The sequence below is a fragment of the Comamonas sp. MYb396 genome, assembly GCF_037479555.1.
Lineage (GTDB): Bacteria > Pseudomonadota > Gammaproteobacteria > Burkholderiales > Burkholderiaceae_C > Comamonas.
The window spans coordinates 1-114,319 of the sequence record NZ_JBBGYU010000007.1 but is presented as its reverse complement, the minus strand read 5'-3'; the positions used below and the strand labels follow the sequence as shown (position 1 = coordinate 114,319).

Genomic DNA, 114,319 nt, shown 5'->3' with positions numbered 1-114,319 from the left:
CGAGTCGGGCTGCGGCAAGTCCATCACGGCCATGGCCTTGATGGGCCTGCTGCCGGAGTCGGCCCAGGTCAACGGCAGCGCCCAGCTCGACGGCCAAAGCCTGGTGCAGCAGCCCGACCACTGGTGGCGCAGCGTGCGCGGCAACCGCATTGCGATGATCTTCCAGGAGCCGATGACGGCCCTCAACCCGGTGCACACCATTGGCCGCCAGATCAGCGAACCGCTGCGCCTGCACAAGGGCTGGAGCGCGCGCCAGGCCCGTGAAGAAGCGATTGCGCTGCTCGACCGCGTCGGCATCGCCCAGCCGGCGCAGCGCTTTGACGCCTACCCACACCAGTTCTCGGGCGGGCAGCGCCAGCGCATCACGATTGCGATGGCGCTGGCCTGTGGCCCGGATCTGCTGATCGCCGACGAGCCCACGACGGCGCTGGACGTCACCATCCAGCAGCAGATCCTGGACCTGATCAATGGGCTGGTGCAAGAGCGCCAGATGGCCTTGCTGCTGATCTCGCACGACCTGGGCGTGATCTCGCAGAACGTCGACAAGATGGTCGTGATGTATGGCGGCACCGTCGTCGAATCAGGCAGCACCGAGGCCGTGTTCGAGCACATGGCCCACCCCTACACCCGGGGCCTGCTGGCCGCGCGCCCCAGCATGCAGCCGCGCATCCAGGGCCAGCCCCAGCGCCTGCACACCATTGCCGGCTCGGTGCCCGAGCTGGTCGACCTGCCCGCAGGCTGCACCTTTGCCGGGCGCTGCAGCTTTACCCAGGCCCCCTGCTTTGTGCAAAGGCCGCCCAGCGTGGCGCTGCCATCGACCCATCCGCAAGAGACGCACCAGGTGCACTGCCTGCGGCCCGAGGCCTACGCCATCGCCACCGAGACCCCTGACGAGACCCCCGCATGACGGCAGCCCCCCACGACACCCCCTTGCTGCAGGTGCGCGACCTGGTGCGCACCTACACCCTGCCCCGCGAAAAGCTGTTTTCCGCGCCCCCCACGGTGCAGGCCCTCAAGGGCGTGAGCTTTGAGCTGCATGCCGGCCAGAGCCTGGGCATCGTTGGCGAGTCGGGTTCGGGCAAGTCCACCCTGGCGCGCCTGGTGATGGCGCTCGACCAGCCGACGTACGGCCAGGTGCTGCTCGAAGGCCAGGACCTGCACCGCATGGAAGCGGCCGCACTGCAGCGTGCGCGCAAGGATTTCCAGATGGTCTTCCAGGACCCCTATGGCTCGCTCGACCCGCGCCAGACCGTCGAGCGCATCGTCAGCGAGCCGCTGCAGGCCCAAAACACCAGCTCGCGGGCCGAGCAGCGCGAACGCGCCAGCCAGGTGCTGCAGCAGGTGGGCCTGCGCGCGCAGGATGTGGACAAGTACCCGCATGAGTTCTCCGGCGGCCAGCGCCAGCGCATTGCCATCGCGCGTGCGCTGATCACCAAGCCCCGGCTGATCATTGCCGACGAGCCGGTCAGCGCCTTGGACGTGTCGGTGCAGGCCCAGGTGCTCAACCTGATGCAGGACCTGCAGCGCGAGCATGGCATCACCTACCTGCTCATCAGCCACGACCTGGCCGTCATCAACCACCTCTGCGACGCCGTGGTGGTGCTCTACCAGGGCGAGATCGTCGAGCGCGGCGCGCCCAGCGAGCTGTTCCAGCATGCCCAGCATCCCTACACGCAAAAACTGGTGCAGGCCGTGCCCCAGGTACGGCCACGCCGACACCGCATGCCAGCAGGGATTGGCGCAAGTCCTGTATAACCGTGTTTGAGCTTCTCGGCGCGCCCGGCCAGGGCGTTGCCACTCCGCAGCTTTCCCCCATAAATTGAATAAAACCCTATCCAAGGAGTACCCGGATGCTGAACCGTAGACACCTGCTTGCCGCAGGCACCCTGGCACCGCTGCCGCTGTGGCTGCCTGGCATCGCCCAGGCACAGGCCAAGAAAGACACCGTTGTGCTGGGCATGACCCTGGAGCCGCCAGGGCTCGACCCCACCGCTGGCGCCGCCTCGTCGATTGCCGAGATCACGCACTACAACCTCTACGAGACGCTGACCAAGATCAACTCGGACGGCAGTGTCTCGCCGCTGCTCGCCGAAAGCTGGGAAGTCTCGCCCGACTTGAAGAGCTACACCTTCAAGCTGCGCAAGGGGGTGACTTTTCACAACGGCGAGCCCTTCAACGCCAACAGCGTCAAGTTCTCCTTTGACCGCGCGGCCGGCGAGAAAAGCACCAACAAGGACAAGCGCACCTTCGCCAACCTGACGGCCCAGGTGGTGGACGAGCACACGGTGGTGATCCTGAACAAGGAAATCGACCCGGACCTGCTGTTTGTGCTGGGCCAGGCCACCTCGATCATCGTCGAGCCCAAGAGCGCCGACAGCAACGCCACCAAGCCCATCGGCACCGGCCCCTACAAGCTGGGCAACTGGAGCAAGGGCGCGTCCATCACCTTGGAGGCCTGGCCGCAGTACCGCAACCCCGGCAGCATCCGCATCCGCCGCGCCACCTTCCGCTTCATCTCGGATGCCGCTGCGCAAGTCGCCGCCTTACTGGCCGGTGATGTGGACATCTTCCCGCGCGTCTCGGCCCGTGGCATCGACCAGTTCAAGACGAACCCGCGCTACCAGGTGGTCATCTCCGGCTCGCGCGCCAAGACCATCGTCGCCATCAATGAGCGCCGCAAGCCGCTCGACGATGTGCGTGTGCGCCGTGCGCTGTCTGCGGCCATCGACCGCAAGGCCGTCATCGCCGGCGCGGCCGAAGGCCTGGGCGTGCCCATCGGCAGCCACTATGTGCCCGGCGCCTATGGCTATGTGGACACCACCGGCATCAATCCCTTTGATGTGGAAAAGGCCAAGAAGCTGTTGGCCGAGGCCGGCGTGAAGACGCCGCTGAGCCTGAGCATGACCCTGCCCCCCACTCCGTATGCGCGCCAGGGCGGCGAGATCATTGCCGCGCAACTGGCCAAGATCGGTGTCGAGGTCAAGCTGCAGAATGTGGAATGGGCGCAGTGGCTCTCGGGCACCTACACCAACAAGAACTACGACCTGTCGCTGATCTCGCATGTCGAGCCTTTCGACCTGGAGAACTACACCCGGCCCGATTACTACTGGGGCTACAAGTCCGAGAAGTTCAACAAGCTGTTCGAGCAGATCAAGCTTGAAGCGCGTCCTGCTGACCGCTCGCGCCTGCTGGGCGAGGCGCAGCGCCTGCTGGCCGAAGATGCCGCCAACGTCTTCCTGTACCAGCCGCAGTGGGTGACCATTGCCGCCAAGAACGTGCGAGGTCTCTGGAAGGACATGCCGATCTTCATCAACGACCTGTCATCCATGTACTGGGCTTGAGCCCGGTCTTGCGCTAGGCTTCAAACCAGCACATCGCCCATCTACGGCCTGCCGAGATGGGCGTTTTTTATTCTGCGTCCTTACCCTTTTCACTACCCCTGCCCGATATGACCGCGTTGCACGATTGGCCCGCCACAGCGCTGCTGGCCGCCTACCAAAAGCAAGAACTCTCCCCTGTCGATGTCATGCAATCCGTCATCGACCATGTCGCGCAGTGGGAGCCGCACCTCTGCGCCACCTACCTCTACCGGCCGGACGAGGCACTGGCGCAGGCACGGGCCAGCGAGGCGCGCTGGCACAAGGGCGCACCCGCCGGCCTGCTCGATGGCCTGCCGGTGACGATCAAGGAAAACATTGCCACGCAGGGCGACCCCCTGCCCGCCGGCACAGCCGCCGTCACCCTGGTGCCCGCAGCCGCCGATGCACCGCCCGCAGCCCGCCTGCGCGAGGCCCATGCCATCTGTTTCAGCAAGACCACCATGCCCGACTACGGCATGCTGTCGTCGGGGCTGTCGAGCTTTCACCCGCTGGCGCGCAACCCCTGGGACCTGAGCAAGGGCCCGGGCGGCTCCAGCGCGGGCGGCGGTGCGGCGGCGGCTGCCGGCTACGGCCCGCTGCACATCGGCACCGACATTGGTGGCTCCTTGCGCCTGCCGGCCAGCTGGTGCGGTATCTACAGCCTCAAGCCCAGCCTGGGCCGCATCCCCATCGATCCGCCCTACCAAGGCCGTGCCGCCGGTCCGATGACGCGCAGCGTGGATGACTCGGCACTGATGATGCAGGTGCTGTCGGCCCCCGATGTGCGCGACACGATGAGCCTGCCGCCGCAGGACATCGCCTGGAGCACGGTGGCCAGCACCGGCGCGGACTTTATCCGGGGCAAGCGCATTGGCCTCTTGCTCGATGCCGGCTGCGGCCTGCCGCTGCAGCCCGAGGTGCGCGCGGCCATCGAGCAGGCCGCTGCGCTGCTGGAAGCCGCTGGCGCGCAGATCACGCCGATGCAGCCCTTCATGACGCCTGCGATGCTGGACGGCATGGACCGCTTCTGGCGCATGCGCTCGCTGAGCGATCTGCAGGCGCTCAGCAGCGCGCAGCGCGACAAGGTGCTGCCCTATATCCGCGCCTGGGCCGAGAGCGCCGAGGGCATGAGCGGCAGCGCAGTGTTCCAGGCCAGCCAGCAGTTCCACCAGGTGCGCCTGGCCACCGTCAAGGCCTGCAGCGCCTTTGACTTTGTGATCTCGCCGGTAGCGCCACATGCTGCCTTTGATGCCGAATGGGCATCGCCCACCAACGACCCCTTGCGCCCGCTCGAGCACATCGGCTTTACCGTGCCCTACAACATGTCGGAGCAGCCGGCTGCGTCCATCAACTGCGGCTACACCGCCGCTGGCCTGCCCATTGGCCTGCAGATTGCCGGCGCACGTTTTGACGACCTGGGCGTGCTGCAGCTGTCGCGGGCTTTCGAGCAGATCCGTGGCCCGCAAAAGCCCTGGCCCCAGCCGCCCCAGGCCTGAGCCAAGGAGCGCAGCGCATGGGCACGCAGCAGGACCTGTATGGCAACCCGGTCAGCAGCGATGCGGCCGCCCTGCCCTACCTGAACGATTTTGCCGAAGGCTTTGCCGCCTGCGAGATGCGCGTGCTGCGCATCCTGGACATCGCCGCGCAGGACCCCAGCCCCCTGGTGCAAACCTGGTGCGCCGCGCTCCATCTGTTTGCCGAAGATGCCCAGGCCGCCCAGCAGGCGCGGCCCTTTTTGCAGCGCGCCCGCGCCCAGCTGGCGCAGGCCCATGCGCGCGAAACGCAATGGCTGGCCGCCATCGAGGCCTGGGCCGATGGCGACACGCCCTTGGCCGCGCAACGGCTCGAAGCACTGGTCCACCACTACCCGCGCGATCTGGCCGCGCTCAAGCTTGCGCACTACCATGCCTTCAACCTGGGCGATTCCCCGGCCATGCTGCGCATGGCGCTGGCGGCCCAGCCGCACTGCGCCGATATCCCCTACTTCCACGGCATGCTGGCCTTTGCCTATGAGCAATGCCATCTGCTGGGCCAGGCCGAGCGCGCAGCGCGCCAGGCGCTGCATTTGCGCTTCAAGGAGCCCTGGGCCCACCATGCGCTGGCCCATGTACTGCTGACCCAAGGCCGCGTGGACGAGGGCCTGGCCTTTATGCAAAACGCGAGCAGCAGCTGGACGGGGCTCAACTCCTTCATGCAGACGCACAACTGGTGGCACCTGGCGCTGTTCCTGATGGAGGATGCGCGCCACGACGAGGCCCTGCAGCTGCATGACAGCCAGGTCTGGGGCGTGGTGCCGGCCTATTCGCAGGACCAGATCGGCTCCATCTCACTGCTGGCGCGGCTGGAGCTCGAAGGCGTCGATGTCGGCCAGCGCTGGCAGCAGCTCAGCCCCTATCTGCTGCAGCGCCAGCATGACCATGTGCTGCCGTTTCTGGACCTGCAGTACCTCTACGGCCTGGCACGCGCCGGGCAATGGCAGGCCGCGCAGCAGCTGCTGGCCAGCATGCAGGGCCATGCCAATGCGCAAGTGCAGCCCCGCCTGCGCACGGCCTGGCAGGATGTCTGCCTGCCCGCCGCGCGCGGCCTGCTGGCCCATGCCCAAGGCCAGTACGGCCAGGCCGCCCAGCAGCTGGGGCCCTTGATTGCGCGCCTGGTCGAGGTCGGCGGCAGCCATGCCCAGCGCGACCTGTTCAGCCAGCTCTACTGGAGCGCCCTGCGGCACAGCGGCCAATGGACGGCCTTGCAAAACCTGGTGCAGCCCTGGTACAACCAGCAGCCCCAATCCAAACGGCTGGCCGCGTATATGCGGCGCATTTACCAGGGCCTGGGCCTGCCAGCGGCGCTGGCCAATTGATCGTCTAAGCGACCCAATCCGATTGCAGCAAGGCCCGCACCTGCTGCACCAGGGCCGGCTCAGCCCCCTGCACCGGCAGCAGGCCAAAGCGCACGCGGCTAAGGCGCGGCAAGCCCGCGCCGGGCAGCACAGGCGCCATCGCCTCGGTCAGCACCGCTGCATTGATGCATGCCACGCCCAGACCCGCCGCAATGGCCGACTGCAGACCGGCGACGCCCGAGGCCTGGTGGGCCACCACATAGTCCAGGCCCTGCTGGCGCAAGCGCGTCTCGGCATAGTGGCGCAGCGCGCAGCTGTCGGGCAGCACCAGCAAGGGCAGCGGCTGGCCGGGCTCGGCGGCCCATTGGCGGGCACGGGCCCAGACCAGCGGCTCTTCGGGCCCCAGCAACTGCAGGCGCTGTTTGAAAGGGGGCAGCGCCATCACCACACCCAGATCGCACTGGCCCTGGGCATAGGCGGCCTCCACCTCGGCGCTGCGCAGCACGCTGACCTCCAGCCGCACGGCAGGGTGGCGTTCAGCCAGGGCCTTGAGCATGCGCGCCAGCGCATCGGGTTTGAAGTAATCGGTGACCGCCAGCTTGAGCGCCCCTTGCAGCGCCAGGCCGCGCATGTCGCGCAAGGCATGGTCGGCCATGCCCACCAGCGCCCGCGCATGGCCCAGCAGCTGGCTGCCCGCCGCCGTGGGCAGCACGCCAGTCTTGCTGCGCAGCAGCAGCGGCTTGCCAATGCATTCCTCCAGCTTCTTGATCTGCTCGCTCACCGCTGACTGCGACAGGAACAGCTGTGGCGCTGCGGCCGTCAGGCTGCCGGCCTCGACCACGGCGATCAGGGTGCGGAGCTGGGCAAGGTCCAGGTGGGCCATGGCTTATCCAACGGTTTAACAGATGGCTCCCATCATATCTTCCCGTTTTTCAAATGCATAGAGGGCTCGCACAATAGACCCATCAACCACCCCAGGAGCCTTCCATGCCCCACATCGCCATCCAACTCTCCGGCCCCCGCCATGCCGAGCGCCAGCAGCAAATCAGCCAGGCCATCGCCCAGCTCACGCAAGACATTCTGGGCAAGCGCCCTGAGGTGATTGCCATTGCCTTCACCCAGGTCGCTGCGCAGGACTGGTGGATTGCCGGCCAGACGCTGGAGGAGCTGGGGCAGTCCGCCTTTCAACTCGATATCAGCATCACCGACGAGACCAATACCAAGGCCGAAAAGGCGCGCTACCTGCAAGCGGTCTACGACACGATGGCCGGCCTGATGCCCAAGCTCCATCCGGTGTCCTATGTGCATCTGATCGATGCCCGCGCCGCCGCCTATGGCTATGGTGGCAAGACGCAGGAATACCGCTACCACCACGGTTAACCCATCCCGCCCAGCACAGCCGCCGGGGACTTTACAGCGCCTCAGCGCTGCGCGGTGGCCAGCTTGACTGCCAGGCCCACAAACACCACGGCGGTGATCTTGTTGAGCCAGAACTGCGCACGCGGCGAGCGCAGCAGCAGGTTGCCAAAGGCGCCGGAGAACAGCGCAATGGCGCCAAACACCAGGAAGGCCGCCAGGATGAACACGGCGCCAAAGACAAAGATCTGCGGGCCGACCGGGCCGATGGCGGGGTCGGCAAACTGCGGCAAAAAGGCCAGGAAGAAGATCAGCACCTTGGGGTTGGTGAGGTTCATCACCACGCCACGGCGCACCATCACAAGCAGCTCCTTGCCCACGATGTCCGCTCGACCGCTTCCGCTGGCAGCCGCTCCGCCAGCCGATGCATCTGCAGCCACCGGTGCCCGCCAGGCGCCCCAGGCGAGGTAGGCCAGGTAGGCCGCACCACACCACTTGAGCAGCGTGAATGCCATGCTGGACGCCGCAAACACCGCTGCCAGCCCCAGCGCCACCGCCGTGGTATGCACCACCACACCCAGGCACAGGCCCACCACCACGGCAATGCCCACGCGCCAGCCGCGCTGGATCGACTGCATCAGCACAAACAGGTTGTCCGGCCCGGGCGACAGCGCCAGCAACACGGCAACACCAAAAAAGGCCAGCAGGGATTGGAAAGTAGGCATAGGAATGTCTCGGGGAAGGGCCGCAGACCAGCGGCGAAGAACCGGCACATTATGGCCTGCGGCCCAGCCGACCAGATCTGCCAGCGCTTACGGGCGTGACAGCGGCGCAGTGACGATCCAGCCTTCCAGCGGGTCAATGCCGGGCGGCAAGCCATACAGCGCATGGCCCGCCGCATGCTGGGCCAGCGCCCAGCCGGCCTGCAACATGCAAATGGCGGCATCGAGGTGGTCGCCACTGGCATCGGCTGCCATGGTCTGCAGCTGCGCAGCATCGGCCAGCAGGCGCAGCCCCAAATGGTGCTGGCCATGCAACAAGGCCTCCAGCAACTCTGCCCTGGCCTGGGCACGCTCGGGCGTCTGGCGCTGGCGGTCATCGCTTTTGTAGCTGCGCCGGCCAATCAGCTCGCGCGCCAGCATGCCGGGGTAGGCCTCCAGCGCAATGCGGGCACTATCACGGCGCAGCAGGCCCGGAAAATCCGCGCCCACATCCAGCAGCCGGGGCAGGCCGGCATGCAGCATCCAGGCCACCGGTGGGTTGACCCATTTCATCGAGGGGCTGGAGCCAGCGGGCCCATCGGTGGCGCGGTGGGCAAACTTGCCACCGGCGGGCCGGGCATCGCAAAAGGCTTTGAACAAGGTGCGGATCTCGCTGCGCTCCAGGCCAGCATAGTGCTGCATGCAGGCCTGCCAATCGCGGGGCCAGCCCAGTTGCACCACCAGCGCGCGCGGCAGCGCAAACGGCAGGTCAAAGCCGCCGACCCAGGCCGGCTGCTGCTGCAAAAAATCCTGCCACTGCGCCAAGGCGGCAAAGCGCTCAAAGCCCTGCAGCGCCACCGTGCCCACCTCGGTATCCAGTTGTCCCCAGGCCACGACCACGGGTTTGCGCCGGCTGGGGCTGCTGCTGAAATCGCAGCCCAGCACCGGTGGCAGCGCAGCGCCTGGCATCGCTCAGCCCAATCCCAGCGCGACCACGCCCACGCCGATCAGCAACGCGCCGGCAATGCGCAGCAGGCGGTCGCCCTCGCCCAGCAGCTTGCCGCCAATCAGCGCGGCAAACAGCATCGAGACCTCGCGCGCAGGCGCCACATGCGAGATCGGCGCAGTCTGCACCGCATACAGCACCAGCACATAGGCCATGGGGCTGAAGATGGCGACGACCAGCGCAAAGCGCCATTGCTGCAGCCACAGACGCCGGGTCTCAGCCCAGTTCATCATGCCCAGCGGCGCCAGCATCACCACGCGCACCAGGTTGCCCATGTAGTCGAGCAGGATGGGCGAGAGCAGCATCACCTTGACGGCATAGCTGTCCACCACCGTATAGGCGGCAATGAACAGGCCCGTGAGCAGCCCGTAGTACAGGCCCTTGATGGTGCGATCGCGGGCCTCTCCGGGGCCCGGCCGGGTGGCGGCACGCAGCATGGCCGGGCCGCCAGCAATCAAAAATACGCCCGCCACCACGGCCGCGATGCCCACCGCGCCGAGGCTCGACAGATGCTCGCCCAGAAACAGCACCGCCACCATCGACGAGATCAGCGGCCCGCTGCCGCGTGCCAGCGGGTAGACCACGGTGAGATCGGCCACCCGGTAGCCGCGCAGCAAGGTGACAAAGTAAAAGATATGCAGCAAGGCGCTGGCCGAGACAAAGGCCCATTCGGTCAGGCCCCACTGGGGCACCACATCCTTGCCCACCCACCAGCCCACCGGCAGCCACACCAGCGCATTGAGCACCGAGGTGAACAGCGAGAAGCGGGCGTCACCCCCGGCTTTCTTGGCGACGATATTCCAGAAAGCGTGGATGATGCCGGCCGCGATGATGAGCGTGAAAGCGTGGAGCGTCATGGCTGGAGGAACGGTGGAAGCGAGACGGAAAAAAATAACCCGGGTCGGGCCCGGGTGTCACACAGTCAGGGTGCGGATCAGTTGCCTGCGCGCTGCGGAATCAGCGACAGGAACTCGCGCCGCAGATTGGGGTTGGTCAGAAACTCGCCCCGCATGACCGAGTTGAGCATCTTGGAGTCCATCTCGCGCACACCGCGCCAGGACATACAAAAGTGCGAGGCCTCCAGCACCACGGCCAGGCCATCGGGCTGGGTCTTCTTCATGATCAGATCGGCCAGCTGCACGATGGCCTCTTCCTGGATCTGGGGGCGGCCCAGCACCCAGTCGACCAGGCGCGCATATTTGGACAGGCCGATCACATTGGTGTTCTTGTTGGGCAGCACGCCGATCCAGACCTTGCCGATGACCGGGCAGAGGTGGTGGCTGCAGGCGCTGCGCACGGTGATCGGGCCGACGATCATCAGCTCGTTCAGGTGCTCGGCATTGGGGAAGGCCGTCACCTCGGGCTGGGGCACATAGCGGCCCTTGAACACCTCGGTCAGGTACATCTTGGCAACACGGCGCGCGGTGTTGCGGGTGTTGTGGTCGTCCTTGGTGTCGATGACCATGCTGTCGAGCACGCCCTGCATCTTGTGCTCGACTTCGTCAAGGAGCTGCTCGAGCTCACCGGGCTCGATGAACTCGGAGATGTTGTCATTGGCATGAAAGCGCTGCTGGGCTGCCACTATCCGCTCACGGATCTTGACGGACACCGGTGTGCCTTCGTCGCTGGCGGGTGCTTTATTCGGATCGGATAGTTCTGTAAACATAGCGGGGATGGTAGCAGCGATTGCAGACCCGCAAGCATAAGGTGTTTCTCGCCCTTAGGCCAGCGCAAGAAAAGGGTAAAAGCTATGGATTCGATAGCATTCGGCGCCCAAAAGCCGAAAAGCGGTTTTTGCCTCAGTCGCGCAGCCGGAACTCGGCAATCAAGGGCAAATGGTCGGACATGCGCCACCAGATGCGGCCCCGGGGCACAAACAGGCCGCAGGGCGTCAAACCCCGGGCATAAACATGGTCCAGCTGCACAACGGGCAGGCGCGAGGGATAGGTCATCAGCGGCTGCTCGTCGTACTCGAACAGGCCAAAACCGGCCAGCATGCGCTTGACCTGAAAGCCCCAGTCATTGAAGTCGCCCGCGACAATCACCGGCTCATCATCGGGCACATGGGCCTTGATGAACTCATGGATCAGCGCCGTCTGGCGCAGGCGGCTGCCATGCACCAGGCCCAGATGCACCACAATGGTGTGGATGCGCTGGCCGGCAATCGCCATCGCCACATGCAAGAGCCCGCGCTGCTCAAAGCGGTGGTCGGAGATGTCGCGGTGGTTCGATTCCAGAATCGGCCAGCGGGTGAGCAAAGCGTTGCCATGCTCGCCCCAGCGCGTCGTGGCATTGGTGCGGTAGGCGGCGGTATAGCCCAGCGGGGTCAGAAAATCCGCCTGGTTCTGCTCGGGCCAGTTGTTGAAGAAGCTCTCTTCCTTGCGGTTGTCCTTGCGCACTTCCTGCAGGCAGATGATGTCGGCATCCATCTGCTCGACCGCCAGCCCCAGGTTGTGGATCTCCAACCTGCGCACGGGTCCCAGGCCTTGCACCCCTTTGTGGATGTTGTAGGTGGCCACCCGCAGTATCGGTAAATCGTCGTGAGTATCGGTCATGAAGCTATGAACCTCGGCAGCCAGAGAATGGCTTCGCTGTTCGATATGGAATAGCAGCGCTGTGCTGCCTCTTGCCAATCATGCCACGCATGGGCGGTGTGCTCCCTCGGGCTGAGCACGATCTTGGTGTAGGACGGCACCTGCAGGCTGAAGACATGCTCGGTGTTCATGCAGACATCGGGCGCATAGCGGTGGCGCCAGGCCGGGTAGATCGGGTAGGTGTTCTCCAGATCCCAATCGCGCAGCACGCAGCCGGGATGCCGGGCATCGATGCCGGTTTCTTCGAAGACCTCACGGATCGCCGTCTGCTGCCAGGTTTCGCTATCGCTGTCCTGGCTGCCGGTCACGGGCTGCCAGTAGTCCTGGCCCTCCATCTGGCTGACACGGCGCAGCAGCAGCACCTGCAGATCGGCGGTGTGGATGATGACCAGCACCGAGCGGGGCAGCTTGTAGGGCAGGCTGGCGCCTCTAGTCTCTTGCATCGTCAACGCTGGGCCTCGGGCTTGCGGGTGGCCACGGCCGGTGGCAAGGCCTTGGCCTGCAGCAGCCGCACCTGCTGCACCATCAGGTTGTGGGCGTTCAGGAAGGCGGCGGCAATCACCTTGCCCTCATTGGTATTGCTCCAGCCCATGCCGGCGCCGCCCCCCAGGCGGCCCAGCAGCACGCCGCCCACGCCCAGGTCGGTGGCGCGGGCCGAGCCGGTGGCGGCGGCGACCTGCTCGGTGGTTTCGTTGTCGGTCAGGAACAAGGCGGTCTGCGCCTCTTTGAACTTGACCTGCTCGGCCACGCCGGCCAGGCCCGCGATATCGCGCAGCACCGGGATCATCGCGATGATGCCCGCCAGGCCCCGGCCGGCATCCTGCTCGCTGAAGGTGAGGTTGGGCACCATCGTGTACTGGGCCTCATAGCCCTTGCGCTTTTGCACCGTGCCATTGGGGCGCAGCACGCCGGCATCCTGCAGCTCGCCTTCGCGGATGGTGCCCTGCAGGCCTCCGGCCCGGTCCACCACGCGAAAGCAGCCGCTTTGCTGCATCAGCAAGCGCACCAGCGGCACGGGGCTGGGCGGCAGGTTGACGCTGCTGGGCATCACATAGCCGCGGGGGTTCTCCAGCAGGGCCACCGTGGCGATCGGCTCATCGCAGCGCTCCAGGCTGGCATGCGCACCCTGGCCGCCTGCCGGCCCGGCCGAGCCGGAGACCTCCGAGCCGCCCTCGCCCAGCTCGGTCTTTTTCTCGCCGCAGCCGGCCAAGGCCAGCGCGATGGCGGCCCAGGCCATGGCGCATGCCCAGCGCCCGGTTCGGTTGGAAGTCGCAGTCATCGCGTGCATGCGTACCCTTTGCAATCTGTCAGTCAGGCCAGAGCATAGCGCCCCAGAATGACAAAAAAGGCCAAAGCCTGGAGGGCTTTGGCCTTGTGGCGGCGCCGTGCATCAGGCAGGCCCATGCAGCGCGCGGTCCGCTTACTGCGCGCCGGCTGGGTTGCGCAGCTTGATGTGCAACTCGCGCAGCTGCTTTTCGTCCACTGGCGATGGGGCCTGGGTCAGCAGGTCCTGGGCGCGCTGGGTCTTGGGGAAGGCGATCACGTCGCGGATCGACTCGGAGCCGGTCATCAAGGTGATCAGACGGTCCAGACCGAAGGCCAGGCCACCGTGGGGAGGCGCGCCGTACTGCAGCGCATCCAGCAGGTAGCCAAACTTGGCACGTGCATCTTCGGCGCTGATCTTGAGCGCGGTGAACACCTTGGACTGCACATCGGCACGGTGGATACGCACCGAGCCACCGCCCAGTTCCCAACCGTTGAGCACCATGTCGTAGGCCTTGGCGATGCACTTGCCGGGGTCGGTGTCCATCAGGTCCTCATGGCCGTCCTTGGGCGACGTGAAGGGGTGGTGCACGGCGGCCCAGCGGTCGTTTTCCTCGTCGTGTTCGAACATCGGGAAGTCCACCACCCACAGCGGAGCCCAACGGTCTTCAAACAGGCCGGTGCTCTTGCCAAAGGCGCTGTGGCCGATCTTGATGCGCAGCGCGCCGATGGCGTCGTTGACGACCTTTTCCTTGTCAGCGCCAAAGAAAATCAGGTCGCCGTCTTGCGCTTCGGTGCGCTTGAGGATCTCGGCAATCGCGGCGTCATGGATGTTCTTGACGATGGGCGACTGCAGGCCGTCACGGCCCTTGGCCAGCTCGTTGACCTTGATGTAGGCCAGGCCCTTGGCGCCATAGATCTTGACGAAGTCGGTGTAGGCGTCGATGTCGCCACGCGACAGACCGCCCTGCTCGCGCGCACCACCTGGCACACGCAGGCCCACCACGCGGCCGCCCTTCATGTTGGCAGCGCCCGAGAACACCTTGAAGTCCACGTCCTTCATCACGTCGGTCAGCTCGGTGAACTCCAGCTTGACGCGCAGGTCAGGCTTGTCCGAACCAAAGCGGAAGGCCGCATCCTGGTAGGTCATGATCGGGAATTCGCCCAGGTCCACATTCAGCTGGGTCTGGAACACTTCCTTGATCATGCGCTGGAAAATGGCGCGGATCTCTTCTTCGTTCAGGAACGAGGTTTCGCAGTCGATCTGCGTGAACTCGGGCTGGCGGTCAGCGCGCAGGTCTTCGTCGCGGAAGCACTTGGTGATCTGGTAGTAGCGGTCGTAGCCGGCCACCATCAGCATCTGCTTGTACAGCTGGGGCGACTGGGGCAGCGCGAAGAATTCGCCGTCGTGCACGCGGCTGGGCACCAGGTAATCACGCGCGCCTTCGGGCGTGCTCTTGCCCAGCATCGGCGTTTCGATGTCGATGAAGCCTTCCTTGTCGAGGAAGTTGCGCACCTGGATGGCCGTCTTGTAGCGCAGCATCATGTTGCGCTGCATGGTGGGGCGGCGCAGGTCCAGCACGCGGTTGGTCAGGCGCACGGTCTCCGACAGGTTCTCGTCGTCGATCTGGAATGGAGGCGTCACCGAGGCGTTGAGCACGGTCAGCTCGTGGCACAGCACTTCGATCTTGCCGCTCTTGATCGAGTCATTGGTGGTGCCTTCAGGACGGGCTCGCACCAGGCCCTTGACCTGCACGCAGAACTCATTGCGCACGTCTTCGGCGACCTTGAACATCTCGGCGCGGTCAGGATCGCAGACCACCTGCACATAGCCTTCGCGGTCACGCAGGTCGATGAAAATCACACCACCGTGGTCACGGCGGCGATTGACCCAGCCGCACAGGCTCACGGTTTCGCCCATCTGGGCTTCGGTCACTTGACCGCAGTATTGGGAACGCATTGCCATAGCCAATCTTCCTGCACCGATGAAGGTGCCTTAGTTCTCAGTTATTTAGACCCCGTGGGGACATCGGGCGCAGCCACGACCCCCATCGAGACGATGTATTTAAGCGCAGCATCCACGCTCATGTTCAATTCAATGCAGTCGCTCTTGCGCACCATCACCAGGTAGCCACCCGTGGGGTTGGGCGTGGTGGGCACATAGACGCTGACAAACGCGGTATCGGCACTGTCCGGGCTCTGGTGCAGGTGGCTGTCCAGCTCACCGCTGGGCGCGCCGGTCACAAAACCGATGGTCCACATGCCGGGATGGGGCCACTGCACCATGACCGCGGTGCGAAAGGCATTGCCGCTTTCGGAAAACAAGGTGTCGGAGACCTGCTTGACGCTCGAGTAGATCGAGCGCACCACCGGAATCCGGCTGACCAGCGCATCGCCCCAGGCCACCAGCTTGCGGCCGACAAAATTGCTGGCAATGCCGCCGACGATCAGCAGGATCGCCAGAGTCAGCACCACGCCGAAACCGGGGATATGGTAGCCCAGGACCTCGTCGGGCTGCCAGTGCTGCGGCAGGATCAGCAAGGTCTGGTCGAGCGTGCCGATGATCCAGTTGAGCACCCAGACCGTGATGACGCCCGGCACGATGACCAGCAACCCGGTCAGCAACCATTTACGCAGGGAAGCCATCACCGCCGTCAGCCCTCAGACCGCCGAGCCGCCGCTGGCAGCCGGTGCAGATGCAGGTGCGGGCGTTGCTGCCGCTGCGGGCGCAGCCGCATCGGCAGCGGGCGCGCTGGCCGGCGCTGCCGTGGCCGACTTGCCACTGAAATCGGTGGCGTACCAGCCCGTGCCCTTGAGTTGGAACCCCGGGGCCGTCAGTTGCTTGGAGAAGCTGGCTTGCTTGCACTCGGGGCAGTCCGTCAGCGGTGCATCCGATATTTTTTGCAAAACATCCTTGGCATAGCCGCAGGCACTGCACTTGTAGGCGTAAATAGGCATCGCGCGTGTAAGAAAACGGAGGGAAACTCTTGATTATAGGCGGGTTGCAAAACCGATCCGGGGCGTAGGCTTAGCACTACGCCCCGCATTCAGCGCCGTTCGCTCAGCGCCCCGCCACTGCTGCGCCGCTGGCGGCGGGCGCGGTATCGGCCACAAAGGCCTGCACGTCCGTCTTCTGGTTGCGGATGGCTTGCGGCGCCAGCGAGCCCACAATCATGCCGGTGAAGGCGGCCAGCACACCAGCGAGCTGGGCCGGGAAGGCAGCGCCCCAGGCCATGTTCAAACCGGCCAGCCAGATGCCGATGCCCAGGAACACCGCCAGCAGCGCGCCCTGGGTGGTCGCGCGCTTCCAGTACAGGCCCATCACCAGCGGCACAAAGGCGCCGACCAGTGGCACCTGGTAGGCGCCCGAGACCAGCTCATAGATGGGGGTGCCCTGCATGCGGATCGAATAGGCCAGCACGCAGGCGCTGAACACCAGCACGCTGATGCGCATGGTCTTGAGGTTTTCGCGGTCGCTCACCCTGGGGCGGAACTGGCGCCAGATGTTCTCGGTAAAGGTCACGCTCGGGGCGAGCAAGGTGGCCGATGCGCAGGACTTGATGGCAGACAGCAACGCGCCAAAGAACAGCACCTGCATCACAAAAGGCATCTTCTCCATCACCAGCGTGGGCAGCACTTTTTGCGGATCGTCCTTGAGCAAGGCCGACGTCGCCTCGGGCATGATGATCAGCGCGCTGGCCACCAGGAACATAGGCACAAAGGCGAACAGGATGTAAGCCGAGCCACCGATGATGGTGCCGCGCACGGCCGACTTTTCGGTGTTGGCCGACATCACGCGCTGGAACACGTCCTGCTGCGGGATCGAGCCCAGCATCATGGTGATGGCAGCAGCAAAGAAGAAGACGATGTCATGCCAGCTGGGCTCGGGCCAGAACTGGAACAGATCGCGGCTGGTGGCCAGGTCGATCACCTTGCCGGCGCCGCCGGCCATGTCCGACGCAAAGAAGGCCAGCACCATGAGGCCGACCACGAGGATGATCATCTGCACAAAATCGGTGACTGCCACCGACCACATGCCGCCAAACAAGGTATAGGCCAGGATGGACACCACGCCGATCACCATGCCCATGGGGATGCTGACCGCCCCGCCCGAGAGCAGGTTGAACACCAGACCCAGCGCGGTGACCTGGGCGGAGACCCAGCCTAGGTAGCTCAGCATGATGATCAGCGAGCAGATGATCTCGACCGCGCTGCCGTAGCGCTTGCGGTAGTAGTCGCTGATGGTCAGCAGGTTCATGCGGTAGAGCTTGGCCGCAAAGAACATGCCCACCAGGATCAGGCACATGCCGGCGCCAAACGGGTCTTCCACCACATTGCGCAGGCCGCCTTCGATGAACTTGGCCGGCACACCCAGCACGATCTCGGAGCCAAACCAGGTCGCAAAGGTCGTGGTGATGATCATGAACAGCGGCAGATGGCGGCCGGCAACGGCGAAATCTGCGGTGTTCTTGACCCGTTTGGCGGCCCACAGACCCACGCCGATGGTTACAAATAGGTAGGCGATCACCATGTAGAGCAGCACGTTGTCACTCCTGCAAAGCGTAAGGGTTAGGGGTTTAAAAAAGTCGGATGCGGATGAGCACTTGCAGCACCACCAGCCCCAGGACAAAACCAATGCCTCCGCAAATGATGATCTGCAGCAGCTTGTTCGTCAATTTCTGCTGCACCAGCAGCTCCTTGAGCGTCTCGTCGTGGTGGCCGCCGCCGCCATTGCGCGCCAGGTACTGGTGCACCAGGCGGGGCATGTCGGGCAGCAGCTTGGCGTAGCGCGGCGCCTGGGATTTGAGCTCGCGCCACAGGCGCTGGGGGCCCATCTGGTCGAGCATCCATTTCTCGAGGAACGGCTTGGCCGTGCTCCAGAGGTCCAGGTCGGGGTCGAGCTGGCGGCCCAGGCCTTCGATGTTGAGCAGCGTTTTTTGCAGCAGCACCAGCTGGGGCTGGATCTCGACCTGGAAGCGCCGCGAGGTCTGGAACAGGCGCATCAGCACCATGCCCAGCGAAATTTCCTTGAGCGGGCGGTCAAAGTACGGCTCGCAGACCGCGCGGATGGCGGCTTCGAGCTCATCGACCCGGGTATCGGGTGGCACCCAGCCGCTTTCGATGTGCAGCTCGGCGACGCGCTTGTAGTCGCGGCGGAAAAAGGCGGTGAAGTTCTGCGCCAGGTACTCTTTGTCGAACTCGGTCAGCGTGCCGACAATGCCAAAGTCCAGCGAGATATAGCGGCCAAAGCTCTCGGGCTCCAGGCTGACCTGGATATTGCCGGGGTGCATGTCCGCATGGAAAAAGCCGTCGCGGAACACCTGGGTGAAGAAGATGGTCACGCCATCGCGGGCGAGCTTGGGGATATCGACACCGGCAGCGCGCAGGGTATCGACCTGGTTGATGGGCACGCCATTCATGCGCTCCATCACCATCACCTCCTGGTGGCAAAAATCCCAGAACACCTCGGGAATCAGCACCAGGTCCAGGCCTTCCATGTTGCGGCGCAGCTGGGCAGCGTTCGAGGCCTCGCGCATCAAGTCAAGCTCGTCGTGCAGGTAGGTGTCGAACTCGGCCACCACCTGGCGCGGCTTGAGGCGCTTGCCGTCGGCAGAGAACCTCTCGACCAGCTCGGCCATCGTGCGCATCAGCGCCAGGTCGCTGTCGATCACCGGCAGCATGCCCGGGCGCAGCACCTTGACGGCGACATCGCGCAGCTCACCCGCACGGGTGCGGATGGTGGCAAAGTGCACCTGGGCAATCGAGGCGCTGGCAATGGGCTTTTCGTCAAAGCTGACAAAGACCTCGGCCAGCGGCTTGCGGAAGGCCCGCTCGATGGTCTGCACCGCAATGCGCGGGTCGAACGAGGGCACGCGGTCCTGCAGCAGGGACAGCTCTTCAGCGATATCGGGGGGCAGCAGATCGCGCCGGGTCGACAGCACCTGGCCGAACTTGACAAAGATCGGGCCCAGTTGCTCCAGCGCCTCGCGCAGGCGCTGGCCGCGCGGCTCGGTCCATTTGCGGCCTATGCGCAGTACGCGGGTGATGCCCTTGAGCCAGGGGTGGTTGAAGCTCGACAGCACCATGTCGTGCAAGCCATAGCGCCAGACCACCCACAAAATGGTGAAGCCGCGAAAAAAACGTTTCATGTCGTTGTGCGCTCGCTGGCCGGCTCGCTGTCCGCAGCGTAGCCGGGGGGCGTGGGCGGTGCAGGCGGCTGGGCCTGCGCGCCAGAGCGCCCGGCACCGAAGCGGTCAGCGGTGCGCACGCCCATGCTGACAAACTGGCGCAGCGCAGCCGCTACGCGCAGGCCCAGCTGGGCCAGCCAATGCGCGGGGGTATCGCCCACCACACGGGCCAGGTCTTCTTCAACATCCCAGCGCACATGGTCCACCAGCCACTGGATCTCGGCGGCAAACTGCACATCGCCATCAATGCGGATGGCGGGTTTCTCCCCCTGAATGACGCCCCGGGCCAGCGCCAGCGGCGAGTCATCCACCACCTGCACGCGCAAATCGGGGGTTTCTTGCGTGCCCGCCAGGTCCAGCAGGCCGGCGGGCGTGATCTTGAGCGCCAGCACAATGCTGCGCCACTGCACTTGCACCACGCGCCCGCTTTGGCGCACCAGGCGCTCCATCGCGACTTCTTCCTGCATCAGCACATGGTTCAGGAACAGCACCACGCGGTGCTGCACCTCCGACACCAGCCACTGCGGTGGTTGGGCCGACTCCAGAATGCGTGCAAAAATGCCGCCCGGAAAAGAAAAAGGGGACTGTGTTGCCATAGTCCCCAATTATTCCCCAAGTCCGCTGCCTGTCTTCAGGATTAACAGGCAAAGCGGTGGAGTTTTAAACTTTGCTTACTGCAGCGCTTGCAGACCTGCTACGAGCCAACCACTGGTGCCGTCCTTGGGCTTGGTCATGTTCCAGACTTCGCGGAAGGGGCTGGGGCCGGCATGCGCTTCTTCGCGGATCATGCCCGAGAACTCGACGCTGGCCATGTAGGCATTGCCGACATCCTCGATACCCAGCAGCTGGGCTTCGAGCATCACCACATCGGTCTGGTTGGGCTGCACGCCTTCGCGGTGCTGCTCACGGTCCTGCAGCTGGCCCTTGACTTCGCCGAGCATGTCGTCGGTCATCATCGAGCGCAGGGTGTTGATGTCCGAGCGGTCCCAGGCGGACTGCAGGGTCACGAAGTTGCGCTTGGCGGCCTCCAGGAAGCCATTGGTGTCGAAACCTTCTGGCACACCCCAGGATTGGGCACCGGCCAGGCCGGAGCCGATCATGCTGCCACCAGCGGCGGCGGCAGGCGCAGCGCCCTGCTCCCAGGGGCGGGCCGAGGCGTCGTTGCCGACCTTCTCGGGGTTGTACTGCGGGGCCACCGGTGCCGAGACCGGCGCTTGCGGCGCGGCGTTGCCAGCACCTTGGAAGGCGAAGGGCGACTGCGCAGGCTGGGCCGTAGCAGCACCCTTGCGGCGCATCACAAAGCCGACGATGGCCAGCACCGCCATGATGGCCAGGCCGATCAGCAGCATGTTGGCAAAAGCTTCACCAAAGCCCAGCGAGTGGGCGAGCCAGGCCAGGCCCAGACCAGCGGCCAGGCCGCCGAGCATCGCGCCCCAAGGCTTCTTGGGGGCCGCAGGGGCGGCATTCGGGGTGGCGGGGCGCTGGGCTTGCGCAGGCGCGGTGGCATTGTTGCCAGGCGCTTGCGCAGGCGTCGCCTGCCGTTGGGTCACATTGCCGGACTGCTGGCCCATGGACTTGCCACCTCCCATGCGCTTGGCATCGGCATCGAGGTGCACAAATGCCAGCAGTACCACCAAGACCACTGACCACAGTTTTGTCATATTTGCTCCGTTTTGTTAGGGCCGGTACGCCTTTGCGCCGGCTATTACATTCACGCCCACTTCTCAGCAACACCGGTCTGTTGTGTTGTATTGCGCTGGGCACTGGGCAGGCGCCTGGCTTTGCGACCGGTATCACATCTCACTTTTTCAGCATTTGATCCCGACATGCAAGGCGGTAATCCCTGCCGTCATATTGTGGTAGTCCACATGGCCAAAGCCTGCTTTTTGCATCATGGCCTTGAGTTCGGCCTGGCCAGGATGCATGCGAATCGATTCGGCCAGGTAGCGGTAGCTGTCGGCATCACCCGCCACCATCTTCCCTATACGTGGTAGCACCTGGAAGGAATACAAGTCGTAGGCCTTCTCCAGCGGCTTGGCCACCTTGGAAAACTCCAGCACCAGCAGCTTGCCGCGCGGCTTGAGCACACGGCACATTTCCTTGAGCGCCTGGTCCTTGTTGGTCATGTTGCGCAGGCCAAAGGCCACGCTCACCAGGTCAAAGTACTGGTCGGGGAAAGGCAGGGCTTCGGCATCGCAGACCGTGGTGGGCAGGTTCAGGCCCTTGTCGATCAGGCGGTCGCGGCCCACGCGCAGCATGGCTTCGTTGATATCGGTGTGCACCACCTGGCCACTCTGGCCCACCTTTTTCGCAAAGGCCAGCGACAGATCACCGGTACCGCCCGCGATGTCCAGCACGCGCTGGCCTTCCTTGAGGTTGGCGACCATGACGGTGTAGTGCTTCCAGACCCGGTGCAGGCCACCGGACATCAGGTCGTTCATCACGTCATATTTGCTCGCGACCGAGTCGAACACGCCGCGCACCTTGCGCGCCTTGTCCTTCTCGTCAACCGTCTCAAATCCAAAGTGGGTGGTACTCATGGTGTGAATGCTAGCAAGCTCTGTAACGTCCGACCCCCATACCCCGAATTATTCGAGGGTATGCAGTTCAATGCATAAAACGCCCAAAGCCAATGGTGGCGAATACTCAAAGCTATAAGTTTAATAGCTTTAAATACAAAATTTTTCCGAATGACCGCGTGGCCATTCGGTGATCAGGGCCAGTGCTGGCTCAGTGCTGGTGTCCGCAGGCGCTGCCGGCCTTGCCAGGCATGGGCAGGTCGCGGTCCGCGCCTGCTGCCTGCAGGCGGTCCAGGTAGTCCTGCCAGAGCTCGGTCTGGCGGCTGCCCAGCTCGTAGAGGTACTGCCAGCTGTAGAGGCCGCTTTCATGGCCGTCCGAGAAGATGGGCTTGATGGCGTAGTTGCCCACCGGCTCCACCGCGACGATCGTCACATCGCGCTTGCCGGTCTGCAGCACCTCCTGGCCTGGGCCGTGGCCCTGCACTTCGGCGGACGGCGAGTACACGCGCAGCAGCTCGAACGGCAGGCGAAAGGCCGCGCCATCGGCGTATTGCACTTCCAGCACGCGGCTTGCGCCATGCACCGTCAGTGCGGTCGGGGTGGGGGTATCCTGGTTCAAGCCAGCCATGTCAATCCTTTGCAAACCAGGCGCAGCGGCCCGCAGGCCCAGGCCCAGATGAATGCAGGGCGGGCCCTCTGCGCCAGCGCCATGCTATCAAAAACAATAGCAATTATGCCGTACGCAGGCGCTCCAGCGCTGCCTGCATGCGCGCTTCGGCCACTGGCAGTTGCGCAGCCAGCGCCGCTTCGCGCTGCGCATCACGTGGCCGCTGGGCCGCAGCCCAGACGGGCGCGGGGAAATGGCTGTCCTCCGCGAAGCGCGCAATCACATGCCAGTGCAGATGGGGCACCATATTGCCCAGGGTCGCCAGGTTGATCTTGGCCGGTGCGGGCTCCAGCGCCCGCAGCGCCAGCTCCACCGCCATCACCGCATCCATGCACCACTGGCGCTCGGACTCGGACAGATCCGAGAATTCGGCCACATGCGCAGCCCAGACCACGCGGTAAAAGGCAGGAAAGCCGGCCTCGTCGGCATGGATGACGCGCAGCAGCGCGCCACCCCGGGCGCCCTGCCAGACCAGGCGTCCGCCCTCGGTCTGGCACAGCGGGCAGTCGGGGTTAGCGTTGGCGTTGGCGTGGGCGGCCGTCATACCAGCACCCGCTCGATGCCGCCTTGGTTGGCACGCTGCACGTACTCGGGCATCCAGTTCTCACCCAGGATCTCGCGCGCCATCTCGACCACGATGTAGTCCGCTTCGAGCAGGCCGTTTTGCAGGTCGTCCTGGTAGCGGTTGAGGCCCTGCAGGCAGCTCGGGCAGCTGGTCAAAATCTTGACGTTCTCCTTGGCTTCGACCTGGCCGGATTCGCGCAGCTGCGCTTCGCCCTTGCGGATTTCTTCCGTCTTGCGAAAGCGGATCTGGGTCGAGATATCGGGACGGGTCACACCCAGGGTGCCCGATTCGCCGCAGCAGCGCTCGCTCTTCAGCACGTTGTCACCCACCAGGGCCTTGACGGTCTTCATCGGGTCCTGCTGCTTCATCGGCGTGTGGCAGGGGTCGTGGTACAGGTAGGAGCTCTTGCCCTGCAAGGTCACACCCTTTTCCAGCAGGTATTCATGGATGTCGATGATGCGGCAGCCCGGGAAGATCTTGTCGAACTGGTAGCCCTGGAGCTGGTCGTAGCAGGTGCCGCAGCTCACCACCACCGTCTTGATGTCCAGGTAGTTCAAGGTCGTGGCCACGCGGTGGAAGAGCACCCGGTTGTCGGTGATCATCTTCTCGGCCTTGTCGAACTGGCCCGAGCCGCGCTGGGGATAGCCGCAGCACAGATAGCCCGGCGGCAGCACGGTCTGGACACCGGCATGCCAGAGCATGGCCTGCGTGGCCAGGCCGACCTGGCTGAACAGGCGCTCGGAGCCGCAACCGGGGAAATAGAACACCGCCTCGGTCTCGGAGGTGGTGGTCTTCGGGTCCCGGATGATGGGCACATAGTCCTTGTTCTCGATATCGAGCAGCGCGCGCGCCGTCTGCTTGGGCAGGCCACCGGGCAGCTTCTTGTTGACGAAGTGGATCACCTGCTCCTTGAGCGGTGCCGTGCCCACGCTGGCAGGCGGGTGCGCGGTCTGGCGCTTGCCAAAGCCCTTGAGCACATCGACCGCCAGGCGCTGGGCCTTGAAGCCCACGCCCACCATGGTCTTGCGCAGCAGCTTGATGGTGTCCGGGTTGGTGGCATTGAGCATGGCCATGGCCACCTTGTTGCCCGGCCGGAAGCTTTTCTTGCCCATCTGGCGCAGCAGGTTGCGCATGTTCATCGTCACATCGCCAAAGTCAATCTTGACGGGGCAAGGCGTGGCGCACTTGTGGCAGACCGTGCAGTGGTCCGAGACGTCTTCGAACTCCTGCCAGTGGCGGATCGACACGCCGCGGCGCGTCTGCTCTTCGTACAGGAAGGCCTCGACCAGCAGCGAGGTCGCCAGAATCTTGTTGCGGGGCGAGTACAGCAGGTTGGCGCGCGGCACATGGGTGGCGCAGACCGGCTTGCACTTGCCGCAGCGCAGGCAGTCCTTGACCGAGTCGGCAATCGCGCCGATATGGCTTTGCTGCATGATCAGCGACTCATGCCCCATCAGGCCAAACGATGGCGTGTAGGCATTGGTCAGATCGGCATACATCAGCGACTTGCGCGATTTGTCGCCCGCATAGGTCTGCTCCAGCAGCAGGCGGCGCTCTTCGGGGCGCAGCAGCTTGCCCTTGTTGAAGTGGCCGTGCGGGTCGATCTTGGCCTTGTACTCGGCAAAGGGGCGCAGCTCGTCGTCGCTCAAAAACTCCAGCTTGGTGATGCCGATGCCGTGCTCACCGGAGATCACGCCGTCCAGGCTGCGCGCCAGCGCCATGATGCGGGCCACGGCGGCATGCGCGGTGGTCAGCATTTCATAGTCATCGCTGTTGACGGGCAGGTTGGTGTGCACATTCCCGTCGCCGGCATGCATGTGCAGCGCGACAAACACGCGGCCCTTGAGCACGCGCTGGTGGATGGCCGCCACCTCGTCCATGATCGGCTTATAGGCCGAGCCACCAAAGATCGCGGCCAGCGGCGCGCGCAGGTCGTTCTTCCAGCTGGCACGCAGGCTGTGGTCCTGCAGTTGGCGGAACTGCTCGGCCACGCCATCGAGCCAGCCCTGCCAGCGGTTGCGCACCTCGGTAACCAGCACCAGCGCCTGCGCGACGCGGTCTTCCAGCAGCTCGGCGGACGGGATGTCGTTGGCGTCATCCTGCTTGCCCAGCGGCAGCTTGCCCTTGGCAAAAAAGTCGTGCAGCGCGTCGCAGAGCTTGATCTTGTTGTTCAGCGACAGCTCGATGTTGATGCGCTCGATGCCGTCGGTGTACTCGGCCATGCGGGGCAGCGGAATCACCACGTCTTCGTTGATCTTGAAGGCATTGGTGTGGCGGCTGATGGCGGCGGTGCGCTTGCGGTCCAGCCAGAATTTCTTGCGCGCCTCGGGGCTGATGGCGATAAAGCCTTCGCCACTGCGCGAGTTGGCGATGCGCACCACTTCGCTGGTCACGCGCGCCACCTCATCGGGGTTGTCGCCAACGATGTCGCCAAACAGCACCATCTTGGGCAGGCCGCCGTGCTTCTTGCTCTTGGTCGCATAGCCCACCGCCTTCAGGTAACGGTCATCGAGGTGCTCGAGCCCGGCCAGCAGCACGCCGCAGCGCTTTTGCTCGCCAAACATATAGTCCTTGATCTCGACGATCGAGGGCACGGCATCCTTGGCATTGCCAAAGAACTCCAGGCAGACGGTGCGGGTGTGCGAGGGCATGCGGTGCACTACCCAGCGCGCGCTGGTAATGAGGCCGTCGCAGCCCTCTTTCTGGATGCCCGGCAGGCCCGAGAGGAACTTGTCGGTCACATCCTTGCCCAGGCCTTCCTTGCGGAACTTGTAGCCGGGGATGTCCAGGCGCTCGGTGCGCACCAGGGTCTTGCCGTCGGCCTCCAGGTACTTCAGCTCGAAGCTGGCCATCTCGGCGTCGTGGATCTTGCCCAGGTTGTGGTCCAGGCGTGTGACTTCCAGCCACTGCGCATCGGGCGTGACCATGCGCCAGCTCGCCAGGTTGTCCAGCGCCGTACCCCAGAGCACGGCCTTCTTGCCGCCGGCATTCATCGCGATATTGCCGCCGATGCACGAGGCCTCGATCGAGGTCGGATCGACCGCAAACACAAAGCCGCCACGCTCGGCCGCATCGGCCACGCGCTGGGTCACGACACCGGCCTGCGACCAGACGGTGGGCACCAGGTGGTCGATGCCCGGCAGGGACACCATCTCCACCTCGGACATCTTCTCGAGCTTTTCGGTATTGATGACGGCACTGCGCCAGCTCAGCGGAATCGCGCCGCCGGTGTAGCCGGTGCCGCCGCCGCGCGGCACAATCGTCAGCCCCAGGCCGATACAGGCCTTGACCAGCACGGCCATTTCCTCTTCGGTGTCGGGCGTCAGCACGACAAACGGGTATTCGACGCGCCAGTCGGTCGCATCGGTCACATGGCTCACACGTGAGAGGCCGTCGAACTTGACATTGTCCTTGGCGGTCAGCGGCTTGAAGACGCGCTGCACCTTGCGGCGCAGCTCGGTGGCCTCCTGCAAGGTGGTGTCGAACTCGGACACCGCCACCTGCGCTGCGGCAATCAGCTGCCCCACCAGCGCATCGCGCGCCGGGTCCTCGGCGGGCGCGCGGCGCTTTTGCACCTCGGCCAGGCGGTGCTCCAGTGCTTCCACCAGCTGCTTGCGGCGGCCCGGGTTGTGCAGCAGGTCGTCTTGCAGATAGGGGTTGCGTTGCACCACCCAGATATCCCCCATCACCTCGTAGAGCATGCGCGCCGAGCGGCCCGTCTTGCGCTCCTGGCGCAGCTGGTCGAGCAGATCCCAGGCCTGCGCGCCCAGCAAGCGAATGACGATTTCGCGGTCGGAGAACGAGGTGTAGTTGTAGGGGATCTCGCGGAGACGGGCGGGCCCGTCAACCTGTGCTTGCAAGCTTGCCAGCGCAATCGGTGCGTTCATGTGTGGGGACCTGTACGGGAGCGGGCGCTCCCTTTTATGGGTAAGCAGTGGGGCCACCGATTTTATGACACCGGGCTTGCACGCATGGCTGCCCGTTTTAAAACATGGTACGCCGCAGTCTGGCTTTGCCGCATGGCCCCTGCCGGCGCTGGAGCCATCCCGGCGCCCGCCTGCGTCAGCGCCTACTTTTTCCTATTTTTTCTTATTTGATCGAAATTGAGCATTTCGAACTCCCCACCCACCTCTACCACAACTGTTTGACAGTCCCATGTGACAACCCCAAAGCACTGTCGCGTCTAAACCCCTAAGGTTACACTTTTCTCTCGAATACGAATGGCGGCTGAACTACAATCGTAACGCCTTGTATTTGTTGACGCTGTGCGGACGGGCGCTGGCTTTCCCCAGTTGCCTAAAACCAGCGGATATGCCACAACGTCACAGAACATTCACAAACGCCACATACGATTCGTTTTTGAGCGTTTTATAAACCCCTAGGAGCATTCATGCACTTCAAGCGTTTGGTCATCGCTGCCGGTATTGCAGCCACTACCAGCCTGTCCGCCCATGCCGTCACCGAGATCCAATGGTGGCACTCCATGACCGCCGTGAACAACGAATGGGTCAACGACCTGGCCAAGGAGTTCAACGACAGCCAAAAGGAATACAAGGTTGTGCCAACCTTCAAGGGTGTGTACGACGAGTCGATGACGGCAGCGATCGCGGCCTTCCGCTCGGGCAATGCGCCCCACATTCTGCAAGTGTTTGAAGTGGGCACCGCCACGATGATGGCCTCCAAGGGCGCTACCGTGCCCGTGGGCAAGGTGATGTCGGACGCCGGCGTGTCCTTCGACCCCAAGGCCTACATCCCAGCGGTTGCCGGTTACTACACCGCGCCTAACGGCCAGATGCTGAGCTTCCCGTTCAACAGCTCGACGACCATCTTCTACTACAACAAGGACGCCTTCAAGAAGGCCGGTCTGGACGCGGAAAAGGCGCCCACCACCTGGCCTGAAGTGTTCGCTGCGGCCAAGAAGCTCAAGGAAAGCGGCCACAGCTGCCCGATGACCCTGGCATGGCAAGGCTGGACCCAGCTGGAGTCCTTCTCCACCTGGCACAACGTCGAGTTCGCGACCGAGCACAATGGCCTGTCTGCCAACGGCTACAAGGCACGCCTGAAGATCAACTCGCCACTGCACGTCAAGCACATCGACAACCTGGCCGCTGCCGCCAAGGCCGGTGAGTTTGTCTACAAGGGCCGTGCGTCCACCGCCCAGGCTTCGTTCACCGCCGGTGAATGCGCGATGATCCAGACCTCGTCCGGTTTCTACGGCGACGTGGCCAAGAACGCCAAGTTCGCCTACGGCCTGGCACCCCTGCCTTACTACCCTGACGTCAAGGGCGCGCCTCAGAACACCGTGATCGGTGGCGCATCGCTGTGGGTGATGGCCGGCAAGAAATCCGAAGAGTACAAGGGCGTGGCCAAGTTCTTCGAATTCCTGTCGCAAACCAAGGTGCAGGCCGCTTCGCACCAGCGCACCGGCTACCTGCCTGTGACGATGGCCGCGTATGACCTGACCGAAAAGTCCGGTTTCTACCAAAAGAACCCTGGCACCGACACCGCCGTGACGCAGATGATCCGCAAGGTCACCGACAACTCGCGTGGTATCCGCCTGGGCAACTACGTACAGATCCGCACCATCGAGGACGAAGAACTCGAACAGGTCTGGGCTGGCAAGAAGACCGGCAAGGAAGCCCTGGACTCCATCGTGAGCCGTGGCAACGAACTGCTGGCCCGCTTCGAAAAGTCGTACAAGCCTTAATCCTTTCATCACATGCGCCCACCCTGCACGCGTGGGGCGGGCGCAGTCGATGAGCCATCGCCCGGCGGCTGTCCTCAGCCCCGGCGGTTTTTTTGTTTTTGAGCTCCATCATGGAAAAACGCGTACTTTTCCGCTCTAAATGGCTGCCCTGGGTGTTGATTGCACCGCAGTTGCTGATCATTGGCATTTTCTTTTTCTGGCCCGCTGGCCAGGCTGTGCTGCAGTCCTTCCAGATGGAAGACGCCTTCGGCATGAGCACCGAATGGGTGGGGCTGGAGAACTTCCGCAACCTGTTCGCCGATCCCACCTATCTGAATTCCTTCAAGCGCACCGCCATGTTCTCGGTGCTGGTCGCAGGCGCGGGCATTGCCATCTCGCTGGTGCTGGCCATCTTTGCCGACCGCATCGTGCGCTTTGCGATGGTCTACAAGACCTTGCTGATCGTTCCCTACGCTGTTGCGCCCGTCATTGCCGGCGTGCTGTGGGTGTTCCTGTTCTCGCCATCCATCGGCGTGGTCACCTATTACCTGGGCAAGCTGGGCTACAACTGGAACCACATGATGAATGACAACCAGGCGATGGCGCTGATCGTCATGGCCTCGGTGTGGAAGCAGATTTCCTACAACTTCCTGTTCTTCCTGGCGGGCCTGCAGTCCATCCCCAAGGCGCTGATCGAAGCGGCATCGATCGATGGTGCCAGCCCCTGGCGCCGCTTCTGGAACATCCAGCTGCCGCTGCTCTCGCCCACCACCTTCTTCCTGCTGGTGATCAACATCGTCTACGCGTTCTTCGACACCTTCGGCATCATCGATGCGGCAACGCAAGGCGGCCCCGGCCAATCGACCTCGATCCTGGTCTACAAGGTCTACCAGGACGGCTTCAAGGCGCTGGATCTGGGCGGCTCCGCAGCGCAGTCCGTCGTGCTGATGCTGATCGTCATCGTGCTGACCGTGGTGCAGTTCCGCTATGTTGAAAAGAAAGTGCAGTACTGATCATGGTTGACCGCAATCCCTGGCTCAATTTCCTCTCGCACGCCGTGCTGGTGCTCGGCGTGGCGATTGTGGCCTTCCCGCTGTACCTGGCTTTCATTGCATCGACCCACACGGCCGATGCCATCGTGCAGTCTCCCATGCCGCTGCTGCCTGGCGCCCACCTCTGGGAAAACTACCAGGCCGCGCTGTTTGGCTCGGGCAAGCTGGGCTCCAACACCAATGTCATGCACATGATGTGGGTGAGCTTCTGGGTGGCGATGATCATCACCGTCGGCAAGATCGCGATCTCGCTGCTGTCGGCCTTTGCCATCGTCTACTTCCGCTTCCCCTTCAAGATGATCTGCTTCTGGGCAATTTTCCTCACGCTGATGCTGCCCGTTGAAGTGCGGATTCTGCCCACCTACAAGGTCGTGGCGGAACTGGGCCTGCTCAACAGCTATGCCGGTCTGACCTTGCCGCTGATCGCCTCGGCCACCGCCACCTTCCTGTTCCGCCAGTTCTTCCTGACGGTGCCCGATGAGTTGGTGGAAGCCGCACGCATCGACGGCGCCGGCGCGATGCGCTTTTTCAAGGACATCCTGGTGCCGCTGTCGCGCACCTCGATTGCGGCCCTGTTCGTGATCCAGTTCATCTACGGCTGGAACCAGTACCTCTGGCCCTTGCTGATGACCACCTCGGAAGACATGTACCCCGTGGTGATCGGTATCAAGCGCATGCTGGCAGGCGGCGAAGCCGCTGTGGACTGGAATATCGTGATGGCCACCGCCATCTTGGCTATGCTGCCACCGACCCTGGTGGTGATGCTGATGCAAAAGTGGTTTGTCAAAGGTCTGGTGGATACCGAAAAGTAACCCCTCGCCATCTTGTCCCTCCACCATCTTTGACCGATACAACGAAACCTTCTTATGGCTTCCATCTCTCTCAAGAACATTGTCAAACGCTACGGCACCGGCAAATCGGCCGTGCCCGTGATCCATGGCGTCAATGCCGAAATCAAGGACGGTGAATTCATCGTTCTGGTGGGCCCCTCGGGCTGCGGCAAGTCGACCCTGCTGCGCATGATTGCCGGCCTCGAAGAAATCACCGGCGGTGACCTGATGATTGGCGACAAGATCGTCAACAACCTCGAGCCCGCCAAGCGCAACATCGCCATGGTGTTCCAGAACTACGCGCTCTACCCGCACATGAGCAACTACGAGAACATGGCCTATGGCCTGAAGCTCGCCAAGGTGCCCGAGGACGAGATCAAGCGCCGCGTGGACAAGGCTGCCAAGATTTTGGAGCTGTCGCACCTGCTGGACCGCAAGCCGCGCCAGCTGTCGGGCGGCCAGCGCCAGCGCGTGGCCATGGGCCGCGCCATCGTGCGCCAGCCCCAGGTTTTCCTGTTTGACGAGCCGCTGTCCAACCTGGATGCCAAGCTGCGCGGCCAGACCCGCATCGAAATCCAGAAGCTCCATGCCGAGCTGGGCATCACCAGCCTGTTCGTGACCCACGACCAGGTCGAAGCGATGACCCTGGCCCAGCGCATGATCGTGATGAACGGCGGCAATGTAGAGCAGTTCGGCACGCCCGAAGAGGTCTACCACACGCCCGCATCGACCTTTGTCGCCGGCTTCATCGGCTCGCCGCCGATGAACCTGCTGAAGAATTCTGCCAATGGCAAGGCCGGTCAGATCCTGGGTATCCGCCCCGAGCACATCGACCTGGTGGCCTCGGGTGGCTGGGAGTTCCAGGTCGAAACCGTGGAGCTGCTGGGCGCCGAGCGCCTGCTGTACGGCAAAGTGGGCGGCGAGCAAGTCACCGTGCGCGTGGAAGAAGGCACGCCCTTCCCCAAGCCCGGTGAAGTGGCGCGCATCAGCGCACGCGAAGACCGCCTGCACTGGTTCCACGCAGAAACCGGCAAGCGCATCTGAGCGCAGCAAGGCGATGTGCACAGCGGCCACGCCTTGGCTCCTGACCTGAACGCTTGAACACCAGCGCCCAAGTGCAGCACTTGCGGCGCTTTTCTTTTTTCTCATCGAGATTGATATGACGCTTTCTAGCAACTGGCCCTATCCACGCTGGGTGGCCCACCGCGGCGCAGGCAAACTGGCACCCGAGAACACCATGAGCGCCTTCCGCCTGGGCGCCGCGCACGGCTACCGCATGTTCGAGTGCGATGCCAAGCTCAGCCGCGATGGCGTGCTGTTTCTGATGCACGATGCGGACCTGAAACGCACCACCAATGCCCAGGGCACCGGCAGCGACCTGAGCATGGGTGAGCTCGCCCAGCTCGATGCCGGCAGCTGGCATTCGCGCAGCCATGCGGGCGAGAACCTGCCCACCCTGGAGGCGCTGGCCCGCTGGTGCCTGGCCAACCACCTTTTCCTGAACGTCGAGATCAAGCCCACGCCCGGCCAGGAGCTGGAAACAGGCCGTGCAGCCGGTGCGCTGATGAACCGCATCTGGCCGCAAACCGTGGTGCCGCCGCTTTTCACCTCGTTCAAGGCCGATTCGCTGCGCGGCGCGCGCGAAGTGGCAGCGCATATCCCACGCGGCCTGCTGGTCGACAAGCTGGCCGATGGCAGCGGCGACGCCGAGCTGCAGCTGGCGCTGGAGCTGGGCTGCCAGGCGCTGGTGCTCAACCATGCGCTCTGGGATGCCGCGCTAGTGGCCAAGGTCCATGCCGCAGGCCTCTACTGCAGCAGCTACACGGTCAACGACGAATGGGCCGCGCAGCGCCTGATCGACCTGGGCACTGATGGCATCATCACCGACCGGGTGGACCTGTTCAGCCCGGCGCAGGATGGTCCGCTGCTGTAATTCCATCGCGCCCATCGCGCTTTGGCTGACAGCCAGACAAAAGCCCGGCATGGCTGGGCTTTTGTTTGTGCGCGATGCGCCTCAGTCCATCTTGGTGCCCGAGGCCTTCACCGCCTCGGCCCAGCGCGGCATCTCGCTGGCCAGGAACTGGCTGAACGCCTCGGCACCGAGAAAGGCCGGGTCGGCGCCCTGCTCCACCATGCGCCCGCGCACATCGGGCATCTGCATCACCTGGCCAAAGGCGGCGCTGAGCTGGTCCACCACCGCTTTGGGCGTACCTGCTGGCGCAAGAAAGCCATAGAAGCCCACGACCTCAAAGCCCTTGAGCCCGCTTTCAATGGCCGTCGGCACCTCGGGCAGCGCGGGATTGCGCTCCTTGCTGGTGACGGCCAGCGCACGCACCTTGCCCTGCTTGTGGTAGGCAGCGGCCTGCGGAATGCTCTCTGCCATGAACTGCACCTGGCCGCCCACCAGATCGGTAAAGGCCGGCGCGCTGCCCTTGTAGGGGATATGCACCAGGTCCAGCCCGGTGGCGTTTTTGAACATCTCGGGCACCAGGTGGCTGATGCCGCCATTGCCCGCCGAGCCAAAGTTGACCTTGCCGGGGTGGGCCTTGGCGTAGCTGATGAACTCCTGCAGGTTCTTGGCTGGCACCTTGTTGTTGACCAGCAGGGCCAAGGGCTGCATCGCCGTGCGCGCCACCGGCGTGAAATCGCGCAAGGTGCTGTAGGGCAGCTTGGGGTAGAGCGCCGGGTTGATCACCATCACCCCGGTGTTGGCCAGCATCAAGGTATAGCCATCGGCCGGCGCTTTCATGACATCCTGCGCGCCCACCGCGCCACCGGCACCGGGCTTGTAGTCCACGATGATGGGCTGGCCCAGCACGCCCTGGAGCTTGTCGGTCAGCAGGCGGGCATGCTGGTCCAGCGGGCCGCCTGCGGGAAAGCCGATGACCACCCGCACCGGCTTGCTCGGAAAAGGCTGCTGCGCCTGGGCCGCGGCGCTGAACGCCAGCCCGGCGATTGCGGCCAGGCAGGCGTGTGCGATGTGCTTCATGGTCTGTCTCCTTGGGTTTGTTATCGGTAGAGAGGCAGGCCGTGCGAACGCAGCCTGCAAACCCATCATGACCGGCACACCCCGCTTCTACAACCGGCGTCTGTCTCGCATTTTTTCGGATTGACGCCGCACCCGTCAGGCGGTAGCTGCCGCCGCCTCGCCAGCGGGCGCTGCCTTGCGCCGCCACCACAGCCACAGCCAGCCCAGGCCTTGCACTGCCACCAGCAGCACCAGCATGTCCAGCGCCAGCTGCGCGGCCCACAGGTGCTTGCTCATGTCGCGCACGCCTTCGCCCAGCAGCACGATGATGACCTGCGAGACCACCAGGAGCGCCAGCAGCAAGCCGCCCACCGCCAAGGGCTGCAAGCGGCCGGCCTGGCGGCTGCGGCTGGCCGCAAACAGCGCCAGTGCGCCCAGCAGGAAGAATGGCGCCAGCGGCGTGACGATGCGGTCGCGCAGCGCGCTCATGCGCAGCAGCAGGTCGGTGACCGGTTGGGCACCACCGTCGTGGCGATGGAGGTAGAAGTTGCCGGGAAACACATGGAAGTACTGCACCGTGAAATGGCTGGGCAGCGCAAAGCGGGCCAGGCGCCACAGGGTGAGCGGGTAGTGCAGATAAGGCCGCAGCACATCACCCTTGCCCAGCTTGGGCGTGACAGGGTAGCAATCTCGATCCGTGTGCTGCACCTGGGTGCCGCCCGGGCCCGAGAGCGCATTGCCCCAGGCATCGACGCCAATGCAGTCCCGGCGCTCGGCCGGCACGCCCAGGCCATCGAGCTGCCCGGGTGTGAGTACCATGTACGAGCCCAGGTAGACGCCATGGTAGGCATTGAGGCTCGTATTTTTGCCGATCAGCAAGGGCACCAGGCACAGCACCTGCACCGCCAGCAGCAGCTTGAGCAGGCCCTTGTCGGGCAGCATGCGCTGCCAGCGGGCGCCCGCCCAAACGCACAACAGCGCCAGCAGCGGCACATAGAAATACTGCACCTTGGCCAGGCCGCAGACCAGCGCCCCCAGACCCAGGCCGACCAGCCGTACAGCCCGGCGCGAGGCCAGCAGGCCCAGCAGCAGCAGCGGCAGCGCAATCAGGCAGGCGTATTCGGCATAAAAGGATTGGGCCATACCGATGTTGTGCGCCATAAAGAACACGGCCAGCCAGGCCAGCACCATGGCCGACCAGCCCAGCGCGCCACGCTGCAGCGCAGCCGCGCATTGCCAGGCCAGCACAGCGGCATAGGCGAGCAGCAGCAGCTTGGCCGCCAGCGCCGTGCGCGCGAGGTCAAACATATTCCCGGGCATAAAACGCTGCACCCAGCCGGCAAAAGTGAACATGTGCGAGGCCAGCTCCGGATTGCCCGGTGTGCGAAAGGGCCGATCGGGCAGTGCCCAGTGGATGCCATCACCCATGGGCGTCAGGTAGAGGTGGCCCACCACGCGCTGGAAATCATTGGTATCGGCAAACAGCAGAGCCTGCGAGCCCCAGACCAGCACCGCAGCTGCCGCGCCCACCACGAGGCAGCAGATACAGAAAAGCCACCGGGAGCGGTGGCCAGACAAGGGCATTGTGGTGGTCATCCCACAATTATGTCTGAATTGTAAAGAAACGTATAGCTAGCGTCGCAGAAATAACCGGAACCTCGGCATCAACGTCGCCAGCCACCCAGCACCACCCATTGGCTGCTGGCCAGTGCGATCACCAAAAGCGCATAGCCCATCAGGCTGCCGTCGCGGCCCTGCCACAGCAGCGCGACAAAGAGCGCAGCGCAGCCCACCAGAAAATGCAGCGCCAGCTGGCCATACCAGGGCAGCAGCGGCGTGGCCTTGCGTGCAAACAACCAGCGGGCGAGCACCAGCAACAGCGCCAAAAAGGCGGCCGGGGCACAGAAGTTCAGCAGATGCCAGAGGCTGGTGGTGGCAAGCATGGAGCGGACAGGTTGATATAAGTCAAGCTGGTACTGATACGACAAGCAATGGATTTACAGAGATTTTATAATCCCTGGCATGGCAGTTTGGGCCCTGGGCATCAACCACACGACGGCACCGGTCGACATTCGCGGCCGGTTTGCATTTGCACTCGACAAGATTGCGCCAACTTTGCAGAGTTTGCGCAGCACGATCTCGGGTGTGCACAGCCACGCCGGTGTGGAAACGGCCATCCTGTCCACCTGCAACCGCACCGAGATCTACTGTGCCGCCCAAGAGCCGGCGCTTGACCACACCCTGCGCTGGCTGGCCCAAAGTGGCGACCTGCCCGCCGAGGCGCTCAAAAACTACACCTACACCCTGCAAAACGACCTGGCCGCCCGCCACGCTTTTCGCGTCGCCAGCGGTCTGGATTCGATGGTGCTGGGCGAGGCCCAGATTCTGGGCCAGATGAAGAACGCCGTGCGCGCCGCTGAAGAAGCCGGCTCGCTGGGCACCACGCTCAACCAACTTTTCCAGCGCAGCTTTGCCGTCGCCAAGGAAGTGCGCAGCGCCACCGAAATTGGCGCGCACAGCATCAGCATGGCCGCCGCCGCCGTGCGCCTGGCCGGCCAGCTGTTTGAAGACCTGACCAAGATCCGCGTGCTGTTTGTTGGCGCTGGCGAGATGATCGAGCTCTGCGCCACCCATTTCGCGGCCAAGCAGCCGGCCCACATCACGGTGGCCAACCGCACCCTGGAGCGCGGCGAAAAGCTGGCGGGCCACTTTGGCGCCAGCACCATGCGCCTGGCCGATCTGCCCGACCACCTGCACGAATACGACGCCATCATCAGCTGCACCGCATCGAGCCTGCCGATCATCGGCCTGGGCGCCGTCGAGAGTGCGCTGAAAAAACGCAAGCGCCGCCCGATCTTCATGGTGGACCTGGCCGTTCCCCGCGATATCGAGGGTGAGGTCAAGAACCTGGGTGATGTCTACCTCTACACCGTGGATGACCTGGCCCATGTGGTCAAGGCCGGCCAGGAGCAGCGCCAGGCGGCCGTCGTGCAGGCCGAAACCATCATCGATGCCGGTGTGCAGCGCTTCATGCACTGGATGGACCAGCGCGCTCCGGAAGGCGGTGCCGTGCCCTTGATCCAGCAGATCAATGCGCAGGCCGATGTCTGGCGTGCGCTGGAGATCGAACGAGCCAAAAAACGCCTGGCCAAGGGAGAAGACATGGACGCGGTGCTCGATGCGCTGACGCGCGGCCTGTCGCAAAAGATTCTGCACGGCACCATGGCCGAGCTGCACGCGGGCGATGCCCAGGCGCGTGCCCAGACCGCGGACATGGTCTCGCGCCTGTTCCTGCGCAGCCAGCGCGGCGGTGGCAACGGCCACCAATCGGGTTTGTAGCGACGCTGCGCGGCCCAGCCGCCCCTGCTCGCTCCCCGCTCCCTCTCCTTTTCTCGGCCTGCCTGTTTGACCGCTGCATTTGCGGCAGCCCCGGCGCAGGCCCAGCCTTACCAGACCGCCATGAAAGACTTTCTCCGCCAACAGCTGGAACGCTATGCCGAGCGCCTCAATGAGCTGAATTTTCTGCTCTCGCGCGAGGACATCATGGCCAATATGCCGCAGTTCCTCAAGCTCTCGCGCGAACACACCGATGTCGCCGCCGTAGCCGAGCGCTATGCGCGCTACCAGCAGATCGAATCCGATATCGAGGGCGCCAAGGAGATGCTGGCCGACCCGGACATGGCCGACATGGCGCGCGAAGAGATCAGCAGCGGCGAGGCCGAGCTGGAGCAGCTGGCCGCGCAGCTGCAGCGTATGCTGCTACCCAAGGACCCCGACGATGCCCGCCCCGCCTTTGTCGAAGTGCGGGCCGGCACCGGTGGTGATGAATCGGCGCTGTTTGCCGGCGACATCACCCGCATGTACACCCGCTACGCCGAGCGCATGGGCTGGCGGGTCGAGATCATGAGCGCCAACGAGGCCGAGCTGGGGGGCTACAAGGAAGTGGTGCTGCGCATCGATGGCGGCGACAACGTCTACGGCACCCTGCGCTTTGAATCGGGCGGCCACCGCGTGCAGCGCGTGCCCGCCACCGAAACCCAGGGCCGCATCCACACCAGCGCCTGCACCGTGGCGGTGATGCCCGAGCCCGATGAACAGCAGGCCATCACGCTGAACCCGGCTGATCTGCGCATCGACACCTTCCGCGCCAGTGGCGCAGGTGGCCAGCACATCAACAAGACCGATTCTGCTGTGCGCATCGTCCACTTGCCCACCGGCATCGTCGCCGAATGCCAGGACGGCCGCAGCCAGCACAGCAACAAGGCCAAGGCCTTGCAGGTGCTGCAGGCCCGTATCCAGGAAAAGGAACGCAGCGAACGCGCCGCCAAAGAGGCCGCCATGCGCAAGGGCTTGATCGGCTCGGGCGACCGCAGCGACCGCATCCGCACCTACAATTTCCCGCAGGGCCGCGTCACCGACCACCGCATCAACCTGACCTTGTACAAGCTCAGCTTCATCATGGATGGCGACCTCAGCGAGCTGTTGGAAGCGCTGCAGTCCGAACGCGAGGCCGAATTGCTGGCCGAGCTGGAAGTCAACCAATAAGGCCTGTGATGCCCAGCCACCACCCCGGTTTTGCGTTGCGCGCTGCCTGGCGTGCGGCGGGATACATCACCCTGTCGCTGGCCGCCAGCGGCGCCTCGGCGCAGCTGGCGCGCAAGCCCTCGATGTATGAGGATGGCCGTGCGCCGCAGGAGCTGATCGCCAGGCCAGGCAGCACACCTGCGCAGGCCATGGCCAACCACAGCAGCCAGCCCTTTGCCGCTGATCTGATGAGCCAAGCGGCCTTTGACCAGCTGGCCCGCGTCTACAACGCTGGCACGCCGCTGGCCCAGCCCCATGTGATCTTTGTGGTCGACCGCCAGGCGCGGCCTGCTGCCAAGCTCTACTTCATCAACACGCCGCGTTACCAGCTGCACGACCGTTTTCTGCGCGAGCAAGGCCTGCTGCGCGGCGGCAAGGATGCGCTGAACCGCAACTACCGTGACGCGGGGCGCCGCTTTATCCTGGGCACCCTGAGCTGGCAGCCGCAGATTAGCGGCTTTGTCTATGAATTCTGGGAAGGCGACCAGCTGACCGGCAGCTTGCTGCGCGAAACCGAAGCCCAGTTGCGCAACCACTTTTTTGCAGCCGTGCAGTTCAAGGCCAATGCCAGCGCGCAAGAGCAGGTGGCGGTCGCCGCAGGCATCCCCGCAGTCACGCAAAGCGCGCTGATCGGCCAGCAACGCTTTTTCCCCTTGAACCTCGGCCAGGCCGTGGGCCGCTTGCGCCTGGTGGACGATATCGACCAGGTGCAGGACCTGCAGCCCAGCGACATCGTGGTGCTGCGCCAGGTCCCCATCGCGTTGCCGCCCGTGGCAGGCGTGCTGACCGAGCAGCCCTCGACCCTGGTGTCGCATGTCAACCTGCTGGCTAAGGGCTGGGGCGTGCCCAATGCCTATGTACGCGATGCCAGCCAGCTGCTGGCCGCCTACAACGGCCAATGGGTGCATTTGGCGGTCAGCGCCAAGGACTACCAGCTGCGTGCCGCCACCGATGCCGAACGCAGCCAGGCCCTGGAGCGCACTGCCATCAAGCGCAGCCTGGCGGGCGCCAGCATCCAGACCGACACGCGCAGCACTGCGCTGCAGCCGCTGGCTGCGCTGCGCGCCAGCCACCGGCGCCAGTGCGGGGCCAAGGCCGCCAACCTGGGTGAGGTGCGGCATGCGGGCATAGCCGGGGTCCAGGTGCCTGATGGTTTTTGCCTGCCCTTTGGCGCCTATGCCAGCGCGATGCAGCGTTTTGGCCTGGCGGAAAAAGTGGCGCGCATGCAGCAGCAGCCAGGCTTTGACAGCGATGCCGCCCAGCGCCGCAGTGCCTTGGCAGCGCTGCGCGCCGAGATCGAGCAGATGCCGCTGGATGCCGCTTTTGCCCAGAGCCTGCAGGCGCGCTGGGCCAGCCAGTTGCAGCAGGCTGGCGTGTTTGTGCGCAGCTCCTCCAGCTCGGAAGATTTGCCCGGTTTCAGCGGTGCCGGCCTCTACACCACCGTGCCCAATGTGAAGGGCGAAGCGGCCTTGCAGGATGCGGTACGCAAGGTCTGGGCCTCGGTCTTCAACTTTGAGGCCTGGGAGGCGCGCCGTGCCGCCGGCATTGCGCAGGACGCCGTTGCGATGGCCGTGCTGGTGCAAAAGGCGGTGGACTCCGAGGCCTCGGGCGTGATGGTCACGCGCGACCCGCTGGGCCACACCCCGCACAGCGTGTTTATCGCCGCCAAGCGCGGTATCGGCATTCGCGTGGTGGAAGGCCGGCGGGTGGCAGAGCAGGTGCTGTACGCGCGCCGCAGCAAGGCCGTGCAGGTCCTCAGCCGCTCGGCCGAGGACACCGAGCTGCGCCTAGCACCCGGCGGTGGCGTGCAGGAAGTGGCCGTCGCGCAGCGCCAGGTGCTGAGCGATGCGCTGGTCAAACGCCTGGCCGATGCCGCTGCTGCGATCGAAAAGCAGTTTGGCGGCCGCACCCAGGATATTGAATGGGCGGTTGCTGGCGACCAGGTCCTGATCCTGCAATCGCGGCCCTTTGTGCAGGCCGCCAACCCATAAGCGGCAGCAATAGCGAACCGCGCAGCGACATGAATGCTCCCACCCCCGACACCCCCATCACGGTCACCCAGGCGCTGGCGCAAGCCGCTGCGCTGGGCATTGCCCGCATCGACGCGCAGATGCTGCTGCTGCACCTCTGCGGCCAGCCCACCCATGCGCGCGCCTGGCTCATCACCCATGATGGCGACTGCCTGAGCAGCGCGCAGACCGCGCAGTGGCGGCAATGGCTGCAGCGCCGCGCCGATGGCGAGCCGGTGGCCTATCTGACGGGCCACAAAGGCTTTTACGGACTGGACCTGGCCGTGGACGCCCGCGTGCTGGACCCGCGTCCCGACACCGAAACCCTGGTGGATTGGGCGCTGGAGCTGCTGCCCGATGCCACTCCGGGCCAGCCGGCCCTGCGCCTGGCCGACCTGGGCACCGGCAGCGGAGCGATTGCGCTGGCCTTGCAGCATGCGCGGCCTGCAGCCGAAGTCTGGGCCGTGGATGCCAGTACCGATGCACTGGCCGTTGCCCAGGCCAATGCAGCGCGCCTGCAGCTGCCGGTACGCTTTGCGCACAGCCACTGGCTGTCGGCCCTGCAGGGCCTGTTTGATGCCATCGTCAGCAACCCGCCCTACATCCGCGACGACGACCCGCACATGCCCGCGCTGCGCCATGAACCCCGCCAGGCGCTGACCAGCGGCGCCGATGGCCTGGACGACATCCGCCATATCGTCGATACCGCTCCCGGCTATCTGCGCGAAGGCGGCTGGCTGCTGATCGAGCATGGCTGGGACCAGGCGGAAGACGTGCGCGCGCTGCTGGCCCAGCGCGGTTTTGCCCAGGTGCAAAGCCGCAAGGACCTGGCTGGCATCGAGCGCGCCAGCGGCGGACAATGGCCTTCCGTGAAATAATAGTGACCATGCCTGCGCTTGATATGCGGCCAAACGCCCGTATCTAAGCAAGCGACGACCCGATTACATTGCAACCCACACGCCCCGACGGAGCCCATCCATGAGCGATACCCAACAACGCATCGACCAGCTGGTCAAAGGCCATGACATCGTGCTGTTCATGAAGGGAACAGCCAGCTTTCCGCAATGCGGATTCTCCGGCCGTGCCATTCAGATTCTCAAAGCCAGTGGCGTGGAGACCCGTGGTCTGACCACCGTCAACGTGCTCGAAGACCCCGAGATCCGCCAAGGCATCAAGGACTACAGCCAGTGGCCCACGATCCCCCAGCTGTATGTCAAGGGTGAATTTATCGGTGGCTCGGACATCATGATGGAAATGTACGAGTCGGGTGAGCTGCAGCAACTGGTGGCCACGCTCTGATAGCCTAGCGCCAGCAGCTTGCCAGCCGCAACCAGGGGCCGCCTTCCGAGGCGGCTTTTTTGCGCCCATTTACCCTGCCAAGCGGCGATGCATGGCGGCGCGATGGCGACACACAATGGCCTTGCCAGCGGCCATAGCCGGGCGGCTAAGGTAAGCTCGGCACAGCAGCAATCTCCGCGCATCGCCCACCAGCTGTGGGCTTGCAGCCTCTGCTGCCAAAAGCACTTGCCAGTCGCCGGACGGGCATGCGACCATTGAACTCTGATTCAAACCGGCGGCACCCCGCGCGCCGCCACCGCTTTTGCCGAACAATGTGAGCAGCCGGTCTGCACTGCTCCCACACGGATGTCTATGAATCTTACGCAGAGTCTCTTTGTCATTGCCTTGCTGATCAGCTTCAGCGCCTTTTTCTCCATGGCGGAGATATCGCTGGCCGCCTCGCGCCGCCTGCGGTTGCGGCAAATGGTGGATGACGGAGACCCGCGTGCAGAGCGTGTGATGAAGGTCCAGGAGCAGCCCGGTGAGTATTTCACCGTGGTGCAGGTGGGCCAGAATGCGGTGGCCATTTTGGGCGGTATTGTGGGTGAAGGGGCGCTCAGCCCCTTTGTCTCGGGCATCGCCAGCCGCTGGCTGGAGCCCGCTACCGCGCAGACCATCGGTTTTCTGTGCTCGTTCACCGTGGTCACCTCGCTGTTCATCCTGCTGGCCGATCTGCTGCCCAAGCGCCTGTCGATGGCCGAGCCCGAGGCGCTGGCGCTGCGCGTCTCGCGCCCCATGCAGTGGTGCATGACGCTCTTCAAACCCGTGGTCTGGTTCTACAGCAAGGCGGCCGATGGCCTGTTTCACCTGCTGGGACTATCGACGATCCGCGATGAAAAGATCACCTACGAAGACATTCTGGCGATGACCGAGGCCGGCGCCAAGGCCGGTGTGCTGGCCGCGCAGGAGCAGCAGGTGATCGCCAATCTGTTCGAGCTCGATACGCGCACCGTCGGCTCGGCAATGACCCAGCGCGACCGCATCGCCTTCTTCTACCAGGACGACAGCGACGACATCATCCGCGCCCGCATTGCCGAGGAACCCTTTTCGACCTACCCGGTCTGCGCCGGGGATATCGACCATGTGGTCGGCTATGTCGATGCCAAGGACCTGTTCCAGCGCGCGCTCAACAACCTGCCGATGAAGCTGCGCGATGAGGGCCTGGTCAAAAAGGCCCTAGTCATCCCCGACCGGCTGACCCTGGCCGAAGTGCTGCAGCAGTTCCGCCAGGCGCATGAGGACTTCGCCATCATCGTCAATGAGTACAGCCTGGTGGTCGGCGTGGTCACGCTCAACGATGTGATGAGCACCGTCATGGGCGATTTGATGGGCCCGGTCGATGAAGAGCTGATCGTTCGGCGCGACGAGACCTCGTGGCTAATCGACGGCATCACCCCGATCGAGGATGTGGAGCGAACCTTGCTGCTGGACGACCTGCCGCATTCCGACGAATACGAGACCCTGGGCGGCTTCTTGATGGTGATGCTGCGCCGCATCCCGCGCCGCACCGACAAGGTGGTCTGGGGCAAGTACCAGTTCGAGGTGATGGACGTGGACAGCTACCGCATCGACCAGGTGCTGGTCACCATCGTGGACCCGAACAAGGTGCCCGATTCGCCGGTTCCGCCGCCCACGAGCAGTCTGGTTGCCTAAGACAGAGCCAGGCTGCAGCGCCCATGAAAAAGCCACCGCATGCGGTGGCTATCTTTTTGCTGCAGCGCCAGCCTAGGTCTTCAGGCTTCAACCTTGTTCTCGAACAGCCACTGGCGCTGCGCGCCGTAGACCAGGTTGGGGTAGGTGTCCTTGCCACGGCTGCCGTTGTAGCGGCCCAGCGCCATGAACAGATCGCCCTTTTCGCGGTCCAGGTAGTGGCGCAAAATCACACAGCCAAAACGCAGATTGGTCTGCATGTGGAACAGCTTGGCCGGGTCGCCGTCGCCAATCACCCGGGTCCAGAACGGCATCACCTGCATGTAGCCGCGAGCCCCGACATTGGACATCGCGAACTTGCGGAATCCGCTCTCGACCTGGATCAGACCCAGCACCAGCGATTCATCGAGGCGCGCACGCCGCGCCTCATACCAGACGGTCTGCAGAAAGTCGCGGCGCACTTCCCAGTCCGGTTTGCGCCGGCGCAGACGGTCGCTCATCGCGCCCAGCCAGCGCAGGTAGACGATCTTGGCCTCGGTCGAGACAAACACCGGCTCCGGTGGCGCGGCGCTGCCGATCGCTGCCGTCAGCGCAGAGCGCACCGAGTCGATCAGGGGCTCTTCCAACTGGCCACCAGCCAGCGCAGCCTGCGGCGCAGCCAGCCAGGCGCCTGGCCCGGCCAGCAACGATGCCATGGCCGCGCGGCGTGATACGCCCGCAGGTAAAGCAATGCGTGAGCCTGACATCCTCGATCGATCCCTCTGTGACTATTGTGGTGTGGCGCCTGGCGGCATGGGCTGCATTGGCAGCCCATGGCCCGCATCAGGCCAGGCGGCTGGTGAGGAAGCTGAACACCTCGTCCACAGGCACCTTGGTGGCGGCGGTGTCGCGCCGCTGCTGGTACTCGACCATGCCTTCTTGCAGGCCCCGGTCGCCCAGCACCACCCGGTGCGGCACGCCAATCAGCTCCCAATCGGCCAGCATCGCGCCCGGGCGCTCGCCGCGGTCGTCCAGTATCACATCGACGCCAGCGGCCAACAAGTCTGCGTGTAGCTTTTCAGCCGCAGTCTTGACCGCTTCGCTGCGGTCCATGCCGATGGGGCAGATCACCACGGTGAAGGGGGCAATCGCGTCTGGCCAGATGATGCCGCGCTCGTCATGGTTTTGCTCTACGGCGGCTGCGGGCAAGCGGGTCACGCCAATACCATAGCAGCCCATTTCGAACTCGCTGGGCTTGCCGTTTTCGGCCAGGAAGGTGGCCTTCATCGCCTTGGAGTACTTCGTGCCCAGGTAGAACACGTGGCCGATCTCGATACCACGCTCGATCGCCAACTCGCCTTTGCCGTCTGGCGACTGATCGCCGGCAACCACATTGCGCAGGTCAGCCACCAAGCTGGGCTCGGGCAGGTCACGGCCCCAGTTGACGCCGGTCAGGTGGTAGTCGGCCTGGTTGGCGCCGCAGACCCAGTCGGCCATCACGGCGACATCGCGGTCCACCACGAGCTTGACGGGCTTTTGCAGGCCGATCGGGCCCAGGTAGCCCGGCTGGCAGCCAAAGTGCTCCTCTATCTCGCTCAGCGTCGCAAAACGGAAGTTGGCCAGGCCCTCGACCTTACCGACCTTGATCTCGTTCATGTCATGGTCGCCGCGCAGCAGCAGCAGCCAGACCTGCGAGCCCAGGATGTCGCCCTTGTCATTGGTCTCGTCGGTGGCCAGCACCAGCGATTTGACGGTGTTGGCCAACGGCAGGTTCAGCAGCTGGGCCACATCGGCGCAGGTGCTCTTGCCAGGCGTGGCCGTCTTGGCCATGGGCTGCGCAGCCGCAGCACGGGGCTGGGTGGGCGCCAGGCTTTCGGCCTTTTCGATGTTGGCGGCGTAGTCGCTGTTGGGGCAGTAGACAATCGCGTCTTCGCCGGTCGCGGCAATCACCTGGAACTCCTCGCTCAGGTCGCCGCCGATGGCGCCGCTGTCCGCACGCACGGCGCGGTACTGCAGGCCAAAACGGTCAAAGATGCGCTTGTAGGCGGCGCGCATGGTCTGGTAGCTGATCTGGGCGGCGTCGCGGTCCTTGTCGAAGGAGTAGGCATCCTTCATGATGAACTCGCGGCCCCGCATCAAGCCAAAGCGGGGACGGCGCTCGTCGCGGAACTTGGTCTGGATCTGGTAGAGGTTCTTGGGCAGCTGCTTGTAGCTCTTGAACTCCTGGCGCGCGATGTCGGTCACCACCTCTTCGCTGGTGGGCTGGATGACAAAGTCACGCGCGTGGCGGTCCTGGATGCGCAGCAGCTCGGCGCCCATCTTGTCAAAGCGGCCGGTCTCCTGCCACAGCTCGGCGGGCTGCACCACGGGCATGGTCACCTCGATGGCGCCGGCGCGGTTCATCTCTTCACGCACGATGGCCTCGACCTTGCGGATCACGCGCAGTCCCATCGGCATGTAGTTGTAGATGCCGGCGCCGAGCTTCTTGATCATGCCGGCGCGCGTCATCAGCTGGTGGCTGGCGATTTCAGCGTCCGCAGGCGCTTCTTTCAGGGTCGAGATGAGAAATTGCGAAGCTTTCATAGTCTATGACAATGGACCTAGTAGTTGCCCCCTTGAAGATGGCTTCAAGGCGCAGGCATAATGGACACAGTTTAAAAAATTGGGGTTAGATTATGCTGGACCGAGATGGCTTTAGGCCAAACGTCGGCATCATCCTGCTCAACCAGCGCAATCAGGTGTTTTGGGGCAAGCGCATCCGCACCCATAGCTGGCAGTTTCCGCAGGGTGGTATTGACCGTGGAGAAACCCCCGAGCAGGCGATGTTTCGAGAGCTGCATGAGGAAGTGGGCTTGCGACCGGAGCATGTACGTATTGTGGCTAGAACGCGGGATTGGCTACGGTACGAGGTGCCCGAACGCTTCATCCGCCGCGATGCCAGAGGCTATTATCGCGGACAAAAGCAGATTTGGTTTTTGCTCCAGTTAACAGGGCACGACTGGGACCTGAATCTGCGCGCCACCAACCACCCGGAGTTTGATGCCTGGCGCTGGAATGACTACTGGGTGCCGCTCGATGTGGTGGTGGAGTTCAAGCGCGGCGTCTACGAGATGGCCTTGACCGAGCTGTCGCGTTTTGTGCCTCGCAATGACCCACGCAACCGCTATTTGCGCAGCAATGCGCGTGCGCGCGATGGTGAGCCGCATGAGCCAGACCCCGTGGTGACCGAGACCTTGCAGGTGTCGGTGACGACGACCACCACGGTGGTGAGCTACCACTCGCCGCTGCGCATGATGCAGGAGATGGAGCTGCCGCCCGGCGCCAGCTTTGACCCGGACCCGGGCAATGCCGGCCATGACCCGCAGCAAAACGGCTGATAACGGCTGACCAGTAGCCATATGTAAAAAGCGTCCCTTGGGACGCTTTTTGGTGCCTGCGCGGCGCTCATGTGATCCGCCGCCGCATGGCCCTGCCGGGCCAAACGGGCTGAGCGTGCCGATCAATGCCCCGTCAACACCATGTTGTCACGGTGCAGCATTTCGGGCTCGCCGGTGTAGCCCAGCAGTTGCTCAAACTCTGACGATGGCTTGCGGCACAGGCGCCGTGCCTCGGCGCTGCTGTAGTTGGCCAGGCCGCGCGCCAGCTCCACGCCTTGCGGATCGCGCACACCAATCACCTCGCCGCGCGAGAACTCGCCATGCACGCTCACCATGCCGATGGGCAGCAGGCTCTTGCCTTCGCCGCGCAGCTTCAGCGCAGCGCCCTCGTCCACGGTCACATAGCCATGCATCTGCAGGTGGTCCATCATCCACTGCTTGCGCGCCTGGTTCTTGTGGGTGTCGGCGACCAGCAGGGTGCCAATGGCCTCGCCGGCGGCCAGGCGCAGCAGCACATTCTGCTCGCGCCCCCAGGCAATCACCGTGGATGCGCCCGAGCCAGCGGCGCGCTTGGCCGCCAGGATCTTGGTGAGCATGCCGCCCTTGCCAATGCCCGAGCCCGCACCACCCGCCATCGCTTCAAGCTTCAGATCCCCCGCTTGTGCCTCATGCACGAATTCGGCATCGGGGTTCTTGCGGGGATCGGCGGTGTAGAGGCCCTTTTGGTCGGTCAGAATGACCAGCGCATCGGCCTCCACCAGGTTAGCCACCAGCGCACCCAGGGTGTCGTTGTCGCCAAACTTGATTTCGTCGTTGACGACCGTGTCGTTTTCGTTGATGACCGGCACCACCCCCAGCTGCAGCAGGGTCAGCAAGGTGACGCGGGCATTGAGGTAACGCTCGCGGTCGGCCAGGTCGGCATGGGTCAGCAGCACCTGGGCGCTGCCCAGGTTTTGCTCGCGCAGCTTGGTCTCGTACATCTGCACCAGGCCCATCTGGCCGACAGCCGCTGCGGCCTGCAGCTCATGGATTTCCTTGGGGCGCTGCAGCCAGCCCAGGCGCTTCATGCCTTCAGCCACCGCGCCGCTGGAGACCATGATCACTTCGCGCTTGGTCCCATCCTCGCCATGCACCAGGGCGGCGAGCTGGCGGCTCCATTCGGTGATGGCGCCTTCATCGAGGCCCTTGCCTTCGTTGGTGACCAGACTGGAGCCGACTTTGACGACGATGCGACGTGCGTCGCGCAGAACATTCGATGCCATTTTTTGCTATTTCCGGCATTGCGCCCGCCTGGCAAGCGCAAGCAGCTATCCAACAATGAGAAATCTAGGGTGCAGGCCTTGCCGCTCAGTCCGGCGACGAAAAACGCGGGTCGTCCGAGTAGTCGGGCGCATCCTGCTCGGCGCCTGCCGCAAAGCGCGGATCGACCTCTTGGGGCTCCTGCTCGGCCTTTTGCATCTTGTGCACGAACTGGAAGATCTCCTTGATCAGCGGCTCGCAGCCTTCGCGGGTCAGCGCCGAGATCTCGTAGACGGGGCCCTTCCACTTGTAGCGCTTGACAAAGTCCTTGACCTTGGCGACGCGCTCGTCGCCGGGCACCATGTCCAGCTTGTTGAGCACCAGCCAGCGCGGCTTGTTGTAGAGCTCTTCGTCGTACTTCTTGAGCTCGCCGACAATCGCCTTGGCCTGTGCCACAGGGTCCACGCCCTCGTCAAAAGGTGCCAGATCCACAATATGCAGCAGCAAGCGCGTACGCTGCAGGTGGCGCAGGAACTGGTGGCCCAGACCGGCACCGTCCGAGGCGCCTTCAATGAGGCCTGGAATGTCGGCAACGACAAAGCTCTTTTCCGGCCCCACGCGCACGACACCCAGGTTGGGGTGCAAGGTGGTGAAGGGGTAATCGGCAATCTTGGGGCGGGCGTTGGAGACCGCCGAGATAAAGGTCGACTTGCCGGCATTGGGCATGCCCAGCAGACCCACATCGGCCAGCACCTTGAGCTCCAGCTTCAGGTTGCGGCGCTCGCCCTTCCAACCGGGGGTCTTCTGGCGTGGTGCACGGTTGATCGCGCTCTTGAAGCGCAGATTGCCAAAACCGCCATCACCGCCCTTGGCGATGGTGATGACCTCGCCCGGGTTGAGCAGCTCAAACAGCACTTCGCCCGTTTGCGCATCGGTGATGATAGTGCCCACCGGCATGTGCAGGGTGATGTCCTTGCCCGCGCTGCCAAACATGTCCGAGCCCTTGCCGTGCTCGCCGCGCTCGGCCTCGTGGCGGCGCGAGTAGCGGTAATCGATCAGGGTGTTGAGGTTGACATCGGCCAGCGCATACACATGGCCGCCGCGGCCACCGTCACCGCCATCGGGGCCACCGAATTCCTTGTACTTTTCATGGCGGAACGACACACAGCCATTGCCACCATCGCCAGCTGCAATGTCAATAAACGCTTCATCTACGAATTTCATGGTCGTTATCCACCCGCCCTGGTACAGGAATTACGGGAATTGTTCTGCTGCATACCGATACATGCAGCCTTGCCAAAACCGCTATTGTCGCACCGAGGCGCCAGGCGGTCCGGCCCAAAAACACCAAAGCCCCGACTGCGCGGGGCTTTGGACAAGGCCAATGAAGGCCTTCAAGACACTTGTCTTGTCTTAAGCAGCCTTGGTGATGCTCACCGTGTGCTTGGACAAAGCGCCCTTGGTTTCGAACGACACGTGGCCGTCCACCAGAGCAAACAAGGTGTGGTCCTTGCCCACGCCGACATTGGTGCCGGGGTGGAACTTGGTGCCGCGTTGACGCACGATGATCGAACCGGCGCTGATCAATTGACCACCGAAAGCCTTCACACCCAGCATCTTTGGCTTGGAATCACGTCCGTTGCGCGTAGAGCCGCCGCCTTTTTTCTGTGCCATGAGATATAGCTCCTGTTAAGCTGCAATCGCACCGATTTGCAGCTCAGTGAACTGCTGGCGATGGCCTTGGCGCTTTTGATAGTGCTTACGACGACGCATCTTGAAAATGCGCACCTTGTCGTGCTTGCCGTGGGCTACTACCGTAACCGTCACAGTTGCTCCGGACACCAAGGGCGTACCAACCTTCAACTCTGCGCCGTCGCCGACTGCCAGAACCTGGTCGATCACGATTTCTTGGCCTACGTCCGCAGCGATCTGTTCTACCTTGATTTTTTCGCCGGAAGCAACACGATACTGTTTGCCACCGGTTTTTATGACCGCGTACATAAGAACCTCTAAAAAGGGGATAGCTTGCAAAGAAATTTCGCAAGAGCCGAAGATTGTAGCACGGGCTCTAAAAAGACGCAAACCCTGCACGCATTTGCACCACAATCGGGCCAGAAAACGCATCCCCGAGACGGACAAGCGGGCATGTCCGCAAGGGTCGCTGCTCTCGTTTCTATAATGCGGTATCCCTAAAATGCCGAGATAGCCGCCTTGTCCGAGTCCAACACTCCCAACCCGTCCAACCCCTTGAGCCTCGTCGCCGGTGATATGCGGCAGGTGGATGCCGTGATTGCCAGGCGCCTGAGCTCCTCCGTTCCGCTGATCGGCGAGGTATCGCACTACATCATCTCGGCAGGCGGCAAGCGCCTGCGCCCTGCACTGCTGCTGCTGGTGGCCGGCGCACTGGAGTACCGGGGCGAGCAGCATTTCAACCTGGCGGCGGTGGTCGAGTTCATCCACACCGCCACCTTGCTGCACGACGATGTGGTGGATGAGTCCACGATGCGGCGCGGCAAACCCACCGCCAATGAGAGCTTTGGCAATGCGGCCAGTGTCTTGGTCGGCGATTTCCTGCACTCGCGCGCCTTCCAGATGATGGTTGATGCCGACAGCATGCGCGTCATGCAGATCCTGTCGGAGGCTACCAACATCATCGCCGAGGGCGAGGTGCAGCAGCTGATCAACACCCACAATGTCGATCTCGACGAGGCCGGTTATCTCTCCGTCATCCGTTCCAAGACCGCCAAGCTCTTTGAGGCCAGCGCGCGCCTTGCCGCCGTGCTGACCGAGGCGCCCGCCGAGCTGGAGGAGGCCTGTGCCAACTATGGCCGCTCGCTGGGCACGGCCTTCCAGGTGATTGATGACGCACTGGACTATGACGGTGACACCACGGTGATGGGCAAGAATATTGGCGATGATTTGCGCGAAGGCAAGGTCACCCTGCCGCTGATCATTGCCATGCAGCGCGCCAGCGCCGATGATAGGCAGATGATTGTCAGCGCCATCGAGCAAGGCTCCACGCCGCACATGGCCCATATCGTGCAGGTCGTCAAGGACACCGGTTCGCTGCAAGCCACGCGGGCAGCCGCTGCGCTGCAGGCCCAGGAGGCCATCGACTGCCTGGCCTTGTTGCCAAGCAATGCCTACACCCAGGCGCTGACCACGCTGGCCTCCCAGTTGCTGGACCGCAGAGAGTAAGCGCCAAGGCGGGCACGCATGGGCCAAGGGTATCGTGCAGACTGTCGCAGATCCACTGCAGTGGCGCGGCCTGCAGGATGCATTTCTTTGTTAAATCTCCGAACAACTGCTACAGTTTGCCGGATTACGCAGCGAGGCTATCGACGATAGGCGTCTTCCCTTTACATGCCTGACATCAACACCCCCCCCAAAGCCGTCGCCCTTCCCGGCATTGCCAGAGCCCTGGTGGCCAGTGGAAAGCTTCCTGTTGCCAAGGCGGAGGCCTTGTACGCCACCAGTCTCAAAAGCAAGAACAGCTTCATTGGAGAGCTGGTGGCCAGCGGTGCGGTCTCCGGCAGCGATGTGGCAACCATCATCTCGACGGTCTATGGCGCGCCCATGGTCGACCTCGATGCCATCGATCTGAGCCGCCTGTCCAGTGGCCTGCTCGACAGCAAGCTGGCACTCAGCAACAAGATCATCCCGCTGGCCAAGCGCGGCAACCGGCTGATCGTCGTGACCGCCGACCCCACCGACCACTCGGTGGCCGAGCAGATCAAGTTCTCCACCCAGCTGAGCGTGGACTGGGTGATCGCAGAGCATGCCAAGCTGGTCAAGGCATTGGAGTCCGTTGCGAAAAAGGGTGGCGACAACATCCAGGACATGATCACCGGCGATGTCAATCTCAATGAATTCGAGATTGATGACGAGTCGGTGAACACCGATACTGCCAGCAACGACGGAGACGAGGTCGAAGACGCGCCCATCGTCAAGTTTTTGCAGAAGATGCTGATCGATGCCTTCAATATGCGCGCATCGGACTTGCACTTCGAACCCTATGAGCACCAGTACCGCATCCGCTTTCGCATCGATGGTGAGCTGCGTGAAATTGCCTCGCCCCCACCGGGCATCAAGGACAAGCTGGCATCGCGGATCAAGGTGATCTCGCGCCTGGATATCTCGGAAAAGCGCGTGCCGCAGGACGGCCGCATGAAGCTCAAGATCGGCGCCGACCGGGTGATCGATTTCCGGGTCAGCACCTTGCCCACCTTGTTTGGCGAAAAGATCGTGATCCGTATTCTCGATCCGAGCAGCGCCAAGCTGGGCATTGATGCGCTCGGCTATGAGCCCGAAGAGAAGGAGCGCCTGCTCAGCGCCATCAAGCGCCCCTACGGCATGATCCTGGTCACGGGGCCCACCGGCTCGGGCAAGACCGTGTCGCTCTACACCTGCCTGAACATTCTCAACACGCCAGCGGTCAATATTGCGACTGCGGAAGACCCCTCGGAAATCAACCTGCCAGGCGTCAACCAGGTCAATGTCAATGAAAAGGCTGGCCTGACCTTTGCGACCGCGCTCAAGTCCTTTCTGCGCCAGGATCCCGACATCATCATGGTCGGCGAAATCCGGGACCTGGAGACGGCCGATATCGCGATCAAGGCGGCGCAGACCGGTCACCTGGTGCTGTCGACCCTGCACACCAACGACGCCCCCACCACTTTGACGCGTATGCGCAATATGGGGATCGCGCCCTTCAATATCGCGTCGAGCGTGATCCTGATCACCGCGCAGCGCCTGGCACGCAAGCTCTGCCCCATCTGCAAGCGTCCCACCGAGATCCCCCATGAAGCGCTGCTGGAAGCGGGCTTCAAGGAAGAGGATCTGGATGGCACCTGGCTGCCCTACGAGCCCGTCGGCTGCGACGCCTGCAACAATGGCTACAAGGGCCGCCTGGGCATCTACCAGGTGATGCCCATCTCTGAAGAAACACAGCGCATCATCTTGCGCGATGGCAGCGCACTGGAAATTGCCGAGCAAGCCGACATAGAAAATGTCCGCTCCTTGCGCACATCAGGCCTGCACAAAGTCAAAAAGGGACTGACCTCACTGGAAGAGGTCTTAGCCGTCACCAACGAATAAAGCAATGAGGGCAGGGATAAATGGCAACCACAGTCAACAAGAAAACATCGAACGAAGCCGTTTATGAGTGGGAAGGCAAGGACCGCAACGGCAAGATCGTGCGCGGCGAGTCCCGCGCGGGTGGAGAAAACCAGGTCATCGCGTCGCTGCGCCGGCAAGGCATTTTGCCGTCCAAGATCAAAAAGCGCCGCATGCGCTCGGGCAAGCGCATCAAGCCCAAGGACATCGCCTTGTTCACGCGCCAGCTGGCTACGATGATGAAGGCCGGCGTGCCTTTGCTGCAGGCTTTTGACATCGTCGGCCGGGGCAGCACCAACCCCAGTGTGACCAAGTTGCTCAACGATGTGCGCAGCGATGTGGAGTCGGGCTCGTCACTGAGCACCGCCTTTCGCCGCCATCCGATGTACTTCAATGCGCTGTACTGCAACCTGGTCGAGGCCGGTGAGGCAGCCGGTATTTTGGAAGGCCTGCTCGACCGCTTGGCCACCTACATGGAAAAGACCGAGGCCATCAAGAGCAAGATCCGCTCAGCCCTGATGTACCCGACCTCGGTGGTCATCGTCGCTTTTGTCGTGGTGGCCATCATCATGATCTTTGTGATTCCGGCATTCAAAGACGTGTTCTCCTCGTTTGGCGCCGACCTGCCCGGCCCTACCTTGATCGTGATGGCCATCAGCGAATTCTTTGTCAGTTACTGGTACCTGATCTTTTTTGGCATTGGTGGCAGCATCTACTTCTTTTTGCAGGCCTGGAAGCGCAGCGAGAAAATGCAGCGCACCATGGACCGCTGGCTGCTGAAGGTGCCGATCTTTGGCCCCTTGATCGAAAAATCCTGCGTGGCACGCTGGACGCGCACCTTGTCGACCATGTTTGCCGCCGGCGTGCCGCTGGTCGAAGCGCTGGACTCGGTGGGTGGCGCCTCCGGCAATGCTGTGTTTGCGGTGGCAACCGAGAAGATCCAGGCGCAGGTCTCCACCGGCACCAGCCTCACCGTCGCCATGTCGGATGCCCATGTGTTCCCCTCGATGGTGCTGCAGATGTGCGCGATCGGCGAGGAATCCGGCTCGATCGACCATATGCTGGGCAAAGCGGCAGACTTTTACGAAGCCGAAGTGGACGAGGCCGTTGCCGGCCTGTCCAGCCTGATGGAGCCCATTATCATTGTGTTTCTGGGCACGCTGATCGGCGGTATTGTGGTGTCGATGTACCTGCCGATCTTCAAGCTGGGCCAGGTGGTGTAACTGTGTCAGAAGCGCAATTGAACACAGGGCTGTTTGCCCTGCTGGGCCTGCTGGTGGGCAGCTTTTTGAATGTCGTGGTGCACCGCCTGCCGCTGATGCTGGAACGCCAATGGCGGCGTGATGCCCAGGACATGCTGGCAGCGACGGACAGTGCCCAAGCACCGCAGGCAGCGCCTGAGGCTGATATCAAAGCAGATCGTTTCAACCTCTGGACCCCCGCCTCACGCTGCCCACATTGCAGCCACCAGATCCGCTGGTATGAGAACGTGCCCGTGCTCAGCTGGCTTTTTCTGAGAGGACGCTGCAGCCAGTGCAAAGCGCGTATTTCTGCCCGCTACCCCGTCGTAGAAATCGCCAACAGCCTGCTGTGGGCCTACTGCATCCACCGCTGGGGCCTGGGCGCTACCGGCCTGGCCTGGTGCTTTTTTGCATCGGTGCTGCTGACCGCAGCGCTGATCGACTGGGACACGACCCTGCTGCCCGATGACCTGACCTTGCCGCTGCTCTGGGCAGGCTTGCTGGCCAGTGCGATGGGCTGGATCGATGTGCCGCTCAAAGATTCGCTGTTTGGCGCCGCCATTGGCTACATGGTGCTGTGGCTGATTTACTGGGCCTTCAAGCTGTTGACCGGCAAGGAAGGCATGGGCTATGGCGATTTCAAGCTGCTGGCTGCGCTGGGCGCCTGGTTTGGCTGGCAAGCGCTGATACCGATTGCACTGTTTTCCTCCGTTGTTGGCGCTGTGATCGGCATTGCGATGAAGATCTTCTCCAACCTGCGCGAAGGCGGCTATATCCCCTTTGGCCCCTTTCTCGCAGGTGCCGGCTTTTTGGTCATGTGGTTCGGCACCGGTATCGTCGACCGCCTGCTACAGCCCTGATATGCGGCCGCGCATTGGCGTTACCGGGGGTATTGGCAGCGGCAAAAGCACCGTCGCCCAGGGCTTTGCCCAGTGGGGCTGCCATGTGATCGATGCCGACCGCATTGCCCGCGCGCTCACGCTGCCGGGCGGCGCGGCCATCGCCCCGATTGCGGCCCAGATGGGTGCCCGCTTTATCGATGCAGACGGCGCGCTCGACCGCGCACAGATGCGCGAGGCCGCCTTTCGCGACCCGGCCTACAAGGCGCAGCTCGAAGCCATCTTGCACCCCTTGATCCGCCAACAGATCGACCAGCAGTACCAGCAGGCCTGCAGCGCCACCAATGCGCCTCTGGTGATCTTTGACATCCCGCTGCTGGCCGAGTCCAGCCAGTGGAGCCCACGCCTGGACCAGGTCATCGTGGTCGATTGCCAGGAAAGCACGCAAATAGCCCGGGTGCAGCAGCGCAACCAGCTGCCAGCATCGGCGATTGAGGCCATCATGGCCCAGCAGGCGAGCCGGCTACAGCGCCTGCGCAAGGCCGATTGGGTGCTGTGGAATGAAACGCTGTCGTTACAAGCGCTAGGCGAGGCCGTATTCGACCTATACAATGAATTGATAGCGAACTACCGCCCTCTGCAGCCCGACTGATCCGTGATAACTTACGAGTACCCCTTCAACGAACGTGTGCGAGCCTATCTCCGCCTGGAGTACCTGCTGCGCCGGCTTGACGTACTCCTGCAGCGCGACACGGACATCGACCACCATTTCGCCATCACCACCTTGTTCGAGGTGATGGATGTGGCCTCCCGCAGCGACCTCAAGACCGACCTGCTCAAGGACCTCGAACGCCAGCGCCAGCAGTTCAATGCCTACCGCGACAACCCGATGATTGCTGTGGACATGCTCGACAAGGTGATTGGCCAGATCGACGCCGCCCACAGCGAGTTACGGGCCCAGAACGGCAAGCCCAGCCAGTTGCTGATCGAGAACGAGTGGCTGATGGCCATTCGCAACCGCACCGGCATCCCTGGCGGCACCTGCACCTTCGACCTGCCCAGCTACCACGCCTGGCTGCATGCCGACAGCAACAGCCGCCGCGCCGATCTGCAGGGCTGGACGGCCTGCTTTGCGCCCCTGGCCAGCGCCCTCATCTTGCTGCTGCGGCTCTTTCGGGATGCCGGTGCGCCGCAGCGCATTGCAACCCTGCGCGGCCAGTTCCAGCAGAACCTGCCCCAGGGCCGCATCTACCAGCTGCTGCGCCTCAAGATCGACCCGAGCTCCAGCCTGGTGCCCGAGATCAGCGGCAACCGCCTGATGATCTCGATACGCATGCTGCAAAAGACCGACAGCGGGCAGCTGGCGTTGACCACGCAGGATGGCCAGTACGAGATGGTGCTCTGCGCCTGAAGACCGCGCAGCGATCGCGCCAGCCCGCAGGCGCCCTACAATGCCTGCATGAGTTCTTCCGCAGACAACGCACTCCCCAGCATCCAGTGCCCCCAGTGTGGCGGCCCTTCCAGCTTTGAACGCAGCAACCGGTTTCGCCCTTTTTGCAGCGAGCGCTGCAAGCTCATTGACCTGGGCGCCTGGGGCAATGAGGATTTTCGGGTGCCCGCCCAATCGCCACCGCTGGACCAGCCCTACGGCGATCCCCGGCTGGAAGACTGAGAATCCCCGACGTTTAGCAACCGCAGCACTTGGCGGTGCTGCTTTTGCTTATTTCACTGCAGCTTCTGCCGCCTGGATATAGGTTGCAGGGTCAAAAGGCAGGCCACGCTCCTCGCTCAGCCATTGCAGCACGGGGAAGGACCCCTCCAGCACCGGGCTCACCGTCAGCGGCAACTGCTGCCAGGACATCTGCTGGCCTTCACGCATCTCAAAATCACCCGACCACTGCGTCACCTTGCACCAGTGCAAGCGCACCAGCGCATGGCTGTAGTCGTGCTCGGTCACCTTCCAGGCGATGCAGTTGTCAATGCGGATGCCCAGCTCCTCGACCAGCTCACGGCGCAGCGCCTCTTCGACGGTCTCGCCCGCTTCGAGCTTGCCGCCGGGAAACTCCCACCAGCCCGCGCGGGGCTTGCCCAGGGGGCGGCTGGTTATCAGCAGGGCATGGTCGCTTTCGCGGATCAGCACGCCCACGGCCACGTCGGTATGGCTGCGGGTCTCGGTGGTATCAGTCTGGCTCATAGGTCTTCATGGGCTGCGCGGGCAGCCCGGTATGTTCAATCCTGGGCCTCTTCGCCCAGATCAGCCACATCGGCAATCTTCTGGCGGCCCTGCACTTCGCGGTGGCTGCGGCCAGCCCAGTCACGGGCAAACTGGTGGGCCACCCGGCCGCTGCGCGAGCCGCGCTCCAGCGCCCAGACCAGGGCCTCGGGCCTGGCGGCCTCGATATCGGCCTCCGCCACACCCAGCGCAGACAGCCATTGGCCCACCACGCGCAGGTACTCGTCCTGGCTGAACGGGTAAAAGCTCACCCACAGGCCAAAGCGCTCGGACAGCGAAATCTTCTCTTCCACCACTTCGCCGGGGTGGATCTCGCCGTTCTCGCCCTTTTGCTGGGCCAGGTTGTCGGTCATGTACTCGGGCAATAGGTGGCGGCGGTTGCTGGTCGCATAGACCAGCACATTGGGCGTGGCTGCAGACACGGAGCCATCCAGGATCGACTTCATCGCCTTGTAGCCGGGCTCGCCCTCTTCAAAACTCAGGTCATCGCAGTAGATGATGAATTTCTCGGGCCGGCCAGCCACCACATCGACGATGTCGGGCAGGTCGGTGAGATCGGCCTTGTCCACCTCAATGAGGCGCAGGCCCTGGGGCGCATAGGCATGCAGGCAGGCGCGGATCAGGGACGACTTGCCGGTCCCGCGCGCGCCCGTGAGCAGCACATTGTTGGCAGTGCTGCCTTGCACAAACTGCTCGGTATTGCGCGCAATCTTCTCTTTTTGCCCGTCGATGTTCTGCAGATCGGACAGGGACATCGCCCCCACATGGCGCACCGGCTCCAGCACGCCACAGCCATTGGCGCGCTTGCGGTAGCGCCAGGCAATGGCGTCACTCCAGTCAGCCGGCGCCTGCAGCGCCTGTGGCAGGACGGACTCGATGCGCTGCATCAGCTGCTCGGCGCGCTGCACCAGGCGCTCAAGCGGAGAAAAAGGGGAGTGGGAAGACTCGGTCATGGTATCCAGACGCACAAGGTTGAAAGGCCAGCGGGGCCGGCACCTGCCCAGCCTTGGGCAGCCCGGCGCGCTGACCAAGCAGTATCAGGAGCGGTAGTCCGCGTTGATGCTCACATAGTCATGGCTCAGGTCGCAGGTCCACAGCTGGGTGGATGCACTGCCACGGCCCAGCTGCACGCGCACGACGATCTCCTGCTGCTTCATCACGCGCTGGCCATCGGCCTCCTGGTAGGCCGGGTTGCGGCCGCCCTGGGTGGCCACATGCACATCGTCCAGGTAGAGCTCGATCTGGGTCTGGTCCAGGTCCTCGATGCCAGCATAGCCCACAGCGGCCAGAATGCGGCCCAGGTTGGGGTCGCTGGCAAAGAAGGCGGTTTTGACCAGCGGTGAATGCGCAATCGCATAGGCCACCAGGCGGCATTCTTCTTCGGTACGGCCTTGCTCGACCTCGATCTGGATGAACTTGGTGGCGCCTTCGCCGTCGCGCACAATCGCCTGCGCCAGCTTCTGAGCCACTTCGCGCAGCGCGGCCATCAAGGCCTGGCCATCGGCGGTGTTCCAGTCGGTGATGGGGGCATTGCCCGCCTGGTTGGTGGCGACCACGACAAAGGAGTCATTGGTCGAGGTGTCACCATCAATCGTGATGCGGTTGAAGGACTGGTCGGCCAGCGTTTTGGCCAGCGCCGGCATCAGCTCGGGGCTGATGGCTGCGTCGGTGCCCAAAAAGCTCAGCATGGTCGCCATATTGGGGCGGATCATGCCGGCGCCCTTGCTGATACCGGTGACCTGCACCGTCTTGCCGCCAACGGTGGCCGAGGCGGAAAACGCCTTGGGCAAGGTGTCGGTGGTCATGATGCCTTCGGCCGCCTTGGCCCAGTGGCCCGCTTGCGCATCGGCGATCGCTGCAGGCAGGCCCGCGGTGATGCAGTCCACTGGCAGCGGCTCCATGATCACGCCGGTCGAGAACGGCAGCACTTGCTGGGCATCGATCTTCAAGAGGCCTGCCAGCGCATCGCAGGTGGCGTGGGCACGGGCCAGGCCATCGGCACCGGTGCCGGCATTGGCATTGCCGGTGTTGATGACGATGGCGCGGATGGACTGGCTGTGGCTGGCCAGGTGTTCACGGCAGATCTGCACAGGCGCGGCACAAAAGCGGTTCTTGGTGAACACGCCGGCAACATGGCTGCCCTCGTCCAGCAAGAACACCGTCACATCCTTGCGGTTGGCCTTGCGCACGCCGGCCTCCGTCACACCAATGCGAATACCGGCGACAGGAGCCAGGTCCTGCGCTACTGGGGCTTTCAAATTGACGGGCATATCAGTCTTTTCCTTGGAACCATGAAAAAAACGGGCGATGAACCAGTCAAAGCCCGTTGTGGTGAAGCAATCCGGTAATTTATGCGAGTTTACCGTGGCAGAGCTTGTATTTCTTGCCACTGCCGCATGGGCATGGATCATTGCGGGCCACACGCACGCCTTCTGGCATGGGCAATGGCTCGCTGGCCTCGGCGTCACCGGACTCGTCGGGGCCGCTGTAGGTCACATGGGCCGTGCGGTCGTTGCTTTGCTCGAGCTGCTCGGTGGCTTCGTCGAGCTGCTCGGGCGAGCGGATCTGCACCGACATCATCACGCGGGTGACCTGGGTCTTGACCTGGTCGATCAGCTGGCTGAACAGCTCGAAAGCCTCGCGCTTGTATTCCTGCTTGGGCTGCTTTTGGGCGTAGCCACGCAGGTGGATGCCCTGGCGCAGATAGTCCAAAGCGGCCAGGTGGTCGCGCCAGCTGGAATCCAGGGTTTGCAACAGCACCGCACGCATGAACTGCATGAAGTTCTCCTTGCCCGCCTGCTCCAGCTTGTCATTGAAGAGGCGTGCGCCTTCGGCAACGACCTTCTCTTCGATTTCCTCGTCGGAGATCGATTCAGCGCCTTCCAGCAGCTGCTGCAGGGGCAGCTCGATATGCCACTCGTCGCGCAGCACCTTCTCCAGGCCAGCCAGATCCCACTGCTCTTCCATGGACTGCTCGGGCACATACTGGCGCACGATATCGGCCAGCGCGCTGTCGCGCATGCCGTCGATCATCGGCGCCAGATCGGCCGCATCCAGAATCTCGTTGCGCTGCTGGTAGATCACCTTGCGCTGGTCATTGGCAACGTCGTCGTACTCCAGCAATTGCTTGCGCATGTCAAAGTTGCGCGCTTCCACCTTGCGCTGGGCGCTTTCGATGGAGCGGGTCACGATGCCCGCTTCAATGGCTTCGCCATCGGGCATCTTCAGGCGTTCCATGATGGCCTTGACACGGTCGCCCGCGAAGATGCGCATCAGCTGGTCATCCAGCGACAGGTAGAAACGCGAGGAGCCACGGTCACCCTGGCGGCCGGCACGGCCACGCAGCTGGTTGTCGATACGGCGCGATTCATGGCGCTCGGTCGCGATGATGCGCAGGCCACCCAGCTCGGTCACCTTGTCGTGCTCGACCTTCCACTCGGCGCGCAAGGCTTCGACCTTGCTGCGGCGCTCGGACTCGGACAGCGACTCATCGGCCTCAATGGCGGAAATCTGCTTTTCGATATTGCCGCCCAGCACGATGTCGGTACCGCGGCCGGCCATGTTGGTCGCGATGGTGATGACGCCGGGGCGCCCCGCCTGGGCAATGATGTCTGCCTCGCGCTCATGCTGCTTGGCGTTGAGCACCTGGTGGGGCAGGTTCTCTTTCTTCAGCATCTCGTCGATGATTTCGGAGTTCTCGATCGAGGTCGTGCCCACCAGCACGGGCTGGCCGCGCTCGTAGCATTCACGGATGTCCTGGATCGCCGCTGCATACTTCTCAGGCGTGGTCTTGTAGACGCGGTCGAGCTGGTCATCGCGCTTGCTGGGGCGGTTGGGCGGAATCACCACGGTTTCCAGACCGTAGATTTCCTGGAACTCATAGGCCTCGGTGTCAGCGGTACCGGTCATGCCGCCCAGCTTGTTGTACAGGCGGAAATAGTTCTGGAAGGTGATCGATGCCAGGGTCTGGTTCTCGGCCTGGATTTCCACGCCTTCCTTGGCTTCCACGGCCTGGTGCAGGCCTTCGCTCCAGCGGCGGCCCGACATCAGACGGCCGGTGAACTCGTCGACAATCACGACCTCGCCGCCCTGCACCACATAGTGCTGGTCGCGGTGGTAGAGGTGCTGGGCGCGCAATGCGGCATACAGCTGGTGCACCAGCGTGATGTTGGCAGGGTCGTAGAGCGAGGCGCCTTCGGCCAGCATGCCCTTTTCGGCCAGAATGCGCTCGGCCGCTTCGTAGCCTTGCTCGGTCAGGTGGATCTGGTGGCCCTTTTCGTCGACCGTGAAGTCGCCCGGCTTGGTCACGCCCTCACCGGTGCGGGGGTCGGCCTCGCCTTCCTGGCGCGTGAGCAGCGGCACCACTTCGCGCATCGCCAGGTAGGCGGCGGTGTGGTCTTCGGCCTGGCCGGAGATGATCAAGGGCGTGCGCGCCTCGTCGATCAGGATCGAGTCCACCTCGTCGACGATGGCGAAGTTCAGCCGGCGCTGCACGCGCTCGCTGGCATCTTGCACCATGTTGTCGCGCAGGTAGTCAAAGCCGTACTCGTTGTTCGTGCCGTAGGTGATGTCGGAGTTGTAAGCGGCCTGCTTTTCATGCTTGGGCAGCTGCGACAGGTTGATACCCACCGACAGGCCCAGGAAGTTGTAGAGGCGCCCCATCCAGGTCGCATCACGTGTGGCCAGGTAGTCATTGACCGTCACCACGTGCACACCATTGCCGCTCAGCGCGTTCAGGTACACGGGCAAGGTACCCGTCAAGGTCTTGCCTTCGCCGGTGCGCATTTCGGCGATCTTGCCGTAATGCAGGGCCATGCCGCCCAGCATCTGCACATCGAAGTGGCGCATCTTCATCACCCGCTTGGAGCCTTCACGCACCACGGCAAATGCCTCGGGCAGGATGTTGTCCAGCGATTCTCCGCCAGCGATGCGGTTCTTGAACTCCTGCGTCTTCTCGCGCAATTGTTCGTCGCTGAGCTTTTCGTACTCGGGCTCCATCGCATTGATGCGAGCGACGACCTTGCGGTATTGCTTGAGCAGGCGATCATTGCGACTGCCAAAAATTTTGGTGAAGAAATTGGTTGCCATGCGAACAGAACCACACAACCAGGGAATGCACTTGCGTCCACCCCTGCCATGCGACCGGAATTCCTAGTGATTAGTGTTGTGTCAGATGGAGGCAATGACCCCGGCTTCAATACCGGGAACGACGCCTGCCGAATAAAACATTCTACAACCCTGAATAGAATGCGTTGTGGCAGGTGCATTGCAATGTATGGCTATCGCCCCCGGGCTGCCCCTGACACCCCTATCCAGCCATGACCCAGCCATGATCCAGCCCCAACGTCGGCATTTCGCCGTCACCGTAGAACAAGCCGCAAGCGAGGCGCCCACTTTGGCCAGCCTCGTGGCTTTGACGCGGGAGTCTGCCACCCGCTTCAAACTGGTGGAGCCGCTGATCCCGCCGATGCTGCGCGCCTCGATCAAGCCCGGGCCCATCGATGGCGACCAGTGGTGCCTGCTGGTGGCCAACAATGCCTGCGCCGCCAAGATGAAGCAGCTGCTGCCGGCGATGGCGGCCCATCTGCGCGTCAAAGGCTACCCAACGGCAGACATTCGCCTCAAAGTACTGCGTTGAGCGACTCCGCCAGCGCCATTGAACACCGCCAGACGCAAAAAAGCCGTTCACAGCATTTGCTGGGAACGGCTTGGGAATCTGGTGCCGGTTATCGGAATCGAACTGATGACCTACCGCTTACAAGGCGGTTGCTCTACCAACTGAGCTAAACCGGCAACACACGGCATTCTATACGGGATTGCCCGTAACAAAGCCGAATGAGGCCTATTTGACCAGTTTGAGTGACGGCTTGCCGCCCTTGCCTGCGCGGCCGGGCGACTTGCCATCGGGAGCCGGAGGCTCGTCGCTGGAGGTCACGACCTGCATCACCGGAGACGCAGCGTTGGCCTCGCCAGCCGGTTCGCCCGCATCGCCAGCGCCTTCGAGCGCAGCCATCGCGATGTCGGCATCGTCATCAAGCAGGTCCTCAGGCGGCGGAAAGCCCATGCCCTGGCCGGTTTCACGCGCAAAAATGGCAACCACGCGGCTGACGGGCACCATGATGTCGCGCGGCACGCCGCCAAAACGGGCGGTGAACTCGATGTAGTCATTGCCCAGTTTGAGCGCACTCGTTGCGTCATAGCTGATGTTCAGCACAATTTCGCCGTCTTTGACAAACTCGCGCGGCACCAGCACCGTCTTGTCGACGCGAACGCTCAGGTACGGGGTCAGGCCATTGTCATTGCACCACTCCACCCAGGCGCGGATCAGGTACGGCTGGGTGGATGTTGTCTGGATTTCACTCATAGGACACTTTCTGCGCTCTCCAGCGCCGCAGAGCTTGGCTCCGCAGCGCTGCCCACCCAATGGCGGGCCAGGCGGCTTTTACTTGCGCATGACCTTTTCGGACGGCGTCAGCGCCTCGATGTAGGCGGGACGCGAGAAGATGCGCTCGGCATACTTGAGCAGCGGCGCTGCGTTCTTGGACAGCTCGATGCCGTAGTAATCCAGGCGCCACAGCAGCGGCGCAATGGCCACGTCCAGCATCGAGAAGTTCTCGCCCAGGATGAACTTGTTCTTCAGGAACACTGGAGCCATCTGGGTCAGGCGGTCACGGATCTGTGCGCGGGCCTTTTCCAGTGCCTTCTCGTTGCCCTTGACGGCACGCTCTTCCAAGGTGTGCACGTGCGTGAACAGCTCTTTTTCGAAGTTCAGCAGGAACAGGCGCACACGGGCGCGCTCGACGGGGTCGCCGGGCATCAGCTGTGGGTGGGGAAAGCGCTCGTCGATGTACTCGTTGATGATGTTCGACTCGTACAGGATCAGGTCGCGCTCGACCAGGATAGGCACCTGGCCATAGGGGTTCATCACGCTGATGTCTTCGGGCTTGTTGAACAGGTCCACATCACGGATCTCGAAATCCATCCCCTTTTCAAACAGCACAAAGCGGCAGCGGTGGGAGAAAGGGCAGGTCGTTCCCGAATAAAGCACCATCATGGTGAGAGGCTCCTCAAAATCAAAAAAGAGTGGACTGCAGTCAATGCCGCCCACTCTACACAAATCGGCTACCCCAATTCAAGCCCTGCTCACAGGGACTGAACCGGCTGCACGCAAATACGTTTACTTCACGTCTTTCCAGAACGCCGCATTCAGGCGCCAGGTGATGAAGATGAGTCCCAGCAAAAATATCAGCACCCCGACGCCGACGCGCATGCGGGTGTTCTGGCTGGGATCACCCATCCATTGTAGATAGTTCACCAAATCACCCACACTCTTATCGAAATCAGTGGAGTTCATCTTGCCCGGGGTGACCTGCTGCCAGCCGGTGAACACCTGGGTCTTGTGTCCGTGTTCCTCGACTTCTTGGTAGACCGGCACGCGCACGCCTTGCAGCTCCCACAGCACATGGGGCATGCCCACCGAGGGGAAGGCCATGTTGTTCCAACCGGTGGCCTTGGTGTCGTCCTTGTAGAAGCCGCGCAGGAAGGTGTAGAGGTAGTCGGCACCGGTGCCCTGGTGGCTCGCGCGCGAGCGTGCTACCAAGGTGAGATCTGGCGGGTTGGCGCCAAACCATTCCTTGGCCTGCTTGGGATCGATGGCCGCCTTCATGGTCTCACCCACCTTGTCGGTGGTGAACAGCAGGTTATCCTTGATCTGCTGCTCGGTGAGGCCAATATCCTGCAAGCGGTTGTAGCGCATGAAAGCGGCCGAGTGGCAGCTGAGGCAGTAGTTCACAAACAGCTTGGCGCCGTTTTGCAAGGAAGTGGTGTTGGTGGTGTCGGGCTTGAACTTGTCCCAGGCCACGCCGCCTTCGGCCGCCTGCACAGTACCGGCCCCTAAAAGCACACCCAGACTAAGGCATGCGGAGAGAATGATTTTTTTCATCGTGGGATGCTTTCTGGTTCAGTGCGCATGGAAGGTGACACGCTCAGGCACCGGCTTGGGTGTGCCTTTGCGGCTCCACCACGGCATCAGCAGAAAAAAGCCAAAGTAGAACAAGGTACCCACCTGGGAGACCTTTTCGCCAATCGGCGATGGCGGCTGCACCCCCAGATAGGCGAGCACCACGAAGTTCACGACAAACACCGCATACACATACTTGTGCCAGTGCGGGCGGTAGCGGATGGAGCGCACCGGGCTGTGGTCCAGCCAGGGCAGGAAGAACAGGATGATCACGGCCAGGCCCATCACCACCACCCCCCAGAACTTGGCGTCAATACCGCCCAGCGCTGCAATGCCGGTGAAGGCAAAGGCACCAAACAGCGCCAGCACCACCAGCGCCACCAGCACCAGCAAGCCCTTGAGGATGGCGGCCATGCGGGTCTTGATGCAAACATAGGCCACGGCTGCGACCAGGATCACCGACAAAGCGACCATCATCTCACTGGTGATGGCACGCAGCATCGAATAGAACGGCGTGAAATACCAGACAGGGGCGATATGGTTGGGCGTCTTGAGCGGGTCGGCCGGGATGAAGTTGTTGTATTCGAGGAAGTAGCCACCCATCTCCGGCGCAAAGAACACGATGGCCGAGAAGATGAACAGGAACACCGCCACACCAAACAGGTCATGCACCGTGTAGTACGGGTGGAAAGGCACGCCATCGAGCGGCCGGCCCTGCGCATCCTTGGGCGCATTGGGGCCCTTGATCTCGATGCCATCGGGGTTGTTGGAGCCCACATCATGCAAGGCCAGCAAGTGTGCAGCAACCAGGCCCAGCAGCACCAGCGGCACGGCAATCACATGGAAGCTGAAGAAACGGTTCAGGGTTGCATCGCCCACCACATAGTCGCCCCGGATCAGCAGCGCCAGGTCCGGGCCGATGAAGGGAATGGCCGAGAACAGGTTGACGATCACCTGCGCGCCCCAGTACGACATCTGGCCCCAGGGCAGCAGGTAGCCCATGAAAGCCTCGGCCATCAGGCACAGGAAGATCGCGCAGCCAAAGACCCAGACCAGCTCACGCGGCTTGCGGTAGCTGCCATACAGGAGGCCGCGGAACATGTGCAGGTAGACCACGACAAAGAACGCCGAGGCACCGGTGGAATGCATGGTCCGGATCAGCCAGCCCCAGGGCACATCGCGCATGATGTACTCGACCGAGGCAAAGGCCTTTTCGGCATCGGGCTTGTAGTGCATCACCAAGAAGATGCCGGTGACGATCTGGATCACCAGCACCAAAAGCGCCAGCGAGCCAAAGATGTACCAGAAGTTGAAGTTCTTTGGCGCGTAGTACTCCGACATATGGACCCGGTAGGCCTCAAATGCCGTGGGAAAGCGGTTCTCCAGCCAGTTGCCGGCCTTGGCGCCCAAGGTGGCGTTCGGCGATATCTCCTTGAATTCGTGTGCCATGGCGCTTCCTTATGCTTTTTTATCTTCGCCAATCAGCAGCTTGGTATCGCTCAGATACTGGTGCGCTGGCACTTCGAGGTTGTCGGGCGCGGGCTTGTTCTTGAACACGCGCCCGGCCAGGTCAAAGGTCGAGCCGTGGCAGGGGCAGAGAAAGCCGCCCTTCCAGTCATCGGGCAGCGAAGGCTGGGGGCCGGGCTGGAGCTTGTCGGTGGGCGAGCAGCCCAGGTGGGTGCAGATGCCGATCACCACCAGCACCTCGGGCTTGATGGAGCGGGTTTCGTTCTTGGCGTAGTCCGGAGTCGGGTAGGCCGTGCGCTCCGATTTGGGATCGGCCAACTGGCCATCGAGCTGGGGCAGCTCGGCAATCTGCTCGGGCGTGCGGCGCAGGATCCAGATCGGCTTGCCGCGCCATTCGGCGGTGATTTTCTCGCCGGGCTTGAGCTCCGAGATATCCACTTCAACGGCAGCGCCGGCGGCCTTGGCCTTTTCTGACGGCTGGAAGGAGCTGACAAAGGGGACCGCAGTGGCGACTCCTCCGACAGCACCTGCGCATCCCGACGCTATCAGCCACGTCCTTTTACTGGAGTCGATGGAAGAATCACTCATGGGGCTCCTTGGTCAACGCTTATATCTCGGTTTTTGCGGATTGTATGAAGTGTCTTGCCCATCATGCAATGCGCCGAAACCCTTGAAGCTGAGCGATACTAGGCGTCATGTTTATTTGACAGGAGCAGCGCATGAGCTTCATGAAGGAATTCCGCGAGTTTGCGGTCAAGGGCAATGTGATGGATCTGGCCGTTGGTGTGATCATCGGCGCCGCTTTTGGCAAGATCGTCGATTCGGTCGTCAATGACCTGATCATGCCCATCGTCGGTTTGGTCTTTGGCAAGCTGGACTTCTCCAATCTCTTCGTGGTGCTGGGAACCATTCCCGATGGCGTGCCGCGCACACTCGACGCGCTGAAAAAAGCGGGCATCCCGGTGTTTGCTTATGGCAACTTCATCACCGTCGCGGTGAACTTCGCGATTCTGGCTTTCATTATTTTCATGATGGTCAAACAGATCAACCGCCTCAAGCGCGACACGCCCCCTCCAGCGCCCGCTGCCACCCCGGAAGACGTGGTGCTGCTGCGTGAAATCCGCGACAGCCTGCAGCAAAAGCGTTGATTTTTTGCAACAAAGAAGCAGAAATTCTGCTTCTTTTGCACCGCTACCCGGCAGCCTCTCGAGGCTGCTTTTTTATGCCTGCGCCTGTCCCGCTGCCAAACGGCGTGCCATCTGCACCGCCGCGATCAGGCTGGCCGCATCGGCCAGGCCCTGGCCGGCAATATCAAAGGCGGTGCCGTGGTCCGGGCTGGTACGCACCAGCGGCAGGCCCAGGGTCACATTGACGCCCTCGTCCAGCCCCAGGTACTTCACCGGGATCAGGCCCTGGTCGTGGTACATGGCCACCACCACATCAAAGGCGCCCGGGTGCCCGGCGCTGTGGCGAGCCCGCATGAACACGGTATCGGGCGGCTCCGGCCCGATCACCTGCATGCCCAGCGCCTGGGCAGCGGCCACCGCAGGCGCAATGTGCTCGAGCTCCTCGCGGCCCATCAACCCGGCCTCCCCGGCATGGGGGTTGAGCCCTGCCACCGCAATCCGGGGGGGCCGCCCCAGCGCACGCAGCAAGGCCTCGTGCGTGATTCGGATGGTCTCCAGCACCTGCGCCTGGGTCACCGCCTCAATGGCATCGCGCAGCGATACATGGATGCTCACCAGCACGGTGCGCAGGGCGTCATTGGCCAGCATCATGCGCACGGGCATCTGGGCCAGCGACAGCCCGGCATGCTCAGCCGCTTCGGCCTGCAGCAATTCGGTATGGCCGGGAAAGGCCAGCCCTGCCAGATGCAGCGCCTCCTTGTTCAGTGGCGCTGTCACCAGCCCGGCAATCCGGCCTTGCAAGGCCTGGCGCGCAGCCCAGCGCACGCATTCGGCAGCAGCACGCCCGGCCTCGGCCTGCACCTGGCCAAAGGGCAATGGCCCGGGCAAGCCCGGCAGCGACAGCACTGGCATGCAGCGCGGTGGCACCTGCAAAGCCTCTTGCGGTTCAGCAATCTCGGCCACCGGCAGCGCGCAGCGGCCTGGGCCCTGCAACAGCTGCGCTGCGCGGCGCAGGGTCTGCAGCTCGCCCACGACAAAGCAGCCCTGCATTTGCGCAGGCGCATCGCGAAAGGCCTTGGCCACGATTTCCGGGCCAATGCCGGCAGGGTCGCCCTGGGTGATGGCGAGCAAGGGAGCGGAGTGCACAGGCAGGTCCTCTGGAGAAAGCCTCAGGCGGGGTTGTCGATATCGATAAAGCGGTGCGCCACACCCAGTTGCTGGGCCACGGCGGCCGCAGCGGCGGGTGCGCCGTAGCGCTCGGTGGCATGGTGGCCGGCCGCAAAAAAGCTCACGCCGGTCTCGCGCGCCAGATGGGTCTGGGATTCCGATATTTCACCGGTCAAAAAGCCATCGGCGCCGGCCGCCATCGCCGCCTCGAAGAAGCCCTGCGCGCCCCCGGTGCACCAGGCCATGCGGCGGATGGGGCGCGGCGTCTCGCCCGCCACCATCGTGACCGAGCGCCCCAGGGTCTGTTGGATATGCGCAGCAACCTGCGCCGGCGCCACCGCATCGAGGCTGCCGATAAAGCCCAGCTCCTGATCGCCAAAGCGGGCATCGGCCTGCCAGCCCAGCAGCGCACCCAGTTGGGCGTTATTGCCCAGCTCCGGGTGTGCATCCAGCGGCAGGTGGTAGGCGAACAAATTGATGTCGTGCTTGATCAGCAGCTCGATGCGCTGCTTCATCCAGCCGGTGATGCGGCCATCGTAGCCGCGCCAGAACAGCCCATGGTGCACAAAGATGGCATCGGCCTGCTCGGCAATGGCCGCCTCGATCAGCGCCCGCGATGCCGTCACCCCGCTGACCAGCTTGCGGATCTCCGCCTTGCCCTCCACCTGCAAACCGTTGGGGCCATAGTCTTTGAAGCGGGCGGGCTGCAGCAGCGCATCAAAGGCCTGCAGCATGTCTTGGCGGGTCGTAGTCATGCCCGATTGTCTCAGACCTGTGCGGCGCGCCAGGCCAGAAACAGAAAACCCGCTGATGCCAGGCATGCAGCGGGTTGCGGGGCCATCAGTCTGAAGCCGATTTACTTCTTGGCAACCCAGCCCTTGACGGCGAGCGGCCAAAAGCCCATCGCGACGCCGAGCACGCCCATCGCGGCCACATAGTGCGCAGGCGCCATCACATCGGCCTGTTGCCAGACGGACACCAGCATCGGCGTCAAACCACCGAACACGGCATAGGCCATGTTGTAGGAGAAGGACAGGCCCGTGAAGCGCACTTCAGGCGGGAAGGCGCGCACACCGACGACGGGCAGCAGCGAGATCGCACCCACAAAGAAGCCCACCAGCGCATAGGTCCAGACCAGCGAGATCTCGGTGCCTGGCAGGTTCAGATAGAACAGATAAGCGGTCACGGCCATACCGCCCCAGCCCAGCACCATGGCGGCACGCGTACCCCATTGGTCCGACAGCCAGCCCCAGAACACACAGCCGATGGTCAAGGTCACGGTCGCCACCGCATTGGCCTTGAGGGCCACCGCAGGCGCGATATGGAACACCTTTTGCAGGTAGGACGGCGTGAACAGAATCACCACCACCACGGCGGTGGACAGGATCCAGGTCATCAGCGCCACGACCACGCTGGCTTCGCGGTGGTCGCGCAGGATGGTCTTGAGCGGCAGTTCGCGGTCCACCTGCTTGCGGGCCTGCATCTCCTGGAAGATGGGGGTCTCATGCAGGAACTTGCGCAGGTACACCGACACCAGGCCAAACACGCCGCCCAGAATGAAGGGAATGCGCCAGGCCCAGTCGTGGATCTCGGCTGCGCTGTAGACGCTGTTGAGCCAGACGCCAATGATCGAGCCCAGGAAAATACCGCCGGTGATGCCCGAGGTCAGCGATCCAATCGCAAAGCCGTAGCGCTTGGCAGGTGCGTGTTCCGCGACAAACACCCAGGCGCCTGGCATTTCGCCGCCAATCGCTGCGCCCTGCAGCACGCGCATGGCCAGCAGCAGGATGGGCGCGGCCAGACCGATGGTCTCATAGGTGGGCAGCAGGCCGATCACCAATGTGGGCACCGCCATCAGGAACACCGACAAGGTGAACATCTGCTTGCGGCCCAGGATATCGCCAAAGTGGGCAATCAAGATGCCGCCAATGGGGCGTGCCAGGTAGCCGGCCGCAAAGATGCCCAGCGTCTGCAGCTGGCGCATCCAGTCGGGCATCGACGCCGGGAAGAACAGCGAGCCCAGTACATTGGCAAAAAATACAAACACCACAAAGTCATAAAACTCCAGGGTGCCGCCCAAGGCCGACAGGCCCAGGGTCTTGTAATCGTTCCGGTTCAAAGGCCGGTTGGCAGGCGAGGCGGCTTGGGCCCCACCTTGGTCAGCAGTCAGCGAAGTCATGTGTCCTCTACATTCCAGAGCAGGACAGCGCAAAGCGCAGCGCGTTATGGGCGCATATCAAGGGGTTCGGCGAGACCCGGGATGGCGGGAGTCAGGGCCAGCGAGAGGAGAGATGGACCCGTTCGCAGGGAACCACGATGAGCAAAAGAGCGCAGTCAAAAGGTTGGGGAACCATTCTAGGTACTTACCCTTTGGGCTCTGCCGGTGTCACGAAAAGTATCGCCCGCCATTGGGGCATGCCACCACAGCCGGCGGCGATGTTCAGCCTGATATTGTTCCGCAAGCAACTTATTTTGGAGGACTTCGCAGAAAATCGAACAGATTGGTACCGTTTCGAGAACGATGTCACCCCCATGACATCGCAAAAGACGATGGAATACATCGCAGATGACAGCGTTATGCACCAGAATGCGCAGAGCCCTCTGGCCCGAATCGAGCGCGAACCCATGCATGGTCTGCACAGCAGCTAGCGCCTTGGCAGAGCCTTGCCACCAAGCCCGGTGCCATAATCAATGGCAATGTTCTGCGCCGCTCAGGGCTGTTAGCCAGACGCGGCCACCCCACACCCAACCCCAGGTTTTATGAAACGCCTCTGGCTTCTTTTCGCACAATCGGTCACCGTCTTGCTGGCCCTGTACTTTATCGTCGCCACCTTGCAGCCGGGCTGGCTGCAGCGCAACAATGCCGTACGCAGCAATGCCGGTATTGCCTTGATCGAGGCGCCGCAAAGCGAGGCCAACCGCGCCAGTGTGGCCACCAGCAGCTTCAGCCCTGCGGCCAAAAAGGCCTCGCCGGCGGTGGTCAGCATCAATACAAGCACGGCCGTGCGCCATCCGCGAGCCAATGATCCCTGGTTCCAGTTCTTCTTTGGCGACCAGGGCGTGCAGAACCAGGCGGGCCTTGGCAGCGGCGTGATCGTCAGCCCCGACGGCTATGTGCTCACCAACAACCATGTGGTGGAAGCGGCCGACGACATCGAGGTGACCCTGACCGATGGCCGCAAAGCCAAGGGCAGCGTCATTGGCACCGATCCGGAAACCGACCTGGCCATCCTCAAGATCAGCCTGGACAAGCTGCCCGTCATCGTGCTGGGCAACTCCGACTCGGCCGAGGTGGGTGACCAGGTACTGGCCATTGGCAACCCCTTTGGCGTGGGCCAGACGGTCACCAGCGGCATCATCAGTGCGCTGGGCCGCAGCGAGCTGGGCATCAACACCTTCGAGAACTTCATCCAGACCGATGCGGCCATCAACCCCGGCAACTCGGGCGGCGCGCTGGTCGATGTCAATGGCAACCTGGTCGGCATCAACACTGCCATCTATTCGCGCTCGGGCGGCAGCATGGGCATTGGCTTTGCGATCCCCGTGGCCCTGGCCAAGAATGTGCTCGACAGCATTGTGCGCGACGGCAAGGTGACGCGTGGCTGGATCGGCGTCGAGCCCAACGACCTGACACCCGAGCTGGCCGAAACCTTTGGTGTCAAGGCCGACACCGGCGTGATCATCACCGGCGTGCTGCAAAGCGGCCCCGCCGCCAATGCCGGCATCCGCCCGGGTGATGTGATCACCCAGATCGGCGACATGCAGGTGCACCATGTACAAAGCCTGCTGACCGCTGTGGCTGCCCTCGTACCCGGTACCACCTCTGAAGTGCAACTGCGCCGTGGCGACCAGAGCCTGACCCTGCCGATCACCCCTGGCACGCGCCCGGTCAACAACCGCGCAATGCCACAAGGCCGGCGTTAAGCCCTGGCGGGGCGCGTTGGCAGCGCCCTCGCCTCTGGTCTGAGGGTCTGAACCATCGAGCCCGACCTTCGCAGCTACGTCGCTCCAACCCCATAAACACCAAAGCCCCGTCTGACCTCAGGTCAGCACGGGGCTTTGGCTTATTTGGCAGGCTGGCGGCGATCAGGCAGCTGCGTCAGCGTCGGTCTCTTCTTCCTTCTTGGGCTGGTTGCGCGAGAACCAGGTAGCGCCCAGGATACCGACCTCATACAGAATGCACATGGGCACGGCCAGCGAAATCTGCGACAGCACATCGGGAGGGGTCACCACCGCCGCGATGACAAAGGACAGCACAATGAAGTAACCCCGGAACGACTTGAGCTTGGCGATCTCGACGATGCCCAGCCGCACCAGCAGGATCACCACAATGGGGACCTGGAAGGCCAGGCCAAAGGCCAGGTAGAGCGACAAAATGGCTTCGACATAGGAGGCAATATCGGGGGTTGCCGCCACGCTCGACGGCGTGAAATGCTGGATAAAGCCAAACATGCGATCGAGTACAAACAGCTGCACAAAGGCAATGCCGGCATAGGCCAGCAAGCTGCCAAAGAAGATCAACGGCAGCGCAAACTTGCGCTCATGCATGTAGAGGCCCGGGGCCACAAAGGCCCAGAGCTGGTACATGATCCAGGGCAAGGCCAGCAAAATGGCCGCCATGCCCAGCACCTTGAGGGGCACGATGAAAGGCGAGAACACGCCCACGGCAATCAGCTTGGCATCGGGCGGCATGTGCATCTTGATCGGATGCGCGATGAAGTTCATCAGCCCATCGGGGCCAGGCCAGAAGGCCAACAAAGCCAGGGCCACGAGCACGCCACCAATGCTGTAGAGCAGCCTATCGCGCAGTTCCATCAGGTGCTGCACAAAGGGCTGCTCGGTGCCGGCCAGCTCGTCTTCTTTAGAAGGGGTTTCGGACATGGGGATATCTGTTGCGGATCAAGGCCTCACGGGAGCGCAGCGCGTTAGCGCAGGCTGCAGCGCCCCGGGCCGATGGAAATACCAGTGAGAAAACATGCCAACGCGCGGCTCTGTGAGCGGGCTGCGTTGCGGGCGCCATCACAGGCCAGACGATGGCTTCTTGGGCCGAAAACGTGCCACGCGCGCTGCACCCGATTGCACACGGGTGCGCACACCCGCCTGGTGCTTGTACCACTGGGGTGTGGCGCCACGCTTCACGCGCCAGTTCTTGCGAGGGTGGTGGTAGACCGGAGCCACCGTCGATGCCGAGCCGCCGTCATAGCTCTCGGCATAGGGATCGGCGGTGTAGAAGCTGTCGTCGCTGCCCGATGAAGCCGTGCCATTGGCCTGGTCGTTGAGGTTTTTCTCGAAGTCTGCGGAGTTGGTGCGGATGGTGCTTTCCACATCACGCGCGGCCGACTCGACGTTCTCCTTCATCTTGCGCAGCTCGTCAAGCTCCATCGAGCGGTTGACCTCGGACTTGACGTCGTTGACATAGCGCTGTGCCTTGCCCAGCAATGTGCCTACCGTGCGCGCAACGCGCGGCAGTTTTTCAGGGCCAATGACGATCAGTGCCACCGCACCGATCAAGGCCATCTTGGAGATACCGAGATCAAACATTCCAACCCCATCGAATGCACACAAGCGGTTGCTGCGGCTTGCCCGCAGCCCCTGTCATGCGCACATCAGCCCTTGTTCTTGGCTTCGACGTCGATGGTGGTGTTCTTGTCAGCCGCAGGCGACTGACCCACTTGCTGTGCCGTGGTCGTCGTGGATGCAGCGGGCGAGGCGGATTCGCCACCGTCCTTGATGCCATCCTTGAAGCCCTTGACGGCACCACCCAGATCGGTGCCGATGTTCTTGAGCTTCTTGGTACCAAATACCAGCACCACGATGAGCAGAACAATCAGCCAATGCCAAACAGAAAAGGAACCCATGAAATTCTCCTAGCGAATATGCGCATTTTAGACGCCTTGGGCATCTACCGGTTTCGTAATACTGTCACGCGGCCAGGGCTTCAGCCCGTGGCCTGCGCAGGGCTCAGCCCTTTTTCCAGGGCCGGGGGCCGCCCAGCAGGTGGATGTGCAGATGGTGCACCTCCTGGCCGCCCTCTTCGCCGGTGTTGACCATCAGCCGGAAACCCCCTTGCGGATAGGGATTGCAGCCGTTATCCAGCGCCAGTTGCGGCGCTTTGGCCAGCATGCGGCCCAACAGCGGAGCCTGTTCAGCGCCGACCTGTGCCATCGAGGCGATATGCAGCTTGGGCACCATCAGCAGATGCACGGGCGCGGCAGGGTGGATGTCCTTGAACACCAACATGTCCTCGTCTTCATAGACCTTTCTCGACGGGATCTGGCCGGCAATGATTTTGCAAAAAAGGCAATCAGGATCGTGCATAAACTTCTTATCTCTCAAAACAAGGGTGCCGCCGTTGCTGGCAACCCGCAGTAACCGGCACAAGCAGCAACTGTGCCAACAGGCAGTAGATTACACCTTGAAACCAGATCGCACACCAACATCCGCCCGGTGCTTGGTGAGCCAGTTCTCGCCGGAGACACGGCCCCGCTCGCACAGCTCGCGCACAAAAGGCGCATCCGAGCGGTTCTTGCTCGATGCGCCATAGCTCTTGAGCACAGCACCTCCATCGACATGGTGCATCAGCATGTACTTGTAGCGCTCCCGGTCCAGCTTGCCTTCATCGAGCAGGCGGCGCACAAAGCCCATGGCGCGCAGCTCGGCCAGCAAGCTGGCGTTGAAGGTGATCTCGTTGATGCGGTCCATGATCTCCTGGGCGTTGGTCGGCACCTCGTTGTATTCAATGGGGTTGAGCTGCACCAGCAGCACATCGCTGTTGCCCGTCTGGTAGATCAGCGGGTAGAGCAAGGGGTTGCCGGAGTAGCCGCCATCCCAGTAGTACTGGTCCTTGATCTCGACGGCCTTGTACATCATCGGCAGGCAGGCTGAGGCCATCACCGCGTCGGCCGTCAGCCGCTTGCCGCTGAAGACTTCCCCCTTGCCGGTGCGCACATTGGTGGCGCAGACAAATACCCGGGGCGCATTGCGGCCCTGCTCATGCTGGAGAAAGTCAAAGTCCACCACCTTTTCCAGCAGGCGGCGCAAGGGGTTGATGTCGAGCGGGTTGGTCTGGTAGGGCGAGAGCCATTGGCTCATCATGTCCCAGATGGCCTTGCCGGCCATCGGCACACCCGCCATCAGGCTGCCCATCGTGCCCACCCCTTCCCAGAACTGCTTGAGGCTCTCGCGGGCCGATTCACAGCCCGCGTCATGGGCTTTTCGCTTGTCGGTTTCGGTGGCTGCTGCCTTGCCGTAGCCATAGGCCATCACCACGGCGTTCATCGCCCCGGCGCTGGTGCCGCTCACACCTTCTATCCACAGGCTGCGGTCAGCCAGCAAGGCATCGAGCACGCCCCAGGTAAAGGCCCCATGCGAGCCGCCGCCCTGCAAGGCCAGGCTGATGGGCGGCGTGTTCTCGTCCACCCCCTTGGAGCGGGGCACCCGCTTGGGCGCTTCGGCCTCTGCGGGGGCCGGCGTCTGCGGCATCTCCGGCGTCTCGGAGGCGGGCGTGTGGCTAGCCATTGATCGCCTGGTCTTTGTTCATCGCCACCATGCCGCGCACGATGCGGTAGAGAAACCAGACGGAAATCAGGGTCCAGGCGATCCAGCCGGGAACGACGAAGAGGAACCACAGCGGCGCGGTGATGACATACAGCACGCCGGCCCAGATGACGCTGCGAATGCGCCAGGAAAAATGGCTTTGCTGCCAGGTACCCTGCGCATCACTGCGCTTGACCAGGTCAATCACCAGCGCGATCAGCAGCAGCACGATGCTGGCCTGTGCGGTGGGCACCACCGCTGCCACGGCCACAATCAGGTGCAGCAGATAGCTCACCCAGCCCCAGGTCTTGAGGCTCTCCATCGCGGCCGAATCAACGGTCTTCACGTCAACGACGTCGTTCATGCGGAACTCCCTTCTTCAGCTTCACGGTCTTTTACCTTGCGCATCGCCTTTTCTTCGAGGCCACTCAAGCCCTCGCGGCGCGCCAGCTCGTTCACCACATCGGCGGGGCTCAAGCCATAGTGGGCCAGCGCCACCATCGTATGAAACCACAGATCGGCCACTTCGTACACCAGCTTGGAGGCTGGCGCGCCATGGTCCACATCCTTGGCCGCCATCACCACTTCGGTCGCCTCTTCCCCCACCTTCTTCAAAAAGGCATCCGGGCCCTTGTGCAGCAAGCGCGCCACATAGCTGGTCTCAGGATCGCCGCCATTGGCAGGTTTGCGCGACTCCAGCACCTCGGCCAGACGCAGCAAGGCATCGGTGGAGGACAGGGCAGCGGAAGCAGAGGTATCGGTCATAACGAAAATATAGCGAAGCAGCCACCCAGGGCTGCCAAAGAAGACAGTGCCGAGACAGGGATTATTTGTAGATCGATTCCGGGTCTTTCAAAACCGGATCGACCGCTTGCCACTGGCCACCACGCAACACACTGTAAAAACAGCTATGGCGACCGGTGTGGCAGGCGATGCCCGGCTCATGCCCGGTCTGGGTCACGCTCAGCAGCACCACATCGTTGTCACAGTCGATGCGGATCTCATGCACGGTCTGCACATGGCCGGACTCCTCGCCCTTGAACCACAGCTTGCCACGCGAGCGGCTGAAGTACACCGCCCGGCCCAGCTCGGCCGTATGGGCCAGCGCTTCGCGGTTCATCCAGGCAAACATCAGCACATCCTTGGAGTGCTGCTCCTGCGCAATGACGGGCACCAGGCCCTGCGCGTCCCATTTCACTTGATCGAGCCAGTTCATGCGGGGAATTGTCTCGCATTCAATGCAGTTGTGCGCAATGCAGGGAGAAAACAGCCGCAAAAGAAAACGGCCCGGTGCATGCCATGCAGCCGGGCCGGAGAGGCTCACGCTCAGAACGCTCAGTCCTGGGGACGACGGCCCTGGCGCTGCGGCAGGGCCTTGCCCGCCAACAGCACCAGCAGCAGCGCCATCAAGGCCAGCGCCCAAGCGGCATTCACGGGCACCCGCTTGACATCGGTGGGCGGCGTGTTGGTAAACAGCGCAGACGACGTGGCCTCGTTGTTCGCTGCCACTGGGTCATACACATCGCTGCTGGCACGGGTTGTGATCGTGATGGCAGCGGTGGAGGCCGGCGTGAACTTGGTGGTACAGGTGATCGACTCGCCCACCGCCAGTGCCGCCACGGGCTGGGTCGGCGTACAGACCGTGACCGCACCGGCAGGCGCGCCGCTGACATCACAACGTGCATGGGTCGCCGTGGCCGGGCCTGCGTTGCGGCAGGTCGAGGTCAGCGTGAACTCCACCCCCACCTTGGCATCGAGGGTGGCGGGCATGCTCACCTGCATATCCGCGGCTTGCGTTGGCGTGCTCACCGAGCAGGCGGCGCTGCAGCTGCCTGCTGCACTGCTGCCCACGGTGTTGACCACATTCGGACTGGTCACCGTGTCGTCCACACGCACCGTGTATTCAAAGGCCACCGTGCCCGGCGCTTGCGGGCTGCCGCCCGGCACCGTTGCTGGCTGCGTGCAGCTGCTGCCTGCGGCCACGCAACCCGCCGTCCAGCCTTCACCCGTGCCGACATAGCGGGTACCCGCAGGCACCGTCTCCGTCAACACCGTCGAGCCAGGCGTGCCACCCGTGTTGCTGACCAGCACCTGGTAGGTGAGCTTGTCGCCGGGCTTGATCACATAGCCCGCTGGCACGGGCGCGTCGTTGACCTTCACCAGCACATTGGTCACCGTCACCGCCGAAGGTGTATTGCCGTTGACAGCCTTGGCATCGCTGTTGTTGGCGGTGTCGCTTTCGTAGCTTTGCGTTGCTGCCGTCATGCTGGCGCTGATCGCACCTTCTGCCGCAGCAAAGGTCGCCGTACAGCTGAGACTTCCGCCTACCGCCAGGTTGGCGTTGGCATCGCAGATTGCGGCAATGCTTGTGCCACCGTTGTTCACGGTCATCACGCAGCTGGCATTGAGGGCCTCCGCCGGTCCATTGTTGGTGCATTGGCCGGAGATGGTCACGCTTTGACCCACCACCACGGCGCCAGACGGGATCGTCGTGATTTGCGCCTGCATGTCCGCCACCGCATTGGCCGTCTCTGCCGTGCAGCCACCGGCCGCGCAAGCGGCTGGCACATCGCTGGTCACCGTATTGATGATCTTGCCACTGCTGGTCGCAGGCGCAAGCACCTCCACCGTGAACGCAACGGTCTGCTCACCGGCCACACCTTCTGCGCTTTGTGCGGGCACCGTCACGCTTTGCTCGCAGGTGCTTCCTGCTGCTTCGCAGACCGGTGCTTGGCTCCAACCCTGGCTCTCGTTAGGGGCGATGCCGCCTACAAACTGGGTGCCTTCTGGCACGGTCTCGGTCAGCACGAGGGTGCTGGCAGTACCGCCCGCGTTGGTCACCCGCAGTTGGTAGGTCAGCGTGTCGCCGATCTTGGCTGCGTAGTTGGCGGGCACAGCCGCACCGTTGACTTGCGCCAGGGTCTTGGCGATGTTCAGCTCGGCGGGCGTGTTGACCTTGACGGTCCTCGTCGCCGTGTTGTTGCCCGGTGCTGGATCGTACAAGTCATTGCTGGTGGCCACGCTCACGGCATAGTCACCGGCTGCACTTGGCGTGATCTTGGTGGTGCAGGTGATGCTGTCGCCCGATGCCAGCGTTGCGGCTGGCGTCGTGGGCGCGCAGATGGTTTGTACACCAGCGGGAGCCGTCACCAGGCAAGCCGCGTTCAAGGCCGTTTGCGGGCCATTGTTCTTGCAGATGCTGGTGTAGATCAGCTCCACACCCGTGGTGCTGGTCGTGCCCGGTGTCACCGTCACGGTGGCCTGCATGTCTGCATGCTGCGTGCCGGTCGTCACCTGGCAGCTGCTGCAGCTGCCGACACTGCTGGTAGCCGTGTCAACGATGCTCGCCGTGCTGCCTGGGCCAGCCACGGTGACGGTGTAGGTAACGGTGCTCGTTTGGCCCGCGCCCACTGCCACCGTCTGGCTGCAGGTGCTGGATGCCGCAGCACAACCTGCACTCCAACTCTCACCCGTTCCGGTGTAAGTGGTACCTGCTGGCACGGTCTGGCCCACATCGGTGCTGCCTGCCGTGCCGCCGCTGTTCACCACGGTCACGGTGTAGGTCAGCACATCACCGGGCTTAGCCAGGTAGCCCGCTGGCACGGGGCTGCCGTTCACGGCGGTCAACACATTGGTGGTCACCAAGCTGGCTGCGGTATTACCCACCGTCGACTTGGTGTCGGTGTTGTTGGCCGTATTGCTGTCATAGCTTTGCGTTGCAGCTTGGATGCTTGCGCTGATAGCACCTTCAACAGCGGTGAAGCTGGCAGTACAGCTGATGCTGCCACCCATTACCAAGGTCGCATTTGCACCGCAGGTCACTGCAGTGTTGTTGCCGCCATTGCTCACTGTCATCTCGCAGCTGGCGTTGACCGCATTGGCTGGGCCATTGTTGGTGCACAAACCAGTGATGGTGACGCTTTGACCCACGACCACCGCACTTGGCAAGCTGCTGGTGATCTGCGCTTGCATATCGGCAACTGCGTTAGCAGTTTCGACCGAGCAAGTACCAGAGGCGCAAGCAGCTGGGATGTCGCTGCTCACGGTATTGGTGATCTTGCCGTTGCTGGTCGCTGGGGCAAGCACTTCCACCGTGAACTCCACCGTTTGCTCACCGGGCACCGCAGGAGTCGCCGTGCTCTGCGCTGGCACCGTCACGCTTTGCGTGCAGGTGGTGGCTGCCACGCCGCAAGCTTGTGTTGTCTGGCTCCAGCCCTGTTCAGGGTTGGAAGCTCCGCCACCCACAAACTGGGTACCTTCTGGCACGGTCTCAGTCAGGACCGTAGTGCCAGCGGTACCACCGGTGTTGGTGATCACCATTGCGTAGGTCAGCGTGTCGCCAATCTTGGCAGCGTAGTTGACAGGCACAGCCGCACCGTTCACTTGCGCCAGGGTCTTGACGATATGCAGATCTGCAGGGGTGTTGACCTTGACGGTGGTCGTTGCGCTGTTGTTGCCAGTAGCTGCGTCGTACAAGGTATTGCTGGTAGCAACGCTCACGGCATAGTCACCGGCCGTGCTTGGCGTGAGCTTGGTAACGCAGGTGATGCTCTCACCCGAAGCCAAGCTCGCCGCTGGGCTGGTTGGCGTGCAGATTGCTGCCGATGCGCCCGCTGGTGCGGTCACCACGCAAGTTGCATTGATTGCGCTTTGTGGGCCATTGTTCTTGCACACGCTGGTGTAGATCAGTTCCACGCCAGTCGTGCTGGTCGTGCCTGGCGTCACCGTCACGGTGGCCTGCATATCTGCATGCTGCGTGTCGGTGGTGACTTGGCAAGTCGTGCAGGTGCCCACCGAGCTGGTGACGGTGTCCACGATGGTGGCAGTTGTACCTGGGCTAGCCACGGTGACCGTGTACTGCAGCGTGCTGGTCTGGCCAGCACCGACTGCCACGGTTTGCGCGCACTGCGTCGCCGCTCCCGTGCAACCTGCGCCCCAGCCTTGGCCCAAACCCGTATAGGTCGTGCCTGCAGGCACAGTCTGGCCCACTTCCGTGGAACCTGCAGTACCGCCGCTGTTGGTGACGCTAACGGTATAGGTCAACACATCACCAGGTTTGGCCAGGTAGCCAGCTGGCACGGGGCTGCCATTGACCAAGGTCAGCACATTGGTAGTAGCCAGGCTAGCTGGCGTGTTGCCCACCGTGGACTTGGTGTCGGTGTTGTTGGTGATATCGCTCTCGTAGCTTTGCGTGGTCGTGTTGATGGTGGCGCTGATCGCGCCTTCCGCTGCCGTGAAGGTCACCGAGCAGCTCAGCGTCTCGCTCACTGCCAAGGTCTTGGCTGCATCGCAAGTTGCACCGACCGATGCTGCACCGTTCTGCACTGCCATCTGGCAGCTGGCGCCAACAGCACTGACGGGACCATTGTTGGTACAGGTACCGGTGATGGTCACGCTTTGGCCGACCACCACAGCCGAAGCTGGGATGTTGGTGATTTGCGCTTGCATGTCAGCAACCGCATTGGCGGTTTCAACCGAGCAAGTACCTGAGGCACAAGCTGCAGCAATGTCGCTGCTCACGGTATTGGTGATCTTGCCGTTGCTGGTCGCTGGGGCAAGCACTTCCACCGTGAACTCCACCGTTTGCTCACCGGGCACCGCAGGAGTCGCTGTGCTTTGCGCTGGCACGGTCACGCTTTGCTCGCAGGTGCTTCCTGCAGCGTCGCAGACCGGTGCTTGGCTCCAACCCTGGCTCTCGTTAGGAGCGATGCCGCCTACAAAGCGGGTGCCCTCTGGCACGGTCTCGGTCAGGACTGTCGTGCCAGCAGTGCCACCGGTGTTGGTAACGACCATAGCGTAGGTCAGCTTGTCGCCAATCTTGGCGGCGTAGTTGGCGGGCACAGCCGCGCCATTGACTTGCGCCAGGGTCTTGACGATATGCAGATCTGCAGGGGTGTTGACCTTGACGGTGGTCGTTGCGCTGTTGTTGCCAGTAGCTGCGTCGTACAAGGTGTTGCTGGTAGCAACGCTCACGGCATAGTCACCGGCCGTGCTTGGCGTGAGCTTGGTAACGCAGGTGATGCTTTCACCCAAAGCCAAGCTCGCCGCTGGGCTGGTTGGCGTGCAGATTGCTGCCGATGCGCCCGCTGGTGCGGTCACCACGCAAGTTGCGTTGATAGCGCTTTGCGGGCCGTTGTTCTTGCACACGCTGGTGTAGATCAGTTCCACGCCGGTCGTGCTGGTCGTGCCCGGCGTCACCGTCACGGTTGCCTGCATATCTGCATGCTGTGTGTCGGTAGTCACCACACAGGTCGTGCAGGTACCCACCGAGCTGGTGACGGTGTCCACGATGGTCGCAGTGCTGCCTGGGCTGGCAACAGTCACCGTGTACTGCACGGTGCTGGTCAGGCCTGCACCCACTGCCACGGTTTGCGCGCACTGCGTACCCGCTGCCGTGCAACCTGCACTCCAACCCTCACCCGTGCCGGTGTAAGCGGTACCTGCTGGCACGGTCTGGCCAACATCGGTGCTGCCTGCCGTGCCGCCACTGTTGGTGACGCTGACGGTATAGGTCAGCACATCACCAGGCTTGGCCAGGTAGCCCGCTGGCACAGGGCTGCCATTGACCAAGGTCAGCACATTGGTGGTAGCCAGGCTCGCTGGCGTGTTGCCCACCGTGGACTTGGTGTCGGTGTTGTTGGTGATATCGCTTTCGTAGCTTTGCGTGGTCGTGTTGATGGTGGCGCTGATCGCGCCTTCCGCTGCCGTAAAGGTCACCGAGCAGCTCAGCGTCTCGCTCACTGCCAAGGTCTTGGCTGCATCGCAAGTTGCACCGACCGATGCAGCACCGTTCTGCACGGCCATCTGGCAGCTGGCACCAACAGCACTGACGGGACCATTGTTGGTACAGGTACCGGTGATGGTCACGCTTTGGCCCACCACTACAGCACTTGGCAAGCTGCTGGTGATCTGCGCTTGCATGTCGGCGACGGCGTTAGCAGTTTCAACCGAGCAAGTACCAGAGGCGCAAGCTGCAGCAATGTCGCTGCTCACGGTATTGGTGATCTTGCCGTTGCTGGTCGCTGGGGCAAGCACTTCCACCGTGAAGCGCACGGTTTGCTCACCAGCCACACCTTCGGCGCTCTGCGCTGGCACCGTCACGCTTTGCGTGCAGGTGCTGGCCGCTGCGTCGCAAGCCTGTGGTGTCTGGTTCCAACCTTGGGCAACATCAGGAGCACTACCGCCCACAAACTGGGTACCTTCTGGCACGGTCTCGGTCAGGACTGTCGTGCCAGCAGTGCCACCGGTGTTGGTAACGACCATAGCGTAGGTCAGCTTGTCGCCAATCTTGGCGGCGTAGTTGGCGGGCACAGCCGCGCCATTGACTTGCGCCAGGGTCTTGACGATATGCAGATCTGCAGGGGTGTTGACCTTGACGGTGGTCGTTGCGCTGTTGTTGCCAGTAGCTGCATCGTACAAGGTGTTGCTGGTGGCAACGCTCACGGCATAGTCACCGGCCGTGCTTGGCGTGAGCTTGGTAACGCAGGTGATGCTGTCGCCCGATGCAAGCGTCGCTGCCGGGCTGGTAGGCGTACAGGTCGTCACCGCGCCGGCTGGAGAGGTCACCGTGCAAGCGGCGTTCAGCGCCGTCTGTGGACCATTGTTCTTGCACACGCTGGTGTAGGTCAGTTCAACGCCGGTCGTGCTGGTCGTGCCCGGCGTCACCGTCACGGTGGCCTGCATATCTGCATGCTGCGTGTCGGTGGTGACTTGGCATGTCGTGCAGGTACCCACCGAGCTGGTGACGGTGTCCACGATGGTGGCAGTGCTGCCTGGGCTGGCAACGGTCACCGTGTACTGCAGCGTGCTGGTCTGGCCAGCACCGACTGACACGGTTTGTGCGCACTGCGTGCCTGCTGCGGTGCAACCGGCACCCCAGCCTTGGCTGGCGCCCGTGTAGGTCGTACCTGCTGGTACGGTCTGTCCGACATCGGTGCTGCCTGCCGTGCCACCACTGTTGGTGACGCTGACGGTATAGGTCAACACATCACCAGGTTTGGCCAGGTAGCCGGCTGGCACGGGGCTGCCATTGACCAAGGTCAGCACATTGGTGGTCGCCAGGCTCGCTGGCGTATTACCCACCGTGGACTTGGTGTCCGTGTTGTTCGCAGTGTTGGACTCGTAGCTCTGCGTTGCTGCATTGATGGTCGCACTGATGTCGCCTTGGGCAGCGGTGAAGGTCACCGAGCAGCTCAGCGTCTCACTCACTGCCAAGGTCTTGGCTGCATCGCAAGTGGCGTTGATAGTGGAAGCACCATTACTGATCACCATGGCACAGCTGGCGTTGACCGCATTGGCCGGGCCGTTATTGGTACAGGTACCGGTGATGGTCACGCTTTGACCCACCACCACAGCACTTGGCAAGCTGCTGGTGATCTGCGCTTGCATGTCGGCAACTGCGTTAGCAGTTTCGACCGAGCAAGTACCAGAGGCGCAAGCAGCTGGGATGTCGCTGCTCACGGTATTGGTGATCTTGCCGTTGCTGGTCGCTGGGGCAAGCACTTCCACCGTGAAGCGCACGGTTTGCTCACCAGCCACACCTTCGGCGCTCTGCGCTGGCACCGTCACGCTTTGCGTGCAGGTGGTGGCTGCCACGCCGCAAGCCTGTGGTGTCTGGTTCCAACCTTGGGCAACATCAGGAGCACTACCGCCCACAAACTGGGTACCTTCTGGCACGGTCTCGGTCAGGACTGTCGTGCCAGCAGTGCCACCGGTGTTGGTAACGACCATAGCGTAGGTCAGCTTGTCGCCGATCTTGGCCGCGTAGTTAGCAGGCACAGCCGCGCCATTGACTTGCGCCAGGGTCTTGACGATGCGCAGAGCCGCTGGCGTGTTGACCTTGACCGTCGCGGTGGCGGCATTGTTGCTCGTCACGGCGTCGTACAGGGTGTTGCTGGTGGCAACGCTCACGGCATAGTCACCCACCACGCTCGGTGTGAGCTTGGTGGTACAGGTGATGCTGGATCCCGATGCAAGCGTCGCTGCCGGGCTGGTGGGCGTACAGGTCGTCACCGCGCCGGCTGGAGAGGTCACCGTGCAAGCGGCGTTCAGCGCCGTCTGTGGACCATTGTTCTTGCAGACGCTGGTGTAGATCAACTCCACACCCGTCGTGCTGGTCGTGCCTGGCGTCACCGTCACGGTTGCCTGCATATCTGCATGCTGCGTGTCGGTAGTCTCCACACAGGTCGTGCAGGTACCCACCGAGCTGGTGACGGTGTCCACGATGGTGGCAGTGCTGCCTGGGCTGGCAACAGTCACCGTGTACTGCACGGTGCTGGTCTGGCCAGCACCGACTGCCACGGTTTGCGCGCACTGCGTGCCCGCTGCCGTGCAACCTGCGCCCCAGCCTTGACCGGTGCCCGTGTAGGTCGTACCTGCGGGCACAGTCTGGCCCACTTCCGTGGAACCTGCAGTACCGCCGCTGTTGGTGACGCTGACGGTATAGGTCAACACATCACCAGGCTTGGCCAAATAGCCAGCGGGCACGGGGCTGCCATTGACCAAGGTCAGCACATTGGTGGTGGCCAGGCTCGCTGGCGTGTTGACCGACAGACTGTGGCTTGCGCAAGCAGTCGTGCTGCTGTTCACGCAGGTAACACTGGGGTCCACGCCCGGAGCGCCCGAGCCCGTGGGGTTGGTAGCAGCGTTGTTGACGACGGTACCGCCGCTACTTGGCAAAGTGACGGTCAGCTGGATGCTGGCCGATGCACCGGCTGCCAGCGGGCTGGCAACGGTACAGCTCAGCAAGGCGGCGGCACTGCTGGGCAGCGCGCCGCAGCTGGCGCCAGTCACGCCAGTGGCCACCACGCCTGCAGGCAGCTTGTCCTTGACGATCAGGTTGCTGCCGGTGGCCAACTGGCCACTGTTGCTCAGGGTCAGCGTGTAGACATAGCTGGAGCCGGTCAGCGCCGTGGCTGCGCCTGTCTTGCTCAGGCTGACATTGGCGGGGGTGCTGACGGCGGCCGTCGAGCTGGCACAAGCCACATTGGCCGCATTGGTACAGGCCGGGCCAGGGTCCACACCCGGATTGCCGCTGCCCGATGGATGGGTTGCCGCATAGTTGACGACATTGCCGCCACCGCTGGGCATGGTTACGGTCAGCTGGATGCTGGCAGAGCCACCATCTGCTGCGATCGGATCAGCCACGGTACAGGTCAGCAAGGCACCTGCCGCACTGGGCAAGGTGCCGCAGTTGGCGCCGGTAACTCCCGTGGCCACCATGCCGGAGGCGAGCTGGTCACGCACCACCAGGTTGGAGGCCGTGGCGGTCTGGCCGCTGTTGCTCAGCGCCAGCGTGTAGACATAGCTATTGCCTGCCACCGCAGTGGCTGCGCCGGTTTTGGCCAGGCTGACATTGGCCGGGGTCTTGACGGCAACCGCAGCGGTGGTGGGATCACATGCCTCCGTCGTTGCGGCGGCCGTACAGCTGGGATCACCACCGCCGCCCAGATTGGCGGTGTTGGCAGCGCCGGCGCCCGTGGCCGATGATGCCACCGACACGGGAATGGTCAGCACATAGCTGCCATCGGCCAGGCCGCTGGCCAGTTGGCAAGCACCAATGCTGCTGCCACTGCTGCTGCAACCGCTCAGGGTGGCGGCGCCACTGACGGTTGGCGCACCCGACAGGGTCACGCCAGCGGGCAGGCTGTCGGCGATGCTGATGGCCGCAGTGGTGGGCCCGTTGGCCACGCCAATGGTGATGCGGTAGCTCTGGCCGCTGGCACCCACGACAAAGCTGGTCGGTGATGCGGCCTTGGTCACGCTGAGCTTGGGGTAGACCGGCGTGTTGGTAAAGGTACAGCTGATGTCATCACCGGCTTGGGGTACGACCGTGATGGAGGTACCCGCACCCGAGGACACGCTGGTGCCGCCCGCCGTCGCATTGGTACAGCTGTAGGTGGTGGTGTAACGGGCCAGGTTGGTCGCAGGTGTGCCGGCGGCGGTTTCAGTCAGCAGGTAGCTGGTGCCGGCCGTCGCGGTGGTCGGGCCTGCCGAGGCTGTGGTTTGCGTGCCGCTGGTGGTGGCGCTAGGGCCGCCATTGTTGATGCCCACGCTGAACTGGTCGGTGCCGAGAATGCGGCCCGATACGACCGTGTTGACCGTCAGCTTGGGCGCAATGGCACTGTTGCTGAAGGTACAGCTGATGTTGTCGCCCGCCTGGGGCGCCAGGCTGAAGCTGGTGCCCGTGCCCGAAGGCATGGTGGTGCCGGCAACGCCCGTGTTGGTACAGCTGTAGCTGCTGTTGTAGCGCGCCAAGTTGGCGCCAGCGGCTGCTACTTCACTCAGTGTGTAGCTGGTGCCGGCGGTGGCCGTGTAGGTCGTGGTGCTTGCCGAGGTTGCCGTGCCGGCGGTCGATACGGTGGGGCCACCATTGCTGATGGCGATCGTGAACTGGTCCGAGGCCTGTGCGCGCGAGGCAATGCTCTTGACCAGGGTCAGGCGCGGCGCGATCGGGGTATTGCTGAACGTACAGGTGATGGCATCGCCCGCCTGCGGGGTCACATTCACGGTGGTGCCAGTGCCCGGCGCCACCGAGGTGCCGCCTGCGGTGGCATTGGTACAGGCGTAGGTGGTGGTATAGCGCGCCAGGTTGGTCGTGCCGGCAGCCGTTTCACTCAGTGCGTAGCTGGTGCCCGGGGTAGCCGCAAAGGCCGCGGTACTTGCGCTGGTGGCCGTGCCCGAGGTCGTCGCAGTGGGGCCGTTGCTGATGGCAACGGTGAACTGGTCGGTACTGGCGGCACGGCTTGCCACGTTTGCCACCACCGTCAAGGTGGCCGATGGCACCACCGGGATCGAGTCCGTGGCGCAACCGACGGTCGGCGTATTGACAGCGGTACAGGCCGCCGCCGTCGTGCTGGTGGGGTAGCTACTGGTCGTGGGATCCGTGTTGTCGGTACCCACCTGCGCCTTGTTGACCAAGGTGGTGCTGGTGGTCGCCGATACCGTGGCAGTGACAGCGATGGTGGCGCTGGTGCTGGCGGCCAATGCACCGCCGGTGTTGTTGCAGGTCAGCACATTGCTGTCGGCACCCGAGCCCATGGCACAGGTAAAGATACCCTGGGTGGCGTTCACGGTGAAATTGCTGAGCCCCGTGGGGAACACATCGACCACCCGTACGGTATTGGCCAGGGCTTCGACGGTGGCGGAGTTAGCAACGGTGAGCGTGAAAGCCACCGTATCGCCAGGCGCTTTGGACTGGGGATTGGAATGGGTCTTGGTCAGCCGCAGGATGGGTGGTGTCTGCGCCGTGTTCAGATCGATGGCGCAACCGGCTGGAATACTGTTGTTGGTACAGGCATTGACTTGCGTGGTGGTCGGTGCTGCAGAGCCCAGGACGGCGTCGGCACCGCCAGTGACCAATGCCTTGTTCATGTACTGGTTGCCGCTGGTCATCGCGCCTGCATTGGCCAGCAGACTGAACTGGCTGACAGCCCCCGCCGCAATCACCGTGCTCGAGGTACAGCTGACTTCCGTGTTGCTGACCCGAGTGCAGGTCCAGTCTGCGGCATTGGGGCCCGTCTTGGTCAGCGCTGCTGGCCAGTTCATCGGCGTGGGCAGCACATCGCGGAAATTGATCGTGCCCACCGAGTCGGCATCGCCGGTATTGCTGACGCGGAAGGCATAGGTCGTCGTGCCGCCGACATAGATGCCAAAGCGGCCATCGTCCTTGGTCAGGTTCAGTTGCACACGCTTGACCGAATCGGTATCGGCCGCGCAGCCCGTGGCGATATCCGAAGCCACCGATGGCGAGCACGTTTGCGTGGTCGCGACCGTGGGCGCACTGGGCTTGCTGGAATCACTGCCACCACCAACGCGGGCGAGGTTCACCAAGGCGCTGGGCGCTGTGCTGGCAATTGAGACCGGCAGCGAAATCGCCGCACTGCCACCTGCCGCAATAGCGGTGTTGGTGGTGCAGGTGATGCTGTTGCTTGACGCGGTATAGCTACAGCTGAAAATTCCGCTGCTGAAAGTCGCTGCACCCGTATAGGACATGCCCGTCGGCAAGACATCTACAACGGTGACCACGCCGGCACTTGGCGCATCACCGACGTTGTTGACGGTCAACGCATAGGTGGTCGTCCCACCTGCCAAGACCACATCGGTGTTGTCATTGTTGGTCAGGCTCAGCAAAGGCGATTTCACGGCATCGACATCGATGGCACAACCAGCGGGTGACTGGTTACCGGTACACGCCGTCGCGGTCGCCTCAGTAGGGGCGGAGCCGTTGAGCGGATCCCCGCCACCGCCAATCTTGGCCTTGTTGGTGATGGTTGTGCTGGTTGCCGAACTCAGACCGACATTGACCGTCACACTAAACACACTGCTACCGGCCGCAGCAATGGCAGTAGAGCTGGTACAGGTGATCACACTGCCGCCGGCTGCGCCGCTACAGCTCCAGTTGGCGGCATTGGTCCCCCCCAAGGAAATGGTACCTGAGGGAATCGTCAAACCTGTAGGCAACTTGTCGACCACGGTAATCAAACCCGTGGTGGGTGAAGCGCCCACATTGCTGGCGGTCAGGGTGTAGGCGGTTGTGCTACCCGCATTCACAATGTTGACACCGTTGCTCTTGGCCAAGCGCAGATCTGGGGCGCAAGAAGCACCCGGCAAGGTGCCTGGTGCATTGGGTGACTGGAACGAGGCAACGCCGCCCTGGTTACCAAAGGCGCCGTAGTTGTCCGTCGTGCCATTGGTGGTGTAACCCGGAGTGCCACCATTGATGGTCGTCGTGACCACCATGCTGGATGGAGAAAAGGCGATAAAGCCACCGCCGCCGCCGCCGCCAGGGCCATGGCGTCCGGCAGAGCCAGTCTGGCTGCCCGCCCAGGCGTTGCCACCGTCACCACCGCTGGCATCGATCACGGCAGTGCCGCCCTCAAGCGTATGGATCACCACCGAGCCGCCTGCGCCACCGCCACCTGCCGCATCGTTTTGCACGTTGTAGCCATTGGCGCCGCGCACATCGATCACACCGGTACCAGTAATATTCTGCGCACGCAAAATGACAATACCGCCACCCGATGCACCGGAGGAGCAACGGCCATCCGCATCCGAACACCCAATACCGTTGTTGCTGTAGGCTGCAGAATCTGCGGTCCCATTGTTGGTACTACCCGCACCACCGCCACCACCCAAGAAAATACGGTTGAAGGCGGTGGTACCCATATAGCCACCGCCGCCACGACCACCGCTGTCGACCAAGGGATACGCCCAGGGCCGACCACCCAGTCCGCCGGCGGCGTAGTTGCCGCCGCCACCGCCGCCTGCGTTGTAATTGTTGTTATTGACACCAGCAGGTGCGCCATCGGCACCACCACCGCCGGCATTGCCCGGGGCGCCGCGCGCACGCGAGCCTCCTGGGTAGCCTTCGATGCCCGAATCTATCTGGCTGATGCCCCCATTGAGAACCGCATTCGTCAGCTTTGAGCCATAGTTTCCGCTCTTGTTGGCCAAATACTGCGGTGTGCCTGCAATGCCTTCACCCTTCCCGCCTCCGCCACCCGCAGCAGCATAAGTGCCCATCCAATCGTCTCGCGATCCCTGTGCGGAGCCATTGCTGCCGATGGCACCGCGAAAGCCCTTGCCTGCCAGGAAAATGGCACGGCCGGTCTGCCCCTCCACCGTGCCGCTATTGAGCGTCAAAGTATCGCGGGCATCAATGGCAACGACTCCACCGGTGGAACCATTCCAAGCGGGGGCGGTGACACCGCTGACGGCCGCCGTGGTGTACTGCGGCACCCGCACGACTTGGTAGGTCTTCTGGCCAGAAGTGGACGTTGCCGTTGCGTTGCGATAGTTATTGGCCAGCGCCGGCGTGAACGTCACGGTGGACCCCGAAACCGAGACCACACGGACAAACTCATACAGACCGGTGTTATTGACGCTGGTGGAACCCTGACCACCACTGCCCCCGCTGCCGTAGGCGCTGGAGTTGACGGCATTGATGCTGGCGTCCTGCATCTGGATGACCAGCATGAGGTCATTGGCCGCGAACGCAGTCGTTGCGCCTGCCGTATTTCGGGCACCAATGGTCAAGCTCGTACTACCAGCATTCAGAGATGCCGTAGCGCCTGGAAAGTAGCTATTTACTATGCCAGTTGCGGAGCCTACACCATCCTTGCCGGGCACTGCACAGACCTGCGCCCAGACACTGACCGGTAACACCAGCAGCGCCACCAGCATCGCAGTGCGCGCGCAAATCTTGCGGAAAACAGACAGGCAGGCCAAAGCCTGCATAACGCATATCCCAAACACCGACATAGCCGACAACTCCCAGCCTCTTATCAGCGTCACCAGGCCCGGATCGGCGACGCGTTTTCTCATAGTTCTATTGCAATTGCCTACGGCTTTTGCCGCCGCATTTCTCAGACAACCGAAACAAACTGTGACTAAAAATAGATAGATCGCGTTTATAGCAGTTTGCAATTACCGAGTGTGTTTCAACTTTGGAAACATTGTCAATCATTGCAAACTGTCATTTCTGATCGATTAAATCAATCATTTTTATAGCTTTGCAGATCACTAGTGACGAAAGAGAGTGCAGAGGCTCAGAACTTGGCTGGTCAGCATGCTCATGGAATGCCGTTTGCAAATACCTCCTGGCCCTACCCAGGTGCATGGGGGTAGCCAGGGCTGCCAATCCACTCGCCGACGAATAGCCGCTTGCAATGGCCAAAGACAAACGCCAGTCACGCCACCCCTCCAGAGGCTGGCTGGTGGATGTCTACGGAGGAGAGTGCAAACGCGCACAAACGGCCTGGGCAGTTCAGACAGCGGAGACTGGAGAGTTCCAGCAAGGGCGGCGTCGCTGGCCCCAAAGCTCGCAGACGTAGCTAGCTGGATCAGGCCCCGCAACACATACGGCGCCAAAGGCGCCGTTGCTTGTGTCAAAAACCAGCCTGAAAAGCCGAGCTTAGAATCTGTTCTTAGAACCTGTTCAAAGTCTCTACGCAGCCGCGTTGGAGTGCAATCGGGATGAGTTCGAAGGGATGGAACGCAGCTTGCACCGGGGTGCAAGCAAGAGCCAGCGCGCAGAAATCGCCCGATTTCACTCCAACCCTTAGGGACAGTGGCTTTGCGAGCGGTCTGCGTTGTTGCAAATCCTCGCAATAGCTGGGCTATTGCTGCGGTGTTGCGCCTAGCATCCCATCTCGCAAAGACACTGTCGCGGCGCGAGGAGACTTTGAACAGGTTCTTAGAGTCGAACCGGAATACCGCGCTCGCGCATGCGCTCTTTGGCCTGCTGCACGGTGAACTCGCCGTAGTGGAAGATGCTGGCCGCCAGCACCGCATCGGCACCACCCTGCTGCACGCCATCGGCCAGGTGGTCGAGGTTGCCCACACCGCCCGAAGCAATGACGGGCACACCCACGGCATCGGCCACGGCACGGGTCAGGGCCAGGTCAAAACCGGACTTGGTGCCATCGCGGTCCATGCTGGTGAGCAAGATCTCTCCGGCGCCGCGCGCGGCCATATCGCTGGCCCAGCGGACAGCGTCCAGCCCCGTGTTCTTGCGCCCGCCGTGGCTGTAAACATCCCAGCCCTCGCCGCGCTCGATGACATCCTGGCCTTGGCGGCGCTTGGCGTCGATGGCGACCACAATGCACTGCGAGCCATAGCGGTCACTGGCTGCATTGATGACAGAAGGATCGGCAATGGCAGCAGAGTTGAAGCTGGTCTTGTCGGCACCGGCATTGAGCAGGCGCCGCACATCGGCCACGGTGCGCACGCCGCCGCCCACGGTCAGCGGAATGAAGACCTGGCTGGCAACCGCCTCGATGATCGGCAAGATCAGATCGCGGCCATCGCTGGTCGCGGTGATGTCCAGAAAGGTCAGCTCATCGGCACCCTGGGTGTTGTAGCGCGCCGCAATTTCCACCGGGTCGCCGGCATCGCGCAGTTCGACAAAATTGACACCTTTGACGACGCGACCGCCGGTGACGTCGAGGCAAGGAATGATGCGTTTGGCAAGCATGGAAGATCTCGTGGCAGATGGGAGCGGTGGCGATAACGCCAGACGGGCAAAACAATAACACGCCCAGCGCTGGCGCGCAGGCTGCGGGCCAGAAAAACGCCTGCAGCGCTTGGGCCGCCAGGCGTTGGGTCAGGATCCGTCAGTGCACGCTACGGCCGGTGCCGATTTGCCAGCGCCAGACATCTTCCATCATGCGATCCAGCCCCAGCTTGGGCTGCCAGCCCAGTTGCGTGCGTGCCTGCGAGATATCCGCCCAGCAATGCGCTGCGTCGCCTGCGCGGCGCGCACCGATGCGAAAAGGCACGGCACGGCCATTGGCATGCTCGAAAGCGCGCACCAGACCCAGTACCGAGGTGGGCTGGCCCGAGCCGATGTTGAAGCGGGCCAGGCCCGCATGGCCGCGCAAATACTGCAAGGTGGCAACATAGGCGCGGGCCAGGTCCATCACATGCAGGTAGTCGCGCACGGGGGTGCCATCGGGCGTAGGGTAGTCGCCGCCATAGATGCGCAGGCCATCGCGCTTGCCGGCAGCCACCTGGGCCAGATACGGTGCGACATGCGAAGACATGCGCGGTGGGTCTTCGGCAATCAGGCCGCTGTCATGGCAGCCCACGGCATTGAAGCTGCGCAGCAAGGCCATGCGCCAGCGCTTGGGCGAGGCTTCATCCAAGCTGCTGAGCACCTGCTCCACCATCAGCGCCGTCTGGCCGTAGGGCGTGCAGGCGGACAGCGGCGCGTCCTCGCGCACCGGGTGCGGCGCCGGATCACCATAGACCACCGACGAGGACGACACCACCAGGTTGCGCAAGCCGGCGGTCTGCATGGCGCGCAGCAGGCCGATGGTGCCCGAGACATTGTTGTCGTAGTAGCGCAGTGGCTCGCGCGCGGCATCGGCAGACGCGGTGAGAAAAGCGCTGTGGATGACCGCATCGAAATGCTGCTCGTCAAACAATTGTTCCAGCACCGCGACATCGCGCACATCGGCATCGATGCAGGGCGGTGCAAAGCCCAGGATCTTGCCCAGCCTGGTGATGACCGAACGCCTTGCATTGCTGAAGTTATCCAGAATCAGGAACGGCATGCCGGCCTCGGCCAAGGCAATGCAGATATGAGAGCCAACATAGCCGGCTCCGCCAGTCACGAGTATCACAGGGGGCTTTCAAAGAGGTCTTGCAGAATGCGCTATCCAAGACTTCTATGGATTCTGGCATCCTGACCAAGCAACCATTGTCTGATAAGCCACAGTTATTCAAAACATTTGTCGGTCATCAGAAGCAGCTGCGGGTAACAACTAGCATTTGTTGACATTTCTCAAATTCGCAGTCACCACACGGACTTAAAAGCGCGGTGTAGTCCAGCTCCCACAGGCCAGACACCAGGGGACAGCCAAGATCGAATACAAACTGTTTCAATTAACACAGATATCAAAAAGGCCACCCGAAGGTGGCCTTGCTGTTCTGCTGTGTTGCAGAGCGTTTCAGCGCCAATCAGACGCTGTCACTCAACTGGTCCGCGCGTTCCTGGGCGGCCGCAAAATCCAGGTCACCGGTGTAGATGGCGCGGCCACAGATGACGCCTTCAACGCCTTCGGGCTCGGCCTTGCACAGGGCCTCGATATCGGCCATGCCCGACAGACCGCCGGAGGCAATGACGGGGATCTTGATCGCCTGGGCCAGCTTGATGGTGGCTTCCATGTTGATGCCGCTGAGCATGCCGTCGCGGCCGATGTCGGTGTAGATGATGGATTCCACGCCCCAGTCCTCAAAGCGCTTGGCCGTCTCGATGACCGAGTGCTGGGTGATCTTGCTCCAGCCATCGGTGGCAACCATGCCGTCCTTGGCATCGAGGCCAACGATGATGTGGCCGGCAAAGGCCGTGCAGGCATTCTGCAGAAAGCCAGGGTCCTTGACCGCAGCGGTGCCGATGATCACGTACTGCATGCCGGCATCGATGTATTTCTCGATGGTGTCCAGGTCGCGAATGCCGCCGCCCAGCTGCACCGGCAGCTCGTCACCAAACTCTTTCAGGATGGCCTTGATGACCGGCAGGTTCTTGGGCTGGCCGGCAAAGGCGCCGTTGAGATCCACCAGATGCAGGCGGCGCGCGCCCGCATCGAACCAGCGGCGGGCGACCGCAACCGGATCTTCGCCAAAGGTGGTGGATTGGTCCATATCGCCTTGCTTGAGGCGAACGCAGTGACCGTCCTTGAGGTCAATCGCAGGAATGAGCAGCATGGTAGTGGGCTGACGGTGAGAATTTAAGGGTTCCAGTGCAGGAAGTTGCGGTAGAGCGCCAGGCCCTGGTCCGCACTTTTTTCTGGATGAAACTGGGTGGCAAAGATGTTGTCGCGGCCAATGGCGCAGGCAAAGCGCTCGCCATACTCGGCCCAGCCGTGGCACTGGGCACCACTGGCGGGGGCCGCATAAAAGCTGTGGACAAAATAGAAATAGGACTGGTCGGGCACGCCTTGCCAGACCGGGTGGGGCTGGCCGCCATGGGCTTGCTGCTGCACCTGGTTCCAGCCCATCTGCGGCACCTTGAAGCGGCTGCCATCGGCCTGGGGGCGGCCCGCCAGCTGGAACTTGCGCACCTGGCCAGCAATCAGGCCCAGGCCCGGGGTGTCGCCCTCTTCGCTGTGGTCCAGCAGCATCTGCATGCCCACGCAAACGCCGAACATCGGCTTGTTGCGGGCCGCTTCCAGCACGCTGTCCTGCAGGCCCGAGGCCTTGAGCTCGGCCATGCAGTCGCGCATGGCGCCCTGGCCCGGCAGCACAATGCGGGTGGCGGCACGCACCACGTCGGGGTCGGCCGTCACCACCACGGCCACGGACGAGCCGGCCGCTGCCGCCTGCACGGCCTGCGATACCGAGCGCAGATTGCCCATGCCGTAGTCCACCACGGCAACGGTATTGGATGAAGTTGTCATAGCAAGAATGAAGTGTAGCGGCTGCCGCCAACGGCAGCTTACAGGGAGCCCTTGGTGGACGGTATCACGCCCGCCATGCGGGGATCATGCTCCAACGCAAAACGCAATGCGCGCGCAAAGGCTTTGAAGATGGTCTCGCACTGGTGGTGGGCATTGAAGCCCTTGAGGTTGTCGATGTGCAAGGTCACGCCGGCATGGTTCACAAAGCCCTGGAAGAACTCGTACACCAGCTGCGTATCAAGCTGGCCAATGCTGCCGGCGGTGAACTTCACATCCATGTGCAGACCCGGGCGGCCGGAGAAATCAATCACCACGCGGCTGAGCGCCTCATCGAGCGGCACATAGGCGTGGCCATAGCGGCGTATGCCCTTCTTGTCACCAATGGCCTTGGCAAAGGCCTGGCCCAAGGTGATGCCGATATCTTCGACCGTGTGGTGGCCGTCGATATGCAGGTCGCCCGCGCACTCGATGTCCAGGTCGATCAGGCCGTGGCGCGCGATCTGGTCGAGCATGTGGTCCAGAAAGCCGATGCCCGAGTTCAGCCGGGCCAGCCCCGTGCCGTCCAGGTTCACACGCACCTGGATGCGGGTCTCGGCGGTATTGCGGGCCACTTCGGCCGTGCGGTGCAGCGGCGTGGCGGTCGATGGGGTGGGCACCAGATTATTCATACAGACTCCTTGAGCGCCGCCAGCATGCGGGCATTTTCTTCACGGGTGCCCACGGTCAGCCGCAGGCACTGGGCCAGCAGCGGGTGCATGGCTGATACATTCTTGACGAGCACGCCACGCGCCCTCATCGCCGCCTGGGTCTTGCCCGCATCGTCCACGCGCATCAGCACCATGTTCGCTTCCGACGGCCAGACCTTGCGCACACCGCCCAGCGCCTGCAGCGCGTCGATCAGCGGCTGGCGTTCTGCGCGGATGGCGCGGGCCTGCTCGGCATAGAGCGCCTCATGCTCCAGCGCAAAAATCGCGGTCTCGCAGTTGAGCACGCTGATGTTGTAGGGCGGGCGCACCTTGTCGATCTCGTTGACGATGACAGCCGGCCCCACCAGGTAGCCCAGGCGCGCACCGGCCAGACCGAACTTGGACAGGGTGCGCATCAGCAGCACATGCGCATTGCGCGCAGGGTCGGCACGCATCTGGTCGATCCAGCTGCGGCTGGCAAAGGGCTGGTAGGCCTCGTCCATCACCACCAGGCCACCCACCTCCGCCACCGCATCGATGACGGCCAGCACCTTGTCGTCGTCCCACAGGGTCGCGGTCGGGTTGTTGGGGTAGGCGATATAGGTGATGGCGGGCTTGTGCTTTGCGATGGCGGCCTGCATCGCGGGCACATCCAGGTCAAAGTCTGCCGTCAGGTTGACGCCCACAAAGTCCAGGCCCTGCAGCTGGGCGGACATGGGGTACATCACAAAACCCGGCATGGGCGCGAGCATCTTGGCGCGGCCTTCGGCATGGGGCTGGGCGGTGGCCAGCGCCAGCAAGGTGATGATCTCGTCCGAGCCATTGCCCAGCAGCACGGCCGTGCCGGTGGGTGCGCCCACATAGTCGGCCAGCATTTTCTTGAGCGTCTCCAGGCGCTCGCCCGGGTAGCGGTTGATTTCCAGCGCGCCCAGCCGCTCGCCCAGCTTTTGCTGCAGCGCGTCTGGCAGGCGGTAGGGGTTCTCCATGGTGTCCATCTTCAGCAGACCCTTGGAATCTTGCACATGATAGGCCTGCATGGCGCGCACATCGGCGCGGATGCGTTGCAGGGCCTGCACAGACTTGTCTTGGGACGTCATCACATCACTCTTTCACATCAGGAATATTCAGGCCTTGGCCTGGGCCGGTGCGGCCTGGCGCAAGGGGTGCACGATGGTCACGCCACCAAATTCGGCGCCATGGGGCAGGTGGAGGCTGAGCATCTGCTGGCAGCCACTGTGCTGGGCGCAGGCGACCGCCAGGCAATCGCCAAAGTCCAGGGCATGGCGCGCCTGCACCGCCCAGGCGGTCTCCAAGGTGGCGGCATCGGTTTTCCAGGGCGTCCAGCTTTGGTAGCGGCGGATGGCGGCGCGTGCGTCGCCTTGGGGCATGGGGCTGGCCGCCGTGGTGACCTGGTCGTAGAACTCGCTCAGCGCCTGGTTGCCGGTGCGGCCGGTGCGGCTGCTCCACAGCAGGTCGAGCCAATCCAAGGTGGCCTGGTAGAGCGCGGCATCCGAGACGTTCTCTGCGGCGACCAGCACCGAGGTATCGACAAACACGGTGCTCATGCGCCCTCCTGCCCTGTCTTGCGGCGGCCGCCGATTTTGCGTGCCGCAGCGGCGCCACCCTGGGGCGTTGCGCCGCCTTGCCAGCTGCGCTCGTCCGTGCGCCAAGCCAGGTAGGCGCGCTCGTAGGCGTCCTCGCGCTGCTGGAGCTCGGCCATAAAATCTCCTACCATGCGCGAGACGCTGGTGCCACGCCGCGCGGCCTCGACCCGGGCCCATTCCAGCACGCTGTCTTCCACAGTGATGGTGAGATTTTTCATGCGGCCGATTTTACACGAAATTCGTGCAACACGAATTTCGTGTCGAAAATCCAGACTGCAGCCATCGGACGTTGCGGGCACTATGATCATTGCAGCCAAGCCCTAAGCCATGCCACTTCTCACCGACCTCCTCCCGCAAGCCCCTGTTTCCGCAGATCTGGCAGCCTTGACCCGCTTGCTGCAGCAGCACCGCCCCTGGACCGTGCTGACCGGCGCGGGCGTGAGCACCGGCAGCGGCATCCCCGATTACCGCGATGCGCAAGGCGCCTGGAAGCGCCCTGCCCCGGTGCGCTTTCAGGATTTCATGGCCGAGACACTCACGCGCCAGCGCTACTGGGCGCGCAGCCTGGTCGGCTGGCCGGTGTTCTCGCAGGCCCAGCCCAATGCCGCGCACCAGGCGCTGGCCCGGCTGGAGCAGGCCGGTTATGTCCAAGGCCTGATCACCCAGAACGTTGATGGCCTGCACCAGCGCGCGGGCAGCGAGCGGGTGGTGGATCTGCATGGCCGGCTCGACCAGGTGGTCTGCATGGGCTGCGGCCAGCGCCTGGCGCGTACTGATTTCCAGCACCAGCTGCTGGCCGCCAACCCCGATTGGCAGCACCTGAGCGCCAGCGCCGCACCCGATGGCGATGCCGACCTGGCCGGCGTGGACTTTGCCGCCTTTCAGGTGCCAGCCTGCCCTGCCTGCGGCGGCATCCTCAAACCCGATGTCGTCTTTTACGGTGAAAACGTGCCAGCCGCGCGCCGCCAGCAAGCCATGGACCACCTGGCTGCCAGCGGCGCACTGCTGGTGGTGGGCAGCTCCTTGATGGTGTATTCGGGCCTGCGCTTTGTGCATGCCGCCAAGCAAGCGGGCCTGCCGGTGGCGGCCATCAACCTGGGCCAGATGCGCGATGACGCGCTGCTGGACCTGAAGCTGGCCCAGGCCTGCGCGCCCGCGCTCAGCAGCCTGGCCGATCTGCTGGCACCCGCCCGCAGCGACTGATATTTTCAGTAACCAAAACCCCCGCCTGCTGCCCCGCCAACGGTAGATGCAGCCGATAGCCTGCAGCTACACTAGCCAGCTTTACAAAGCCCACCCAGCCCCTGACACAGCCTCAAGCGCTGTGAGCGCTCCACTGCATGCCCCCTGCCATCCCCCACCCACTCCAGCCGCACGACCACCAAAAAGCGTTGCGCACCATGCTGGCCTTTGCCTGCCTGTACGCCCTGGCCTGGACCCTCATGCCACCGCTGCTGGCCCCCAGCTTTCCGCTGGATGTGGTCGAGAGCCTGGGCTGGGGCCGCGAATGGCAATGGGGTTACTACAAGCACCCGCCGCTGCCGCCGATTGCGTTGCATGTGTCCTTTCTGGCACTGGGCCGCTGGGGCCCGTTTGCACTGAGCCAGCTGTGCGTGGCGCTGACCTTGTGGCTGGTCTGGCTGACCGCCTGCCGCCTGCTGGGGCGCGAGCGCGCCTTTATCGGCACGGTGCTGACCATGGGCGTGGTCTTCTACACCCGGCCCGCGCTGGAGTTCAACCACAATATTGCGCAGATGCCGTTTTGGGCGGGCATCTGCTACTTCTACCTGGCCGCCTGGCAGGACGACAAGCGCTGGCAATGGCTGATGCTGGGCCTGATGGCGGGCCTGGGGTTGCTGAGCAAATACTCCATTGGCTTGCTGCTGCTCTGCCTGGGCCTGTTTACGGTGCTGAGCCCCGCACGCAGCCTGCTGCGTCGTCCAGGCCCCTGGCTGGCCTTGCTGGTGATGGCGCTGGTGTTTGCACCGCACCTGCTTTGGCTGCACAACAATGACTGGCTGCCTTTCTCCTATGCCAAGGACCGCTCCAACAGCTCCGGCGAATCGCCGCGCGCCGGCGCGCTGGGTTTTTTGCTGACCCAGCTGCTCAACCACCTGCCGCTCTTGCTGATAGTGCTGTTTGCCTTTTTGCGGCTGCGCTGGTCCAGGCTGCGGCCTGCAGTGTCCGCCCCCTGGCAATGGCACAGCGCCAAGCCGGCCTACCTGTGCCTCATCGCACTGGCCCCCGGTTTGCTGCTGGCGGCCCTGGGCATGGCCCTGGGCTTGCGTCTGCGCGATATGTGGGGCGTGCCGATGTGGCCTTTCAGCGGCGTGCTGGCAGCGGCGCTGATCCCCAGCGCCTGGCTCGCGCCCATGCGCCCTTATCTGCTGCGCGGCACCATCGTGTGGCTCACGTTGATTTCCGTGCTCTGCGGTGTGTACCTGTGGAAGATCTCGGACTTCCGCAGGAGCCCCGTGCGCAGCGACTGGCCTGCCGCCGCGCTGGCTAAGCAGGCCGAAGCCACCTGGGATTCGCTGTCCAGCTGCCCGCTCGATACCGTGGCCAGCGATGCCTGGACTGGAGGCCTCGTCGCCATCGGCGCCCAAAGCCAGCCCTCGGTGCTGATCCCGGGCGACCCGCGCCATTCGCCCTGGGCCACGGCCGAGCGCCTGCAGCAGCATGGTGTGCTGCGGATCTGGCAGGCGCAAGAAGATGCGGATCGGGATGCACCCACTGGGCCGTATCCGGTACTGGATGGGCTGCAAGGCATGCGCCTGCACGAGGGTGCCTGGAGCATTCCCTGGCCCCGGGGCCAGAGCCGCGCCCAGCTGGTGGTGCAGTGGCAAGCCTATGTGCCGGCAGCCTGCGAGCGCCACTGAGCAGCCGGTGCTGCCCCTGTCTTGGTGACGCGGGGCGGCGTCAAGCCATTGGGGTTTAGCGCTTGATGCGCATCTCGGCTGCGCGCGCGTGGCCTTGCAGGCCTTCGCCATAGGCCAGCACCGCCGCGGTCTTGCCCAGCACCTGGGCGCCCGCCTCGCTCACCTCGATCAGGCTGGAGCGCTTTTGGAAGTCATAGACACCCAGCGGCGACGAGAAACGCGCGGTGCCGCTGGTGGGCAGCACATGGTTGGGGCCTGCGCAGTAGTCGCCCAGGCTTTCGCTGGTGTAGGCACCCAGGAAGATTGCGCCCGCATGCTTGAGCAAGGGCTCCCAGCGGTGCGGATCGCGGCTGGAGACTTCCAAGTGCTCGGGCGCAATGCGGTTGCTCAGCACGCAGGCCTCTTCCATGTTGCGCGTCAGGATCAGTGCTCCCCGGTCCGACAGGCTCTTGGCGATGATGGCCTTGCGCGGCATCTCGGGCAGCAGGCGGTCGATTTCGCGCTGCACGGCATCCAGGTAGGCGGCATCGGGGCAAAGCAGAATCGACTGCGCCAGCTCATCGTGCTCGGCCTGCGAGAACAGGTCCATCGCTACCCAGTCGGGCGGCGTCGAGCCATCGGCCAGCACCAGAATTTCGCTGGGGCCGGCAATCATGTCGATGCCCACCAGGCCGAACACGCGCTTTTTGGCGCTGGCCACATAGGCATTGCCCGGGCCGGTGATCTTGTCCACCTTGGGGATGGTGGCCGTGCCATACGCCAGCGCCGCCACGGCCTGTGCGCCGCCAATGGTGAAGGCGCGGTGTACGCCCGCCACATAGGCCGCAGCCAGCACCAGCGGGTTCTTCACGCCCTGGGGCGTGGGCACCACCATGATGATGTCTTCCACACCGGCCACATGGGCGGGGATGGCGTTCATCAGCACGCTGCTGGGGTAGGCGGCCTTGCCGCCTGGCACATAGATGCCCACGCGGTCCAGCGGCGTGACCTTCTGGCCCAGCAAGGTGCCGTCTTCGTCGCGGTAGCTCCAGCTCTCGCCATTGGCCTTTTTCTGGGCCTCGTGGTAGCTGCGCACGCGGCGGGCTGCGGATTCAAGCGCCTCGCGCTGCTCAGTGGGCAGGCCCTCAAAGGCGGCCTTGAGCTCTTGCTTGCTCAACTCCAGCGCAGCCATGCTGCTCACCTGCAGGCCATCAAAGCGCGCGGTGTAGTCCAGCACGGCGGCATCGCCGCGCTTTTGCACATCCGCCAGGATATCTGCCACCCGCTGCTCGATGGCAGCGTCCGTGTCTGCCGACCAATGCAGGCGCTGAGCAAAATCATGCTCGAACTGGGCATCGGTGGTTGACAGACGGGCGGGAGTGGCAACGAATTCCATAGTGATTACCTTCTGACTCAGACACTTTTCAAACAGGCAGGTGCCAGCCTGGGGGATGGTAGGTGCGGCTTAGCTGTTCTGGGCCACGCCGGCGGCGAACACATCGATGATATGGCGCAGGCGCTTTTGCTTGAGCTTGAGCGCCGCCTGGTTCACCACCAGGTGGGAGCTGATGTCGATAATGTGCTCGACTTCCTGCAGGTGGTTGGCGCGCAGGGTATTGCCGGTGCTCACCAGGTCAACGATGGCATCGGCCAGGCCGGTCAGCGGCGCCAGCTCCATACTGCCGTAGAGCTTGATCAGGTCCACGTGCACGCCCTTGCGCGCAAAGAACTCGCGGGCAATCTGCGGGTACTTGGTGGCCACGCGCAGGCGTGCGCCGCGCTTGACGGCCTGGGCATAGTCAAAGTCGTTGCGCACCGCCACGCTCACGCGGCACTTGGCGATCTGCAGATCGAGCGGCTGGAAGAGACCCTCGCCGCCATGCTCGAGCAAGGTGTCCTTGCCGGTCACGCCCAGGTCGGCGCCGCCGTATTGCACATAGGTGGGCACATCGGAGGCGCGCACCAGCACCACCTGCACATCGGGCTGGGTGGTGGCAAAAATCAGCTTGCGCGACTTTTCGGGGTCTTCGAGCACCTCGATGCCTGCAGCGGCCAGCAGCGGCAGGGTTTCGTCAAAAATGCGGCCTTTGGAGAGGGCCAAGGTGATCATGGTGGTGTTGTCCATGGGGCACTTTCGCCAGCGGCAGCCTGCGCATCCTTGCCGGATGGGGCTGGGCCAGCCTGGGTTGATACAAGAAAAATCAGGCCTGCTGGGCAGCCCACTCGGCAGGGGTGTGCGTCTTCATCGACAGTGCATGCACCTCATCGGTATGCATCTTCTGGCCCAGGGTCGCGTAGACCAGCTGGTGGCGCTGGATCAGGCGCTTGCCTTCAAAGGCAGGCGACACGATGGTGGCAAACCAGTGGCGGCCGTCGCCTTCCAGCGCAATATGTTCGCAGGCCAGGCCGGCGGTGATGATGTCTTTGAGGTCCTCAGCAGTCATTGCACGCTCTCACTTAGTCGGTTCTAAATGCCTGCCAGCCGCTCCGTGGGGCGGGCTGCTGGCCAGGCGACTGCAGCCACGCGTGGGCTGCAGCCAATGTTCATCAGTTGCGGATCTTGTAGCCGGTGCGCAGCAGCTGCACGGCCAATGCACTCACCAGCAGCCAGGCGACCGCCACAATGCCCAGGCTCAGCCAGGGCGAGGTGTCGCTCTGGCCAAAAAAGCCATAGCGAAAGCCGTCGATCATGTAGAAGAACGGGTTCAGGTGGCTGACCTTTTGCCAGAACGGGGGCAGCGACTGGATCGAATAGAACACGCCCGACAGAAAGGTCATCGGCACGATCACAAAGTTCTGGAACGCAGCCATCTGGTCGAACTTGTCCGCCCACAGGCCGGCCAGCAGGCCCAGCGTACCCATCAGGCCCGCACCCAGCACGGCAAACATCAGCACCCAGGGCAGCGATGCAAAATGCGGCGGCGCAAAGAACAAGGTGATCACATAGACACCCAGGCCGACGGCCAGGCCCCGCACGATGGAGGCACCGACAAAGGCAAAGAACCAGCCCCAGTGCGACAGCGGCGTCAGCAGCACAAACACCAGGCTGCCCATGATCTTGCTTTGCACCAGGCTCGACGAGCTGTTGGCAAAGGCGTTTTGCAGCAGGCTCATCATCACCAGGCCCGGCACCAGGAAAGCGGTGTAGCTGACATCGCTGAACACCGTCACGCGGCCTTGCAGCACATGGCCAAAGATCAGCAGGTAGAGCACGGCGGTCAGCACCGGCGCGGCCACGGTCTGGAAGCTCACCTTCCAAAAACGCAGCACTTCTTTGTAAAACAGGGTTTGCCAGCCGCTCATCGTGCCACTCCCGCACCCAGTTGCGTGGTGGCATGGTCCACCACGGCATCGCGCGCCATCACTTGCAAGAACACATCCTCCAGGTCCGCGCGGCGGATCTCCAGGTCTTCCACCACCACACCTGCCGTGCGCAGCTGGGCAAGGATGCGTTCCACATCCGCTGCGCTGCTGGCGGGCAACTGCACAATGCGGCCGGTGATGCGCGCCTGGGCAGCCAGATCGGCCGGCAGCAGGCCATCGGTCTTGAACTGCAGCACGTTCGAGGAGCTGCCCTGCAGCAGCTCGGCCATGGTCGACAGCGCCACCACATGGCCCGAGCGTAGCATCGCAATGCGGTTGCACAGCGCTTCGGCCTCTTCCAGGTAATGGGTGGTGAGCAGCACCGTATGGCCTTGCTTGTTGAGCTTGCTGACGAACTGCCACAAGGTCTGGCGCAACTCCACATCGACACCGGCCGTGGGTTCATCGAGCACGATGATCGGCGGCTTGTGCACCAGCGCCTGGGCAACGAGCACGCGGCGCTTCATGCCGCCGCTCAGCTGGCGCATATTGGCCGAGGCCTTGTCGGCCAGGCCCAGGCTCTCGAGCAGCTCATCGATCCAGGCATCGTTGTTCTTCACACCGAAATAGCCGGACTGGATGCGCAGCGACTCGCGCACATTGAAAAAGGGATCAAACACCAACTCCTGCGGCACGATACCGAGCTTGCGGCGCGCGTTGGCGTAATCCTCGCGCACATCGCTGCCCAGCACCTTGACGGAGCCACTGCTGGCGCGGGCAAGGCCGGCCAAAATACTGATCATGGTGGTCTTGCCCGCGCCGTTGGGGCCGAGCAGGCCAAAGAACTCCCCTTCCTCGATATCGAGGCTGACGTTGTTCAATGCCTGGAAGGGCCCCTTGGCGGTCTGGTAGACCTTGGAGACGGATTGGAATGCGATGGCGGACATGAGTCGGCCATTGTAGGCGCAGCGGCCAGATGGCGCTGTCCTGGGGATTCAGCGCTCAGCCGGCGGTGGTCAGCAGGCCATCAACACCATAGAGGCGGGCCAGCGACAGCAGCGGCGCGGACACGCCGCGCATCTCAAAGGGCCGGCCGGCCCCCAGTGCCGCGCGCCGGCTGCCCAGCATCACCGCCAGCGCCGACGAGTCAAACACCGCCAAGGCACTGGCATCGATCTGCACCGCAGCGCCCGCAGGCAGCTGCGCCATGCCCGCCTGCAAGTGCTGCAGGCAGGCATGGGCCTGGTCATGGGTCAAGGTCGAAGGCAGGCTGAGCGCGGCCATGCTTACTTGCCTGCGTTGGCCTTGTTGCGGGCAGCGATCGAGTCGATCAAGGTCTGCGGGCTGCCACCGGGCTTGTTCAACTCTTCCTGGAACTGGTTGCGGTAGGTCTCCACCATCCAGATGCCCATCACGTTGAGGTTGTAGATCTTCCAGCCCATGCCCTGGCCCGGCGTCTTTTGCAGGCGGTAGTCCAGCTGGATCGGGTCACCACGGCCCAGGATCTCGGAGCGCACCACCACCTCTTTGTCGCCTGCCTGCATGCGCACCGGCTTGACATTGATGGTCTGGTTGCTCACCTGGTGCAGCGCACCGGCGTAGGTGTTGACCATCAGCTTCTTGAACTCATCTTGCAGTTGCTGCTGCTGCGCAGCCGTGGCCGTGCGCCACTTGGGGCCAACGGCCGAAGCCATCATGCGGCGGAAATCCACATTGGGCATGACCACGCTGTCGACATACGAGGTGATCTTGGAGACATCACCACCGCGGATGGACTGGTCGGTCTTCAAGGTGTTGAGCACCTCGTCCGAGAGTTGCTTGATCATGGCGTCGGGCGCCATGTCGGCGGCGCTGGCCACCAGAGGGGCCGATGCCATGCAGGCCACGGCAGCCACTGCGGCGGAGTACTGCACCCATGCGCGACGATTGAACATATGCTTTCCTTTCAGCCCAGGTCTGCGATTCAGACTCAGAGCACTTTTGATGCTGAGGCGGCCATGCAGTTGCATGCACCGCTCTATTTCTTGTAAGTCTTTACAACGCCGGCTTATTTGACGCCGCCCTGGGGCTGGGGGTCAGCGGCCGACTCATTCATCCACTGGGTCTCGTCCTCGTCCTCAGCGGACTGGCTGGCGTTCTGGCGCAGCTGCAGGTAGGCGTCACGGGTGAAGCTGTACTTGTCGAGTGCCGCAGACTGCACCAGCGATGTGGTGCCCAGCAGGTTGGCGCGGGTGTTGACGATACGCAGGCCGGTCAGCGAGTTGCGCACCGGCACATCGTTGATCGAGCTGACCACATTGCCTTGCCAGTCCACCACCATGCCGGCGGAGTCACGGATGGTCGAGGGGCCCAGCAAAGGCCAGACGATGTAGGCACCGGAGGGCATGCCGTAGCGCGCCAGGGTCAGGCCAAAGTCCTGCTTGTGGCGCTCGATGTCCATCTCGCTGGCGATATCGATCAGACCGCCCAGACCAAACACGGTGTTGGTGGTAAAGCGCACCACGCTGTTGTAGGTGCCCTCGCCCTTGAGCTGCAGCGCGTTGTTCACGGCCGACCACAGGTCACCCAGGTTGGCGAAGAAGTTGGTCACGGCGGTGCGCACCACAGTCGGCGTCACATCGCGGTAGCCGGTGGCCACGGGCTCGAGCACCGCGCTGTCGACGGCATCGTTGAAGCTGAACATCGCCCGGTTGTAGGGCTCCAGCGGGTCGCGGGGGTTGGCGCCAGGGCCGCTGGCGCAGCCGGCCAGCAGCGCAGCCAGGCCCAGGGAAGAGGCCAGCATCCAGGTGCGGGCTGGGAGGTGGATTGGATAACGCATCATCGTTCTCTTTTTTGCTTGTGTTATTCGGCAGCCTTGGGTGCGGAGCTCTCCGAGGCCTTGCCATACAGGAACTGGCCGATCAGATTTTCCAGCACGATGGCAGATTGTGTATTGGTGACGGTATCACCACTGACCAAGGGCTTTTCATCAAAGCCGGCCTCCACGCCCACGTACTGGTCGCCCAGCAGGCCGCTGGTCAGGATCTTGAACGAGCTGTCCTTGGGAAAGGCGTAGCCATTGGTCAGCTCGATATGGACATCGGCCTGGAAGGTCTGGTCATTGAAGCCGATGCTTTTGACACGGCCGACCTTGACGCCGGCGCTGCGCACGGCCGCCTGCGGCTTCAAGCCGCCAATGTTGTCAAAGCGGGCGGTGACCTCATAGCCTTTGTTGAAATCCAGGGTCAGCAGATTGCCTGCGCGCAGCGCCAGGAACACCAGCGCGGCGGCGCCCAGCATGACAAACAGGCCAACCCAGATATCGGTTTTGGAGGGCTGCATATGCGAATCCGTTTCTCTTTTCTCTATCTACAGGGCAGGCGTCAGATGCTGAACATCATGGCCGTGAGCATGAAGTCCAGCGCCAACACCGACAACGAGGCCATGACCACGGTGCGCGTGGTGGCACGCGAGACACCTTCGGGGGTGGGCTTGGCGACAAAGCCTTGGAGCAAGGCGACAAAGGTCACCGTGATGCCGAAGACGATGCTCTTGATCACGCCGTTGCCCAGATCCTGGAACACATCGACACCGCTTTGCATCTGGCCCCAGAAAGCGCCGCCATCGATGCCCAGCATCAATACGCCAACAATCCAGCCGCCCATGATGCCGACGGCACTGAACACCGCCGCCAGCAGCGGCATCGCAATCAGGCCGGCCCAAAAGCGCGGCGCCAGAATGCGCTCGATCGGATTGACGGCCATCATCTCCATGGCCGAGAGCTGCTCGCCCGCCTTCATCAGGCCAATCTCGGCCGTCAATGCGGTGCCGGCACGGCCAGCAAACAGCAGCGCCGTCACCACCGGGCCCAGCTCGCGCAGCAGGGTCAGCGCCACCATCATGCCCACGGCCTCGGCCGAGCCGTAGCGCTGCAGGATGTAGTAGCCCTGCAGCCCCAGCACAAAGCCGACAAAGAGGCCCGAGACGCCAATGATGGCCAGCGAATAATTGCCCAAAAAGTGGATCTGGTCGCGCAGCAGGCCCGGACGCTTGAGCACATAGCCCAGCCCGGCGACCAGGCGCAGCAGCAGGCGCGTGGCCTGGCCCACCGCCGCAGCCTTGGAGCGCAGCGCAAAACCGATATCAGCAGGGTGCCACCAACGCATCAGCGGCCTCCCTTCTTGGCGGCGCCAGGGCCAAAATCTTCATCGATGCTGGGCCCTTGCACATGGAAAGGCACGGGCCCCTGCGCCAGCGCGTTGACAAACTGGTGCACGAGCGGGTCGCTGCTGGCACGCACCTCATCGGGCGTACCCTGCGCGGCCACCACCCCAGGGCCCAGGATGATCACCTGGTCGGCCAGTTTGAAGGTCTCTTCCAGATCGTGCGAGACGATGATGCTGGTCAGGCCCAGCGCGTCGTTGAGCTCGCGGATCAGCTGCGCCGAGGTGCCCAGCGAAATCGGGTCGAGCCCCGCAAAGGGCTCGTCGTACATGATGAATTCCGGGTCCAGCGCCATGGCACGGGCCAGCGCCACGCGCCGGGCCATGCCGCCGGAGATCTGCGATGGCATCAAATCGCGCGCGCCGCGCAGGCCCACGGCCTGCAGCTTCATCAGCACAATGTCGCGCACCATCGCATCGGACAGCTTGGTGTGTTCGCGCAGCGGAAAAGCCACGTTCTCGAACACCGTCATATCGGTGAACAGCGCGCCAAACTGGAACAGCATGCCCATGCGGCGCCGCGCGGCATAGAGCTGCGCCTGGCTCATCGCCCCCACATCCTGGCCGTCGAGCAACACCTGGCCGGCCTGGGCGCGGGCCTGGCCGCCAATCAGGCGCAGCACCGTGGTTTTGCCGCCACCGGATGCGCCCATCAGCGCAGTCACCTTCCCACGCGGGATGGTCAGCGACACATCACGCAAGATGGTGCGGTCACCATAGCCAAAGGTGACATTGCGCAGTTCGACAAGAGGTGGTGAGGCAGAAGATTGCATAGAAAAGCCGGCAACATCCGGCATCGTCATCATAAGAGGGGGCAGGGCTCTTTTCTGTAGTCAGTTGCCGCAGCGCAAGCCATCAAGCTTACCGCTTGTAACAAACATTCATGAATGTATTTATATAGCCAGATCGTAACCCGGACGGGCTAAGCCCCGCAAGGCAACAGGCTATTGCTGTCGCTTGCCTGATCGGGCAAGTCTTCAGCATCGCACAGGCAGCCTCTTGGCCCGTTGTTCACAGCGTCAACAACGGTGAGAAGCGCCCACGATTAAAGCATATTGTCCAAAAAGGAACGAATGCGGGGATGGCTGCAGTCCTCGAAGAAGGCGCGCGCAGGCTTGGCCTCGATCAGGGCGCCCTGGTCCATGAACACCACGGTATTGGCCACCTCGCGGGCAAAGCCCATTTCGTGGGTGACCACCAGCATGGTCATGTGCTCCTCGGCCAGCTGGCGCATGGTGCGCAGCACTTCGCCGGTCAGCTCCGGGTCCAGCGCCGAGGTGGGCTCGTCAAACAGCATGATGTCCGGCTCCATCGCCAGCGCCCGGGCAATGGCCACGCGCTGCTTTTGGCCGCCTGACAGCCGCGCCGGATAGGCATCGGCCTTCTCCAGCAGACCCACCTTGCGCAGCAGCTCCTGGGCCTTGGGCATGATCTGCTCGCGCGTCAGGCCCTTGACGACCATCGGTGCCTCGGTGATGTTGTCGATCACCGACAGATGTGGGAACAGGTTGAAGCCCTGGAAGACCATGCCCATGCGGCGCAAAATGGCGCGCATCTGGGCCTCGGGTGCGTACTGGGCCTGGCCCTGTGCATTGGTGCTGACCAAGGTCTGGCCCTCGACCACGACCGAGCCCGAATCGATCACTTCGAGGTGGTTCAAGCAGCGCAGAAAGGTGCTCTTGCCCGAACCCGAGGGCCCGATCACCGCCATCACCTCGCCCTTGTGGATATCGAGCGAGACGCGCTTGAGCACCTCGTTGCCATTGAAGGCCTTGCAGATATCACGCGCCTGCACCATCACCGGGGTGCCCATGTCATTGCCTGTCATCGCCATTCTCCTGCGCTGTTCACCGTTGCCGCTTTCCATCCACCGACCGCTACCAGCCACTTATGCGTCGTATTTCGCATAGCGCTTTTCCAGGCGGTTGAAGCCCCAGGTCAGCACCAGGGTCATCAGCAGGTAGAAGGCGGCCGCCACCACAAAGGGCGTGGTCGTGAAGTCGCGCTGCACAATGCCGCGCGCAGCGCGCAGCAGGTCGTTGAGGGCGAGCACATAGATCAGCGAGGTGTCCTTGACCAGGGTGATGGTCTCGTTGCTGACCGGCGGCAAAATGGTGCGCACCATCTGCGGCAGCACAATGCGGCGCATGGTCTGGCTGTAGGACAGGCCCAGCACCTTCGCGCCTTCGTACTGGCCCCGGTCCACGCTCTGGATACCGGCGCGGAAGATCTCGGCAAAATAGGCCGCGTAGTTCAGCGCGAATGCCACGACGGCCGAGGGGAAGTCCGGCAGGCGCACGCCGATCACCGGCACAAAGGGCAGCGCAAAGTAAATGAACAGCAGCTGCAGCATCAGCGGCGTGCCGCGCATCAGCCAGATATAGGCCTCCACAAAGCGCGCCAGCGCCTTGAAGCGCGAGATGCGCGCCAACGCCAGGGCCAGACCCAGTGGCACCGACAGCGCCAGGGTGATGAAAAACAGCTTGAGAGTCACCAGGGCGCCGTTGGACAGCGGCCCCAGCATTGAAATTACATAATCCATCGATGGCCTTCAGGGTGGCAGCGGCTTCGCGGGCTTCGCTGCCACAGGCACGAGCGCCTTGGAACGCGTTGGCGCTCCTGGTGTGGCACTCCTGTCAAAAAAATCCGTTCTGGCCGCCGGGCAGCGCCCAGCGCTGCGGCGGCCATGGGCTGCGCCCAAAAGCACAAGACCGGCACGCTGTGCCGGCCCGGTGCCAAGTCACACGCAGATCAGTGCTTGATCACGTCGGCGCCAAACCACTTCTTGGCGATTTCTTCGGCCTTGCCGTCCTTCTTCATCTCAGACAGCACGTCGTTGATCTTGTTGCGGGTGGCTTCGTCGTCCTTGCGGAATCCCACGCCATAGTCTTCAGTGCCAAAGTCTTCAGCCAGCACCACATAGTTGTCAGGCTTCTTGGAGACCAGGTAACGGCCCACGACCTCGTCCACCACCACCACGTCCAGACGGCCAGCTTCCACGTCCATCAGCGCAGCGATGTTGTCGCCAAACAGCTTGGTTTCCTTGAATTGGGCGGACAGCTCCTTGTCCTTTTCCATCGCGGTCACGGCGCTGGAGCCTTCCTGGGCGCCAACGATCTTGCCTGCCATGTCGGCCTTGGTCTTGATCGGCGAGCCGGCCTTCACGATGATGATCTGCTTGTTGACCATGTAGGGGTCGGTGAAGAGGATCTTTTCCTTGCGCTCTTCCAGAATGGTCAGGCCATTCCACAGTGCATCGACGCGCTTGCCCAGCAGCTCGGCTTCCTTGGCGTTCCAGTCGATGGGCTTGAATTCCACTTCGATGCCAGCGCGCTTGGCCGCTTCGCGGGCCATGTCGATGTCAAAACCCACGATTTCGTTCTTCTCGTCACGGAAACCCATGGGCGGGAAGTTGTCGTCCAGACCCACCACCAGCTTGGTGACCGCCGCCGCAACAGGCGCAGGCGCGGGTGCTTCAGCCGCAGGCTTGGGCGCATCATTCTTGCCGCAAGCGGTGAGCAAGGCAGTCAGCGCCAGGGTGGCAACGAAAGAACGTTTTTTCATGTGTCTCAACCAAAGAGAAAGACAAAATAAGAGCACTTGGCTTGTTTTGTACAAGCATCAGCGTGCAGGCGAATCGCGTATTGTCTCCGATCACACGAAATTCGTGTCGCTTGTGTGGAAAACTCTGCCGGCCTAGTCGGACGTCCGCAAGCCGCTACGATGGCTGCCCCGGCCGCCATCTGGCGACCAGGGCATCTTGACATCACGGCTGTCTCTTGCCGCGCGTGCATGATTTACAACACTGGCGGCCCCTTATTTATGACCACCCTCTCGCCCGAACTGCGCAAGGCCTTTGAAGAAACCCAGTACCACGTGCTGAACCAGGCCCCGTTCATCCTGCAGCTGGGCCAGGTCCAGGCAGCGCTTGGCGCCCTCTACCAGCAGCACCAGACCGATTGCAGTTGCTTCATCACCGCCTTCAACCCCATGGGCGAGCTGCTGGACAAGGACGAGAACATCGAGCGCCATGCCCAATTGGGCCGCGCGCTGGGCATTGCCGGCTTTGCCGCGCTGCCCGCCGTTGCCCAGCACCCGGCCAACGGCTGGCCGGCCGAGCCGGGGTTTCTCGTCATCGGCATGGGCCGCGACGATGCCCAGCGCTGGGCCGCGCAGTGGGAGCAGTTGGCGGTGGTATGGACCAGCGCCGACATGGTGCCCCAGCTGTTGGAAACCAAGGTACCCGGCTGGATGCGCTGACCCCGACTGCCAACCCTTTGAGAGGAAAACCCATGCTGTTGATCGTTGGCACCGTCCGCCTGCCCGCCGCGAACCTGGAACGCGCCCTGCCCGCCATGCGGGCGATGGTGGAAGCCTCACGCGCCGAGCCAGGCTGCCTGGAATATGGCTATGCCCAGGATGTGCTGGTGCCCGGGCTGATCCATGTCAAAGAGCTCTGGAGCGACCAGGCCGCGCTCGATGCGCACTTTGCCTCCAGCCATATCCAGGCCTGGCGCGCTGCCTGGCCTGCGCTGGAGATGGGCGAGCGCAATCTGCGCGTCTATGAGGTGGGCGCGCCGCGCAGCACCTGATCGCAGCTGGCGCTCTCCTCTCCGACTGCTCTCTTCTCCACCCCACCGCTTGCACGCCGCCCATGCCTGAATTCCACAACTGGCTCGCCTTTGGCCTTATTTCCCTGGGCATGGTCCTGACCCCCGGGCCCAACATGGTCTACCTGATCTCGCGCTCGATATGCCAGGGGCGTGTTGCCGGGCTGATCTCGCTGGGCGGCGTGGCCCTGGGCTTTGTCTTCTACATGCTGTGCGCGGCCCTGGGCATCACCGCGATCGTGATGGCCATCCCCTACGCCTATGACGCACTGCGCATTGGCGGCGCGCTGTACCTGCTGTACCTGGCCTGGCAGGCCGTCAAGCCAGGCGGCCGCTCCCCGTTTGCGCTGCGCCAGTTGCCGCAGGACAGCCCGCGCAAGCTGTTTGCGATGGGTTTTTTGACCAACCTGCTCAACCCCAAGATTGCCGTGATGTATTTGTCGCTGCTGCCGCAGTTCATCACACCGGCACAGGGCAGCGTTTTTTCGCAGTCGATGGTGCTGGGCTTCACGCAGATCGTTATCAGCATCAGCGTAAATGCCGCCATCGCGATGCTGGCCGGCTCGATCGCCGTGTTTCTGGCCAGCCGCCCCAGCTGGGTGCAGCTGCAGCGCTGGTTGATGGGCACCGTGCTCGCAGGCCTGGCGCTGCGCATGCTGACTGAGGCCCGCAAATAAATCAGGCGCTGCAGCCCCGTGGGGCTGCAG

At 63.2% G+C, this 114,319-nt stretch carries 104 protein-coding genes, 1 tRNA gene and 1 pseudogene (1 of these 106 cut by a window edge); 34 read left to right on the top strand and 72 right to left on the bottom strand.

Going from position 1 to position 114,319, the window contains the following annotated elements; all coding sequences use genetic code 11:
• The 5 genes from WH265_RS16805 to WH265_RS16785 form a co-directional block, all read left to right on the top strand.
• A protein-coding gene (locus WH265_RS16805; protein ID WP_021025010.1) for an ABC transporter ATP-binding protein crosses the window boundary here: on the top strand, positions 1-907 show its 3' portion. 119 nt of this gene lie to the left of the window's left edge; the window shows 907 of its 1,026 coding nt (coding positions 120-1,026); its start codon lies off the left edge, out of view; the stop codon is at positions 905-907.
• The gene (locus WH265_RS16800; protein WP_339559029.1) at positions 904-1,755 is read left to right on the top strand and encodes an ATP-binding cassette domain-containing protein; all 852 of its coding nucleotides are present in this window, start codon (positions 904-906) and stop codon (positions 1,753-1,755) included. The genes WH265_RS16805 and WH265_RS16800 overlap by 4 nt, the downstream gene beginning before the upstream one ends.
• 95 nt (positions 1,756-1,850) lie before the next feature.
• Positions 1,851-3,341, top strand: a complete 1,491-nt coding sequence (locus WH265_RS16795) for an ABC transporter substrate-binding protein (protein ID WP_021025008.1) — start codon at positions 1,851-1,853, stop codon at positions 3,339-3,341.
• A gap of 107 nt (positions 3,342-3,448) precedes the next feature.
• Positions 3,449-4,855 carry an amidase gene (locus tag WH265_RS16790; RefSeq protein ID WP_339559028.1) on the top strand — a complete coding sequence of 469 codons (1,407 nt, stop codon included), beginning with the start codon at positions 3,449-3,451 and terminating at the stop codon, positions 4,853-4,855.
• 17 nt (positions 4,856-4,872) lie between these two features.
• Complete coding sequence (locus WH265_RS16785) at positions 4,873-6,213, top strand: tetratricopeptide repeat protein (RefSeq protein WP_339559027.1); 1,341 nt, start codon at positions 4,873-4,875, stop codon at positions 6,211-6,213.
• Between the two features lie 4 nt (positions 6,214-6,217).
• Here WH265_RS16785 and WH265_RS16780 read toward each other — a convergent pair whose 3' ends face one another.
• Complete coding sequence (locus tag WH265_RS16780) at positions 6,218-7,075, bottom strand: LysR family transcriptional regulator (RefSeq protein WP_339533919.1); 858 nt, start codon at positions 7,073-7,075, stop codon at positions 6,218-6,220.
• A gap of 104 nt (positions 7,076-7,179) precedes the next feature.
• On the opposite strand from WH265_RS16780, the gene WH265_RS16775 reads away from it, so the two are divergent.
• A complete protein-coding gene (locus WH265_RS16775; RefSeq protein WP_339559026.1) occupies positions 7,180-7,572 on the top strand; it encodes a tautomerase family protein in 393 nt (130 codons plus the stop codon).
• Between the two features lie 41 nt (positions 7,573-7,613).
• Here the strand turns inward: WH265_RS16775 and WH265_RS16770 are convergent, their stop codons facing one another.
• The 18 genes from WH265_RS16770 to WH265_RS16685 form a co-directional block, all read right to left on the bottom strand.
• Complete coding sequence (locus tag WH265_RS16770) at positions 7,614-8,273, bottom strand: LysE family translocator (RefSeq protein WP_339559025.1); 660 nt, start codon at positions 8,271-8,273, stop codon at positions 7,614-7,616.
• Between the two features lie 87 nt (positions 8,274-8,360).
• Positions 8,361-9,218: a DUF429 domain-containing protein gene (locus WH265_RS16765; protein WP_339559024.1), complete on the bottom strand. Its 858-nt coding sequence runs from the start codon at positions 9,216-9,218 to the stop codon at positions 8,361-8,363.
• 3 nt (positions 9,219-9,221) lie between these two features.
• On the bottom strand, positions 9,222-10,112 hold the full coding sequence (locus tag WH265_RS16760; protein ID WP_021027848.1) for a DMT family transporter: 891 nt from the start codon (positions 10,110-10,112) through the stop codon (positions 9,222-9,224).
• A gap of 77 nt (positions 10,113-10,189) precedes the next feature.
• On the bottom strand, positions 10,190-10,921 hold the full coding sequence (gene folE / locus WH265_RS16755) for a GTP cyclohydrolase I (RefSeq protein ID WP_021027847.1): 732 nt from the start codon (positions 10,919-10,921) through the stop codon (positions 10,190-10,192).
• A 133-nt stretch (positions 10,922-11,054) separates the two neighbouring features.
• Positions 11,055-11,810: an endonuclease/exonuclease/phosphatase family protein gene (locus WH265_RS16750; protein ID WP_021027846.1), complete on the bottom strand. Its 756-nt coding sequence runs from the start codon at positions 11,808-11,810 to the stop codon at positions 11,055-11,057.
• Positions 11,807-12,292: a dihydroneopterin triphosphate diphosphatase gene (nudB, locus tag WH265_RS16745; RefSeq protein ID WP_339559023.1), complete on the bottom strand. Its 486-nt coding sequence runs from the start codon at positions 12,290-12,292 to the stop codon at positions 11,807-11,809. The genes WH265_RS16750 and nudB overlap by 4 nt, the downstream gene beginning before the upstream one ends.
• A 2-nt stretch (positions 12,293-12,294) precedes the next feature.
• Positions 12,295-13,128 carry a CsgG/HfaB family protein gene (locus WH265_RS16740; protein WP_339559022.1) on the bottom strand — a complete coding sequence of 278 codons (834 nt, stop codon included), beginning with the start codon at positions 13,126-13,128 and terminating at the stop codon, positions 12,295-12,297.
• A 141-nt stretch (positions 13,129-13,269) separates the two neighbouring features.
• On the bottom strand, positions 13,270-15,078 hold the full coding sequence (gene aspS / locus WH265_RS16735) for an aspartate--tRNA ligase (RefSeq protein ID WP_021027843.1): 1,809 nt from the start codon (positions 15,076-15,078) through the stop codon (positions 13,270-13,272).
• A 41-nt stretch (positions 15,079-15,119) separates the two neighbouring features.
• Positions 15,120-15,758: a DUF502 domain-containing protein gene (locus WH265_RS16730; RefSeq protein WP_027011103.1), complete on the bottom strand. Its 639-nt coding sequence runs from the start codon at positions 15,756-15,758 to the stop codon at positions 15,120-15,122.
• Positions 15,759-15,773: 15 nt separating this feature from the next.
• Positions 15,774-16,070 carry an FmdB family zinc ribbon protein gene (locus WH265_RS16725; protein ID WP_339518429.1) on the bottom strand — a complete coding sequence of 99 codons (297 nt, stop codon included), beginning with the start codon at positions 16,068-16,070 and terminating at the stop codon, positions 15,774-15,776.
• Between the two features lie 103 nt (positions 16,071-16,173).
• Positions 16,174-17,655, bottom strand: a complete 1,482-nt coding sequence (locus WH265_RS16720) for a sodium:solute symporter family protein (protein ID WP_021027840.1) — start codon at positions 17,653-17,655, stop codon at positions 16,174-16,176.
• A gap of 34 nt (positions 17,656-17,689) precedes the next feature.
• Complete coding sequence (ubiB, locus tag WH265_RS16715) at positions 17,690-19,261, bottom strand: ubiquinone biosynthesis regulatory protein kinase UbiB (protein WP_339559021.1); 1,572 nt, start codon at positions 19,259-19,261, stop codon at positions 17,690-17,692.
• A complete protein-coding gene (locus tag WH265_RS16710) occupies positions 19,258-19,896 on the bottom strand; it encodes a hypothetical protein (RefSeq protein ID WP_339559020.1) in 639 nt (212 codons plus the stop codon). The genes ubiB and WH265_RS16710 overlap by 4 nt, the downstream gene beginning before the upstream one ends.
• 75 nt (positions 19,897-19,971) lie before the next feature.
• Positions 19,972-20,961 carry a Tim44 domain-containing protein gene (locus WH265_RS16705; protein WP_339559019.1) on the bottom strand — a complete coding sequence of 330 codons (990 nt, stop codon included), beginning with the start codon at positions 20,959-20,961 and terminating at the stop codon, positions 19,972-19,974.
• 147 nt (positions 20,962-21,108) lie between these two features.
• A complete protein-coding gene (gene ubiE, locus WH265_RS16700) occupies positions 21,109-21,840 on the bottom strand; it encodes a bifunctional demethylmenaquinone methyltransferase/2-methoxy-6-polyprenyl-1,4-benzoquinol methylase UbiE (RefSeq protein WP_021027836.1) in 732 nt (243 codons plus the stop codon).
• A 190-nt stretch (positions 21,841-22,030) separates the two neighbouring features.
• The gene (locus WH265_RS16695; RefSeq protein WP_339559018.1) at positions 22,031-22,447 is read right to left on the bottom strand and encodes a DUF971 domain-containing protein; all 417 of its coding nucleotides are present in this window, start codon (positions 22,445-22,447) and stop codon (positions 22,031-22,033) included.
• Positions 22,448-22,550: 103 nt separating this feature from the next.
• Entirely contained in the window at positions 22,551-23,030 is a 480-nt protein-coding gene (locus WH265_RS16690) for an HIT family protein (RefSeq protein WP_339559017.1), read from the bottom strand.
• The gene (locus WH265_RS16685; RefSeq protein ID WP_339559016.1) at positions 23,027-26,938 is read right to left on the bottom strand and encodes an FAD/FMN-binding oxidoreductase; all 3,912 of its coding nucleotides are present in this window, start codon (positions 26,936-26,938) and stop codon (positions 23,027-23,029) included. Before WH265_RS16685 ends, WH265_RS16690 begins: the two co-directional genes overlap by 4 nt.
• Positions 26,939-27,441: 503 nt before the next feature.
• On the opposite strand from WH265_RS16685, the gene ugpB reads away from it, so the two are divergent.
• The 5 genes from ugpB (at position 27,442) to ugpQ (ending at position 32,552) form a co-directional block, all read left to right on the top strand.
• The gene (gene ugpB / locus WH265_RS16680; protein ID WP_133858713.1) at positions 27,442-28,758 is read left to right on the top strand and encodes a sn-glycerol-3-phosphate ABC transporter substrate-binding protein UgpB; all 1,317 of its coding nucleotides are present in this window, start codon (positions 27,442-27,444) and stop codon (positions 28,756-28,758) included.
• Between the two features lie 110 nt (positions 28,759-28,868).
• The gene (ugpA, locus tag WH265_RS16675) at positions 28,869-29,750 is read left to right on the top strand and encodes a sn-glycerol-3-phosphate ABC transporter permease UgpA (RefSeq protein WP_027011101.1); all 882 of its coding nucleotides are present in this window, start codon (positions 28,869-28,871) and stop codon (positions 29,748-29,750) included.
• Positions 29,751-29,752: 2 nt separating this feature from the next.
• Positions 29,753-30,601 (top strand): sn-glycerol-3-phosphate ABC transporter permease UgpE, encoded by an 849-nt coding sequence (ugpE, locus tag WH265_RS16670; protein WP_021027830.1) that lies wholly within the window; start codon positions 29,753-29,755, stop codon positions 30,599-30,601.
• A 54-nt stretch (positions 30,602-30,655) separates the two neighbouring features.
• Entirely contained in the window at positions 30,656-31,663 is a 1,008-nt protein-coding gene (locus WH265_RS16665; RefSeq protein ID WP_021027829.1) for a sn-glycerol-3-phosphate import ATP-binding protein UgpC, read from the top strand.
• 115 nt (positions 31,664-31,778) lie between these two features.
• Complete coding sequence (gene ugpQ / locus WH265_RS16660) at positions 31,779-32,552, top strand: glycerophosphodiester phosphodiesterase (protein ID WP_027011100.1); 774 nt, start codon at positions 31,779-31,781, stop codon at positions 32,550-32,552.
• Positions 32,553-32,633: 81 nt separating this feature from the next.
• Here ugpQ and WH265_RS16655 read toward each other — a convergent pair whose 3' ends face one another.
• The 3 genes from WH265_RS16655 to WH265_RS16645 form a co-directional block, all read right to left on the bottom strand.
• Positions 32,634-33,608: a Bug family tripartite tricarboxylate transporter substrate binding protein gene (locus tag WH265_RS16655; RefSeq protein ID WP_339559015.1), complete on the bottom strand. Its 975-nt coding sequence runs from the start codon at positions 33,606-33,608 to the stop codon at positions 32,634-32,636.
• A 135-nt stretch (positions 33,609-33,743) separates the two neighbouring features.
• A complete protein-coding gene (locus WH265_RS16650; RefSeq protein ID WP_339559014.1) occupies positions 33,744-35,183 on the bottom strand; it encodes a hypothetical protein in 1,440 nt (479 codons plus the stop codon).
• Positions 35,184-35,251: 68 nt separating this feature from the next.
• On the bottom strand, positions 35,252-35,530 hold the full coding sequence (locus WH265_RS16645) for a hypothetical protein (RefSeq protein WP_021027825.1): 279 nt from the start codon (positions 35,528-35,530) through the stop codon (positions 35,252-35,254).
• Positions 35,531-35,609: 79 nt separating this feature from the next.
• Between WH265_RS16645 and hemA the strand changes: the two genes are divergently transcribed.
• The 6 genes from hemA (at position 35,610) to WH265_RS16615 (ending at position 43,171) form a co-directional block, all read left to right on the top strand.
• On the top strand, positions 35,610-36,926 hold the full coding sequence (hemA, locus tag WH265_RS16640; RefSeq protein WP_021027824.1) for a glutamyl-tRNA reductase: 1,317 nt from the start codon (positions 35,610-35,612) through the stop codon (positions 36,924-36,926).
• Between the two features lie 120 nt (positions 36,927-37,046).
• Complete coding sequence (prfA, locus tag WH265_RS16635; RefSeq protein WP_339559013.1) at positions 37,047-38,132, top strand: peptide chain release factor 1; 1,086 nt, start codon at positions 37,047-37,049, stop codon at positions 38,130-38,132.
• A gap of 8 nt (positions 38,133-38,140) precedes the next feature.
• Positions 38,141-40,162, top strand: coding sequence for a PEP/pyruvate-binding domain-containing protein (locus WH265_RS16630; protein ID WP_339559012.1), 2,022 nt, complete (start codon positions 38,141-38,143; stop codon positions 40,160-40,162).
• Between the two features lie 29 nt (positions 40,163-40,191).
• On the top strand, positions 40,192-41,058 hold the full coding sequence (gene prmC, locus WH265_RS16625; protein ID WP_339559011.1) for a peptide chain release factor N(5)-glutamine methyltransferase: 867 nt from the start codon (positions 40,192-40,194) through the stop codon (positions 41,056-41,058).
• A 100-nt stretch (positions 41,059-41,158) separates the two neighbouring features.
• Complete coding sequence (gene grxD, locus WH265_RS16620) at positions 41,159-41,479, top strand: Grx4 family monothiol glutaredoxin (RefSeq protein ID WP_021027821.1); 321 nt, start codon at positions 41,159-41,161, stop codon at positions 41,477-41,479.
• Between the two features lie 351 nt (positions 41,480-41,830).
• Entirely contained in the window at positions 41,831-43,171 is a 1,341-nt protein-coding gene (locus WH265_RS16615; RefSeq protein ID WP_339559010.1) for a hemolysin family protein, read from the top strand.
• A gap of 80 nt (positions 43,172-43,251) precedes the next feature.
• Here WH265_RS16615 and WH265_RS16610 read toward each other — a convergent pair whose 3' ends face one another.
• Positions 43,252-43,863 carry a lytic transglycosylase domain-containing protein gene (locus tag WH265_RS16610; protein ID WP_232539431.1) on the bottom strand — a complete coding sequence of 204 codons (612 nt, stop codon included), beginning with the start codon at positions 43,861-43,863 and terminating at the stop codon, positions 43,252-43,254.
• 127 nt (positions 43,864-43,990) lie between these two features.
• Positions 43,991-45,730: a proline--tRNA ligase gene (locus tag WH265_RS16605; protein ID WP_339559009.1), complete on the bottom strand. Its 1,740-nt coding sequence runs from the start codon at positions 45,728-45,730 to the stop codon at positions 43,991-43,993.
• Between the two features lie 92 nt (positions 45,731-45,822).
• Between WH265_RS16605 and WH265_RS16600 the strand changes: the two are divergent.
• Positions 45,823-46,363: pseudogene (locus WH265_RS16600) on the top strand (RNA pyrophosphohydrolase); the annotation flags it as partial.
• Positions 46,364-46,646: 283 nt separating this feature from the next.
• Here WH265_RS16600 and proB read toward each other — a convergent pair.
• From proB to rplU, 4 genes are all read right to left on the bottom strand, one after another.
• Positions 46,647-47,786, bottom strand: a complete 1,140-nt coding sequence (proB, locus tag WH265_RS16595) for a glutamate 5-kinase (protein ID WP_339559008.1) — start codon at positions 47,784-47,786, stop codon at positions 46,647-46,649.
• Positions 47,787-47,871: 85 nt separating this feature from the next.
• Positions 47,872-48,987, bottom strand: coding sequence for an Obg family GTPase CgtA (gene obgE, locus WH265_RS16590; protein WP_312988113.1), 1,116 nt, complete (start codon positions 48,985-48,987; stop codon positions 47,872-47,874).
• Between the two features lie 189 nt (positions 48,988-49,176).
• The gene (rpmA, locus tag WH265_RS16585; protein WP_021027814.1) at positions 49,177-49,437 is read right to left on the bottom strand and encodes a 50S ribosomal protein L27; all 261 of its coding nucleotides are present in this window, start codon (positions 49,435-49,437) and stop codon (positions 49,177-49,179) included.
• Between the two features lie 15 nt (positions 49,438-49,452).
• A complete protein-coding gene (rplU, locus tag WH265_RS16580; protein WP_027011098.1) occupies positions 49,453-49,764 on the bottom strand; it encodes a 50S ribosomal protein L21 in 312 nt (103 codons plus the stop codon).
• A gap of 267 nt (positions 49,765-50,031) precedes the next feature.
• Between rplU and WH265_RS16575 the strand changes: the two genes are divergently transcribed.
• The 7 genes from WH265_RS16575 to WH265_RS16545 all read left to right on the top strand — a co-directional run bounded on the left by WH265_RS16575 (position 50,032) and on the right by WH265_RS16545 (position 56,630).
• Complete coding sequence (locus tag WH265_RS16575; protein WP_021027812.1) at positions 50,032-50,961, top strand: polyprenyl synthetase family protein; 930 nt, start codon at positions 50,032-50,034, stop codon at positions 50,959-50,961.
• 165 nt (positions 50,962-51,126) lie between these two features.
• Positions 51,127-52,860 (top strand): type IV-A pilus assembly ATPase PilB, encoded by a 1,734-nt coding sequence (gene pilB / locus WH265_RS16570; protein ID WP_339559007.1) that lies wholly within the window; start codon positions 51,127-51,129, stop codon positions 52,858-52,860.
• A gap of 20 nt (positions 52,861-52,880) precedes the next feature.
• Entirely contained in the window at positions 52,881-54,101 is a 1,221-nt protein-coding gene (locus WH265_RS16565) for a type II secretion system F family protein (RefSeq protein ID WP_339518457.1), read from the top strand.
• Between the two features lie 2 nt (positions 54,102-54,103).
• The gene (locus WH265_RS16560; protein WP_339559006.1) at positions 54,104-54,979 is read left to right on the top strand and encodes a prepilin peptidase; all 876 of its coding nucleotides are present in this window, start codon (positions 54,104-54,106) and stop codon (positions 54,977-54,979) included.
• 1 nt (position 54,980) lies between these two features.
• Positions 54,981-55,610 carry a dephospho-CoA kinase gene (gene coaE, locus WH265_RS16555; RefSeq protein ID WP_339559005.1) on the top strand — a complete coding sequence of 210 codons (630 nt, stop codon included), beginning with the start codon at positions 54,981-54,983 and terminating at the stop codon, positions 55,608-55,610.
• A gap of 3 nt (positions 55,611-55,613) precedes the next feature.
• A complete protein-coding gene (zapD, locus tag WH265_RS16550; RefSeq protein WP_339559004.1) occupies positions 55,614-56,369 on the top strand; it encodes a cell division protein ZapD in 756 nt (251 codons plus the stop codon).
• A 48-nt stretch (positions 56,370-56,417) separates the two neighbouring features.
• Complete coding sequence (locus WH265_RS16545) at positions 56,418-56,630, top strand: DNA gyrase inhibitor YacG (RefSeq protein WP_021027806.1); 213 nt, start codon at positions 56,418-56,420, stop codon at positions 56,628-56,630.
• Positions 56,631-56,678: 48 nt separating this feature from the next.
• On the opposite strand, the gene WH265_RS16540 is transcribed toward WH265_RS16545, so the two are convergent.
• The 4 genes from WH265_RS16540 to secA form a co-directional block, all read right to left on the bottom strand.
• The gene (locus tag WH265_RS16540) at positions 56,679-57,152 is read right to left on the bottom strand and encodes an NUDIX domain-containing protein (protein ID WP_339518464.1); all 474 of its coding nucleotides are present in this window, start codon (positions 57,150-57,152) and stop codon (positions 56,679-56,681) included.
• A 35-nt stretch (positions 57,153-57,187) separates the two neighbouring features.
• Positions 57,188-58,144: an ATP-binding protein gene (locus WH265_RS16535; RefSeq protein ID WP_339518465.1), complete on the bottom strand. Its 957-nt coding sequence runs from the start codon at positions 58,142-58,144 to the stop codon at positions 57,188-57,190.
• 84 nt (positions 58,145-58,228) lie between these two features.
• Positions 58,229-59,461: a bifunctional glutamate N-acetyltransferase/amino-acid acetyltransferase ArgJ gene (argJ, locus tag WH265_RS16530; protein ID WP_339559003.1), complete on the bottom strand. Its 1,233-nt coding sequence runs from the start codon at positions 59,459-59,461 to the stop codon at positions 58,229-58,231.
• A 79-nt stretch (positions 59,462-59,540) separates the two neighbouring features.
• Entirely contained in the window at positions 59,541-62,279 is a 2,739-nt protein-coding gene (secA, locus tag WH265_RS16525; RefSeq protein WP_339559002.1) for a preprotein translocase subunit SecA, read from the bottom strand.
• Between the two features lie 241 nt (positions 62,280-62,520).
• Here secA and WH265_RS16520 point away from each other — a divergent pair, with 241 nt between their 5' ends.
• Positions 62,521-62,829 (top strand): hypothetical protein, encoded by a 309-nt coding sequence (locus tag WH265_RS16520; RefSeq protein ID WP_021027801.1) that lies wholly within the window; start codon positions 62,521-62,523, stop codon positions 62,827-62,829.
• Positions 62,830-62,908: 79 nt separating this feature from the next.
• Here WH265_RS16520 and WH265_RS16515 read toward each other — a convergent pair.
• From WH265_RS16515 to petA, 6 genes are all read right to left on the bottom strand, one after another.
• A tRNA-Thr gene (locus tag WH265_RS16515) sits at positions 62,909-62,984 on the bottom strand.
• A gap of 49 nt (positions 62,985-63,033) precedes the next feature.
• Entirely contained in the window at positions 63,034-63,555 is a 522-nt protein-coding gene (locus tag WH265_RS16510; RefSeq protein ID WP_339519828.1) for a ClpXP protease specificity-enhancing factor, read from the bottom strand.
• A 78-nt stretch (positions 63,556-63,633) separates the two neighbouring features.
• Positions 63,634-64,245, bottom strand: a complete 612-nt coding sequence (locus tag WH265_RS16505; RefSeq protein WP_116927111.1) for a glutathione S-transferase N-terminal domain-containing protein — start codon at positions 64,243-64,245, stop codon at positions 63,634-63,636.
• 123 nt (positions 64,246-64,368) lie between these two features.
• Complete coding sequence (locus WH265_RS16500; protein ID WP_339559001.1) at positions 64,369-65,133, bottom strand: cytochrome c1; 765 nt, start codon at positions 65,131-65,133, stop codon at positions 64,369-64,371.
• 18 nt (positions 65,134-65,151) lie between these two features.
• Positions 65,152-66,600: a cytochrome b gene (locus tag WH265_RS16495; RefSeq protein ID WP_021027798.1), complete on the bottom strand. Its 1,449-nt coding sequence runs from the start codon at positions 66,598-66,600 to the stop codon at positions 65,152-65,154.
• 9 nt (positions 66,601-66,609) lie between these two features.
• Positions 66,610-67,206: a ubiquinol-cytochrome c reductase iron-sulfur subunit gene (gene petA, locus WH265_RS16490; protein ID WP_021027797.1), complete on the bottom strand. Its 597-nt coding sequence runs from the start codon at positions 67,204-67,206 to the stop codon at positions 66,610-66,612.
• 131 nt (positions 67,207-67,337) lie between these two features.
• On the opposite strand from petA, the gene mscL reads away from it, so the two are divergent.
• Positions 67,338-67,766: a large conductance mechanosensitive channel protein MscL gene (gene mscL, locus WH265_RS16485; RefSeq protein ID WP_021027796.1), complete on the top strand. Its 429-nt coding sequence runs from the start codon at positions 67,338-67,340 to the stop codon at positions 67,764-67,766.
• A gap of 72 nt (positions 67,767-67,838) precedes the next feature.
• On the opposite strand, the gene pdxA is transcribed toward mscL, so the two are convergent.
• The 3 genes from pdxA to WH265_RS16470 form a co-directional block, all read right to left on the bottom strand.
• Positions 67,839-68,891 (bottom strand): 4-hydroxythreonine-4-phosphate dehydrogenase PdxA, encoded by a 1,053-nt coding sequence (gene pdxA / locus WH265_RS16480; RefSeq protein WP_339559000.1) that lies wholly within the window; start codon positions 68,889-68,891, stop codon positions 67,839-67,841.
• Positions 68,892-68,914: 23 nt separating this feature from the next.
• On the bottom strand, positions 68,915-69,667 hold the full coding sequence (locus WH265_RS16475) for a Nif3-like dinuclear metal center hexameric protein (protein WP_339558999.1): 753 nt from the start codon (positions 69,665-69,667) through the stop codon (positions 68,915-68,917).
• A 101-nt stretch (positions 69,668-69,768) separates the two neighbouring features.
• On the bottom strand, positions 69,769-71,091 hold the full coding sequence (locus tag WH265_RS16470) for an MFS transporter (RefSeq protein WP_021027793.1): 1,323 nt from the start codon (positions 71,089-71,091) through the stop codon (positions 69,769-69,771).
• Positions 71,092-71,228: 137 nt separating this feature from the next.
• Here WH265_RS16470 and WH265_RS16465 point away from each other — a divergent pair, with 137 nt between their 5' ends.
• Positions 71,229-71,561, top strand: a complete 333-nt coding sequence (locus WH265_RS16465; protein ID WP_148293218.1) for a hypothetical protein — start codon at positions 71,229-71,231, stop codon at positions 71,559-71,561.
• A 111-nt stretch (positions 71,562-71,672) separates the two neighbouring features.
• Positions 71,673-72,836 carry a trypsin-like peptidase domain-containing protein gene (locus WH265_RS16460; protein WP_339558998.1) on the top strand — a complete coding sequence of 388 codons (1,164 nt, stop codon included), beginning with the start codon at positions 71,673-71,675 and terminating at the stop codon, positions 72,834-72,836.
• Between the two features lie 162 nt (positions 72,837-72,998).
• On the opposite strand, the gene tatC is transcribed toward WH265_RS16460, so the two are convergent.
• The 17 genes from tatC to WH265_RS16375 form a co-directional block, all read right to left on the bottom strand.
• The gene (gene tatC, locus WH265_RS16455; protein ID WP_339558997.1) at positions 72,999-73,793 is read right to left on the bottom strand and encodes a twin-arginine translocase subunit TatC; all 795 of its coding nucleotides are present in this window, start codon (positions 73,791-73,793) and stop codon (positions 72,999-73,001) included.
• A gap of 138 nt (positions 73,794-73,931) precedes the next feature.
• Positions 73,932-74,453: a Sec-independent protein translocase protein TatB gene (tatB, locus tag WH265_RS16450; protein ID WP_339558996.1), complete on the bottom strand. Its 522-nt coding sequence runs from the start codon at positions 74,451-74,453 to the stop codon at positions 73,932-73,934.
• 65 nt (positions 74,454-74,518) lie between these two features.
• Positions 74,519-74,770, bottom strand: a complete 252-nt coding sequence (tatA, locus tag WH265_RS16445; protein ID WP_021027787.1) for a Sec-independent protein translocase subunit TatA — start codon at positions 74,768-74,770, stop codon at positions 74,519-74,521.
• 103 nt (positions 74,771-74,873) lie between these two features.
• Positions 74,874-75,230 carry a histidine triad nucleotide-binding protein gene (locus WH265_RS16440; protein WP_339558995.1) on the bottom strand — a complete coding sequence of 119 codons (357 nt, stop codon included), beginning with the start codon at positions 75,228-75,230 and terminating at the stop codon, positions 74,874-74,876.
• Between the two features lie 90 nt (positions 75,231-75,320).
• Positions 75,321-76,331 carry a patatin-like phospholipase family protein gene (locus WH265_RS16435; RefSeq protein WP_021027785.1) on the bottom strand — a complete coding sequence of 337 codons (1,011 nt, stop codon included), beginning with the start codon at positions 76,329-76,331 and terminating at the stop codon, positions 75,321-75,323.
• Between the two features lie 91 nt (positions 76,332-76,422).
• Positions 76,423-76,812: a DUF4870 family protein gene (locus WH265_RS16430; RefSeq protein WP_116927103.1), complete on the bottom strand. Its 390-nt coding sequence runs from the start codon at positions 76,810-76,812 to the stop codon at positions 76,423-76,425.
• Positions 76,809-77,213: a phosphoribosyl-ATP diphosphatase gene (locus WH265_RS16425; RefSeq protein ID WP_312988089.1), complete on the bottom strand. Its 405-nt coding sequence runs from the start codon at positions 77,211-77,213 to the stop codon at positions 76,809-76,811. The genes WH265_RS16430 and WH265_RS16425 overlap by 4 nt, the downstream gene beginning before the upstream one ends.
• 61 nt (positions 77,214-77,274) lie before the next feature.
• Complete coding sequence (gene hisI, locus WH265_RS16420; protein WP_312988134.1) at positions 77,275-77,673, bottom strand: phosphoribosyl-AMP cyclohydrolase; 399 nt, start codon at positions 77,671-77,673, stop codon at positions 77,275-77,277.
• 110 nt (positions 77,674-77,783) lie between these two features.
• Positions 77,784-91,424 (bottom strand): beta strand repeat-containing protein, encoded by a 13,641-nt coding sequence (locus WH265_RS16415; RefSeq protein WP_339558993.1) that lies wholly within the window; start codon positions 91,422-91,424, stop codon positions 77,784-77,786.
• Between the two features lie 1,219 nt (positions 91,425-92,643).
• The gene (gene hisF / locus WH265_RS16410) at positions 92,644-93,423 is read right to left on the bottom strand and encodes an imidazole glycerol phosphate synthase subunit HisF (RefSeq protein ID WP_339558992.1); all 780 of its coding nucleotides are present in this window, start codon (positions 93,421-93,423) and stop codon (positions 92,644-92,646) included.
• Between the two features lie 139 nt (positions 93,424-93,562).
• Positions 93,563-94,573, bottom strand: a complete 1,011-nt coding sequence (gene galE / locus WH265_RS16405) for a UDP-glucose 4-epimerase GalE (protein WP_021026069.1) — start codon at positions 94,571-94,573, stop codon at positions 93,563-93,565.
• 337 nt (positions 94,574-94,910) lie between these two features.
• On the bottom strand, positions 94,911-95,657 hold the full coding sequence (hisA, locus tag WH265_RS16400) for a 1-(5-phosphoribosyl)-5-[(5-phosphoribosylamino)methylideneamino]imidazole-4-carboxamide isomerase (RefSeq protein ID WP_339519811.1): 747 nt from the start codon (positions 95,655-95,657) through the stop codon (positions 94,911-94,913).
• Positions 95,658-95,680: 23 nt separating this feature from the next.
• A complete protein-coding gene (gene hisH, locus WH265_RS16395; RefSeq protein WP_339558991.1) occupies positions 95,681-96,349 on the bottom strand; it encodes an imidazole glycerol phosphate synthase subunit HisH in 669 nt (222 codons plus the stop codon).
• A 38-nt stretch (positions 96,350-96,387) separates the two neighbouring features.
• On the bottom strand, positions 96,388-97,017 hold the full coding sequence (gene hisB / locus WH265_RS16390) for an imidazoleglycerol-phosphate dehydratase HisB (protein WP_021026072.1): 630 nt from the start codon (positions 97,015-97,017) through the stop codon (positions 96,388-96,390).
• Positions 97,014-98,132 (bottom strand): histidinol-phosphate transaminase, encoded by a 1,119-nt coding sequence (gene hisC / locus WH265_RS16385; protein WP_339558990.1) that lies wholly within the window; start codon positions 98,130-98,132, stop codon positions 97,014-97,016. Before hisC ends, hisB begins: the two co-directional genes overlap by 4 nt.
• Before the next feature lie 27 nt (positions 98,133-98,159).
• Entirely contained in the window at positions 98,160-98,600 is a 441-nt protein-coding gene (locus WH265_RS16380; protein ID WP_339558989.1) for a PIN domain-containing protein, read from the bottom strand.
• Positions 98,597-98,857, bottom strand: coding sequence for a DUF6364 family protein (locus tag WH265_RS16375; RefSeq protein ID WP_027010710.1), 261 nt, complete (start codon positions 98,855-98,857; stop codon positions 98,597-98,599). The genes WH265_RS16380 and WH265_RS16375 overlap by 4 nt, the downstream gene beginning before the upstream one ends.
• 109 nt (positions 98,858-98,966) lie before the next feature.
• On the opposite strand from WH265_RS16375, the gene WH265_RS16370 reads away from it, so the two are divergent.
• Entirely contained in the window at positions 98,967-99,842 is an 876-nt protein-coding gene (locus tag WH265_RS16370; protein WP_339558988.1) for an NAD-dependent protein deacetylase, read from the top strand.
• 137 nt (positions 99,843-99,979) lie between these two features.
• Positions 99,980-101,518: a glycosyltransferase family 39 protein gene (locus tag WH265_RS16365; protein ID WP_339558987.1), complete on the top strand. Its 1,539-nt coding sequence runs from the start codon at positions 99,980-99,982 to the stop codon at positions 101,516-101,518.
• A gap of 55 nt (positions 101,519-101,573) precedes the next feature.
• Here WH265_RS16365 and hisD read toward each other — a convergent pair whose 3' ends face one another.
• From hisD to WH265_RS16295, 14 genes are all read right to left on the bottom strand, one after another.
• Positions 101,574-102,893, bottom strand: coding sequence for a histidinol dehydrogenase (gene hisD / locus WH265_RS16360; RefSeq protein WP_339558986.1), 1,320 nt, complete (start codon positions 102,891-102,893; stop codon positions 101,574-101,576).
• A gap of 69 nt (positions 102,894-102,962) precedes the next feature.
• Positions 102,963-103,607 carry an ATP phosphoribosyltransferase gene (gene hisG, locus WH265_RS16355; protein WP_027010712.1) on the bottom strand — a complete coding sequence of 215 codons (645 nt, stop codon included), beginning with the start codon at positions 103,605-103,607 and terminating at the stop codon, positions 102,963-102,965.
• Between the two features lie 91 nt (positions 103,608-103,698).
• Entirely contained in the window at positions 103,699-103,941 is a 243-nt protein-coding gene (locus tag WH265_RS16350; RefSeq protein WP_021026078.1) for a BolA family protein, read from the bottom strand.
• 103 nt (positions 103,942-104,044) lie between these two features.
• Positions 104,045-104,800, bottom strand: coding sequence for an ABC transporter permease (locus WH265_RS16345; RefSeq protein WP_021026079.1), 756 nt, complete (start codon positions 104,798-104,800; stop codon positions 104,045-104,047).
• Positions 104,797-105,747 (bottom strand): ABC transporter ATP-binding protein, encoded by a 951-nt coding sequence (locus WH265_RS16340; protein WP_312416543.1) that lies wholly within the window; start codon positions 105,745-105,747, stop codon positions 104,797-104,799. The genes WH265_RS16345 and WH265_RS16340 overlap by 4 nt, the downstream gene beginning before the upstream one ends.
• 55 nt (positions 105,748-105,802) lie before the next feature.
• Positions 105,803-106,084 carry an STAS domain-containing protein gene (locus tag WH265_RS16335; RefSeq protein ID WP_339558985.1) on the bottom strand — a complete coding sequence of 94 codons (282 nt, stop codon included), beginning with the start codon at positions 106,082-106,084 and terminating at the stop codon, positions 105,803-105,805.
• Positions 106,085-106,086: 2 nt separating this feature from the next.
• A complete protein-coding gene (locus WH265_RS16330; RefSeq protein ID WP_021026082.1) occupies positions 106,087-106,734 on the bottom strand; it encodes an MlaC/ttg2D family ABC transporter substrate-binding protein in 648 nt (215 codons plus the stop codon).
• A 113-nt stretch (positions 106,735-106,847) separates the two neighbouring features.
• Positions 106,848-107,618 carry an MlaA family lipoprotein gene (locus WH265_RS16325; RefSeq protein WP_339558984.1) on the bottom strand — a complete coding sequence of 257 codons (771 nt, stop codon included), beginning with the start codon at positions 107,616-107,618 and terminating at the stop codon, positions 106,848-106,850.
• Between the two features lie 23 nt (positions 107,619-107,641).
• A complete protein-coding gene (gene mlaD / locus WH265_RS16320; protein WP_021026084.1) occupies positions 107,642-108,121 on the bottom strand; it encodes an outer membrane lipid asymmetry maintenance protein MlaD in 480 nt (159 codons plus the stop codon).
• Positions 108,122-108,162: 41 nt separating this feature from the next.
• The gene (mlaE, locus tag WH265_RS16315) at positions 108,163-108,945 is read right to left on the bottom strand and encodes a lipid asymmetry maintenance ABC transporter permease subunit MlaE (RefSeq protein WP_021026085.1); all 783 of its coding nucleotides are present in this window, start codon (positions 108,943-108,945) and stop codon (positions 108,163-108,165) included.
• Entirely contained in the window at positions 108,945-109,775 is an 831-nt protein-coding gene (locus WH265_RS16310; RefSeq protein WP_339558983.1) for an ABC transporter ATP-binding protein, read from the bottom strand. Before WH265_RS16310 ends, mlaE begins: the two co-directional genes overlap by 1 nt.
• Before the next feature lie 272 nt (positions 109,776-110,047).
• Positions 110,048-110,836 carry an amino acid ABC transporter ATP-binding protein gene (locus tag WH265_RS16305; protein ID WP_445228051.1) on the bottom strand — a complete coding sequence of 263 codons (789 nt, stop codon included), beginning with the start codon at positions 110,834-110,836 and terminating at the stop codon, positions 110,048-110,050.
• A gap of 54 nt (positions 110,837-110,890) precedes the next feature.
• Positions 110,891-111,544, bottom strand: coding sequence for an amino acid ABC transporter permease (locus tag WH265_RS16300; protein ID WP_021026088.1), 654 nt, complete (start codon positions 111,542-111,544; stop codon positions 110,891-110,893).
• 209 nt (positions 111,545-111,753) lie between these two features.
• Positions 111,754-112,566 carry an amino acid ABC transporter substrate-binding protein gene (locus WH265_RS16295; protein ID WP_021026089.1) on the bottom strand — a complete coding sequence of 271 codons (813 nt, stop codon included), beginning with the start codon at positions 112,564-112,566 and terminating at the stop codon, positions 111,754-111,756.
• A 258-nt stretch (positions 112,567-112,824) separates the two neighbouring features.
• On the opposite strand from WH265_RS16295, the gene WH265_RS16290 reads away from it, so the two are divergent.
• From WH265_RS16290 to WH265_RS16280, 3 genes are all read left to right on the top strand, one after another.
• Complete coding sequence (locus WH265_RS16290; RefSeq protein WP_339558982.1) at positions 112,825-113,262, top strand: DUF3293 domain-containing protein; 438 nt, start codon at positions 112,825-112,827, stop codon at positions 113,260-113,262.
• Positions 113,263-113,294: 32 nt separating this feature from the next.
• Entirely contained in the window at positions 113,295-113,594 is a 300-nt protein-coding gene (locus WH265_RS16285) for a putative quinol monooxygenase (protein WP_339558981.1), read from the top strand.
• 62 nt (positions 113,595-113,656) lie between these two features.
• Entirely contained in the window at positions 113,657-114,289 is a 633-nt protein-coding gene (locus WH265_RS16280; RefSeq protein ID WP_312989371.1) for a LysE family translocator, read from the top strand.
• Positions 114,290-114,319 lie beyond the last annotated feature (30 nt).

Coding starts and splice junctions, on each gene's coding strand:
- WH265_RS16800 (WP_339559029.1), top strand. CDS start 904: ATGACGGCAGCCCCCCACGACACCCCCTTGCTGCAGGTGCGCGACCTG.
- WH265_RS16795 (WP_021025008.1), top strand. CDS start 1,851: ATGCTGAACCGTAGACACCTGCTTGCCGCAGGCACCCTGGCACCGCTG.
- WH265_RS16790 (WP_339559028.1), top strand. CDS start 3,449: ATGACCGCGTTGCACGATTGGCCCGCCACAGCGCTGCTGGCCGCCTAC.
- WH265_RS16785 (WP_339559027.1), top strand. CDS start 4,873: ATGGGCACGCAGCAGGACCTGTATGGCAACCCGGTCAGCAGCGATGCG.
- WH265_RS16780 (WP_339533919.1), bottom strand. CDS start 7,075: ATGGCCCACCTGGACCTTGCCCAGCTCCGCACCCTGATCGCCGTGGTC.
- WH265_RS16775 (WP_339559026.1), top strand. CDS start 7,180: ATGCCCCACATCGCCATCCAACTCTCCGGCCCCCGCCATGCCGAGCGC.
- WH265_RS16770 (WP_339559025.1), bottom strand. CDS start 8,273: ATGCCTACTTTCCAATCCCTGCTGGCCTTTTTTGGTGTTGCCGTGTTG.
- WH265_RS16765 (WP_339559024.1), bottom strand. CDS start 9,218: ATGCCAGGCGCTGCGCTGCCACCGGTGCTGGGCTGCGATTTCAGCAGC.
- WH265_RS16760 (WP_021027848.1), bottom strand. CDS start 10,112: ATGACGCTCCACGCTTTCACGCTCATCATCGCGGCCGGCATCATCCAC.
- folE (WP_021027847.1), bottom strand. CDS start 10,921: ATGTTTACAGAACTATCCGATCCGAATAAAGCACCCGCCAGCGACGAA.
- WH265_RS16750 (WP_021027846.1), bottom strand. CDS start 11,810: ATGACCGATACTCACGACGATTTACCGATACTGCGGGTGGCCACCTAC.
- nudB (WP_339559023.1), bottom strand. CDS start 12,292: ATGCAAGAGACTAGAGGCGCCAGCCTGCCCTACAAGCTGCCCCGCTCG.
- WH265_RS16740 (WP_339559022.1), bottom strand. CDS start 13,128: ATGACTGCGACTTCCAACCGAACCGGGCGCTGGGCATGCGCCATGGCC.
- aspS (WP_021027843.1), bottom strand. CDS start 15,078: ATGGCAATGCGTTCCCAATACTGCGGTCAAGTGACCGAAGCCCAGATG.
- WH265_RS16730 (WP_027011103.1), bottom strand. CDS start 15,758: ATGGCTTCCCTGCGTAAATGGTTGCTGACCGGGTTGCTGGTCATCGTG.
- WH265_RS16725 (WP_339518429.1), bottom strand. CDS start 16,070: ATGCCTATTTACGCCTACAAGTGCAGTGCCTGCGGCTATGCCAAGGAT.
- ubiB (WP_339559021.1), bottom strand. CDS start 19,261: ATGAAACGTTTTTTTCGCGGCTTCACCATTTTGTGGGTGGTCTGGCGC.
- WH265_RS16710 (WP_339559020.1), bottom strand. CDS start 19,896: ATGGCAACACAGTCCCCTTTTTCTTTTCCGGGCGGCATTTTTGCACGC.
- WH265_RS16705 (WP_339559019.1), bottom strand. CDS start 20,961: ATGACAAAACTGTGGTCAGTGGTCTTGGTGGTACTGCTGGCATTTGTG.
- ubiE (WP_021027836.1), bottom strand. CDS start 21,840: ATGAGTACCACCCACTTTGGATTTGAGACGGTTGACGAGAAGGACAAG.
- WH265_RS16695 (WP_339559018.1), bottom strand. CDS start 22,447: ATGGCTGGCTTGAACCAGGATACCCCCACCCCGACCGCACTGACGGTG.
- WH265_RS16690 (WP_339559017.1), bottom strand. CDS start 23,030: ATGACGGCCGCCCACGCCAACGCCAACGCTAACCCCGACTGCCCGCTG.
- WH265_RS16685 (WP_339559016.1), bottom strand. CDS start 26,938: ATGAACGCACCGATTGCGCTGGCAAGCTTGCAAGCACAGGTTGACGGG.
- ugpB (WP_133858713.1), top strand. CDS start 27,442: ATGCACTTCAAGCGTTTGGTCATCGCTGCCGGTATTGCAGCCACTACC.
- ugpA (WP_027011101.1), top strand. CDS start 28,869: ATGGAAAAACGCGTACTTTTCCGCTCTAAATGGCTGCCCTGGGTGTTG.
- ugpE (WP_021027830.1), top strand. CDS start 29,753: ATGGTTGACCGCAATCCCTGGCTCAATTTCCTCTCGCACGCCGTGCTG.
- WH265_RS16665 (WP_021027829.1), top strand. CDS start 30,656: ATGGCTTCCATCTCTCTCAAGAACATTGTCAAACGCTACGGCACCGGC.
- ugpQ (WP_027011100.1), top strand. CDS start 31,779: ATGACGCTTTCTAGCAACTGGCCCTATCCACGCTGGGTGGCCCACCGC.
- WH265_RS16655 (WP_339559015.1), bottom strand. CDS start 33,608: ATGAAGCACATCGCACACGCCTGCCTGGCCGCAATCGCCGGGCTGGCG.
- WH265_RS16650 (WP_339559014.1), bottom strand. CDS start 35,183: ATGACCACCACAATGCCCTTGTCTGGCCACCGCTCCCGGTGGCTTTTC.
- WH265_RS16645 (WP_021027825.1), bottom strand. CDS start 35,530: ATGCTTGCCACCACCAGCCTCTGGCATCTGCTGAACTTCTGTGCCCCG.
- hemA (WP_021027824.1), top strand. CDS start 35,610: ATGGCAGTTTGGGCCCTGGGCATCAACCACACGACGGCACCGGTCGAC.
- prfA (WP_339559013.1), top strand. CDS start 37,047: ATGAAAGACTTTCTCCGCCAACAGCTGGAACGCTATGCCGAGCGCCTC.
- WH265_RS16630 (WP_339559012.1), top strand. CDS start 38,141: ATGCCCAGCCACCACCCCGGTTTTGCGTTGCGCGCTGCCTGGCGTGCG.
- prmC (WP_339559011.1), top strand. CDS start 40,192: ATGAATGCTCCCACCCCCGACACCCCCATCACGGTCACCCAGGCGCTG.
- grxD (WP_021027821.1), top strand. CDS start 41,159: ATGAGCGATACCCAACAACGCATCGACCAGCTGGTCAAAGGCCATGAC.
- WH265_RS16615 (WP_339559010.1), top strand. CDS start 41,831: ATGAATCTTACGCAGAGTCTCTTTGTCATTGCCTTGCTGATCAGCTTC.
- WH265_RS16610 (WP_232539431.1), bottom strand. CDS start 43,863: ATGGCATCGTTGCTGGCCGGGCCAGGCGCCTGGCTGGCTGCGCCGCAG.
- WH265_RS16605 (WP_339559009.1), bottom strand. CDS start 45,730: ATGAAAGCTTCGCAATTTCTCATCTCGACCCTGAAAGAAGCGCCTGCG.
- proB (WP_339559008.1), bottom strand. CDS start 47,786: ATGGCATCGAATGTTCTGCGCGACGCACGTCGCATCGTCGTCAAAGTC.
- obgE (WP_312988113.1), bottom strand. CDS start 48,987: ATGAAATTCGTAGATGAAGCGTTTATTGACATTGCAGCTGGCGATGGT.
- rpmA (WP_021027814.1), bottom strand. CDS start 49,437: ATGGCACAGAAAAAAGGCGGCGGCTCTACGCGCAACGGACGTGATTCC.
- rplU (WP_027011098.1), bottom strand. CDS start 49,764: ATGTACGCGGTCATAAAAACCGGTGGCAAACAGTATCGTGTTGCTTCC.
- WH265_RS16575 (WP_021027812.1), top strand. CDS start 50,032: ATGCGGCAGGTGGATGCCGTGATTGCCAGGCGCCTGAGCTCCTCCGTT.
- pilB (WP_339559007.1), top strand. CDS start 51,127: ATGCCTGACATCAACACCCCCCCCAAAGCCGTCGCCCTTCCCGGCATT.
- WH265_RS16565 (WP_339518457.1), top strand. CDS start 52,881: ATGGCAACCACAGTCAACAAGAAAACATCGAACGAAGCCGTTTATGAG.
- coaE (WP_339559005.1), top strand. CDS start 54,981: ATGCGGCCGCGCATTGGCGTTACCGGGGGTATTGGCAGCGGCAAAAGC.
- WH265_RS16545 (WP_021027806.1), top strand. CDS start 56,418: ATGAGTTCTTCCGCAGACAACGCACTCCCCAGCATCCAGTGCCCCCAG.
- WH265_RS16540 (WP_339518464.1), bottom strand. CDS start 57,152: ATGAGCCAGACTGATACCACCGAGACCCGCAGCCATACCGACGTGGCC.
- WH265_RS16535 (WP_339518465.1), bottom strand. CDS start 58,144: ATGACCGAGTCTTCCCACTCCCCTTTTTCTCCGCTTGAGCGCCTGGTG.
- argJ (WP_339559003.1), bottom strand. CDS start 59,461: ATGCCCGTCAATTTGAAAGCCCCAGTAGCGCAGGACCTGGCTCCTGTC.
- secA (WP_339559002.1), bottom strand. CDS start 62,279: ATGGCAACCAATTTCTTCACCAAAATTTTTGGCAGTCGCAATGATCGC.
- WH265_RS16520 (WP_021027801.1), top strand. CDS start 62,521: ATGATCCAGCCCCAACGTCGGCATTTCGCCGTCACCGTAGAACAAGCC.
- WH265_RS16510 (WP_339519828.1), bottom strand. CDS start 63,555: ATGAGTGAAATCCAGACAACATCCACCCAGCCGTACCTGATCCGCGCC.
- WH265_RS16505 (WP_116927111.1), bottom strand. CDS start 64,245: ATGATGGTGCTTTATTCGGGAACGACCTGCCCTTTCTCCCACCGCTGC.
- WH265_RS16500 (WP_339559001.1), bottom strand. CDS start 65,133: ATGAAAAAAATCATTCTCTCCGCATGCCTTAGTCTGGGTGTGCTTTTA.
- WH265_RS16495 (WP_021027798.1), bottom strand. CDS start 66,600: ATGGCACACGAATTCAAGGAGATATCGCCGAACGCCACCTTGGGCGCC.
- petA (WP_021027797.1), bottom strand. CDS start 67,206: ATGAGTGATTCTTCCATCGACTCCAGTAAAAGGACGTGGCTGATAGCG.
- mscL (WP_021027796.1), top strand. CDS start 67,338: ATGAGCTTCATGAAGGAATTCCGCGAGTTTGCGGTCAAGGGCAATGTG.
- WH265_RS16475 (WP_339558999.1), bottom strand. CDS start 69,667: ATGACTACGACCCGCCAAGACATGCTGCAGGCCTTTGATGCGCTGCTG.
- WH265_RS16470 (WP_021027793.1), bottom strand. CDS start 71,091: ATGACTTCGCTGACTGCTGACCAAGGTGGGGCCCAAGCCGCCTCGCCT.
- WH265_RS16465 (WP_148293218.1), top strand. CDS start 71,229: ATGAGCAAAAGAGCGCAGTCAAAAGGTTGGGGAACCATTCTAGGTACT.
- WH265_RS16460 (WP_339558998.1), top strand. CDS start 71,673: ATGAAACGCCTCTGGCTTCTTTTCGCACAATCGGTCACCGTCTTGCTG.
- tatC (WP_339558997.1), bottom strand. CDS start 73,793: ATGTCCGAAACCCCTTCTAAAGAAGACGAGCTGGCCGGCACCGAGCAG.
- tatB (WP_339558996.1), bottom strand. CDS start 74,453: ATGTTTGATCTCGGTATCTCCAAGATGGCCTTGATCGGTGCGGTGGCA.
- tatA (WP_021027787.1), bottom strand. CDS start 74,770: ATGGGTTCCTTTTCTGTTTGGCATTGGCTGATTGTTCTGCTCATCGTG.
- WH265_RS16440 (WP_339558995.1), bottom strand. CDS start 75,230: ATGCACGATCCTGATTGCCTTTTTTGCAAAATCATTGCCGGCCAGATC.
- WH265_RS16430 (WP_116927103.1), bottom strand. CDS start 76,812: ATGAACGACGTCGTTGACGTGAAGACCGTTGATTCGGCCGCGATGGAG.
- WH265_RS16425 (WP_312988089.1), bottom strand. CDS start 77,213: ATGACCGATACCTCTGCTTCCGCTGCCCTGTCCTCCACCGATGCCTTG.
- WH265_RS16415 (WP_339558993.1), bottom strand. CDS start 91,424: ATGCTGGTCATCCAGATGCAGGACGCCAGCATCAATGCCGTCAACTCC.
- hisF (WP_339558992.1), bottom strand. CDS start 93,423: ATGCTTGCCAAACGCATCATTCCTTGCCTCGACGTCACCGGCGGTCGC.
- hisA (WP_339519811.1), bottom strand. CDS start 95,657: ATGCTGCTCATTCCTGCGATTGACCTCAAGGACGGTCACTGCGTTCGC.
- hisH (WP_339558991.1), bottom strand. CDS start 96,349: ATGACAACTTCATCCAATACCGTTGCCGTGGTGGACTACGGCATGGGC.
- hisB (WP_021026072.1), bottom strand. CDS start 97,017: ATGAATAATCTGGTGCCCACCCCATCGACCGCCACGCCGCTGCACCGC.
- hisC (WP_339558990.1), bottom strand. CDS start 98,132: ATGACGTCCCAAGACAAGTCTGTGCAGGCCCTGCAACGCATCCGCGCC.
- WH265_RS16380 (WP_339558989.1), bottom strand. CDS start 98,600: ATGAGCACCGTGTTTGTCGATACCTCGGTGCTGGTCGCCGCAGAGAAC.
- WH265_RS16375 (WP_027010710.1), bottom strand. CDS start 98,857: ATGAAAAATCTCACCATCACTGTGGAAGACAGCGTGCTGGAATGGGCC.
- WH265_RS16370 (WP_339558988.1), top strand. CDS start 98,967: ATGCCACTTCTCACCGACCTCCTCCCGCAAGCCCCTGTTTCCGCAGAT.
- WH265_RS16365 (WP_339558987.1), top strand. CDS start 99,980: ATGCCCCCTGCCATCCCCCACCCACTCCAGCCGCACGACCACCAAAAA.
- hisD (WP_339558986.1), bottom strand. CDS start 102,893: ATGGAATTCGTTGCCACTCCCGCCCGTCTGTCAACCACCGATGCCCAG.
- hisG (WP_027010712.1), bottom strand. CDS start 103,607: ATGATCACCTTGGCCCTCTCCAAAGGCCGCATTTTTGACGAAACCCTG.
- WH265_RS16350 (WP_021026078.1), bottom strand. CDS start 103,941: ATGACTGCTGAGGACCTCAAAGACATCATCACCGCCGGCCTGGCCTGC.
- WH265_RS16345 (WP_021026079.1), bottom strand. CDS start 104,800: ATGAGCGGCTGGCAAACCCTGTTTTACAAAGAAGTGCTGCGTTTTTGG.
- WH265_RS16340 (WP_312416543.1), bottom strand. CDS start 105,747: ATGTCCGCCATCGCATTCCAATCCGTCTCCAAGGTCTACCAGACCGCC.
- WH265_RS16335 (WP_339558985.1), bottom strand. CDS start 106,084: ATGGCCGCGCTCAGCCTGCCTTCGACCTTGACCCATGACCAGGCCCAT.
- WH265_RS16330 (WP_021026082.1), bottom strand. CDS start 106,734: ATGTTCAATCGTCGCGCATGGGTGCAGTACTCCGCCGCAGTGGCTGCC.
- WH265_RS16325 (WP_339558984.1), bottom strand. CDS start 107,618: ATGCGTTATCCAATCCACCTCCCAGCCCGCACCTGGATGCTGGCCTCT.
- mlaD (WP_021026084.1), bottom strand. CDS start 108,121: ATGCAGCCCTCCAAAACCGATATCTGGGTTGGCCTGTTTGTCATGCTG.
- mlaE (WP_021026085.1), bottom strand. CDS start 108,945: ATGCGTTGGTGGCACCCTGCTGATATCGGTTTTGCGCTGCGCTCCAAG.
- WH265_RS16310 (WP_339558983.1), bottom strand. CDS start 109,775: ATGCAATCTTCTGCCTCACCACCTCTTGTCGAACTGCGCAATGTCACC.
- WH265_RS16305 (WP_445228051.1), bottom strand. CDS start 110,836: ATGGCGATGACAGGCAATGACATGGGCACCCCGGTGATGGTGCAGGCG.
- WH265_RS16300 (WP_021026088.1), bottom strand. CDS start 111,544: ATGGATTATGTAATTTCAATGCTGGGGCCGCTGTCCAACGGCGCCCTG.
- WH265_RS16295 (WP_021026089.1), bottom strand. CDS start 112,566: ATGAAAAAACGTTCTTTCGTTGCCACCCTGGCGCTGACTGCCTTGCTC.
- WH265_RS16290 (WP_339558982.1), top strand. CDS start 112,825: ATGACCACCCTCTCGCCCGAACTGCGCAAGGCCTTTGAAGAAACCCAG.
- WH265_RS16285 (WP_339558981.1), top strand. CDS start 113,295: ATGCTGTTGATCGTTGGCACCGTCCGCCTGCCCGCCGCGAACCTGGAA.
- WH265_RS16280 (WP_312989371.1), top strand. CDS start 113,657: ATGCCTGAATTCCACAACTGGCTCGCCTTTGGCCTTATTTCCCTGGGC.